118 protein-coding genes and 7 tRNA genes (2 of these 125 cut by a window edge) are annotated in these 113,689 nt (G+C 45.4%); 81 read left to right on the top strand and 44 right to left on the bottom strand.

Features of this window, described 5'->3' with window-relative positions; genetic code table 11:
* Positions 1-394, top strand: partial view of an enoyl-CoA hydratase/isomerase family protein gene (locus tag ICE90_RS07130; RefSeq protein WP_216191710.1) — the final stretch only. It extends 404 nt beyond the left edge of the window; the window shows 394 of its 798 coding nt (coding positions 405-798); its start codon lies beyond the left edge, outside the window; it ends in the stop codon at positions 392-394.
* 13 nt (positions 395-407) lie between these two features.
* Here the strand turns inward: ICE90_RS07130 and hemW are convergent, their stop codons facing one another.
* The 3 genes from hemW to rph are packed head-to-tail and all read right to left on the bottom strand — an operon-like array spanning position 408 to position 2,927.
* Complete coding sequence (gene hemW, locus ICE90_RS07125) at positions 408-1,595, bottom strand: radical SAM family heme chaperone HemW (RefSeq protein WP_216191709.1); 1,188 nt, start codon at positions 1,593-1,595, stop codon at positions 408-410.
* A complete protein-coding gene (gene rdgB / locus ICE90_RS07120) occupies positions 1,588-2,178 on the bottom strand; it encodes an RdgB/HAM1 family non-canonical purine NTP pyrophosphatase (protein WP_216191708.1) in 591 nt (196 codons plus the stop codon). Before rdgB ends, hemW begins: the two co-directional genes overlap by 8 nt.
* A gap of 8 nt (positions 2,179-2,186) precedes the next feature.
* Positions 2,187-2,927, bottom strand: coding sequence for a ribonuclease PH (gene rph, locus ICE90_RS07115; RefSeq protein ID WP_216191705.1), 741 nt, complete (start codon positions 2,925-2,927; stop codon positions 2,187-2,189).
* 67 nt (positions 2,928-2,994) lie between these two features.
* Between rph and ICE90_RS07110 the strand changes: the two genes are divergently transcribed.
* From ICE90_RS07110 to ICE90_RS07095, 4 genes are read left to right on the top strand one after another with little or no spacing between them, the layout of a single operon-like run.
* Complete coding sequence (locus tag ICE90_RS07110; RefSeq protein ID WP_216191704.1) at positions 2,995-3,924, top strand: YicC/YloC family endoribonuclease; 930 nt, start codon at positions 2,995-2,997, stop codon at positions 3,922-3,924.
* 16 nt (positions 3,925-3,940) lie between these two features.
* Positions 3,941-4,579 (top strand): guanylate kinase, encoded by a 639-nt coding sequence (gmk, locus tag ICE90_RS07105; RefSeq protein WP_216191702.1) that lies wholly within the window; start codon positions 3,941-3,943, stop codon positions 4,577-4,579.
* 44 nt (positions 4,580-4,623) lie between these two features.
* On the top strand, positions 4,624-4,827 hold the full coding sequence (rpoZ, locus tag ICE90_RS07100) for a DNA-directed RNA polymerase subunit omega (RefSeq protein ID WP_011902918.1): 204 nt from the start codon (positions 4,624-4,626) through the stop codon (positions 4,825-4,827).
* A gap of 15 nt (positions 4,828-4,842) precedes the next feature.
* Positions 4,843-7,248, top strand: coding sequence for a bifunctional (p)ppGpp synthetase/guanosine-3',5'-bis(diphosphate) 3'-pyrophosphohydrolase (locus tag ICE90_RS07095; RefSeq protein WP_215319913.1), 2,406 nt, complete (start codon positions 4,843-4,845; stop codon positions 7,246-7,248).
* Between the two features lie 3 nt (positions 7,249-7,251).
* On the opposite strand, the gene greB is transcribed toward ICE90_RS07095, so the two are convergent.
* Positions 7,252-7,752, bottom strand: a complete 501-nt coding sequence (gene greB / locus ICE90_RS07090; RefSeq protein WP_216191700.1) for a transcription elongation factor GreB — start codon at positions 7,750-7,752, stop codon at positions 7,252-7,254.
* An 18-nt stretch (positions 7,753-7,770) separates the two neighbouring features.
* On the opposite strand from greB, the gene ICE90_RS07085 reads away from it, so the two are divergent.
* The 8 genes from ICE90_RS07085 to ICE90_RS07050 all read left to right on the top strand — a co-directional run bounded on the left by ICE90_RS07085 (position 7,771) and on the right by ICE90_RS07050 (position 15,721).
* Positions 7,771-7,847, top strand: a tRNA-Arg gene (locus ICE90_RS07085).
* An 89-nt stretch (positions 7,848-7,936) separates the two neighbouring features.
* The gene (locus ICE90_RS07080) at positions 7,937-9,109 is read left to right on the top strand and encodes an ABC transporter permease (RefSeq protein ID WP_215319909.1); all 1,173 of its coding nucleotides are present in this window, start codon (positions 7,937-7,939) and stop codon (positions 9,107-9,109) included.
* Complete coding sequence (locus tag ICE90_RS07075; protein WP_215356938.1) at positions 9,109-9,885, top strand: ABC transporter ATP-binding protein; 777 nt, start codon at positions 9,109-9,111, stop codon at positions 9,883-9,885. The genes ICE90_RS07080 and ICE90_RS07075 overlap by 1 nt, the downstream gene beginning before the upstream one ends.
* A complete protein-coding gene (locus tag ICE90_RS07070) occupies positions 9,882-10,808 on the top strand; it encodes an MlaD family protein (protein ID WP_215319905.1) in 927 nt (308 codons plus the stop codon). Before ICE90_RS07075 ends, ICE90_RS07070 begins: the two co-directional genes overlap by 4 nt.
* Positions 10,805-11,431 (top strand): membrane integrity-associated transporter subunit PqiC, encoded by a 627-nt coding sequence (locus ICE90_RS07065; RefSeq protein ID WP_216191698.1) that lies wholly within the window; start codon positions 10,805-10,807, stop codon positions 11,429-11,431. Before ICE90_RS07070 ends, ICE90_RS07065 begins: the two co-directional genes overlap by 4 nt.
* Positions 11,432-11,456: 25 nt before the next feature.
* Positions 11,457-12,422 carry a tripartite tricarboxylate transporter substrate binding protein BugE gene (locus ICE90_RS07060; protein WP_216863851.1) on the top strand — a complete coding sequence of 322 codons (966 nt, stop codon included), beginning with the start codon at positions 11,457-11,459 and terminating at the stop codon, positions 12,420-12,422.
* Positions 12,423-12,452: 30 nt separating this feature from the next.
* Positions 12,453-13,238 (top strand): SDR family oxidoreductase, encoded by a 786-nt coding sequence (locus ICE90_RS07055; RefSeq protein WP_216191696.1) that lies wholly within the window; start codon positions 12,453-12,455, stop codon positions 13,236-13,238.
* Positions 13,235-15,721: an ABC transporter permease gene (locus ICE90_RS07050; protein ID WP_216191695.1), complete on the top strand. Its 2,487-nt coding sequence runs from the start codon at positions 13,235-13,237 to the stop codon at positions 15,719-15,721. The genes ICE90_RS07055 and ICE90_RS07050 overlap by 4 nt, the downstream gene beginning before the upstream one ends.
* Positions 15,722-15,744: 23 nt before the next feature.
* On the opposite strand, the gene ICE90_RS07045 is transcribed toward ICE90_RS07050, so the two are convergent.
* From ICE90_RS07045 to ICE90_RS07030, 4 genes are read right to left on the bottom strand one after another with little or no spacing between them, the layout of a single operon-like run.
* Complete coding sequence (locus ICE90_RS07045; protein WP_216191694.1) at positions 15,745-16,281, bottom strand: RDD family protein; 537 nt, start codon at positions 16,279-16,281, stop codon at positions 15,745-15,747.
* Between the two features lie 8 nt (positions 16,282-16,289).
* Positions 16,290-16,898, bottom strand: coding sequence for a DUF3106 domain-containing protein (locus ICE90_RS07040; RefSeq protein ID WP_255533324.1), 609 nt, complete (start codon positions 16,896-16,898; stop codon positions 16,290-16,292).
* 20 nt (positions 16,899-16,918) lie between these two features.
* On the bottom strand, positions 16,919-17,377 hold the full coding sequence (locus tag ICE90_RS07035) for a DUF3619 family protein (protein WP_215319894.1): 459 nt from the start codon (positions 17,375-17,377) through the stop codon (positions 16,919-16,921).
* A complete protein-coding gene (locus ICE90_RS07030; RefSeq protein ID WP_215319892.1) occupies positions 17,374-17,943 on the bottom strand; it encodes an RNA polymerase sigma factor in 570 nt (189 codons plus the stop codon). Before ICE90_RS07030 ends, ICE90_RS07035 begins: the two co-directional genes overlap by 4 nt.
* A gap of 193 nt (positions 17,944-18,136) precedes the next feature.
* Between ICE90_RS07030 and ICE90_RS07025 the strand changes: the two genes are divergently transcribed.
* The 6 genes from ICE90_RS07025 to ICE90_RS07000 all read left to right on the top strand — a co-directional run bounded on the left by ICE90_RS07025 (position 18,137) and on the right by ICE90_RS07000 (position 24,854).
* Positions 18,137-19,924 carry an acetolactate synthase 3 catalytic subunit gene (locus tag ICE90_RS07025; RefSeq protein ID WP_216191692.1) on the top strand — a complete coding sequence of 596 codons (1,788 nt, stop codon included), beginning with the start codon at positions 18,137-18,139 and terminating at the stop codon, positions 19,922-19,924.
* Entirely contained in the window at positions 19,924-20,415 is a 492-nt protein-coding gene (gene ilvN, locus ICE90_RS07020) for an acetolactate synthase small subunit (protein WP_011902903.1), read from the top strand. The genes ICE90_RS07025 and ilvN overlap by 1 nt, the downstream gene beginning before the upstream one ends.
* A 51-nt stretch (positions 20,416-20,466) precedes the next feature.
* A complete protein-coding gene (ilvC, locus tag ICE90_RS07015) occupies positions 20,467-21,483 on the top strand; it encodes a ketol-acid reductoisomerase (RefSeq protein WP_046329933.1) in 1,017 nt (338 codons plus the stop codon).
* Between the two features lie 53 nt (positions 21,484-21,536).
* Positions 21,537-22,184, top strand: a complete 648-nt coding sequence (locus tag ICE90_RS07010) for a phosphatidylserine decarboxylase (RefSeq protein ID WP_215319888.1) — start codon at positions 21,537-21,539, stop codon at positions 22,182-22,184.
* A 28-nt stretch (positions 22,185-22,212) separates the two neighbouring features.
* Positions 22,213-23,076 carry a CDP-diacylglycerol--serine O-phosphatidyltransferase gene (gene pssA, locus ICE90_RS07005; protein ID WP_215319886.1) on the top strand — a complete coding sequence of 288 codons (864 nt, stop codon included), beginning with the start codon at positions 22,213-22,215 and terminating at the stop codon, positions 23,074-23,076.
* A 230-nt stretch (positions 23,077-23,306) separates the two neighbouring features.
* Positions 23,307-24,854, top strand: a complete 1,548-nt coding sequence (locus tag ICE90_RS07000; RefSeq protein ID WP_216156037.1) for a 2-isopropylmalate synthase — start codon at positions 23,307-23,309, stop codon at positions 24,852-24,854.
* 24 nt (positions 24,855-24,878) lie between these two features.
* Here ICE90_RS07000 and ICE90_RS06995 read toward each other — a convergent pair whose 3' ends face one another.
* A complete protein-coding gene (locus ICE90_RS06995) occupies positions 24,879-25,475 on the bottom strand; it encodes a YSC84-related protein (protein WP_216191691.1) in 597 nt (198 codons plus the stop codon).
* 217 nt (positions 25,476-25,692) lie between these two features.
* On the opposite strand from ICE90_RS06995, the gene rpsO reads away from it, so the two are divergent.
* From rpsO to ICE90_RS06885, 22 genes are all read left to right on the top strand, one after another.
* A complete protein-coding gene (gene rpsO, locus ICE90_RS06990; protein ID WP_011902897.1) occupies positions 25,693-25,962 on the top strand; it encodes a 30S ribosomal protein S15 in 270 nt (89 codons plus the stop codon).
* Between the two features lie 269 nt (positions 25,963-26,231).
* Positions 26,232-28,391: a polyribonucleotide nucleotidyltransferase gene (gene pnp / locus ICE90_RS06985; protein ID WP_216191682.1), complete on the top strand. Its 2,160-nt coding sequence runs from the start codon at positions 26,232-26,234 to the stop codon at positions 28,389-28,391.
* Positions 28,392-28,413: 22 nt separating this feature from the next.
* A complete protein-coding gene (locus ICE90_RS06980) occupies positions 28,414-29,412 on the top strand; it encodes an NAD(P)H-quinone oxidoreductase (RefSeq protein WP_215319878.1) in 999 nt (332 codons plus the stop codon).
* A 17-nt stretch (positions 29,413-29,429) separates the two neighbouring features.
* Positions 29,430-30,188: a triose-phosphate isomerase gene (gene tpiA, locus ICE90_RS06975; protein WP_216156029.1), complete on the top strand. Its 759-nt coding sequence runs from the start codon at positions 29,430-29,432 to the stop codon at positions 30,186-30,188.
* A gap of 22 nt (positions 30,189-30,210) precedes the next feature.
* Positions 30,211-30,555 carry a preprotein translocase subunit SecG gene (secG, locus tag ICE90_RS06970; protein ID WP_215319874.1) on the top strand — a complete coding sequence of 115 codons (345 nt, stop codon included), beginning with the start codon at positions 30,211-30,213 and terminating at the stop codon, positions 30,553-30,555.
* A gap of 86 nt (positions 30,556-30,641) precedes the next feature.
* Positions 30,642-30,726: transfer RNA gene (locus ICE90_RS06965), tRNA-Leu, on the top strand.
* 109 nt (positions 30,727-30,835) lie between these two features.
* Positions 30,836-31,195, top strand: coding sequence for an NADH-quinone oxidoreductase subunit A (locus ICE90_RS06960; protein ID WP_216191680.1), 360 nt, complete (start codon positions 30,836-30,838; stop codon positions 31,193-31,195).
* A gap of 5 nt (positions 31,196-31,200) precedes the next feature.
* A complete protein-coding gene (locus ICE90_RS06955) occupies positions 31,201-31,683 on the top strand; it encodes an NADH-quinone oxidoreductase subunit B family protein (protein ID WP_011902891.1) in 483 nt (160 codons plus the stop codon).
* Between the two features lie 3 nt (positions 31,684-31,686).
* On the top strand, positions 31,687-32,286 hold the full coding sequence (locus ICE90_RS06950) for an NADH-quinone oxidoreductase subunit C (RefSeq protein WP_215319872.1): 600 nt from the start codon (positions 31,687-31,689) through the stop codon (positions 32,284-32,286).
* Positions 32,287-32,289: 3 nt separating this feature from the next.
* Entirely contained in the window at positions 32,290-33,543 is a 1,254-nt protein-coding gene (locus ICE90_RS06945; RefSeq protein ID WP_215319870.1) for an NADH-quinone oxidoreductase subunit D, read from the top strand.
* A gap of 23 nt (positions 33,544-33,566) precedes the next feature.
* Positions 33,567-34,073 (top strand): NADH-quinone oxidoreductase subunit NuoE, encoded by a 507-nt coding sequence (gene nuoE / locus ICE90_RS06940; protein ID WP_216191678.1) that lies wholly within the window; start codon positions 33,567-33,569, stop codon positions 34,071-34,073.
* On the top strand, positions 34,070-35,368 hold the full coding sequence (gene nuoF, locus ICE90_RS06935) for an NADH-quinone oxidoreductase subunit NuoF (RefSeq protein WP_216191676.1): 1,299 nt from the start codon (positions 34,070-34,072) through the stop codon (positions 35,366-35,368). Before nuoE ends, nuoF begins: the two co-directional genes overlap by 4 nt.
* A 32-nt stretch (positions 35,369-35,400) precedes the next feature.
* Positions 35,401-37,716: an NADH-quinone oxidoreductase subunit NuoG gene (gene nuoG, locus ICE90_RS06930; protein WP_216191748.1), complete on the top strand. Its 2,316-nt coding sequence runs from the start codon at positions 35,401-35,403 to the stop codon at positions 37,714-37,716.
* 8 nt (positions 37,717-37,724) lie between these two features.
* Complete coding sequence (gene nuoH, locus ICE90_RS06925) at positions 37,725-38,798, top strand: NADH-quinone oxidoreductase subunit NuoH (RefSeq protein WP_216191674.1); 1,074 nt, start codon at positions 37,725-37,727, stop codon at positions 38,796-38,798.
* An 11-nt stretch (positions 38,799-38,809) separates the two neighbouring features.
* On the top strand, positions 38,810-39,301 hold the full coding sequence (gene nuoI, locus ICE90_RS06920; protein ID WP_215319862.1) for an NADH-quinone oxidoreductase subunit NuoI: 492 nt from the start codon (positions 38,810-38,812) through the stop codon (positions 39,299-39,301).
* Between the two features lie 20 nt (positions 39,302-39,321).
* Positions 39,322-39,969 (top strand): NADH-quinone oxidoreductase subunit J, encoded by a 648-nt coding sequence (locus tag ICE90_RS06915; RefSeq protein WP_215319860.1) that lies wholly within the window; start codon positions 39,322-39,324, stop codon positions 39,967-39,969.
* Entirely contained in the window at positions 39,966-40,274 is a 309-nt protein-coding gene (gene nuoK / locus ICE90_RS06910; protein ID WP_072582482.1) for an NADH-quinone oxidoreductase subunit NuoK, read from the top strand. The genes ICE90_RS06915 and nuoK overlap by 4 nt, the downstream gene beginning before the upstream one ends.
* A gap of 2 nt (positions 40,275-40,276) precedes the next feature.
* On the top strand, positions 40,277-42,337 hold the full coding sequence (nuoL, locus tag ICE90_RS06905) for an NADH-quinone oxidoreductase subunit L (RefSeq protein WP_216191672.1): 2,061 nt from the start codon (positions 40,277-40,279) through the stop codon (positions 42,335-42,337).
* Between the two features lie 24 nt (positions 42,338-42,361).
* Complete coding sequence (locus ICE90_RS06900; RefSeq protein WP_215319856.1) at positions 42,362-43,828, top strand: NADH-quinone oxidoreductase subunit M; 1,467 nt, start codon at positions 42,362-42,364, stop codon at positions 43,826-43,828.
* Positions 43,829-43,838: 10 nt separating this feature from the next.
* Entirely contained in the window at positions 43,839-45,338 is a 1,500-nt protein-coding gene (gene nuoN / locus ICE90_RS06895; protein ID WP_216191670.1) for an NADH-quinone oxidoreductase subunit NuoN, read from the top strand.
* Between the two features lie 123 nt (positions 45,339-45,461).
* On the top strand, positions 45,462-46,061 hold the full coding sequence (locus ICE90_RS06890; RefSeq protein WP_215319853.1) for an NUDIX domain-containing protein: 600 nt from the start codon (positions 45,462-45,464) through the stop codon (positions 46,059-46,061).
* Positions 46,062-46,125: 64 nt separating this feature from the next.
* Positions 46,126-46,611, top strand: a complete 486-nt coding sequence (locus tag ICE90_RS06885) for a DUF1178 family protein (protein WP_215319851.1) — start codon at positions 46,126-46,128, stop codon at positions 46,609-46,611.
* Between the two features lie 69 nt (positions 46,612-46,680).
* Here ICE90_RS06885 and ICE90_RS06880 read toward each other — a convergent pair whose 3' ends face one another.
* Complete coding sequence (locus ICE90_RS06880; protein ID WP_216191669.1) at positions 46,681-48,201, bottom strand: CoA-acylating methylmalonate-semialdehyde dehydrogenase; 1,521 nt, start codon at positions 48,199-48,201, stop codon at positions 46,681-46,683.
* Between the two features lie 162 nt (positions 48,202-48,363).
* On the opposite strand from ICE90_RS06880, the gene ICE90_RS06875 reads away from it, so the two are divergent.
* Together ICE90_RS06875 and ICE90_RS06870 are read left to right on the top strand one after the other, a co-directional pair.
* A complete protein-coding gene (locus ICE90_RS06875) occupies positions 48,364-49,485 on the top strand; it encodes an NADH:flavin oxidoreductase/NADH oxidase (RefSeq protein WP_216191668.1) in 1,122 nt (373 codons plus the stop codon).
* Positions 49,486-49,659: a hypothetical protein gene (locus ICE90_RS06870; protein ID WP_216191667.1), complete on the top strand. Its 174-nt coding sequence runs from the start codon at positions 49,486-49,488 to the stop codon at positions 49,657-49,659.
* 8 nt (positions 49,660-49,667) lie between these two features.
* Here the strand turns inward: ICE90_RS06870 and ICE90_RS06865 are convergent, their stop codons facing one another.
* A complete protein-coding gene (locus tag ICE90_RS06865; RefSeq protein ID WP_216191666.1) occupies positions 49,668-50,978 on the bottom strand; it encodes an amidase in 1,311 nt (436 codons plus the stop codon).
* Positions 50,979-51,054: 76 nt separating this feature from the next.
* On the opposite strand from ICE90_RS06865, the gene ICE90_RS06860 reads away from it, so the two are divergent.
* Both ICE90_RS06860 and ICE90_RS06855 read left to right on the top strand, forming a co-directional pair.
* A complete protein-coding gene (locus tag ICE90_RS06860; protein WP_216191665.1) occupies positions 51,055-51,717 on the top strand; it encodes a SprT family zinc-dependent metalloprotease in 663 nt (220 codons plus the stop codon).
* A 49-nt stretch (positions 51,718-51,766) separates the two neighbouring features.
* A complete protein-coding gene (locus ICE90_RS06855) occupies positions 51,767-52,858 on the top strand; it encodes a tartrate dehydrogenase (RefSeq protein ID WP_216863850.1) in 1,092 nt (363 codons plus the stop codon).
* A 15-nt stretch (positions 52,859-52,873) separates the two neighbouring features.
* On the opposite strand, the gene dnaQ is transcribed toward ICE90_RS06855, so the two are convergent.
* The 5 genes from dnaQ to ICE90_RS06830 all read right to left on the bottom strand — a co-directional run bounded on the left by dnaQ (position 52,874) and on the right by ICE90_RS06830 (position 59,408).
* Positions 52,874-53,584 (bottom strand): DNA polymerase III subunit epsilon, encoded by a 711-nt coding sequence (gene dnaQ, locus ICE90_RS06850; RefSeq protein WP_216191664.1) that lies wholly within the window; start codon positions 53,582-53,584, stop codon positions 52,874-52,876.
* A complete protein-coding gene (locus ICE90_RS06845; RefSeq protein ID WP_216191663.1) occupies positions 53,584-56,682 on the bottom strand; it encodes an efflux RND transporter permease subunit in 3,099 nt (1,032 codons plus the stop codon). The genes dnaQ and ICE90_RS06845 overlap by 1 nt, the downstream gene beginning before the upstream one ends.
* Complete coding sequence (locus tag ICE90_RS06840) at positions 56,679-58,004, bottom strand: efflux RND transporter periplasmic adaptor subunit (protein WP_216191662.1); 1,326 nt, start codon at positions 58,002-58,004, stop codon at positions 56,679-56,681. Before ICE90_RS06840 ends, ICE90_RS06845 begins: the two co-directional genes overlap by 4 nt.
* Before the next feature lie 111 nt (positions 58,005-58,115).
* Positions 58,116-58,580: a ribonuclease HI gene (gene rnhA / locus ICE90_RS06835; RefSeq protein WP_216191661.1), complete on the bottom strand. Its 465-nt coding sequence runs from the start codon at positions 58,578-58,580 to the stop codon at positions 58,116-58,118.
* 9 nt (positions 58,581-58,589) lie between these two features.
* Positions 58,590-59,408 (bottom strand): class I SAM-dependent methyltransferase, encoded by an 819-nt coding sequence (locus ICE90_RS06830; protein ID WP_215319836.1) that lies wholly within the window; start codon positions 59,406-59,408, stop codon positions 58,590-58,592.
* 6 nt (positions 59,409-59,414) lie between these two features.
* Between ICE90_RS06830 and gloB the strand changes: the two genes are divergently transcribed.
* The 7 genes from gloB (at position 59,415) to ICE90_RS06795 (ending at position 69,273) form a co-directional block, all read left to right on the top strand.
* The gene (gene gloB, locus ICE90_RS06825) at positions 59,415-60,224 is read left to right on the top strand and encodes a hydroxyacylglutathione hydrolase (protein ID WP_215319834.1); all 810 of its coding nucleotides are present in this window, start codon (positions 59,415-59,417) and stop codon (positions 60,222-60,224) included.
* Entirely contained in the window at positions 60,224-61,657 is a 1,434-nt protein-coding gene (locus tag ICE90_RS06820; protein WP_216191659.1) for a transglycosylase SLT domain-containing protein, read from the top strand. Before gloB ends, ICE90_RS06820 begins: the two co-directional genes overlap by 1 nt.
* 32 nt (positions 61,658-61,689) lie before the next feature.
* The gene (locus tag ICE90_RS06815) at positions 61,690-63,573 is read left to right on the top strand and encodes a propionate--CoA ligase (protein WP_216191657.1); all 1,884 of its coding nucleotides are present in this window, start codon (positions 61,690-61,692) and stop codon (positions 63,571-63,573) included.
* Positions 63,574-63,817: 244 nt separating this feature from the next.
* Positions 63,818-65,002 (top strand): glutamine-hydrolyzing carbamoyl-phosphate synthase small subunit, encoded by a 1,185-nt coding sequence (gene carA, locus ICE90_RS06810; RefSeq protein WP_215319828.1) that lies wholly within the window; start codon positions 63,818-63,820, stop codon positions 65,000-65,002.
* Positions 65,002-68,265, top strand: a complete 3,264-nt coding sequence (carB, locus tag ICE90_RS06805; RefSeq protein WP_216191655.1) for a carbamoyl-phosphate synthase large subunit — start codon at positions 65,002-65,004, stop codon at positions 68,263-68,265. The genes carA and carB overlap by 1 nt, the downstream gene beginning before the upstream one ends.
* 58 nt (positions 68,266-68,323) lie before the next feature.
* The gene (greA, locus tag ICE90_RS06800) at positions 68,324-68,800 is read left to right on the top strand and encodes a transcription elongation factor GreA (protein WP_072582463.1); all 477 of its coding nucleotides are present in this window, start codon (positions 68,324-68,326) and stop codon (positions 68,798-68,800) included.
* Positions 68,800-69,273: a DUF4149 domain-containing protein gene (locus tag ICE90_RS06795; RefSeq protein ID WP_216191653.1), complete on the top strand. Its 474-nt coding sequence runs from the start codon at positions 68,800-68,802 to the stop codon at positions 69,271-69,273. The genes greA and ICE90_RS06795 overlap by 1 nt, the downstream gene beginning before the upstream one ends.
* Before the next feature lie 28 nt (positions 69,274-69,301).
* Here ICE90_RS06795 and ICE90_RS06790 read toward each other — a convergent pair whose 3' ends face one another.
* Positions 69,302-69,928, bottom strand: coding sequence for a YhbY family RNA-binding protein (locus ICE90_RS06790; protein WP_215356828.1), 627 nt, complete (start codon positions 69,926-69,928; stop codon positions 69,302-69,304).
* 126 nt (positions 69,929-70,054) lie between these two features.
* Here ICE90_RS06790 and ICE90_RS06785 point away from each other — a divergent pair, with 126 nt between their 5' ends.
* The 7 genes from ICE90_RS06785 to ICE90_RS06755 all read left to right on the top strand — a co-directional run bounded on the left by ICE90_RS06785 (position 70,055) and on the right by ICE90_RS06755 (position 77,026).
* Positions 70,055-70,729: an RlmE family RNA methyltransferase gene (locus ICE90_RS06785; protein WP_216191651.1), complete on the top strand. Its 675-nt coding sequence runs from the start codon at positions 70,055-70,057 to the stop codon at positions 70,727-70,729.
* 146 nt (positions 70,730-70,875) lie between these two features.
* On the top strand, positions 70,876-72,753 hold the full coding sequence (gene ftsH, locus ICE90_RS06780; RefSeq protein ID WP_216191649.1) for an ATP-dependent zinc metalloprotease FtsH: 1,878 nt from the start codon (positions 70,876-70,878) through the stop codon (positions 72,751-72,753).
* 48 nt (positions 72,754-72,801) lie between these two features.
* Positions 72,802-73,641, top strand: coding sequence for a dihydropteroate synthase (folP, locus tag ICE90_RS06775; RefSeq protein ID WP_216191647.1), 840 nt, complete (start codon positions 72,802-72,804; stop codon positions 73,639-73,641).
* Positions 73,642-73,670: 29 nt separating this feature from the next.
* A complete protein-coding gene (gene glmM / locus ICE90_RS06770; protein ID WP_216191646.1) occupies positions 73,671-75,014 on the top strand; it encodes a phosphoglucosamine mutase in 1,344 nt (447 codons plus the stop codon).
* A gap of 100 nt (positions 75,015-75,114) precedes the next feature.
* Complete coding sequence (locus ICE90_RS06765) at positions 75,115-75,942, top strand: hypothetical protein (RefSeq protein ID WP_215319814.1); 828 nt, start codon at positions 75,115-75,117, stop codon at positions 75,940-75,942.
* Positions 75,939-76,505: a chromate transporter gene (locus ICE90_RS06760; protein ID WP_216191645.1), complete on the top strand. Its 567-nt coding sequence runs from the start codon at positions 75,939-75,941 to the stop codon at positions 76,503-76,505. Before ICE90_RS06765 ends, ICE90_RS06760 begins: the two co-directional genes overlap by 4 nt.
* On the top strand, positions 76,502-77,026 hold the full coding sequence (locus ICE90_RS06755; protein WP_216191644.1) for a chromate transporter: 525 nt from the start codon (positions 76,502-76,504) through the stop codon (positions 77,024-77,026). The genes ICE90_RS06760 and ICE90_RS06755 overlap by 4 nt, the downstream gene beginning before the upstream one ends.
* Before the next feature lie 11 nt (positions 77,027-77,037).
* Here ICE90_RS06755 and ICE90_RS06750 read toward each other — a convergent pair whose 3' ends face one another.
* Positions 77,038-79,128 (bottom strand): TonB-dependent receptor, encoded by a 2,091-nt coding sequence (locus ICE90_RS06750; protein ID WP_255533323.1) that lies wholly within the window; start codon positions 79,126-79,128, stop codon positions 77,038-77,040.
* 66 nt (positions 79,129-79,194) lie between these two features.
* Positions 79,195-79,563, bottom strand: coding sequence for a hypothetical protein (locus tag ICE90_RS06745; RefSeq protein ID WP_216191643.1), 369 nt, complete (start codon positions 79,561-79,563; stop codon positions 79,195-79,197).
* Positions 79,564-79,623: 60 nt separating this feature from the next.
* Here ICE90_RS06745 and ICE90_RS06740 point away from each other — a divergent pair.
* From ICE90_RS06740 to ICE90_RS06715, 6 genes are all read left to right on the top strand, one after another.
* Positions 79,624-79,700, top strand: a tRNA-Pro gene (locus ICE90_RS06740).
* 36 nt (positions 79,701-79,736) lie between these two features.
* Positions 79,737-79,813, top strand: a tRNA-Arg gene (locus ICE90_RS06735).
* 82 nt (positions 79,814-79,895) lie between these two features.
* Positions 79,896-80,288, top strand: coding sequence for a hypothetical protein (locus tag ICE90_RS06730; protein WP_216191642.1), 393 nt, complete (start codon positions 79,896-79,898; stop codon positions 80,286-80,288).
* Positions 80,289-80,360: 72 nt separating this feature from the next.
* Complete coding sequence (locus ICE90_RS06725; protein WP_216191641.1) at positions 80,361-81,044, top strand: DUF3313 domain-containing protein; 684 nt, start codon at positions 80,361-80,363, stop codon at positions 81,042-81,044.
* Positions 81,045-81,053: 9 nt separating this feature from the next.
* Positions 81,054-81,317, top strand: coding sequence for an EF-hand domain-containing protein (locus tag ICE90_RS06720; RefSeq protein WP_255533322.1), 264 nt, complete (start codon positions 81,054-81,056; stop codon positions 81,315-81,317).
* 50 nt (positions 81,318-81,367) lie between these two features.
* Positions 81,368-82,261, top strand: a complete 894-nt coding sequence (locus tag ICE90_RS06715) for an alpha/beta fold hydrolase (RefSeq protein ID WP_216191639.1) — start codon at positions 81,368-81,370, stop codon at positions 82,259-82,261.
* Between the two features lie 68 nt (positions 82,262-82,329).
* Here ICE90_RS06715 and ICE90_RS06710 read toward each other — a convergent pair whose 3' ends face one another.
* The 4 genes from ICE90_RS06710 to wrbA all read right to left on the bottom strand — a co-directional run bounded on the left by ICE90_RS06710 (position 82,330) and on the right by wrbA (position 85,033).
* Positions 82,330-82,515: a hypothetical protein gene (locus ICE90_RS06710; protein WP_072582447.1), complete on the bottom strand. Its 186-nt coding sequence runs from the start codon at positions 82,513-82,515 to the stop codon at positions 82,330-82,332.
* Between the two features lie 90 nt (positions 82,516-82,605).
* Positions 82,606-84,021 (bottom strand): FAD-binding oxidoreductase, encoded by a 1,416-nt coding sequence (locus ICE90_RS06705; protein ID WP_216191638.1) that lies wholly within the window; start codon positions 84,019-84,021, stop codon positions 82,606-82,608.
* A 2-nt stretch (positions 84,022-84,023) separates the two neighbouring features.
* Entirely contained in the window at positions 84,024-84,407 is a 384-nt protein-coding gene (locus ICE90_RS06700) for a DUF2069 domain-containing protein (RefSeq protein WP_216191744.1), read from the bottom strand.
* A 17-nt stretch (positions 84,408-84,424) separates the two neighbouring features.
* Complete coding sequence (wrbA, locus tag ICE90_RS06695) at positions 84,425-85,033, bottom strand: NAD(P)H:quinone oxidoreductase (protein ID WP_215322216.1); 609 nt, start codon at positions 85,031-85,033, stop codon at positions 84,425-84,427.
* 22 nt (positions 85,034-85,055) lie between these two features.
* Here wrbA and ICE90_RS06690 point away from each other — a divergent pair, with 22 nt between their 5' ends.
* The 4 genes from ICE90_RS06690 (at position 85,056) to ICE90_RS06675 (ending at position 88,764) form a co-directional block, all read left to right on the top strand.
* Entirely contained in the window at positions 85,056-85,904 is an 849-nt protein-coding gene (locus ICE90_RS06690; protein WP_215322215.1) for a YhjD/YihY/BrkB family envelope integrity protein, read from the top strand.
* A gap of 78 nt (positions 85,905-85,982) precedes the next feature.
* The gene (locus ICE90_RS06685; RefSeq protein ID WP_216191635.1) at positions 85,983-86,438 is read left to right on the top strand and encodes a CBS domain-containing protein; all 456 of its coding nucleotides are present in this window, start codon (positions 85,983-85,985) and stop codon (positions 86,436-86,438) included.
* Positions 86,439-86,481: 43 nt separating this feature from the next.
* On the top strand, positions 86,482-87,594 hold the full coding sequence (gene aroC / locus ICE90_RS06680; RefSeq protein WP_216191633.1) for a chorismate synthase: 1,113 nt from the start codon (positions 86,482-86,484) through the stop codon (positions 87,592-87,594).
* A 12-nt stretch (positions 87,595-87,606) separates the two neighbouring features.
* Positions 87,607-88,764: an MFS transporter gene (locus tag ICE90_RS06675; protein WP_216191631.1), complete on the top strand. Its 1,158-nt coding sequence runs from the start codon at positions 87,607-87,609 to the stop codon at positions 88,762-88,764.
* Between the two features lie 13 nt (positions 88,765-88,777).
* Here ICE90_RS06675 and ICE90_RS06670 read toward each other — a convergent pair whose 3' ends face one another.
* The 5 genes from ICE90_RS06670 to ICE90_RS06650 are packed head-to-tail and all read right to left on the bottom strand — an operon-like array spanning position 88,778 to position 92,389.
* Positions 88,778-89,572: a peptidylprolyl isomerase gene (locus ICE90_RS06670; protein WP_216191629.1), complete on the bottom strand. Its 795-nt coding sequence runs from the start codon at positions 89,570-89,572 to the stop codon at positions 88,778-88,780.
* Between the two features lie 47 nt (positions 89,573-89,619).
* A complete protein-coding gene (locus ICE90_RS06665) occupies positions 89,620-89,904 on the bottom strand; it encodes a BolA family transcriptional regulator (protein ID WP_216191627.1) in 285 nt (94 codons plus the stop codon).
* A complete protein-coding gene (locus ICE90_RS06660; protein WP_216191625.1) occupies positions 89,901-90,449 on the bottom strand; it encodes a septation protein A in 549 nt (182 codons plus the stop codon). Before ICE90_RS06660 ends, ICE90_RS06665 begins: the two co-directional genes overlap by 4 nt.
* 24 nt (positions 90,450-90,473) lie before the next feature.
* A complete protein-coding gene (msrB, locus tag ICE90_RS06655; RefSeq protein ID WP_215322204.1) occupies positions 90,474-90,887 on the bottom strand; it encodes a peptide-methionine (R)-S-oxide reductase MsrB in 414 nt (137 codons plus the stop codon).
* Positions 90,888-90,922: 35 nt separating this feature from the next.
* Positions 90,923-92,389, bottom strand: a complete 1,467-nt coding sequence (locus tag ICE90_RS06650; protein WP_216191623.1) for a YdiU family protein — start codon at positions 92,387-92,389, stop codon at positions 90,923-90,925.
* A 54-nt stretch (positions 92,390-92,443) separates the two neighbouring features.
* Here ICE90_RS06650 and ICE90_RS06645 point away from each other — a divergent pair, with 54 nt between their 5' ends.
* Positions 92,444-92,926, top strand: a complete 483-nt coding sequence (locus ICE90_RS06645; protein WP_215322200.1) for a PaaI family thioesterase — start codon at positions 92,444-92,446, stop codon at positions 92,924-92,926.
* Positions 92,927-92,928: 2 nt separating this feature from the next.
* Here the strand turns inward: ICE90_RS06645 and ICE90_RS06640 are convergent, their stop codons facing one another.
* Together ICE90_RS06640 and ICE90_RS06635 are read right to left on the bottom strand one after the other, a co-directional pair.
* Positions 92,929-93,786 (bottom strand): NRDE family protein, encoded by an 858-nt coding sequence (locus ICE90_RS06640; RefSeq protein WP_216191621.1) that lies wholly within the window; start codon positions 93,784-93,786, stop codon positions 92,929-92,931.
* Between the two features lie 8 nt (positions 93,787-93,794).
* Entirely contained in the window at positions 93,795-94,631 is an 837-nt protein-coding gene (locus ICE90_RS06635) for a folate-binding protein YgfZ (RefSeq protein WP_255533321.1), read from the bottom strand.
* Positions 94,632-94,822: 191 nt separating this feature from the next.
* Here ICE90_RS06635 and mltG point away from each other — a divergent pair, with 191 nt between their 5' ends.
* The 6 genes from mltG to ICE90_RS06605 all read left to right on the top strand — a co-directional run bounded on the left by mltG (position 94,823) and on the right by ICE90_RS06605 (position 99,790).
* The gene (mltG, locus tag ICE90_RS06630) at positions 94,823-95,896 is read left to right on the top strand and encodes an endolytic transglycosylase MltG (RefSeq protein ID WP_216191617.1); all 1,074 of its coding nucleotides are present in this window, start codon (positions 94,823-94,825) and stop codon (positions 95,894-95,896) included.
* 12 nt (positions 95,897-95,908) lie between these two features.
* A complete protein-coding gene (tmk, locus tag ICE90_RS06625) occupies positions 95,909-96,547 on the top strand; it encodes a dTMP kinase (protein WP_216156491.1) in 639 nt (212 codons plus the stop codon).
* A complete protein-coding gene (locus ICE90_RS06620; protein WP_216191615.1) occupies positions 96,548-97,669 on the top strand; it encodes a DNA polymerase III subunit delta' in 1,122 nt (373 codons plus the stop codon). It abuts the gene before it with no gap.
* Positions 97,670-97,700: 31 nt separating this feature from the next.
* The gene (locus ICE90_RS06615) at positions 97,701-98,492 is read left to right on the top strand and encodes a TatD family hydrolase (RefSeq protein ID WP_216191614.1); all 792 of its coding nucleotides are present in this window, start codon (positions 97,701-97,703) and stop codon (positions 98,490-98,492) included.
* Positions 98,489-99,196 (top strand): ankyrin repeat domain-containing protein, encoded by a 708-nt coding sequence (locus ICE90_RS06610; protein WP_216191613.1) that lies wholly within the window; start codon positions 98,489-98,491, stop codon positions 99,194-99,196. Before ICE90_RS06615 ends, ICE90_RS06610 begins: the two co-directional genes overlap by 4 nt.
* A gap of 66 nt (positions 99,197-99,262) precedes the next feature.
* Positions 99,263-99,790, top strand: a complete 528-nt coding sequence (locus ICE90_RS06605; protein ID WP_255533320.1) for an ion channel — start codon at positions 99,263-99,265, stop codon at positions 99,788-99,790.
* A 2-nt stretch (positions 99,791-99,792) separates the two neighbouring features.
* On the opposite strand, the gene ICE90_RS06600 is transcribed toward ICE90_RS06605, so the two are convergent.
* The 5 genes from ICE90_RS06600 to hyi form a co-directional block, all read right to left on the bottom strand.
* The gene (locus ICE90_RS06600) at positions 99,793-100,716 is read right to left on the bottom strand and encodes a DUF3108 domain-containing protein (RefSeq protein WP_255533319.1); all 924 of its coding nucleotides are present in this window, start codon (positions 100,714-100,716) and stop codon (positions 99,793-99,795) included.
* Between the two features lie 71 nt (positions 100,717-100,787).
* Positions 100,788-101,357 carry an HNH endonuclease gene (locus tag ICE90_RS06595; RefSeq protein ID WP_370623828.1) on the bottom strand — a complete coding sequence of 190 codons (570 nt, stop codon included), beginning with the start codon at positions 101,355-101,357 and terminating at the stop codon, positions 100,788-100,790.
* An 80-nt stretch (positions 101,358-101,437) separates the two neighbouring features.
* Positions 101,438-102,025, bottom strand: a complete 588-nt coding sequence (locus ICE90_RS06590; protein ID WP_216191612.1) for a YqiA/YcfP family alpha/beta fold hydrolase — start codon at positions 102,023-102,025, stop codon at positions 101,438-101,440.
* 8 nt (positions 102,026-102,033) lie between these two features.
* Positions 102,034-102,933, bottom strand: a complete 900-nt coding sequence (glxR, locus tag ICE90_RS06585) for a 2-hydroxy-3-oxopropionate reductase (RefSeq protein ID WP_216860943.1) — start codon at positions 102,931-102,933, stop codon at positions 102,034-102,036.
* Positions 102,934-102,948: 15 nt separating this feature from the next.
* Positions 102,949-103,728, bottom strand: a complete 780-nt coding sequence (gene hyi, locus ICE90_RS06580) for a hydroxypyruvate isomerase (RefSeq protein WP_216191605.1) — start codon at positions 103,726-103,728, stop codon at positions 102,949-102,951.
* 163 nt (positions 103,729-103,891) lie between these two features.
* Here hyi and ICE90_RS06575 point away from each other — a divergent pair, with 163 nt between their 5' ends.
* Complete coding sequence (locus tag ICE90_RS06575) at positions 103,892-104,488, top strand: hypothetical protein (protein ID WP_216156479.1); 597 nt, start codon at positions 103,892-103,894, stop codon at positions 104,486-104,488.
* Positions 104,489-104,551: 63 nt separating this feature from the next.
* On the opposite strand, the gene ICE90_RS06570 is transcribed toward ICE90_RS06575, so the two are convergent.
* The gene (locus tag ICE90_RS06570) at positions 104,552-105,022 is read right to left on the bottom strand and encodes a DUF4118 domain-containing protein (protein WP_215322180.1); all 471 of its coding nucleotides are present in this window, start codon (positions 105,020-105,022) and stop codon (positions 104,552-104,554) included.
* A gap of 58 nt (positions 105,023-105,080) precedes the next feature.
* Between ICE90_RS06570 and ICE90_RS06565 the strand changes: the two genes are divergently transcribed.
* Entirely contained in the window at positions 105,081-105,935 is an 855-nt protein-coding gene (locus ICE90_RS06565) for a carboxylesterase (protein ID WP_216191602.1), read from the top strand.
* A 36-nt stretch (positions 105,936-105,971) separates the two neighbouring features.
* Here the strand turns inward: ICE90_RS06565 and ICE90_RS06560 are convergent.
* The 4 genes from ICE90_RS06560 to gltX all read right to left on the bottom strand — a co-directional run bounded on the left by ICE90_RS06560 (position 105,972) and on the right by gltX (position 107,769).
* A tRNA-Asp gene (locus ICE90_RS06560) sits at positions 105,972-106,048 on the bottom strand.
* A 52-nt stretch (positions 106,049-106,100) separates the two neighbouring features.
* Positions 106,101-106,176: transfer RNA gene (locus ICE90_RS06555), tRNA-Glu, on the bottom strand.
* A 32-nt stretch (positions 106,177-106,208) separates the two neighbouring features.
* Positions 106,209-106,284, bottom strand: a tRNA-Ala gene (locus ICE90_RS06550).
* Between the two features lie 78 nt (positions 106,285-106,362).
* Positions 106,363-107,769 carry a glutamate--tRNA ligase gene (gene gltX, locus ICE90_RS06545; RefSeq protein ID WP_216191598.1) on the bottom strand — a complete coding sequence of 469 codons (1,407 nt, stop codon included), beginning with the start codon at positions 107,767-107,769 and terminating at the stop codon, positions 106,363-106,365.
* 56 nt (positions 107,770-107,825) lie between these two features.
* On the opposite strand from gltX, the gene ICE90_RS06540 reads away from it, so the two are divergent.
* Positions 107,826-108,791 carry an Hsp33 family molecular chaperone HslO gene (locus tag ICE90_RS06540; protein ID WP_216191595.1) on the top strand — a complete coding sequence of 322 codons (966 nt, stop codon included), beginning with the start codon at positions 107,826-107,828 and terminating at the stop codon, positions 108,789-108,791.
* 4 nt (positions 108,792-108,795) lie between these two features.
* Here the strand turns inward: ICE90_RS06540 and ftsB are convergent, their stop codons facing one another.
* From ftsB to ICE90_RS06520, 4 genes are read right to left on the bottom strand one after another with little or no spacing between them, the layout of a single operon-like run.
* Entirely contained in the window at positions 108,796-109,101 is a 306-nt protein-coding gene (gene ftsB, locus ICE90_RS06535; RefSeq protein ID WP_215322174.1) for a cell division protein FtsB, read from the bottom strand.
* A 20-nt stretch (positions 109,102-109,121) separates the two neighbouring features.
* Positions 109,122-110,408, bottom strand: coding sequence for a phosphopyruvate hydratase (eno, locus tag ICE90_RS06530; RefSeq protein ID WP_216191593.1), 1,287 nt, complete (start codon positions 110,406-110,408; stop codon positions 109,122-109,124).
* A 41-nt stretch (positions 110,409-110,449) separates the two neighbouring features.
* On the bottom strand, positions 110,450-111,313 hold the full coding sequence (gene kdsA, locus ICE90_RS06525) for a 3-deoxy-8-phosphooctulonate synthase (protein WP_216191591.1): 864 nt from the start codon (positions 111,311-111,313) through the stop codon (positions 110,450-110,452).
* 9 nt (positions 111,314-111,322) lie between these two features.
* A complete protein-coding gene (locus tag ICE90_RS06520; protein ID WP_215322169.1) occupies positions 111,323-112,984 on the bottom strand; it encodes a CTP synthase in 1,662 nt (553 codons plus the stop codon).
* Between the two features lie 111 nt (positions 112,985-113,095).
* Here ICE90_RS06520 and ICE90_RS06515 point away from each other — a divergent pair, with 111 nt between their 5' ends.
* A complete protein-coding gene (locus tag ICE90_RS06515; protein WP_215322167.1) occupies positions 113,096-113,284 on the top strand; it encodes a superinfection immunity protein in 189 nt (62 codons plus the stop codon).
* 176 nt (positions 113,285-113,460) lie between these two features.
* A protein-coding gene (locus ICE90_RS06510) for a bifunctional aconitate hydratase 2/2-methylisocitrate dehydratase (protein WP_216191589.1) crosses the window boundary here: on the top strand, positions 113,461-113,689 show its beginning. The gene runs 2,357 nt beyond the window's last position; only the first 229 of its 2,586 coding nucleotides appear in the window; its start codon is at positions 113,461-113,463; the stop codon falls past the right edge of the window.

Here is a 113,689-nt window from a genome sequence, read left to right as displayed (position 1 = left end):
AGCTAAGTTTGGCGTTCCAATTGCGAAAACGCTTGGCAACTGTTTGTCTGCTGCAAATGTCGCTTGGTTAGTTGCCCACTTGGGAATCAACATTGTTAAACGTATGCTGCTTCTCGCGGAAATGATTTCAGCTCCAGAGTTACTAAAGCAGGGATTTCTATTGGCAACATACGAACAAGATCAGTTAGGGCATGAGGCCGATGTTCTTGCAGAACGATTGAGTAAATTGGCTCCCATCACCCAAAAATCAAGCAAGCTAGTATTAGCAAGATTAATAAAAAATAATCTGCCCGATTGCAATGATCTCATCAGTGAAACCTATGGCAGTCATGATTTCAAAAACGGAGTCGCTGCTTTTTTAAAGGGCGAGCCACCGATTTGGACTGGTAACTAGCACTCAAGGCAAGTCAATCCAAAAACATCTCTTGAAGATTGTTGAGGTAGCGCATTCCTAGTGGAGTGGCTTTCAGCTGACTAGGATTCTCATCTAGCAGCTGCTTATTGCTAGCCTCTGCCAAGGCTTTGCTTATCACGTTTAAGGGTAGCCCAGTTCTCTCGCTGAAAGTATTGGTGGCAACGCCATCGGTCAGCCTTAGAGTATTGAGCATGAATTCGAAAGGCAGATCCTTAGCTTCAAGAACCCTAGATTCAATTAATGCATTGCCTTTAGTTTCCATTGCTTGCATATAACTTTCTGGATGACGCTCCCTTACTTGGCGAGTAATCTTGTCTGGAAAAGAAATCTTTCCATGAGCACCTGCGCCAATGCCAATGTAATCACCAAAGCGCCAGTAGTTCAGATTATGTTTGCACTCTTGGTTTTTCTGAGCATAGGCAGAGACTTCATAACGGTTATAGCCTGCCTTGGTGAGTAAATCTAAATTCTGCTCAAAGATGGCATCCACTTCATCATCGCTAGGTAATTGCGGAGGAAAGTTTGCAAAGTAGGTATTTGGTTCCAGCGTGAGATTGTAAAAAGAGAGATGAGGAGTTTTAAAAGAAAGGGCCATCTCAATATCCGCTTTAGCCAACTCTAAAGTCTGCATTGGGAGTCCGTACATCAAGTCCAGATTCACCGCTTTGAAGTGTTTCAGGGCAATTGCTATTGCACGCTTGGCTTCCTCGCCATTGTGTATACGTCCCAGGGCTTTGAGCTGTTCATCCTGAAAGCTCTGAACTCCGATCGATACTCGATTAATGCCTGCCTTTGCAAATCCTGCAAATTTATCTGCCTCAATGGATCCTGGATTTGCCTCCATCGTAATTTCAGCATCGGGCTCAAGGTTCACTCGAGCGCGAACGGCACAAAGCAGTTGATCCATGCCTTCGGCAGATAGCAGGCTTGGCGTTCCGCCACCAATAAAGATGCTGTGGACTTGACGCCCCCAAATATTAGGAAGTTCGGTTTCTAGGTCAGCAATTAGTGCATTGATATAACGCTGTTCGTCAAACCCAGCCTTACTAATACCCTCTTTAATTTGATGTGAATTGAAATCGCAATAGGGACATTTCTTTTCGCACCAAGGAAAGTGAATATACAAAGCCAAAGGAGGCAATGCAGTCAGCGTTACTTTGGTGGGGCTTGAATTAAGCACGGCTTTTGAGTTGTGCAATCAGTTCACGTAGTGCTTGACCGCGATGACTGATTGAATTCTTTTTTTCTGGCTCTAGCTCAGCAGCAGTACATTGTTGCTCGGGCAAAAAGAAGTGGGGGTCATACCCAAAACCATTGTTACCAGATGCATGATCAATAATTTGCCCATACCAACGTGCTTGAACAATGATGGGTTCAGGATCATTTGCGCTATTTACGAAAACCAATGCGCACACATAATGCGCGCCTCGATCTGCCTGATCTTTTAAATCTTGAATGAGTTTTCGATTGTTCGCAGCATCATCACCTTGCTCACCCGCAAAGCGAGCCGATAAAACGCCAGGCTGGCCATTTAGAGCATGAGCACAAATTCCGGAGTCATCAGCTAATGCCGGTAAGCCTGATGCAGCGCTTGCATGCCTTGCCTTAGCAAGGGCATTTTCAACAAAGGTGAAGTGAGGCTCTTCTGCTGAAGGAATGCCTAAGTCACATTGAGGAATCACTTGAAAGTTCAATGGAGTTAACAGCTCCTGAAACTCTTTTACCTTGCCGGCATTGTTAGATGCGAGAACGAGCTTTTGCATGTTGATCTTTATTTCAATGCATCACTTTGCATTTGGGTGAGTTCTTGAATACCATGCTCGGCCAGATCCAGGAGTGCATTGAGTTCCCCTCTAGAAAAAGCGGCGCCTTCTGCTGTGCCTTGAACTTCAATCATTCCACCTTTGCCAGTCATGACCACATTCATATCGGTATCGCAAGAAGAGTCTTCTGGGTAATCCAAGTCCAGCACAGGAACGCCTTGATAAATACCAACAGAAATTGCAGCAACGCTATCGATTATTGGATCCTTACTCAGGGCGCCACTTTTAAGAAGTTGGTTTACCGCATCTCGAGCTGCAACATAAGCGCCCGTAATTGATGCAGTACGCGTTCCACCATCAGCTTGCAGTACATCGCAGTCAAGATGAATTGTTCTTTCACCTAATATTTTTAAATCAAAGACGCTACGCATGGCGCGACCAATGAGACGTTGGATTTCTTGGGTGCGGCCTGATTGTTTGCCTCGGGCAGCCTCACGATCGCTGCGAGTGTGGGTAGAGCGGGGGAGCATGCCGTATTCAGCAGTAACCCAGCCTTCGCCAGAACCCTTCTTATGCGGTGGCACCTTTTCGAGAATGCTGGCAGTACACAGTACCTTGGTATCCCCAAAGGCGATCAATACTGATCCTTCAGCATGTTTGGTGAAGGCTCTAGAAATGGTAACTGGGCGCAAATCGGTGGGCTTACGGCCGCTAGGGCGGGCATTATTGGCTGGGCTTGTTGTACTCATGGAAATGGGGTCCTGTGGGTTTTAGTCTATTTCGGGTTTAGTTCAATAATGAATCTACAATGTCCATATGATATCGAGCATGACTGGTTATGGCAGCGCTTCTCGCCAAGTCTCCCTAGGAGCTGGTGTAGTTGCTGATCTGCAGGTGGAATGTAGGGCTGTTAACAGCCGCTTTCTGGATCTAGGATTTCGTCTTCCGGACGAGTGTCGTGGGGCAGAGCCTGCCTTGCGAGAACTGGCTACCCAAAGCCTATCGCGCGGAAAAGTCGAATTTAGGGCGGCATGGCGGGTCAATAGCGCAGCAGCAGGTGCCGCCAAAAGCAATCCTCATGCACTTGGGGCCATTAATAAAGACCGCTTAGACGCTTTGTATACCCTGCAAGAAAAAGCCCAAGATGCATTTCCTAAAGCCCAAGAGTTGAGCATTGCTGAAGTGCTGCGCTGGCCAGGCGTTGTCTCTGAGCCGCGGGGCGAGGAAGATAGTTGGATTACTGCTGCAGTCGAGGCTGGACGAGCTGCTCTCGCAGCGCTGATGGAAAGTCGTCACGCGGAAGGTAAGGCCTTGGTTGGTGTACTTATCAATATCACTGGCAAGATGCGTGACATCGTGAAAGTGATTGAACCTAAAGTTCCAGAGTATGTTGCTCAGTACCAAGAAAAACTCACAGAGCGTCTCGCTGAAGCGCTAGCTGCTCAAGAAAAAGCCAAGGCAGGCGCTGAACTGATGGAGCGCATTCGTCAAGAAGTTGTGCTCTATGCAGTGCGCATCGATGTGGCTGAAGAGTTCGCACGCTTAAAGACCCATCTTCAGGCAGTAGATACCGCGCTTGCAGGCAAAGGCCCTGTTGGTAAGCGTTTAGATTTTTTGATGCAAGAGTTAAATCGCGAAGCCAATACCTTAAGCTCAAAGTCTGTATCAGGGGAGTGCACACAAGCAGCCTTAGAACTCAAGCTTATGATTGAGCAAATGCGTGAGCAAGTTCAAAACCTCGAGTAATCCTTACTATTGATTTATGACTAACTCCACTCCGACACCATCCTACCAAGGCAGCATGTTGATGATTGTTGCGCCCTCAGGCGCAGGAAAATCCTCTTTGGTAAATGCCTTGCTTAATGACGAAGCTGGACTGAAGTTATCTTTATCAACCACCACACGCACACCACGACCTGGTGAAGTGGATGGCAAGGATTACCGGTTTCTGGCAAAAGAAGATTTTTTGCAAGAACGTGATCAGGGACATTTTTTAGAGTGGGCAGAAGTCCATGGTCATTTTTATGGCACCTCAAAACCTTGGATTGAATCTCAAATGCAGTCTGGCAGTGATGTCATGCTGGAGATTGATTGGCAGGGTGCCCAACAAATTCGGAAGTTAATACCCTCTGTGCAGTGGATCTTTATCTTCCCGCCATCCATAGAGGCTTTAGAAGAGCGTCTACGTAAGCGTGGTCAGGACGATGAAGCAACGATTCAACGCCGCTTGGCGGCTGCCCATGTAGAGCTTCTGCATGCTCATGAGGCAGATTACATCGTGGTGAACGATTCTTTTGACCAGGCTTTGGTCGATTTAAAGCACATATTAGCTTCCAGCCGGCTGCGCTCTGGCCCCAGTATGGCCAGAAATCCAGCACTTTTGAAGCGTCTCGGGGTCTAATCAGTTATCCTATAGGTATTGAAGCTAAATTAAGTGAGTCCAGCATGGCACGTATTACTGTAGAAGATTGCCTTAAAACTATTCCAAACCGTTTTGAACTGGTTTTAGCTGCGACATATCGTGCTCGCCAATTAGTACAAGGTCACTCCCCACGTGTTGAGTCCAGAGATAAAGCTACCGTAGTTGCATTGCGTGAAGTGGCTGCTGGTGTGACTGACCGTGACATGTTGACCAAAGTACCTCTGTAATTAAGGAGTTCCGGTGTGGAGCTCCCTTTAGGACTAGCCAATACATCGGAAAAAGTAGGAAGCATCTCGTCTAAGGATGCTTCGCTTGACTCTTCACGAGATTCAGCTCAAGCACAGTTGTTGGATACGATTTCCGACACACCAATTCAAAGTGGTAAAAAATCCATCATTGCGAGTTTGTTGGCGCAATCGAGTCGTCATTTGTTCGGTCCGACATCTGCGCCGATACTTCCGCTCAAACACCAAGTAGTTTCTATTGAGGGATTGCTATCTAAGCTTTCCTATTTGAAACCCGAAGAAATTGCACAGGTTAAAAAGGCATTTCAGTTTTCTGATGCTGCTCATCTAGGTCAATACCGTCATAGCGGCGAACCTTATATTACCCATCCAGTTGCTGTAGCCGAACTATGCGCAACGTGGCGCTTGGATGCGCCATCCATCATGGCCGCATTGATGCACGATGTGATTGAAGATACCGGCTGCACTAAAGCAGATTTGGTTGAAAAGTTTGGCAATAAGGTGGCAGAGTTGGTTGAGGGCTTAACTAAACTCGATAAATTAGAATTTCAAAGCCATGCTGAGGCTCAAGCAGAGAGCTTTCGCAAGATGTTCATGGCCATGGCGCGTGATGTGCGTGTCATCTTGGTCAAGCTTGCTGACCGTACCCACAATATGCGCACCCTGGATGCTGTACCCATGGAGAAGCGCCGTCGTGTAGCTGCTGAAACAATCGAAATCTACGCACCAATCGCTCATCGTCTAGGATTGAACATCATTTATCGTGATCTACAAGATCTCAGTTTCCGCTACTCCATGCCCATGCGTTTCCGAGTTATTGAGGGCGCTGTAAAGCGGGCGCGTGGCAACCGTAAGGAAATGGTTGAGAAGATTTTGCAGGCATCACGCATGGCCTTTGCTAAGGCCAATTTAGAGGTTGATCTGCGCGGTCGTGAGAAGACGCTCTTTAGCATCTATACAAAGATGCGCTCAAAGCATTTAAGCTTTTCGCAGGTGTTGGATGTATATGCATTCCGGGTTACCGTACATTCCATTGATGAATGCTATCGCGCACTCGGTATCTTGCATTCTCTATACAAGCCCATGCCAGGGAAGTTTAAGGATTACATTGCCATTCCTAAATTAAATGGCTATCAGTCTTTACATACCACTTTATTGGGACCATCTGGAGTTCCAGTAGAGTTTCAGATTCGCACAACCGAAATGCATGCGGTAGCTGAGGCTGGAGTAGCTGCGCATTGGGCCTATAAAGACGGCTCCCCTGATATGAGCGAGGTGCAAAACAGAGCCCACCAATGGCTGCAATCCTTGATTGATATTCAGGATAGCAGTGGCGACTCTCAAGAATTTTTAGAACACGTCAAAATCGACTTGTTCCCAGATGCAGTTTATGTATTTACGCCAACTGGGCAGATTAGGGCCTTACCTAGGGGTGCAACTGCTCTAGATTTTGCATACTCTATCCATAGTGATCTGGGTAATACCTGCGTAGCCGTCAAAATCAACGGCCTGCAATTACCTTTGCGTAGCGAGCTTAAGAATAGTGACATTGTTGAAGTTATTACTTCAGCAAGCTCACAACCTAATCCTGGTTGGCTTGCGTTTGTGCGCACCGGCAAAGCGCGCGCCTCCATACGGCATTCCCTTAAAACAAAACATTATTCTGAATCACTTCAACTAGGCGAGCGTCTTTTAGCAAATGCTTTACGTCAGCAGGGCGTTGACGCTGCCTTATTAAGCCCAGAAATTTGGGAAAAGCTAACGCATTGGACGGGCGACAAAACCCGCGAAGAAGCGTGCGTCAATATTGCTTTAGGTAGGCGCTCTCCACAAGAGCTGGCAATTCGTCTCAAGATTTTGATTGATGATGAGGGTGGCGCAGAGCAAATGCGCTTGGGTGTTGCTGATTGGGTTGCGCCTAATCAAGAGACAAGTCACCATCATCAACGTCAAGCCATCCTAGTCGATGGGCGTGAGGGTAATTCGATTCATTTCCAAACTTGCTGCCATCCCATTCCAGGCGATAACATCATTGGTTATCTAGGTAAGGGTGAGGGATTACAAGTTCATACCAACGACTGTACAGTGGCATTGCGCATGCTCTCAAAGGATAGTGATAAGTGGGTCGAGGTTGAATGGGGCAAAGATCTGAATCGTGAGTTTGAATTGGACCTAGCAATCGATACGCGCCAAGGTAAGGGTGTTTTGGCTAGGGTGGCGAGCAGTGTTACTTCTGCAGACTCCAACATCATGAATGTATCCATGGAAGATCGCTTCAAAGAAGATTCGGTCACCATCCGCTTTACGATCCAGGTTTATGACCGATTGCATCTTTCTAAGGTGATGCGCAGTTTGCGCGCCAATCCAGATGTCATGCGCGTAACCCGTACTCGCGCTGTTTGAACCCTATAAGTATTGAACGTCTAAGATTTCAATTTCAGCGGGACCGGTGGGTGTTTGTATAAAAACACAGTCTCCGATCCGAGACTTGATTAAGGCCTTTGCTATAGGTGAGACCCAGCTGACATGCCCTTTATCCAGGTCAACCTCATCAACGCCCACAATTGTGATTAAGGTCTTCTTATTGGCGTCAGCTCCCTCCAGGGTTGCGTAGGTCACAGTAGCCCCAAAGAACACCTGCTCAGCGTCATTTTCTCCTGATTTTCGAGCTGAATTATCAACCACCACGGCAAATTCTAGGCGTTTATTCAGGAAGCGGATCCGCCTATCAATCTCCCTAAGACGCTTTTTCCCGTAGATATAGTCCCCATTTTCAGACCGGTCACCGTTGCTCGCGGCCCAGTGCACAACCCTGACAACCTCCGGTCTATCAAGGTTTAAGAGCTGAAGGAGCTCGGTCTTAATGCGTTCGTGACCAGCGGGGGTGATGTAGTTCTTCTCTTCCATGGCATAATTATGGCTGTTGCGGCTGTAGCTCAGCTGGATAGAGTACTTGGCTACGAACCAAGGGGTCGTGGGTTCAATTCCTGCCAGCCGCACCAACCTTTATGAGGGCCTAGTTGAAAGACTGGGCCCTTTCTCTTTTTAGGCTTTTCTCAGATCTTTCACAGAGATACCTTATAGTCTGCTTATGAGCACTTCTGACACCATTTCTGCCGTTTCTGATGCCTCAGTGGCCATTTGGTCTCAGGTGGATGCCAATAACGCCAAAGTGCTAATGAGTGGCAATGTAAACGTCTATTCCTTGGGCGGTGTTTGGACTCAAATCCGCGATTCTCAAGATGTGTGGCTCAAGCAGGGTGATGGCAAAAGCAAGTCCCTAACTTTCGATGCAAGCAAAGTCACTTTTTTAGATGGGGCTGGTATTGCATTTCTGATTGGGATTGAAGAGGCGCAAACAACAGCGGGTGCAAAGTTTAATGTCGTTGGTTTAGATCCTCGCTATGAACCTTTGCTAACTGAATTCAATCCGATCGGCAATTTATTTCCAGTTCCAGTTGTAAAGCCCAAAAGAAGTTTTGTGGTCAGCACTGGAATGGCAACCCAAAATTTAATTGATGATGCTGTTGGATTAATTTCATTTACTGGACATCTTGCGGCTGATTTAGCTTGGTCTATTCGTTACCCCAAGCAAGTGCGCTGGGGTGATTTTGTAAATGCTGCAGTGCAGGCGGGTATTGCAGCATTGCCCATCGTTGGGTTGGTGGCGTTTTTGATTGGCGTCATTCTTTCTTTCCAGGCTGCTATTGGCATGCAGCAGTTTGGCGCAGTATCCTTTGTTGGTCCGCTGGCGGCCTTGGGTATTGTGCGAGAAATGGGCCCATTAATTACCGCCATTTTGTTAGCAGGGCGTTCCTCAGCAGCCTTTGCTGCCGAGATTGGCACGATGACTGTCAATAGCGAGGTAGATGCGCTGGTATCTGGCGGCTTAAGTCCAATTCGTTTTTTAGTTGTGCCACGTGTTCTGGCCGGTATTTTGGTTGCGCCTATTTTGACTTTGTTTGCTGACATCGTCAGTATTTTTTCCTCAATGTTGACGATGTTGATCTATGGGATTCCTTTTATTAACTTCTACAACGGCATGCTATCGGCTGTAGACATTGAAGATATTGGCTCAGGTTTAATTAAAGCGACGCTTTTTGGCGTGGTTGTTTCAGCGGTTGGTTGCCTGCGTGGCATGCAAACGGGAAATGGTGCGGCTGCAGTTGGTATTTCAGCTACTAGAGCAGTCGTCAGTAGTATTGTTTTGATTGTGCTAGTTGATGGTATTTTTGCCTTCATTTCCTATAAGACAGGTTTCTGATGGACACGCCAAATAAATCACAATGCGCAATTGATGTTCAAAACCTCACTGTAGGTTATGGCTCTAACGTCCTGATGCAAAATCTGAATTTCACGGTGAATTATGGAGAAATTTTTGTAATTTTGGGTGGTTCAGGTTGTGGCAAATCCAGTTTGTTAAAAAACTTGTTTGGTCTTTATCAGCCTTTGTCTGGCGATGTTCTGATTGAAGGGCAAAACATTACCACTGCTGCTGGAGCTGAGCGCCAGAAGATCATGACAAGCTTTGGTGTGATGTATCAACAAGGCGCATTGTTTGGTTCCATGAACCTGCTCGATAACGTGACTTTGTTTATGCAGGAATATACCCAGCTAACACAAGCGCAAATGGATTTACTGGCGCGCTGCAAGTTGGATTTAGTCGGTCTGTTGCCTTATGAGTCTTATATGCCCAGTGAAATTAGTGGAGGCATGCAAAAGAGGGCGGCGATCGCTCGCGCCATGGCACTGGACCCCAAAATATTATTCTTAGATGAGCCATCTGCTGGCTTGGATCCTATTACGTCGGCCGATCTCGATAGCACGATCCAGGATTTATCGAAAAACCTAGGCATCACCTTTGTCATCGTATCCCATGAGCTTGCTAGCATCTATGCCATTGCTGACAAAGTAATCATGTTGGATAAAGGTGCTAAGGGAATCATAGCTGAGGGAGATCCAAAAGTATTGCGCGATACCAGTAAAGATCCACGGGTGCATCAATTCTTCAATCGTATTATGAGCAAGGACGCAGCATGAGTAATAACTCAAATCCCAATTATTTTCGCTTAGGCGCCTTTGTGCTCGCCGCAATTGGTGTACTGATTGCTGTGATCCTCATTTTTGGCGGAGGTAAATTCTTCCAAAAATCATTTATGGTCGAAACCTATATCAAGCAGTCTGTAACTGGCTTAGACGCTGGGGCGGCTGTGCGGTTTCGCGGAGTCAAGATTGGTCAGGTCACATCGATCGGCCTATCCGGTGATATCTACGAAAAAGATTTGCCTTTTCATGATCGTCGCCAGTATGTTGTTGTCAGAATGCAAATTTTTGGTGACAAAGTAAATGAAGATCAAATTAGTGAGTTTGTAAAAAATAATCTACGTGCTCGCGTAAAGTCAATGGGTATTACTGGGGTGAACTATATCGAGTTTGATTTTGTCGCAAATGCCTCTCTTACTCCGCCACTTCCTTATTCTTGGAAGCCTGCATACTCAGTTATTCCATCTCTACCGAATCAAGCGGATGAAATTATTTCGGGTATTCAAAGGCTGATTGGCGCTCTCAACGATATGAATATCGATGGCACCCAGAAAAAATTGGATGCCTTGCTAGGCAATCTCAATGTGCTGATGGCAGGCGACGGCAAAGGTAATGAAGGCGTCATTGAGTCTGTTAAGCAGTTGAACGTCATCATGGCTCGCATTAATAAAGCAACCGATAAAGAAGAGATCGGGGTTCTGATGCGTGAGTTGGTGGCGGCTACTACTTCCTTGCGTCAGACTATTACTAGTGTTCAAGGCGATACTGTGTTGACGATAGAAAATATTAAGCAGGCAAGCGAAAACTTAAACGAATTTAGCCGTATTGCAAGCCAATCACCATCAAGCCTCATTTGGAGTGAACCACCAAAGAAAATTACACCTAATAGCAGTGTAGGTCAGTCTGGAGCCCAGAAATGATCAAGCGTGTCTTATTGAGCTTTGCCATCATGGGATTAGTCTCTTGCTCCTTGCCCACTAGACCCCCAGTTGGGCCCACTACCTGGATGGTATCCCCAGATAGAACTGCGGCACCGCGTCAAGCTCGCACAGATGTTTGGTTGAAGATGGGTTCTGTATCAGTTACGCCACCCTATGATGGCAGATCTTTAGTCTACCGTACTGGTGATCAACGTTATGAAAAGGATTTTTATAACGTCTACGCAACCATTCCCGCTGAAATGATTGGGAATGCTGAACGCCAATGGATGAACAAGGCCAATATTTTCTCCTCAACGGTAGGTCAAAGTAACAGCTTCTTTCCTTACTATTATTTACAAGCAACTGTAGAGGAATTCTATGGGGATTATCGTAAGCAGCCAGAGGCGGTAGTGAGTGTTGAGTTTTTCTTGAGCGCTACTAGCGCCGGCAAAGTAAATCCCTTGATTGGTGCAAACCGCTATACCAAGCGCGTAGCCCTCAAAGACAATACCCCTGAAGCACTGGTATTGGGCCTGCAAGAAGCACTGGCTCAGATTTTCCAGGAGTACGAGGCCCAACTTTATAAATACGCCGGCAATTTACCAAAACCTTTAGGTCAGTAACTTTATGAAATCCACTCCAGTAAGTATGATCAAAATCGTTGGCGCAACATTACTGATTGCCGCAAGCGTACTTGCCCCGGCACACGCAGATACTTTCCCCAATAAACCTATTCGCTTAATCGTTCCATTTGCGCCCGGTGGAAGTACAGACATCATTGCGCGAGCTGTTGGGGATGCTTTGGGTCGTCAGCTAGGTCAACCGGTAATTGTCGAAAATAAAGCAGGTGGTGGTGGCTCTATTGGGGCATTGGAAGTCATGCGCTCACCGAAAGATGGTTACACCATTGGTATGGCTACCGTTTCTACCACAGCAGCTAATCCAGCGATTAACCCAAAGATTGGCTACGATCCCATTACGGACTTCACGGCCATCAGCAATATTGCTGCGACACCAAACATCATTGCAGTAAATCCATCATTCCCGGCAAAGGATTTCAAAACCTTTATGCAGGTTTTGAAAGCTAATCCTGGAAAATATTCTTATTCAAGCTCTGGCACTGGTGGCATTGGGCATCTTCAAACCGAACTTTTCAAGAGTTTGACTGGGATATTTATTGTGCACATTCCTTATCGTGGAGCTGGTCCTGCGTTAGCCGACACAGTGGGCGGTCAGGTTTCGATGATCTTTGACAACTTGCCATCGTCCTTGCCATTCATTAAAGACGGTAAGCTAGTGCCGATTGTGGTGGCTGCACCTAAGCGCTTAGCTCAATTGCCGAATGTGCCCACTTTTGCTGAAGTGGGTTTAGCACCAGTTAATCGCATGGCTTATTACGGTCTATTGGGCCCTGCAGGAATGCCAAAAGATATCGTGGACAAATATACCGCTGCTTTACAAAAAGTAGTGACCGATCCTGCGGTTAAGAAGCGTATTGAAGATACCGGCTCAATCATTAATGTGAATGGTTCTGAAGCGTTTGCAAAAGAAATTAAAGCCGAGTACACCGTTTACAAAGAGGTGGTTGCCAAGCAGAAATTGCAGTTAGATTAAAAATATAAAAAATTAGTTTTTGGAGACGAGATGGACTTAGGGTTAAAAGGTAAGGTTGCGTTAGTGATGGCTTCTAGCCGTGGCTTGGGTCAGGCAATGGCAGTGTCATTGGCCAAAGAGGGTGTAAAGGTAGCTGTTACTGGTAGAAATGCTGAGGGCTTGAGTGAGTCCGTCAAATTGATTGAAGCTGTAGGCGGACAGGCTTTGGCACTTAATTGGGATCTATCTGATTCTTCAGTGATTGATAGCTTGGTCTCAAAAGTGGAGAGAGAACTTGGCCCCATCGATATTCTGATTAATAACACTGGTGGACCACCGCCAACACCAGCAGCCGGTCAAGATCCCGCGCTCTGGCAAAAGAGTTTTAACGATATGGTTTTATCGCTCATTGCCATTACGGATCGTGTATTGCCTGGCATGCGCGAGCGTAAGTGGGGTCGTGTTATTACTAGCACCACTTCAGGTGCTATTGCCCCAATTAAAAATTTAGCCATTTCTAATACTCTTCGCGCAGCCTTGCTTGGGTGGTCGAAAACATTGGCTGCAGAAGTGGCTGCCGAAGGTATTACTGTTAATGTCATCATGCCTGGAAGAATTGCAACCGATCGTCTGCGTCAGTTAGATGAAGCGCGTGCAAAGCGGGAAGGCACCAGCTATGAAGATGTTGTTAAAGCTAGCTTAAGACAAATTCCAATGGGTAGATATGGCGATCCCAAGGAGTATGGTGATGCCGCTGCATTTTTAGCTAGCCAAAATGCCTCATTTATTACTGGTACCGTCGTGCGTATTGATGGCGGACAAATACAGGCAATTTGATTAAATCATTTCTTCGTTTCTTGGGTGGTTTGAGATGTGAGTTGCGTTCAAGCGAGTTAGCTTGGCTATTCGTTGCTTTAACTCTTTCGGTAACAGCCCTATCTAGCGTCAGTTTTTTAGCGGATCGAATGCAAAAGGCATTTGCATTCGATGCTCGCCAACTCCTAGCTTCCGACTTGCTGATTGTTTCTGATCAGCCTTTACCTAATCTCTTTTTAGACAAGGCTAAGAATGGAGGTCTACAGCAAGCTCAGACGATTGTGTTTCCGAGTATGGCAACTGTGGGTTCACACAGTAAACTCGCTTCAATTAAGGCGGTAAGCCCTCAATATCCTCTGCGTGGCGCTTTGCGCGTGCAATCCAAGTCCCAAAACAAGATATTGACTGCCGGACCTAAGGTAGGAGCAGTGTGGGTTGACCCCGCCATGTTAGCAAGCCTACATGCAAATGAAGGCGATTCTATTCAGCTTGGTCTAAAAGTCTTTGTGATTGACGGAATTTTAGAGCGTGAACTCGATCGTGGGGCCGGGTTTATGAACTTTGCACCTCGAATCATGATGCCCATGTCTGATCTTGCTGATACAGGACTCATTGGCCTTGGTAGCAGAGTAACCTACAGATTGTTATTGGCTGGTTCTGATGAGCAAATTCATTCTTATGGCGAATGGGCAAGTCAATATATTGAGTCCGAGAGTCTTAAGGGTATTCGCATTGAAACTCTGGAGAATGCGCAACCCCTGATGCGCAAAACACTTGAGCGCGCAGATCATTTTCTTTCCTTGATTGCTTTATTGACTGCGATGGTAGCTGCTGTTGCTATAGCTTTATCGGCTCATCGCTATACACGCAAACAGGCGAATTCCTGCGCTGTTTTGAAATGTCTTGGAGCCAGTTCCACCATGATCCTTAGGCGACAAGGACAGACTCTTCTAGCACTTGGTTTTATCGCTGCAATGATGGGCTCTATTTTGGGTTACCTTGGGCAGCAGGTTTTAACTCTTCTCTTGGGAAATCTAGTATTCACTGAATTACCGCCCGTCTCTTTTGGACCTGTCCTTTGGAGTGTGCTGGTAGCTTGGTTCATATTATTTGGTTTTGCTGGCCCAACAATACTCAGTTTGGTAAAGGTATCCCCAATTAGATTGATTAGAAAAGAGTTTGATGGCATCGGCATTTCCACTATTTGGACTGCTGTATGTGGATTGGCCGCGGCATTGATATTGATTATGCTTGCAGCACGTGATTGGAAGCTTGCCTTATGGACAAGTTTGAGTTTTGGAGTTTCCATCATCCTTTTCGCCTCTGTATCTTGGGGAATCTTAAAGCTGCTTTGCAGGATACGCACCCAAGGTTTTTCTCTGGGATTTGTTACTCTTGCTCAAGGGCGAAGAGCAGGTCTTGCGGTGGTGCAAATTACAGCGCTCGGTATTGCATTGATGGCGCTCTTATTGGTGCTGCTCTTGCGAGCTGATTTCTTAAGCGCTTGGCAAGGCAACATACCGAGTGATGCGCCTAATCGCTTCATGATTAATGTTCAAGATGATCAGAGGCGGGGGCTTACAGAGTCTCTTCAGAATGCAGGCGTTTCAGCTCCGCAGTTTTATCCAATGGTGCGTGGCCGCTTGATTGAGGTGAATGGCAAAGACATCACGCCTAACGACTATGTAGAAGAAAATGCAAAGCGTTTAATTGATCGAGAGTTCAATTTATCCTATACCGACCAGTTGCCATCAGGCAATCAAATCCTAACGGGCAAGTGGATTGTGGGCGATGCGCCGCAGATTTCGATGGAAACCGGCATCGCTAAAACCTTGAAGCTGAATTTGGGCGATCAGTTAACCTTTGAGGTTGCCGGAGAAAAAATTGTTGCCCCAATTACCTCCTTGCGAAAGCTTGACTGGGGTTCCATGCGCGTGAACTTTTTTGTCATCATGCCGCCTGCTCAGTTGCAATCATTGCCGCAATCTTGGATTACCTCTTATTACCAATCGCCCAAACAAGAATCTTTGGATTTCGATCTAAGCCAAGCCTATCCCAATTTAACTATTGTGGATGTCTCAGCCTCGCTGCAACAAATACAGGAGGTATTGAATAAGCTCTCCTCAGTATTGGGTTTGCTATTGGCATTTACGATTGCAGCAGCGTTCTTGGTTTTAATGTCAGCTATCGCAGCCACGCAAGATGAGCGCTATAAAAATGCGGCTCTATTAAAAGCTTTGGGCGCCTCTCGAAATACCTTAGCTAAGATTGCGAATATTGAATTAGTCATGATTGGCTTGATAGCAGGGCTCCTAGCAGGCCTAGCCTCTGGTGCTGCAGCTTGGGCTTTGGGCTATTTTGTGATGGAGATTCCATTTAATGCCTTTGGTGAAGCCATATTAATGGGTGTCGCATTTGGAATTTGCGCTTGCCTTGCATCTGGATATCGCTTTCAGAGAAAAATTCAGAAGGCGACTGCAGTGGAATGTTTACGAGAAGCCTGATTTAGAAAATCAAGATGCAGCTGTTAATTCAAGGTAACGAGGTTTTTTGGTAGCTCAACCAATCGTGTGGCAGCCAAACGGTCTGGAAGGCTTTGTCGATATAGAAAACTCTGACGATCTAAATAAATACTGAGCGGCCAAATTAACAAAGCTACGGTAAATAGCATCTCAATGATTTGCCATTTCTCTAAATGAAATGCCCATTGCAATAGTACGCAAGGAATAAGCCAGAGCGAGCCATAGACATAACGCCAAAAGGCTTGTCGTTTAGTGAGATTGAAACCGCCCCGTCCTACAAGGCGAACCCGCCATGTTTGCATGGCGAGAGTTTGACCAGAGTTAGTCCAGTACCAAGCAAAATAAATCCCCAGCACGGCGTAGAGATATAAAAATGTCAGCCAGCCGGGTAATGAGATACCAAATAGCATCCCTAAGCAAAGATTAGGGACTAGAAAAGTAAATGCAATGACGCCGAGTAATACGAGCTGTTCATAGAGGCAGCAAGACACTCGTCGCCAAAATTGAGGTGAGGGTAAGGCGTCTAATTCAGCAGGTGTCATGCGACCGCTTAATAAGGAGAGCCGGCTTCTGCATTAGATCCAGTACCTTCTGCTGGCGCAGGTGTGCTTGGAGCAATGACGGCGGCGGGGAGGGCAACCTTAGGTGAAATAGGATGCTGCTGAAGTGTCGGGGCATTAGCGGCAGTAGGCTTTTTCTTGAGTTCAGATTCAGCTAACTTCTTCTTTTGCTCATCACTTAATTTTTGGTAGGCATACCATGCTTCTGCTTTTTTCTCGGCAGGGAATTTTAGGCTGGTGAGGTAGTTTTCGCGAGCAATGCGACGATCTTTTTGTGAAAGATTTGACCAACTTGTCATGCGGGATTGTAGGCGCTCTTGATCTTGAGTGCTCATCTTGGGGTAAATGTTGGCAACCTGAATCCATTTTTTGCGACTATCGGGCAACATGTAATCCCAGTCGCTTTCTAGCGGCGCAAGAATTTGCTGTTGCACCGGCTTTAAACCATCCCAAGTGCCATCAGGTTTTTTTTCAGGAATGGCCGTAGCCTTTCCGTGCGGGGCGCTAGGCACTCCTTGTGCTAGTGCTGGGCTCACCTGAGTGGCGCAGAAAAACGCCACTAGGGCTGCGCCACAAACTTGACATGTTCTGGTTCTCATAAACATCAAACAAGTCAAGATTATTTACTGCGTACTAAGTCGGATTGGCTATCAGGTTCGGAGAGAGAGCCGTTTTTGAGGAAGGCCATAAATCCACTGTCTGCATATGCATCAGGAGGCACATCGTCAGACAAAAGAGCAGCATCAACTTCTGCGATGTCATTAATACGAGAATCATCTTGCCACTGGGCAATGCCAATCAGGCCAAATACGAGGACCACCAAAGGAGCAATCCAGCCTACGGTATCCCAGAGAGTATTAGATCCAGAGGTCCAATTACGCGATGAACCAGCTAAAACTTGTTTTTGAATGCGTACTTTCTCTGGTTTTCTAACTGAAAGGGCCTTCATACGTGCTGCATATAGACGATCTTTTAGGTGCTTGGGAATGCTCTGAGTACCTTGACGAAGCAGGGCAGCGCTAGCCTGGCCAAATTGGTCGACTTGAGTCTGGGTAAGTTGGTCATCAAAGTGTTTCACAGCGTAATTCCTTTTAATTTCAATGCTTTAGCTAATGTCTGGGTGGCTCTAGAGCAGTGCGTTTTAACGCTTCCTTCACTGCAACTCATTGCTTTGGCCGTCTCAGTAATGCTTAGCTCATCCCAATAACGCATCAGGAAGGCTTCTCGTTGACGTACAGGCAATTTAGATATTTCTGACTCAAGGGCCTGTAAAAGCTGACTTTTTTCAAGCTTATGCGCCCCATCTTGGTGAATTTCACTGTCATCAGGGGCTGAAAGGGACTCCAAGGGGTCAAAATCATCGCCTTCATCGGTCTTTTTGCCCATATTGGAAAACAAGGTGACCCAGGTATTTCTAACCTTTTGCCTTCTAAACCAATCATGAATCCGGTTTTGCAGAATTCTGGTGAATACTAAGGGAAGCTCTCCTGCTGGTCGATCACCGTATTTTTCGGCTAATTTGATCATGGCGTCTTGCACGATATCCATCGCAGCATCATCGTCACGCACGGCGTAAACAGCCTGCTTAAAAGCGCGCTGCTCAACACTACTGAGAAAGTCGGATAGTTCTTGGGCTGATGCCATGCAATGGATTAGACCTGAATCTGTAAGAATTGAGTCATTTTAGGGGATTGCTATAGAATATAGGGCTTACTACCTAGAATCTCATTCAAGAAGTGGTTTTTTCCGGTAGCAGCGCCGTTCGAACTCAGGCCAAAAGCAAGAGATAGAGCAGACCAAACAATTTTTTGCCGAAAATTGCAAAGGACGAAAGAAAATGAATACAAGCAGCGCCGAATTTTTAGCTACTAAAGCTAACAAAGATACAGCAAACACATATCTCGTAGAGGCGCCTCCAGAAATGATTGGTGCTGAAATGCTCGTGCATGCACTGCACAAGGAGGGTGTTGAATTTGTCTGGGGTTACCCGGGTGGATCCGTTCTCTTTATCTACGATGAAATTTTTAAACAAGATAAGTTCGAACACATTTTGGTTCGCCATGAGCAAGCAGCAGTTCATGCTGCCGATGGTTATGCGCGCGCAACCGGTAAGGTTGGCGTTGCATTAGTTACCTCTGGCCCAGGTGTTACCAATGCGGTGACTGGAATTGCAACCGCCTATACGGATTCGATCCCATTGGTGATTATCAGCGGTAACGTGCCAACATACGCGATTGGTGAAGATGCTTTCCAAGAGGCTGATACCGTTGGTATTACTCGCCCAGTAGTGAAGCACAACTTCCTCGTGAAAGATGTTAAAGATCTTCCGTTGGTTCTGAAGAAGGCATTCCACATTGCGCAGACAGGTCGCCCTGGTCCTGTATTGATTGATATTCCTAAGGACGTATCTGCAGCCAAAGGACCATTTGTTTATCCAGAGACTTTGGAAATGCGCTCTTACAACCCTGTTGTAAAGGGCCATAGCGGTCAAATTCGTAAAGCGGTGGCTTTATTGCAAGAGGCAGAGCGTCCATACATTTATACCGGTGGTGGCGTGATCCTTTCTGATGCTGCTCCAGAGCTCAAAGAGTTTGCTGACTTACTCGGTTATCCAGTAACCAATACCTTGATGGGCTTGGGTGGTTTCCCTGGCACAAGTCCTCAGTTCTTGGGCATGCTCGGCATGCACGGTACTTATGAAGCCAATATGGCGATGCAACACAGTGATGTGTTGATTGCCATTGGCGCACGCTTTGATGATCGTGTGATTGGTAATACACAACACTTTGCAAGTCATCCACGCAAAATTATTCATATTGATATTGATCCTTCCGTTATCTCGAAGCGTGTCAAAGTAGATGTTCCTATTGTTGGTAATCTCAAAGAAGTATTGGTAGAGATGACCGCCCAATTGAAAGCTGCTGGTCCACGCAAGAATGGCGACAAAGTTGCCGCTTGGTGGGATCAGATTAATGAGTGGCGTAAAAAAGATTGCTTGAAGTACGATGAAGCCTCACAAATTGTGAAGCCACAGTATGTGGTTCAAAAGTTGTGGGAGCTCACTGGTGGTGATGCATTTATTACGTCTGACGTAGGTCAGCATCAAATGTGGGCCGCTCAGTTTTATAAGTTTGATCAGCCACGTCGTTGGATCAATTCAGGTGGCCTGGGTACCATGGGCGTAGGTTTGCCTTATGCCATGGGTATCAAAAAAGCATTCCCTGATAAGGATGTATTTGCCATCACAGGCGAAGGCTCTATTCAGATGTGTATTCAGGAGCTCTCTACCTGCAAGCAATACAACACGCCAGTGAAGATCGTGTCCTTGAACAACCGTTACCTAGGCATGGTTCGTCAGTGGCAAGAGCTTACCTATAACAAGCGTTATTCCAGCTCATACATGGATTCTTTGCCTGACTTTGTAAAGTTGGCAGAGGCCTATGGTCACGTTGGTATGCGTATCGAGAAAAAATCTGATGTTGAGGGCGCGCTCAAAGAGGCGATTCGTCTAAAAGATCGTACGGTGTTTATGGATTTCCAGACTGACCCAGAAGAAAACGTTTGGCCTATGGTTCAAGCAGGTAAGGGTATTACTGAAATGCTTTTGGGTAGTGAGGATCTCTAATGCGACATATTATTTCTGTACTCATTGAGAACGAGCCGGGCGCCTTATCGCGTGTAGTAGGTTTATTTTCTGCGCGTGGTTACAACATTGACACTTTGAGCGTTGCGCCTACTGAGGATCCATCCTTATCTCGCATGACTATCGTCACATTTGGCTCTGATGATGTTATTGAGCAAATTACTAAACACTTAAATCGCTTGGTTGAAGTAGTGAAGGTATTTGATTTAAGCGAAGGTCCTCATATCGAGCGTGAGCTTATGATGATTAAGGTGCGTGCGGTAGGTAAAGAGCGTGAAGAGCTCAAACGTACCACTGATATCTTCCGCGGTCGCATCATTGATGTGACTGATAAGAGTTACACCATTGAGTTAACTGGCGATGGTGCCAAGTTGGATGCCTTTATTGATTCGATTGATCGCGCTTCGATTCTCGAAACTGTCCGTTCGGGTGGTTCTGGAATTGGTCGCGGCGAACGCATCCTCAAGGTTTAATTTTTTTAACTGATTACTGCATTAATTACATTTTCAATACAAGGAAAGAGCATGAAAGTTTTTTACGATAAAGACGCTGATTTGTCCCTCATTAAGGGCAAGAAAGTCACCATCATTGGTTATGGTTCACAAGGTCACGCACACGCATTGAATCTAAAAGATTCAGGCTGTAACGTTACTGTTGGTTTGCGTAAAGATGGCGCCTCCTGGAGCAAGGCTGCTAATGCTGGCTTGACAGTAAAAGAAGTTGGCGAAGCGGTTAAAGATGCAGACGTTGTCATGATGCTCTTGCCAGATGAGCAAATTGCTGATGTTTACAGCAAAGAAGTGCATGGCAATATCAAACAAGGTGCTGCTTTGGCGTTTGCCCATGGCTTTAACGTTCACTACGGACAAGTTCAGCCACGTGCTGACTTGGACGTAATCATGATTGCTCCAAAAGCTCCTGGTCATACAGTTCGTGGCACATACGCTCAAGGTGGCGGTGTTCCTCATTTGATCGCTGTTTACCAAGATAAATCTGGCTCCGCTCGTGATGTTGCGTTGTCTTATGCAACTGCAAACGGCGGTGGCCGTGCTGGCATTATCGAAACGAACTTCCGTGAAGAAACTGAAACTGATTTGTTCGGTGAGCAGGCTGTTCTTTGTGGCGGCGCAGTTGAATTGATCAAAGCCGGTTTTGAGACTTTGGTTGAAGCTGGTTACGCTCCTGAAATGGCTTACTTCGAGTGCTTGCATGAGCTCAAGTTGATTGTTGACTTGATCTACGAAGGTGGTATTGCTAATATGAACTATTCCATCTCTAACAACGCTGAGTACGGTGAATACGTTACTGGCCCACGTGTTGTAACTGAAGACACTAAAAATGCAATGCGTCAGTGCTTGAAAGATATTCAGACTGGTGAGTACGCCAAGAGCTTTATCCTGGAAAACAAAGCAGGCGCGCCTACTTTGATTTCACGTCGTCGTTTGAATGCTGAACATGACATCGAAGTAGTTGGTGCTAAGTTGCGCGCCATGATGCCTTGGATTGCTAAGAATAAGTTAGTTGATCAGACTAAGAACTAAGCTACAAGCTAAGCATCTACTAATAGCATTTCAATAAAAGGCTCAGAACAAAGATGATGTATCCGCACCCCATTATTGCGAAAGAAGGTTGGCCGTATTTAGCGTTAGTGGGAGCAGTGACTTTGCTAGTTCACTACTTAGGTGGCATAGCTTGGTCATGGCCTCTTTGGATCATTTTTTTCTTTGTTCTGCAGTTCTTTCGTGACCCACAGCGTATTCCTGCTTTAGGTCGCGATCTTGTTTTATCTCCAGCAGATGGCCGGATTGTTGTCGTTGAAAAAACCAATGATCCGTATGCTGGCCGTGAAGCGCTCAAAATCAGCGTATTCATGAACGTTTTTAATGTGCACTCTAATCGAAGCGCGGTAAATGGCTTGGTGAAAGAGATTCAATACTTCCCTGGTAAATTTGTGAATGCAGATTTGGATAAGGCATCTACAGAGAACGAGCGAAATGCCGTTGTTATCGATGCTAATGGTCAAGTAGTTACTTTAGTCCAGGTTGCTGGTTTAATTGCCCGCCGTATTCTTTGCTACATTCATGTTGGCGATCGCCTCAAAGCAGGTGAGCGCTATGGATTTATTCGTTTTGGTTCGCGAGTAGACATTTATTTGCCGCTCACTGCAGAGCCGCTAGTGAGCGTTGGCGATAAAGTATTTGCAACAAATACAGCCTTGGCTCGTTTGCCTGGTTTGGATTAATTCGAAATATTATTCACTGGGATATTCTTTGACTACATTTCGCCGTCGTGGTCGTATTGACCGTAGCCGCCTCTCTCAGAAACGTCTGACTTCTTCACAAGATCAATGGGCTGAAGACTTAGGTGATGGTATTGATTACGAAGTTGAGGAGTTGCATCCTCAAAAGCCCCGCCTACGCAGCAAGGGCATTTATCTTCTTCCAAACGCTTTTACAACCGCAGCTTTGTTTTGTGGCTTTTATGCCATTGTGAATGCAATGAATCACCAGTTTGAGATTGCGGCAATCGCCATTTTTGCTTCAATGGTATTGGACGGCATGGATGGGCGTGTGGCACGTATGACCAACACTCAAAGCGCTTTCGGTGAGCAGTACGATTCTCTTGCTGATATGGTCTCATTTGGTGTTGCGCCTGCATTGGTCGCTTATGAATGGGCATTAAAAGATTTGGGTAAGTGGGGGTGGTTGGCGGCATTTACATACTGTGCTGGCGCTGCCTTGCGATTGGCGCGCTTTAATGTGAATACCGGTGTAGTGGATAAGAAATTTTTTCAAGGCCTGCCAAGTCCTGCTGCAGGTGCTTTAATGGCTGGTTTTATTTGGTTGGCTGATGACAACAAAATTCCAGTTCGCGATACAGCCATTCCTTGGGTTGCTTTCTTTATCGCTGTCTATGCTGGACTCACTATGGTCTCAAATGCCCGCTTTTATAGCGGCAAGGCCTTGGATGTTCGTTACCGCGTGCCATTTGGCGTAATGGTTTTAATGATCCTGACCTTTGTCTTGATATCCTCAAACCCGCCATTAACGCTGTTTGGTTTATTTGTGATTTATTCCATCTCTGGATATGTAATTTGGGCCTGGGAGCGTCTCAGCGGTAAACGTTTTAGCTAATTCCCTATTTTTGGGGTATATTAATTCCATGTTGATGAATTTCTCGCCTTTAACTGGCCTCCTTCTGCTAGCACTAAGCCTAAGGCTTGGGGCGGGTAAGGCCTGAGTTAATGAGATAAAGTAGAATCATTAACCACCACATACCAGCCCCAGCTAATTGCTGGGGTTTTTGTTTTATGAGTTTGAGTTATCTGAAGAAGTTCAGAATTGTTTAAAACCGGAGAGTAGTGATGAGCGATAAAGTAATCATATTTGATACCACCTTGCGTGATGGTGAGCAATCACCAGGTGCATCTATGACCAAAGACGAAAAAGTACGCATTGCGCGTCAGTTAGAGCGTCTTAAAGTAGATGTGATCGAGGCAGGCTTTGCTGCTAGCTCGGAGGGTGACTTCCAGGCAATATCTGCAGTTGCAGCTGCCGTTAAGGACTCTATTGTTTGTTCATTGGCTAGAGCTAACGACAAGGACATCACACGAGCTGCTGATGCATTGCAAGCAGCAAACGCAAAACGTATCCATGCATTCTTGGCAACAAGTCCATTGCATATGGCCGTGAAATTACGCATGTCTCCAGAAGAGGTTTTAGAGCAGGCTAAGCGTTCCATTCGTTTTGCTCGTAACTTAGCTGAAGATATTGAATTTTCAGCTGAAGACGGTTATCGCTCGGAAATGGATTTCTTATGCAGAGTAGTTGAGGCGGTTATTAACGAGGGCGCATCTACCATCAACATTCCAGATACCGTAGGTTATGCAACTCCCGAGTTATATGGCGAGTTTATTAAGACCTTGCGAACCCGCGTGCCTAACTCTGATAAGGCCGTTTGGTCAGTGCATTGCCATAACGACTTGGGAATGGCTGTTGCCAATTCCTTGGCGGGTGTAAAGATTGGCGGCGCCCGTCAAATTGAGTGCACGATCAATGGCTTGGGCGAGCGTGCAGGTAATACTGCCTTAGAAGAAATTGTGATGGCCTTGCGGACCCGCAAGGACTACTTTGATATGGTCTGCGGTATTGATGCAACGCAGATTGTTCCAGCATCTAAATTGGTATCTCAAATTACTGGCTTCGTAGTTCAGCCTAACAAAGCCGTTGTTGGTGCCAATGCCTTTGCGCATACCTCCGGCATTCATCAAGATGGCATTTTGAAGAATCGCGACACCTACGAAATCATGCGCGCTGAAGATGTGGGTTGGTCAGCTAATAAAATTGTTTTGGGCAAATTATCCGGCCGCAATGCCTTTAAACAGCGCTTGCAAGAATTGGGAATCACCGTTGAAGCTGAGGCTGATTTGAACGAAGCTTTTATCAGATTTAAAACATTGGCTGACCAAAAGTCTGAGATATTTGATGAAGATATTATTGCCATCATGTCTGATTCTGCGGCAGCAGAAGAGGGTGAGCACTATAAATTTATCTCATTGAGTCAGCATTCTGAAACTGGTGAGCGACCTAAATCACGTGTGACATTTCGTATGGGTGATAAAGAGATAAGCTCCGAAGCAGAGGGTAATGGTCCAGTGGATGCCAGCTTGAACGCAATTGAGGAGATTGCTAAGAGTGGGGCTGAGCAGTTGCTCTATTCTGTCAATGCCATTACTTCAGGTACGCAGTCTCAAGGTGAGGTTACTGTGCGCTTGGCAAAAGGCGGTCGTATTGTGAATGGTGTAGGAACTGACCCAGATATCATTGCCGCTTCTGCAAAAGCCTATTTATCAGCTTTGAATAAATTGCATGATCCTACCCAAGCTAAGCTCAATGCACAGATGACCCCTTAATCATTGAGTCATCTGTAAAGAGATTTACTTATTTAAGTCAGTGTTCTTATAGTACTTGGTGCCTTTGCCGGTGATTTCAGCGGCAAGGCCAGAGTCTGTTAGTTGGTACATTAAAACTCCTGGAGCTACTACGGTTGCGTCTTGGTATGCGCCGCCATCTTTTTCGTATTTCGCAGCCGCAGTTACCTGGCCACCGAAAGTCCAACCTGAGTTAATAAAGTCATTCATGGCAGCTTCGGTTTCAAATATAAAAATATTTTGGAACGATTTAATGCCAAGACCCAAGCCAGCCTGTACTTCAGCCATATTCATGTAGACGGGCTTCTTATTTGCTTTGTTGATCACAACGCCGCTACCAGTTCCGCCCCCTGCAATCAGAATTTTCATGCCGAAGTTACTAAAGGTCGCATAGCCAACTGACTTTTCAATAAGCTCCTTTGCTTTTGGCTGCGCCTCATAAAGCTGCTTCAGAATTGCCTGGTTTTTGATCAAAATATCCTGACGTTGCTCGGCAACGGTTTTGTCTTGCCCAAAAAAGGATCCAAATTGGGCATAGGCAGGTTGAAAAAGGCCAAATCCGATGCAGAGAAATGTGACAAGCGGGCGAAATAGTGGGGACATATTTTATAAGTTATTGTTTATTAAAGGAAAAGTGTATTTATTTGGATAAATCTTAGTCTACAGGATAACAAGTTCCATGGGGCAATCCGGTAAATACATGCCGGCTCTGCTACAATTCGATGGCTTTGATTTTTAAAGCTTTTTTTGTTTTATTTTGTTAATCGCACGACACAGATTGGGTGAAAGCTCAAGTGTTCGCAAGTAAGGAGTATTAAAAATGGCAGTTGCTGATATTAAAACGGCGGAAATCGTCAAAGATAACGCGCGCAGCGCAAACGATACGGGTAGCCCTGAAGTTCAAGTTTCATTGCTCACAGCCCGCATTAATGAATTAACCCCCCATTTCAAGGCTAACGCTAAAGATCATCACAGCCGTCGTGGTTTGTTGAAGATGGTTTCACGTCGCCGTCGCCTCTTGGATTACCTCAAAGGCAAAGATTTGGATCGCTATCGCGCATTAATTGAGAAATTAGGTCTCCGTAAGTAATTCTTATCGGTATGCAATGCCATCTATCTTAGGGTTGTTTCTTCGCGGATTCAGTCTTAAGCAGATGGCATGTTTTTTTGGGCGCTTCAAGATTATTTGTGTAGGGGATTGTGTCATTCCAATGAGCTTCTGAAAGTTGATTCAGAGTCTCCCTGGAATGGCATCCCTTGTGATCTTAAATCGCTCCAGTGTTGTCGTGACACTGCTTTATCCCACGACAAGCGCAACTCTCATGTGAGTTTTGTGTGAACAATTTGGAGAAGATCAGAATGACAATGTTTAAAAAAGCAGTAAAAAGTTTTCAATGGGGTAATCATCAGGTAACTATGGAAACGGGCGAGATCGCTCGTCAATCTGGTGGCGCCGTTATTGTTAACGTCGATGACACAGTAGTAATGGGCACAGTAGTGGCCTCTAAGTCTGCAAAGCCAGGCCAGTCTTTTTTCCCGTTGACTGTTGACTACCTAGAAAAAACATACGCAGCAGGTAAGATTCCCGGCGGCTTCTTCCGTCGTGAAGGTCGTCCATCTGAAGGTGAGACGTTGATCTCCCGTTTGATCGATCGTCCATTGCGTCCTTTGTTTCCAGAAGGCTTCTTGAACGAAGTTCAAGTTGTGGTTCATGTGTTGTCTATCAATCCTGATGTTCCTTCTGATATTCCCGCTTTGATCGCGGCTTCTGCAGCTTTGGCTATTTCAGGCATTCCATTTGCTGGCCCAGTTGGCGCAGCACGCGTTGGTTATGCTAATGGCCAATACCTCTTGAACCCAACTCGTACAGAGCAAGCTACTAGCGAACTTGATTTGATCGTTGCTGGTACACAAGCCGCTGTATTGATGGTTGAGTCTGAAGCTAACCAGCTTTCTGAAGAAGTCATGTTAGGTGCAGTTGTATATGGTCACGACCAAATGCAGACTGCGATTAACGCTATCAACGAATTGGTTTCTGAAGCTGGCAAGCCAGAGTGGGATTGGACAGCTGCTCCCAAAGATGAGCCATTTATTGCCAAGGTTACCGCTTTGGCTGAAGCGCCATTGCGCGAGGCTTATCAGATTCGTCAAAAAGGGGCTCGCTCAGACAAGCTCAAAGAAATTACTAAAGAAGTTGTTGCTAAGTTACAAGAAGAGGGTGATGTTGACGCGGTAGCTGTTAACGACATTCTGTTTGAAATCGAGGCGAAGATTGTTCGTAGCCAGATTTTGAACGGCGAGCCACGTATTGATGGTCGTGATACACGTACTGTGCGTCCGATTGAAATTCGCAATGGCGTATTGCCGCGTACACACGGCTCTGCATTGTTTACCCGTGGTGAAACACAGGCACTCGTTGTAGCTACTTTAGGTACTGCACGTGACGAGCAAATCATTGATGCCCTTGAAGGTGAGTACCGTGATCGTTTCATGTTCCACTACAACATGCCTCCATTCGCTACTGGCGAAACTGGCCGTGTAGGTAGCCCAAAGCGTCGTGAAATTGGTCACGGCCGTTTAGCTAAGCGCGCATTGATTCCAGTACTGCCAAGTGCTGAAGATTTTGCATACAGCATTCGTGTGGTTTCAGAGATTACTGAGTCCAATGGTTCATCTTCAATGGCTTCTGTTTGCGGCGGCTGTTTGGCGATGATGGATGCTGGTGTTCCAGTTAAAGCACACGTTGCTGGCGTAGCAATGGGTTTGATTCTTGACGGCAATCGTTTTGCTGTATTGACAGACATCTTGGGTGACGAAGATCACTTGGGCGACATGGATTTTAAAGTAGCGGGTACTGCTAACGGTATTACTGCACTTCAGATGGATATTAAAGTTCAAGGTATTACTAAAGAAATTATGCAAGTGGCTTTGGCACAAGCAAAAGAAGGTCGTTTGCACATCTTGAGCAAAATGCAAGAAGCAATGGGTTCAGTTCGTACAGAATTGTCAGCTCATGCTCCACGTATGGTTTCTTTCAAGATTCATCCAGACAAGATTCGTGAAGTAATCGGTAAAGGTGGCGCAACAATTCAAGCCTTGACTAAAGAAACTGGTTGCAGCATCGACATCAAAGATGACGGTACCGTAACAATTGCCTCTACTTCCGCTGAGGGTATGGCTGAAGCTAAAGCGCGTATCGAAGGTATCACCGCTGAAGCTGAGGTAGGCAAGATCTACGAAGGCCCAGTTGTGAAGTTGCTCGAATTCGGCGCTTTGGTCAATATTCTTCCTGGTAAAGATGGCCTACTGCACATCTCTGAGATTTCAAATGAGCGCGTAAAAGAAGTTAAAGACTATTTGGCAGAAGGCCAAGTGGTTCGCGTGAAATTGCTTGCTGCTGATGAGCGTGGCCGTTTACGTTTGTCATTGAAAGCTGCGATGGCTGATGAAGGCGGCACGATTGCTCCTTTAGCTGGCGTTGCTGTTGAAGCAGCTCCTGCATCTGACGAAACTGCCTAAGCAAGAAGCCTCGGGAGTATCTATGCGCGTAATTGAAATCAAGGAATTTGGCGCCCCAGAAATGCTGGTGCCAACTACTCGCCCTGATCCAGCGGCTCCTGCTGCAGGGACTGGCGAAATTCTGATCAAAGTTCTGGCGGCTGGAATTAATCGACCTGACGTTTTGCAGCGTAAGGGGCATTACCCGGTTCCAGCTGGCGCATCTGATATTCCCGGTCTTGAAGTTGCTGGTGAAATCGTTGGTGGCGATTTGGCTCATGCTGATAATGTTTTTAGCTTAAAGCTGGGTGATAAGGTTTGCGCTCTCGTTCAAGGTGGTGGTTACGCTGATTTGTGTACTGCGCCTGTAGCCCAGTGCTTGCCTTACCCTAACGGGTTTACTGACCAAGAAGCTGCAGCATTGCCTGAAACGTTTTATACCGTATGGAGCAACGTCTTTATGCGGGGTCAATTGGCCGAAGGCGAAACATTATTGGTTCAAGGTGGCTCTAGTGGTATCGGCGTGACTGCAATCCTGATTGCTAAAGCTTTGGGCCATAAAGTATTCGTAACTGCTGGTACGGATGAAAAATGTGCCGCATGCGTAGCATTAGGTGCTGATCTCGCTATCAACTACAAGACGCAAGATTTTGTAGAAGAAGTGAAGAAGGCAACTGACGGTAAGGGTGTCAATGTTATTTTAGATATGGTCACCGGCGCTTACGTGCAAAAAGAAATTGACTGTCTCGCTGATGATGGTCGCATTGTGATTATTGCCATCCAAGGCGGCTCAAAAGCGGAAGTTAGTACCAATCAGATTCTGCGCCGTCGCTTAACGATTACCGGCTCAACATTACGTCCACGCCCAGTTTCATTTAAGAAGCAAATTACCAAGCAGCTTTTTGAGAATGTTTGGCCTTTGCTCAATGCCGGCAAACTGAAGCCAGTCATTTATAAAACGTTTTCGCTAGATCAGGCGGCTGATGCTCATGCATTGATGGAGTCATCCGAGCACGTTGGCAAAATTGTTTTAACAGTTTAGAAATATTCATTATCCCTATGCGACCACTCATCGTTATCGGCAATTGGAAAATGAATGGCAGTCTTGCAAGTAATCAGGACTGGATCAAAACCGTTGCTCGTGGCATGGAGAGTGGCATGCCATCAGGACGTAAATATGCGGTCTGCCCGCCATTTCCGTATTTATCTCAATGCGCACAGTTAATTAAAGAGCATTCTTTGGCTTTTTTGAATCTAGGCGCACAAGACGCATCAGCCCATAGTTCAGGTGCTTATACCGGTGAAGTTGCCGCTTCTATGCTCCAAGAGCTCGGTTGTACTTATGTCATCGTTGGGCACTCTGAGCGCCGTCATATGCATCAGGAGGTCGATGAGGTCGTTGCTGCTAAAGCCCTCGAGGTGTTGGACAGTGGGATGACTCCAGTGATTTGTGTTGGTGAGACTGCTGATGAAAGAAATTCAGGTAGGGCGGAAGAGATTGTTTGTGCTCAGGTTGCAAAGCAGACGGGTGTTTTACAAGACCGGCTTGCTGACTGCTTAATAGCTTATGAGCCAGTATGGGCAATCGGTACAGGCAAAGTTGCCAGCGCCCAAGTTGCACAAGATATGCATCGTGCTATTCGTCTGCAATTGGCTGAATTTAATGAGGATGTTGCATCTCACGTTGGAATTTTGTACGGTGGCAGTGTCAAGCCTGACAATGCTGTTGAATTATTTGCCATGCCAGATATAGATGGTGGATTGGTTGGGGGAGCATCATTGAATCCCCAAGACTTTCTGGCCATTTGTCAGGCATAAATTTTTTATTTGGAGATAAGCTGTGGAATGGTTTAAGACTTTATTGATCGTATTGCAGGTAATTTCAGCTTTGGCTGTCATTCTATTGGTGCTATTACAGCAAGGCAAGGGTGCCGATATGGGTGCAGCCTTCGGCTCGGGCTCTTCTGGTAGCCTCTTTGGCGCTAGCGGATCTGCTAATTTCTTGTCCCATACAACGGCTGTTTTTGCAGCAGTTTTCTTCCTTTGTACTTTAGGAATTACTTGGATTGGCAACAAGAAAGAAGTAAGTCCTGGTGTTCTCTCTGGAACTGTTGCCCCGGCAGCAACGCCTGCCGCTCCAGTAGCCCCAACACAGGACCCAAGTAAACCAGCGGTTCCTAAGTAAAAGAGTAGGCTTTTACAGATTTTCTAGCCCAGAATTTGGGGTAGTGCACTTGTGCAATGCAGTAGAATTGATGAGTTTTGCAAGATGCCGACGTGGTGAAATTGGTAGACACGCTATCTTGAGGGGGTAGTGGCTTAGGCTGTGCGAGTTCGAGTCTCGCCGTCGGCACCAAAAAAGGGTATTGATCAGCGTTTTTTGCTCTAAATCAATGTCTTATGTAGTGGAATAAGTAATAATTTGTTGTTTTTAGGAATTACCAGACAAACGAATCAGGGCTATTTTGAATCTCGCTAATTACTTTCCTGTTCTGCTTTTTATCCTCGTAGGTATTGGGGTGGGATTGGTCCCCATGTTCCTCGGAAAAATCTTGGCTCCTTCGAAGCCTGATGCTGAAAAACTCTCTCCCTATGAGTGCGGTTTTGAGGCTTTCGAAGATGCGCGTATGAAGTTTGACGTGCGTTACTACTTAATCGCCATTCTCTTCATCCTGTTTGACTTAGAAACTGCATTCCTATTTCCATGGGGTGTAGCGCTTCGTGACATTGGATTGCTTGGCTACGCCTCTATGGTGATTTTCCTCTTGGAATTTATCGTGGGATTTGTATATATCTGGAAAAAGGGCGCTCTCGACTGGGAGTGATAGATATGGCATTAGAAGGCGTACTCAAAGAAGGTTTTGTAACCACCACTGCGGACCAGTTAATTAACTGGACGCGTAACGGCTCCTTATGGCCTATGACCTTTGGTCTAGCTTGTTGTGCCGTAGAGATGATGCATGCGGGCGCTTCCCGTTATGACTTGGATCGATTTGGCGTTGTATTCCGCCCATCTCCACGTCAATCCGATTTGATGATTGTTGCAGGTACTTTGTGCAACAAGATGGCCCCTGCATTACGTAAAGTGTATGACCAGATGCCAGAACCGCGCTGGGTTATCTCCATGGGTTCTTGCGCAAATGGTGGCGGCTACTATCACAACTCATATTCAGTTGTCCGTGGTTGCGACCGTATTGTGCCAGTGGATATTTATGTGCCTGGTTGCCCTCCAACAGCGGAAGCTTTGATCTACGGAATTATTCAGTTGCAATCCAAGATCGCTCGTACAAGTACGATTGCGCGGAAGGCTTAAATCATGTCAGATCGTTTAATTCAATTAGCGGCCAACTTAGAAAAAGTTTTAGGTAAGCGAGCTAAATCCATTGAGATTGCATTGGGTGAGGTGACTGTAGTTGTTAATGCGGACACTTATTTTGAATCTGCCATGTTGTTACGTGACGATCCTTCGCTTGCTTTTGAGCAAATGATTGATCTGTGTGGTGTTGACTATCAAGATTTCCGTGATGGAGCGTGGAGTGGTCTGCGCTTTGGTGTTGTAAGTCATCTGCTTTCTTTGCAGCACAACTGGCGTTTACGTGTTCGTGTTTTTGCGCCTGATGATAGCTACCCATTAGTGGCCTCAATTACACCAGTTTGGGCTGCGGCCAATTGGTTTGAGCGTGAGGCATTTGATCTCTACGGCATCCTATTTGACGGTCACGAAGACTTGCGTCGTATTTTGACTGACTACGGCTTCATCGGTCATCCATTTAGAAAAGATTTCCCAATTAGCGGCAATGTGGAAATGCGTTATGACCCAGAGTTAAAACGTGTTGTCTATCAACCGGTCACGATCGAGGCTCGAGAAATTACTCCACGCATTGTTCGTGAAGAGCAGTACGGAGGTTCGGTTTAAGTCATGGCACAAATTAAGAACTACACCCTCAATTTCGGTCCTCAGCATCCTGCAGCGCACGGCGTATTACGCTTAGTGCTTGAGCTCGATGGCGAGGTAATTCAGCGTGCCGATCCGCATATCGGTTTATTGCATCGCGCTACTGAGAAATTGGCTGAAACACGTACTTGGATCCAAAACGTTCCATATATGGATCGTTTAGATTACGTTTCTATGATGTCCAATGAGCATGCTTATGTCATGGCCATTGAAAAATTACTGCAGGTTGATGTTCCATTGCGCGCTCAATACATTCGCGTGATGTATGACGAACTCACTCGTTTGCTCAATCATTTGCTATGGATTGGCTGTCATGGTCTGGACGTTGGTGCGATGGCTGTCTTCTTGTACGCTTTCCGTGATCGCGAAGATATCTTTGATATGTATGAGGCGGTATCTGGTGCACGGATGCATGCTGCTTACTATCGTCCAGGTGGCGTATATCGTGACTTGCCTGATCAAATGGCTCAGTACACCAAGAACAAGATTCGCAGTACATCTGCCATTAAGCGTTTGAATGAAAACCGTAGCGGCACATTATTGGACTTCATTGAGCAATTTACTAATGGCTTTGATGCCAATGTTGACGAGTATTGCAACCTTTTAACCGATAACCGGATATGGAAGCAACGATTGGTGAATATCGGTATCGTGACTCCAGAGCGTGCATTGCAGCTCGGCTTCACTGGTCCGATGCTACGCGGTTCAGGTATCGAGTGGGATTTACGTAAGAAACAACCATACGAAGTCTATGACCGTTTAGATTTTGATATCCCAGTTGGCGTGAATGGCGATTCTTATGATCGTTATTTGGTTCGCATGGAAGAAATGCGTCAATCTAATCGCATCATCAAGCAGTGTGTGGCTTGGCTAAAGGCTAATCCAGGCGCTGTCATGAGCGACAACCATAAGGTTTCCCCACCAAAGCGTGTGGATATGAAAACTAATATGGAGGAGCTCATTCACCATTTCAAATTATTTACTGAAGGCATCCACGTTCCTGATGGCGAGGCTTACTCAGCCGTTGAGCATCCTAAGGGTGAATTTGGCATTTACTTAATTTCTGATGGCGCGAATAAACCCTATCGCATGAAGATTCGTGCCCCAGGATTTGTGCATTTGTCGGCAATGGACGAGATGTCACGTGGCCACATGTTGGCTGATGCAGTAACCATTATTGGTACCCAAGATATTGTGTTCGGGGAGATTGACCGCTAATAAGGCGTGCCAAGGAATATTTAATGACTACGACTCTGCAACTATCCGATAAAACACTGGCTGATATTCATCGCAATATCGCTAAGTATCCTGCTGAGCACAAGCAATCTGCTGTGATGGCTTGTTTGATTGCTGCTCAAACTGAGGTGGGTTGGGTTTCTCCTGAAGTTATTGAAACGGTTGCCCAGATTTTAGAAATGCCAAGTATTGCTGTTGATGAAGTCGCAACTTTTTACAACATGTACAACACCAAGAAAATTGGTAAATACAAATTGGTAATTTGTACTAATTTGCCATGCCAATTAACCCATGGTGAAACTGCAGCAACATACCTTAAAGAGACTTTAGGTATTGGCTACAACGAAACTACCCCATGTGGAACTTTTACCTTGAAAGAGGGTGAGTGCATGGGTGCCTGTGGTGATTCGCCAGTGATGTTGGTGAATGACAAGCGCATGTGCAGTTTTATGAGTAAAGAAAAGATCGATGCTTTATTGAGTGATTTGCGTGCAGAAGGGAAAGTAGCATGACCAGCTTGCACGATCGCCATATCAAGCCTTTAATCCTCGCTGGATTAAATGGAGATAACTGGTGTTTAAAGGATTACGAAAGCCGTGGGGGCTATCAACAATTACGTCGTTTAATTAACGACAAAGTATCTCCTGATGCCATCATTGCCGAATTAAAAGCTTCTTCATTACGTGGTCGCGGAGGCGCAGGCTTCCCAACAGGTTTGAAGTGGAGCTTTATGCCCCGTCAATTCCCGGGACAAAAATATTTAGTTTGCAATAGCGATGAAGGTGAGCCCGGTACTTTTAAAGACCGTGACATCATGCGATATAACCCACACGCTTTGATCGAAGGCATGATCATCGGCGCCTATACAATGGGTATTACGGTTGGTTACAACTACATCCACGGTGAAATCTGGGATGTGTATTCTCGCTTCGAAGAGGCGCTTGAAGAGGCGCGTGCTGCTGGATACCTTGGTGACAAAATACTAGGAAGCGATTTCTCCTTCCAGTTGCATGCATCGCCAGGTTGGGGTGCTTATATTTGCGGTGAAGAGACAGCCTTGCTTGAATCTCTAGAAGGTAAAAAAGGGCAGCCACGCTTTAAGCCACCATTCCCTGCAAGTTTTGGCTTGTATGGCAAACCTACAACCATTAATAACACCGAAACATTTGCCGCTGTGCCATTCATTTTGGCCATCGGCGGTCCGGCCTATTTGGAACTTGGAAAACCCAATAATGGTGGAACCAAAATATTCTCGGTATCGGGTGACGTAGTTCATCCAGGCAACTATGAAATTCCGTTGGGAACCCCATTTGCAGAGCTCTTAAAGCTTGCTGGCGGTATGCGTGATGGCAAAGCTTTGAAGGCTGTAATTCCTGGAGGATCTTCTGCGCCAGTTGTTCCTGGTGTGCAGATGATGGATCTGACTATGGATTACGACAGCATTGCAAAAGCAGGATCTATGTTGGGATCTGGCGCTGTGATTGTGATGAACGAGTCCCGTTGTATGGTCCGCGCCTTAGAGCGTTTGTCCTATTTCTATCACGAAGAATCTTGTGGTCAATGCACCCCATGTCGTGAAGGTACTGGTTGGTTATGGCGCATTGTTCATCGCATTGAACATGGTGAAGGGCGTCCAGAGGACTTGGATTTGCTCAATGACGTAGCTGCCAATATTCAAGGTCGTACGATTTGCGCTTTAGGTGATGCAGCAGCAATGCCGGTACGTGGCATGTTGAAACATTACATGGATGAATTTGCGTATCACGTAGAACATAAGCGCTGCTTAGATTCTGCAAAACCTTTATAAAGATTTAGAGTACGGGATATCTAAAAGTGAGCATGGTAGAAATCGAATTAGATGGTAAGACTGTAGAAGTTCCGCAAGGTTCGATGGTGATGCACGCCGCGAACAAGCTCGGCACCTACGTTCCTCACTTCTGTTATCACAAGAAGTTATCGATTGCCGCTAACTGCCGCATGTGTTTGGTTGAAGTAGAGAAGGCTCCCAAACCTCTACCCGCTTGTGCTACACCAGTAACTCAAGGCATGAAGGTGTTTACGCATTCTGCCAAGGCGGTAGAAGCTCAGCGTTCTGTCATGGAATTCTTGCTCATTAACCATCCATTAGATTGCCCAATTTGCGATCAGGGTGGCGAGTGTCAGTTACAAGACTTAGCAGTTGGTTACGGAAAATCAAACTCACGCTACGATGAAGAGAAGCGAGTAGTCTTCCATAAAAATGTTGGCCCATTGATCTCCATGCAAGAGATGACACGTTGCATCCATTGCACTCGTTGTGTACGCTTCGGACAAGAAGTTGCCGGCGTTATGGAGTTAGGTATGGTTAACCGCGGCGAGCATTCCGAGATCACCACCTTTGTTGGTCAGACGGTAGATTCAGAGTTGTCTGGAAACATGATTGATTTGTGTCCAGTTGGCGCTTTAACCAGCAAGCCATTCCGTTATGCAGCACGTACATGGGAACTCGGACGTAAACGTTCAGTTAGTCCGCACGATAGCTTAGGTGCTAACACTACAGTTCAGACTAAAGCTAATAAAGTCATGCGTGTAGTTGCTCTAGAAAACGAATCCATTAATGAATGCTGGATTAGCGATCGTGATCGCTTCTCTTATGAAGGTTTAAATAGCGCTGATCGTGTAACCACACCTATGGTGAAGCAGGGTGGCCAGTGGTTAGAAACAGATTGGCAGTCAGCTTTAGATTATGTTGCCCATTCTCTGAAAACAATTTCAGCGGAAAGTGGTCCTGAGTTCATTGGGGCTTTAGCTCATCCAATATCTTCCACCGAGGAATTGCACCTCTTGCAAAAGTTGGTGCGTAGCTTGGGTTCCAAACAAATGGAAACTCGATTGCGCCAAACTGATGTAAAAGCTGCAGCAGCAGCGCCATGGTTGGGTATGCCAATCGCCAAGATCAATGAACTGGATCGTGTATTGGTTGTCGGTAGTTTCTTACGTAAAGACCAGCCTGTATTGGCTGCTCGTATTCGTGCTGCCAGCAAACGCGCTTTGCAAGTATTACGTATTGATGCAGGTGGTGATGACTGGTTGATTCCAAGTAGCGGTATTTCAGTAGCTCCAAGCGCATGGTTGAATGCATTGAGTGAAGTTGCACTTGCTGTTGCAAAAGCAAAATCATTAACAGCGCCAGTTGGCACATTTAATCTAACCATTTCTCCTGCGGCGCAGAAGATTGCCGATAGTTTGCTTTCCGGCGAGTCAAAAGCTGTATTGCTTGGTTCTGCTGCTATTGCGCATCACCATGCTTCTGACTTACACGTCATGGCGCAATTTATTGCTGATCAGACTGGTGCTACTTTGGGCTTCTTACCAGTTGGCGGCAATGCCGTTGGCGCATCTTTAGTGAATGCTAACGGCGTGGGTGTTGAGTCAGTCTTATCTGGCGAACGTCGCGCAGTGATCTTGATGAATATCGAGCCAGATTCAGATTTGCCAAACCCAGCAGCCGCTCGTGCAGCTTTGGCAAAGGCTAATACCGTTATTGCTTTGAGCGCCTATAAGAGTGCTGACTTGATGGAGGTAGCTGATGTCATTCTGCCTACTTCAGTGTTCTCAGAGACAGTCTCTACCTTTGTGAATTTAGAAGGTAGAGTTCAAACAGTTCAACCTTCAGTGAAGCCTTTAGGCGATTCGCGTCCAGCATGGAAAGTTTTGCGAGTATTAGGTGGTCTCTTAGGTTTAGACGGTTTCTTGTTTAATGCTCCTGAGGAAGTGCTAGGAGAAGCATTGGATGATGGTTATTGCAATCGCTTAAATAACAAAGCTATGAGCTCATCGATTGCCAATGGAAATCTGGCACCCTTCAATGGTCTCGAGCGTTTGGCTGATGTCAATATTTATGCTGGCGATCAAATTGTGCGTCGTTCTTCTGCTTTGCAGTCAACACGTGATGCTAAGCGTGGCAACCAGATAGGCTTAAATAAAACCACTTTCGCTGAATTGGGTCTCAAAGAGGGTGATGCAGTTCGGGTTACCCAAGATTCTCATTCTGTTGATATGTCGGCAACATTAGAAGTTAATTTAGCGCCTGGTGCTGTCAGAATTTCTGCTGGCACCATGGCTAGTGCCAAATTAGGGTCGATGTTTGGTCCAGTAACCGTTAGTAAGGCATAAGGGACGAGATGGATAATTTCTTGAACCTCATTACCACTCAAGGTGAGGCTATTTTCGGCTCACTGTGGCCCTTAGTTTGGGCATTAGTGCGCATTGTGATCATCGTATTGCCAATGTTTGGTTGTGTAGCTTACTTAACCCTCTGGGAAAGAAAGTTAATTGGCTGGATGCATATTCGACTTGGTCCAAATCGCGTCGGTCCCCTGGGTTTATTGCAGCCAATTGCTGATGCATTGAAGCTCTTGATGAAAGAGATTATTGCTCCTGCTCAAGCAAGCAAGGTTTTGTACTTCATTGCACCAATTATGGTGATCATGCCTGCATTTGCTGCTTGGGCGGTGATTCCATTTCAGGCAAAGATGGTTTTAGCTGATGTAAACGCAGGCTTGCTTTACATCATGGCTATTTCTTCTATTGGTGTTTATGGGGTCATCTTGGCTGGTTGGTCTTCTAACTCTAAATATCCGTTCCTCGGTGCAATGCGCGCATCAGCCCAAATGATCTCCTATGAGATTGCAATGGGATTTGCATTGGTTACCGTCTTGCTTACCTCGGGTTCATTAAATTTAAGTACCATCGTTACTTCACAAGAGCAGGGCTACTTTGCCAGCATGGGCCTTAATTTCCTCTCGTGGAATTGGTTACCTTTATTACCAATGTTCTTGATTTACTTTATCTCTGGCGTGGCTGAAACAAACCGCCACCCATTTGACGTAGTTGAGGGTGAGTCTGAGATCGTAGCTGGACACATGGTTGAGTACTCAGGTATGTCTTTTGCAATGTTCTTCTTGGCAGAGTATGCCAACATGATTTTGATTGCAGCTGTTGCATCTATCATGTTTTTAGGCGGTTGGTTGCCGATTGTTGACTTGCCAATCTTGCGTGATATTCCAGGCTTCTTCTGGTTAATTGGTAAAACATTCTTCCTCTTATCCTGCGTTATCTGGTTACGCGCCACATTACCGCGCTATCGCTATGACCAAATCATGCGCTTGGGTTGGAAAATCTTTATTCCCATCTCAGTTTTCTGGGTGGTTGTTATCGGCGCGTGGGTTGTCTCCCCATGGAATATTTGGAAATAAGTTGATAAATCATGTTTAAGAAAATTTCCCAATTCCTCGATAGCTTGATGCTAAGAGACATCTTGGTCGGTATGTCTATTACGGGCCGCTATCTCTTCAAGCCTAAAATTACTGTTCAATATCCGGAAGAAAAGACGCCTTTATCCAGCCGCTTCCGCGGTTTGCATGCTCTTCGTCGTTATGAAAATGGTGAAGAGCGTTGTATCGGCTGCAAGCTATGTGAAGCAGTTTGTCCAGCTTATGCCATCACTATTGAAACTGCCGAGCGTGATGATGGCACTCGTCGCACCAGTCGTTATGACATCGATCTCACGAAATGTATTTTCTGTGGTTTCTGTGAAGAGGCTTGTCCAGTAGACGCCATCGTTGAAACAAATATTTTTGAGTATTTCGGCGATAAGCGCGGCGACTTGTATTTCACCAAAGATATGCTTTTAGCTGTAGGCGATAAATATGAAAAAGATATCGCCGCTAACCGTGCAGCCGATGCACCTTACCGTTAATCGAATCGAGCTTAACTAATATGACATTCGATCCATCTACTTTATTTGCCATGTTCTTCTATGGTTTTGCAGGCTTATTGGTGATTTCTGCGCTTCGCGTGATCACTGCTCGTAACCCAGTGCATGCAGCGCTATTTTTGGTATTAGCGTTCTTTTGCGCATCAGGCCTTTGGATGTTGCTCAAGGCTGAATTCTTAAGCTTGGCTCTGATACTGGTTTATGTTGGCGCAGTGATGGTCTTATTCCTCTTCGTAGTGATGATGCTGGACTTAGATATTGAACATTTACGTCGCGATTTCAAAAAGTTTCTGCCAGTCGCCTTCTTGATGGGTGCCGTTATTGTTCTAGAATTATCGATTGTGATCATTCGTAGCTTTATTGGAACCAATGTTCCAGTGCAGCCTATGCCTGAAGAAATGATGGCTAACAATACCCAAGCTTTGGGTATGCTGATCTTTGTAGATTATGTATACGCCTTTGAGGTTGCTGGTGTGATCTTGCTGGTGGCGATTATTGCCGCTGTAGCATTGACATTGCGTAATCGCAAAGACTCTAAATCGCAGAATATTCACGAGCAAGTCAATGTCGTTGCGGCAGATCGCATGCGCATTGTGAAAATGGGTTCAGACATGGCTGCAAAGCAAGATACAAGAGGGGAGAAAAAATGAATATCACTCTCGCTCATTATTTAGTGCTGGGTGCAATCTTATTTGCAACTAGCGTTATCGGAATTTTCTTAAACCGCAAGAACGTCATCGTTTTGCTAATGGCAATTGAGCTGATGCTTCTCTCGGTGAACATGAACTTTGTAGCTTTCTCCCATTATTTGGGTGATATGGCTGGTCAAGTATTCGTATTCTTTATTTTGACTGTGGCAGCTGCTGAGGCGGCTATCGGCTTGGCAATTTTGGTTGTGCTCTTCCGTAAGGTTGACACAATTAATGCCGATGATCTTGACCACCTAAAAGGCTAGTCATGCAATTGACCTTAAACATACCTGTACTTTGCGCCATTCCTTTGGCGCCGTTAGTCGGCTCTATCATTGCCGGTTTCTTTGGCACCAAGCTAGGCGGCAATCGCATTGGTCATGGGGCCAGTCAGTTTGTAACTATTTTGGGTGTAACCATTGCATTCGTGCTTTCCTGCAATGTATTAGTTCAAGTGATGGATGGCTTCTATTTCAATGGAACTGTTTACCATTGGATGCAATTAGGCGAACTCAATTTAGATATTGGCTTCCTGATTGACCCATTAACAGCAACTATGATGTGTGTAGTGACCTTTGTGTCATTGATGGTTCACATCTATACCATTGGGTATATGCAAGGCGAAGAAGGTTACAACCGCTTCTTCTCCTATATTTCCTTATTTACCTTTGCAATGTTGATGTTGGTGATGAGTAATAACTTGTTGCAACTCTTCTTTGGCTGGGAAGCTGTGGGTGTCGTTTCTTATCTGTTGATTGGCTTTTACTTTGAACGCCAGTCTGCTGTGTTTGCCAATATGAAGGCTTTCTTAGTTAACCGGGTTGGTGACTTTGGTTTCATCTTGGGTATAGGTATTCTTTTGGCTAGCACTGGCTCGATGCAATATGACGTGATCTTCTCTCAGAACTCTGCTTTAGCGGCCCAGACATTGCCTGGTACTAGCTGGAACTTGATGACGGTTGCTTGCATCTGCTTGTTTATTGGTGCAATGGGTAAGTCAGCCCAATTCCCTTTACACGTTTGGCTACCAGATTCAATGGAAGGCCCAACGCCAATTTCCGCATTGATTCATGCTGCAACCATGGTAACCGCTGGTATTTTCATGGTGTCACGCATGTCACCACTGTTTGAACTTTCAGATGTCGCGCTGAGCTTTATCTTGGTGATTGGCTCGATTACAGCGCTCTTTATGGGCTTCCTCGGTATTGTGCAAAACGATATCAAGCGCGTTGTTGCATATTCAACTTTGTCTCAGCTGGGTTACATGACTGTCGCATTGGGTGTTTCTGCATATCCGGTAGCTATCTTTCATTTGATGACGCATGCTTTCTTTAAAGCATTGTTATTCCTTGCTGCAGGTAGCGTAATTCTTGGTATGCATCATGAGCAAGATATGCGTAAGATGGGCGGCCTGTGGAAATATATGCCAATTACTTGCTTGATGATGTTATTGGGCAATCTGGCACTAGTGGGAACTCCATTCTTCTCAGGCTTCTATTCAAAAGACTCCATTATTGAAGCGGTAGCTGCAAGTCATATCCCCGGTTCAGGCTTTGCTTACTTTGCAGTCATGGCTAGCGTATTCGTAACGGCACTATATTCATTCCGTTTGTATTTCTATGTATTCCACGGCAAAGCACGCTGGGGTCATGAGGATTCACATGCTCACGACCATCATCATGATCATGCGGAGCAGGGTGACGATCATGCGCATCATGGTTTAGCTCCAGGTCAAAAGCCACATGAATCACCATTCGTTGTGACTTTGCCATTGATCCTTTTGGCAATTCCATCCGTGATCATTGGCTTCTACACAATCTCGCCGTTGTTATTCGGGACATACTTTGGCGACTCCATCTTTATTGACTTAGCGCGCCATCCGGTAATGAAAGAATTGGAAGATGAGTTCCATGGTCCAGTTGCTATGGCAATTCATGCATTCACATCCCCCGTCTTGTTGTTGGTAGCGCTTGGCGTGCTAACTGCTGCAATTGGTTATCTTTGGGCTCCTAAGCTACCAGCAAAAGTTGCTGAAACATTTGCGCCAATTAAGAAATTATTTGATAACAAGTATTACCTCGATGAAATCAACCAAGCCGTGTTTGCTAAAGGTCTAATTTGGATCGGCGGCTTCTTATGGCATCGTGGCGATCAAAAGATCATCGATGGTTTCATTGTTAATGGCAGTGCGCATACAGTAGGGCGCTTTGCCGGAGTAATTCGTCATTTGCAATCCGGTTATCTCTACCACTATGCCTTCGCAATGATTGCGGGCCTAGCAGTATTGTTAGCTTGGGTTTTGTATGCTTACCTGCCTTTTGTTCGCTAGGCCTTTGTTACTTAAGTAGCCACTATGATTCTTTCTTACGCCATTTGGACCCCGATTGTCTTTGGACTCATTATTCTGTTTTATGGGTCTGAAAGATCAACTGCCGGAGTGCGCTGGTTGACGCTTATCGGAGCGGTGCTAAGCTTCATTGCAACGCTTCCATTGTTGATTAATTTCGACATCGCTAATTCCGGGATGCAGTTCGTTGAAAAAATCAGCTGGATTCCGCGTTACGACATTAATTACCACCTAGGTATTGATGGTATTTCTGTTTGGTTTATTGTTTTAACTGCGTTCATCAACATCATTGTGGTGATTGCAGCGTGGGAAGTGATCCAGACTAAGGTGTCGCAATACATGGCCTCATTCATGATCCTGTCAGGATTAATGATCGGCGTATTTTGTGCTCTTGACGCTTTGCTTTTCTATGTGTTCTTTGAGGCGACATTAATTCCGATGTACATCATCATTGGTGTATGGGGCGGTCACAACCGTATTTATGCGGCATTTAAGTTTTTCTTGTACACCTTGCTTGGCTCTTTGCTTACCTTGATTGCCATGCTGTATTTGTACAACGTGACTAATACATTCGATATCCTGGCTTGGCAAAATGCCCGACTAGATATTGTTGAGCAGATCCTTTTGTTTGCAGCATTCTTTATGGCGTTTGCTGTTAAGGTTCCAATGTGGCCATTACATACTTGGCTACCAGACGTCCACGTCGAGGCCCCAACAGGTGGCTCAGTAGTCTTGGCTGCAATTATGTTGAAGCTTGGTGCCTATGGATTTCTGAGGTTCTCTTTGCCAATCGCGCCAGATGCAAGCCAGTACTTAGGCCCATTTGTAATCTTCTTATCTTTGGTTGCGGTGATCTATGTGGGTGCAGTTGCTCTTGTTCAAAAAGACATGAAAAAACTGGTTGCCTATTCGTCTGTGGCTCACATGGGCTTTGTTACATTAGGATTCTTCCTCTTTAGTCCGCTGGGTATTGAGGGCGGTATTGTGCAGATGATTTCACATGGCTTTGTTGCCGGTGCGATGTTCTTGTCCATTGGCGTGCTTTATGACCGCATGCATACCCGTCAGATCGCTGATTACGGTGGCGTAGTGCATCGCATGCCTGCATTTACTGCATTTGCCGTATTAATGGCGATGGCCAACTGTGGTTTACCTGCTACCTCTGGGTTTGTTGGTGAGTTCATGGTGATCTTAGCTGCGGTTGATTACGACTTTGTTATCGGCATCCTAGCTGCTACAGCATTAATTTTGGGCGCAGCTTATTCCTTGTGGATGGTGAAGCGCGTATTTTTCGGTACCGTTAACAATTCCCACGTTGAAGCGTTAAAGGATTTGAACGGTCGTGAGTATTTCTTGATGGCAGTTTTATCTATCTGTGTAATTGGTATGGGCGTCTATCCAAAACCATTTACGGACATCATTCATCCAGCTGTAATTAATCTGTTGCAGCATGTTGCTGTCAGCAAACTCTGAGTAAGTACAAATGCAAGCATTCGACCTTTACGCCATCCTGCCGGAACTTGTTTTACTCGTAGCAACCTGTTTGTTATTGGTTGCTAGCGTTTATGTTCGCGAAAGAGTGTCCTCAACCCCTGGTGTTGAGCAAGACATCTTCCATACTCCGCGAGGTGTTGGTTTTGTGTATTTTTTCTCACTCATTTTGTTGGCTTATCTCATTTTTGCTTTTATTGGACGCATGGGCGATCCAGCGCTTGTAGCAATGAATGGACTTTTTCAGTCTGATCCATTTTCTAACTTGCTCAAGGCATGTTCTTGCATCGCTGTTTTGGTGAGCTTGATTTATTCCAAGCAGTATCTGATGGATCGCGCCTTGTTCCGTCCTGACTTCATTGTCTTAGCTCTGCTTGCTTTGCTTGGCCAGTTTGTATTGATCTCCGGTGCAAACCTATTAACTTTATACCTAGGCTTGGAGTTGATGGCTTTGCCTACCTACGCATTGGTTGCAATGCGCCATAGCAACGAAAAGAGTGTGGAAGCTGGTATTAAGTACTTTATCTTGGGAGCATTAGCATCCGGCTTCTTGCTCTATGGCATGTCGATGCTCTACGGCGTCACCGGATCACTTGACCTTATTGAAATCTTTAAAACCGTTGCCGACCCTCGTATAAACCATTTGGTGATGGCTTTTGGTTTGGTATTTATTGTTGCTGGCTTGGCCTTTAAGTTGGGTGTAGTGCCATTTCACATGTGGGTGCCTGACGTCTATCAAGGTGCGCCTACTGCTGTAACTTTAATGATTGCTGCAGCTCCAAAATTAGCTGCATTTGCATTGTTATTCCGCTTGTTGGTAAATACCTTATTACCTCTATTGGGCGATTGGCAGCCAATGCTGGTTTTGCTTGCAGTTCTATCGCTAGTTGTTGGTAACGTGACTGCGATAGCGCAAACTAATATCAAGCGTATGCTAGCTTATTCTGCCATTGCGCAAATGGGTTTTGTGCTCTTGGGTATGCTTTCTGTTTTTGATGATCACGCTTTTAGTGCGGCAATGTTTTATGCCATTACTTATGTGTTGACAACGCTTGGTACCTTCGGCTTGTTGATGGCCTTGTCACGCAAAGGCTATGACTGCGAAACCTTGAATGGCTTAAAAGGCCTCAATAAGAAACATCCGTGGTTTGCTTTTATTGGTCTGGTGATGATGTTCTCCTTGGCTGGTATTCCGCCTACGGTCGGTTTTGCTGCTAAATTAGGTGTTTTGGAAGCCTTGGTGGATGCAGAGCATACATTCTTAGCTGTAATCGCTGTGATCGCCTCTTTGATTGGTGCTTTCTACTATCTTAGAGTGGTTAAGGTCATGTATTTCGATGAGCCTGAGCATGAGATTGCAATTTCTGGTTCTGGCTTTGCCAAAGGGCTCTTGAGTCTCAATAGCATTCTGGTTTTAGTGATCGGTATTGTTCCTGCGGGTTTAATGAGTCTTTGCTTAGATGCAATGCGCCGCACCTTATTGGGATCCTAAAAGGAATCAACATCTATCTAAATGCTCCGTAAGGGGCCTTTATCATTTCAGGTGCCATCAAAATGACATTCAATTTAGTTAAGCTGGTTTAATCAATAACAGACGGAATATGTACTAAGACCCATGACGGAAAAATCATTTGAAGATCTTCCTGCAGGTGATAAACATTTACGTGAAGAGCGTCTATCTGGCGAGGATATTTACGACGGTATCTTCTTAAAGATGAAACAGGACAAAGTCTCATTGCCGGATGGAGAAACAGCAATTCGCGAGTATTTAACTCATCCAGGCGCAGTAGCAATTGTTGCGATCTTAGATGATGGCAGGGTGCTTCTCGAGCGACAGTATCGCTATCCAATTGCAAAAGCCTGCATTGAAATTCCTGCAGGAAAACTAGACTCTAAAGAAGATCATTTGGTATGCGCGCAGCGAGAGCTTAAAGAAGAAACTGGGTATACGGCAAAAAAATGGAGTTTCATTCGTCGCATTCATCCGGTAATTTCTTACTCCACCGAGTTCATTGATATCTACCTAGCTGAAGATCTTGTTCCGGGAAAAAGCCATCTAGATGATGAAGAGTTTTTGGATGTATTTGCTGCTCCATTAGAGCAATTGATATCCTGGGTTGAGGATGGCGAGATTACGGACGTCAAAACCACGATAGCCACCTACTGGCTTGATCGCTTTCGTAGGGGCTTACTAAAACCGCATCCAATCGAATAGGGTGCATTCAAACCCGATTAAAATAGGGTATTGAATTTATCGTTTTTGCCCCTATATACGTTTTATGAAAGTTTATAACTTATCCTGCCCCCTTGACCATCGCTTTGAAGGGTGGTTTGCTTCGGAAGTGGATTGCCTTGCTCAGCAGGACAAGGGGATGCTTGCGTGTCCAGTATGCGACAGCACAGAGATTACTCGCATGCCCTCAGCTCCGCATATTGGTAAATCATCGTCTACCGAGTTAACTGTATCCAAGTCTGAATCTGAAAGTCTTAGTGGGGGCGTTGTTGCTTTGACTGGTAGCGATCATTCTCAACTTGAGGCTCAAGTACAGGCAGCCTTTTTGAAAGGTATGCGTGAGTTAATGGGTCGCTCAGAGGATGTTGGCAATTCTTTTGCCGATGAGGCTAGAAAAATTCACTATAAAGAATCTCCCGAGAGAAGCATTCGGGGTCAAACTACTTTAGATGAGGCTGAGGCTTTAAGAGAAGAGGGTATTGATGTCCTCTCAATGCCAATGATTCCTGCTCTTAAAAATACACTCCAGTAATTTCTAATTTAATCCTGGCAAATAAAAAAGCGATCCGAAGATCGCTTTTTTACCAACTGCTACCTGATATTACTTAGAGGTAGGCATTACAAACTCCGCCCCCTTAGCAATGCTCTCAGGCCAGCGTTGCATTACGCTCTTTTGCTTGGTATAGAAACGTACACCTTCTTTGCCATATGCATGCATATCGCCAAAGATGGATTTTTTCCAGCCGCCGAAGCCGTGCCAGGCCATTGGCACTGGAATAGGTACGTTAATGCCAACCATACCCACTTGTACGCGACGAGCAAATTCACGCGCAATATTGCCATCGCTTGTGAAGCAGGCTACACCATTACCAAATTCGCAAGAGTTCACCAAGTTCAGAGCATCCGTAAAGTTAGCAACACGCAAGCAGGATAGAACTGGTCCGAAGATTTCTTCTAAGTAAATCTTCATGTCTGGGGTGACATTGTCAAAAAGGGTGCCACCAATAAAGAAGCCATCCTCATAGCCGGGAACTTTAAGTCCGCGGCCATCTACGAGGAGTTTTGCACCAGAAGCTACGCCAGCATCAATATAGCCAGTAATGCGCTCAAGAGCTGCTTTAGTAACGATTGGACCCATTTCAGCATCGAGCTCCATGCCGTTTTTAACTTTGAGTGTCTTAGTGCGCTCGATCAGCTTTGGCATGATCTTCTCTGCCACATCACCAACTAATACCGCTACAGAAATCGCCATACAGCGTTCGCCAGCCGAGCCGTAAGCAGCGCCAACTAAGGCATCAATTGCTTTATCAATATCAGCATCAGGCATGATCACCATGTGGTTCTTTGCGCCACCTAAAGCTTGGGAGCGCTTGCCAAAGTGAGCGCAACGCTCATAGATGTAATTGGCAATTGGAGTGGAGCCCACAAAACTCACTGCTTTAACATCTGGATTTTCAAGTAGGGCATCAACCGCTTCTTTGTCGCCCTGAACAACGTTGAATACGCCGTCAGGCAAGCCAGCCTCCTTGAGGAGCTTAGCCATGAACAGTGAAGCAGAAGGATCTGTAGGGCTAGGTTTGAGAATAAAAGTGTTGCCGCAAGCAATCGCAATCGGGAACATCCACATTGGCACCATGACTGGGAAGTTAAATGGCGTGATACCAGCAACTACACCTAAAGGTTGACGCATAACCCAGTTATCGATACCTGTCGATACTTGCTCTGTGTAGTCTCCTTTGAGAAGCTCAGGAATGCCAGTAGCAAATTCCACAATTTCAATACCGCGTGTCACCTCGCCTTGGGCATCAGTAAATACCTTGCCATGTTCGGCTGTAATAATGGCAGCCAATTCATCGCGATGAGCGTTTAGCAATTCAAGATACTTAAACATGATGCGTGCACGGCGCAATGGGGAGGTTTGACTCCATGACACAAAGGCTGTTTGGGCATTGGCTACAACTTCATCAACTTCTTTACGGCTAGCAAGCGCAACACGGCGTGCTACTGTTCCTTTGGTTGGGTTGTAAACATCAGCAAATCGACCGTCTTTAGGGTTAACTACATTGCCGCCAACAAAGTGGCCAATATCTTCTTTTGATTCAAAGGCTTGAGGTGCGTTCATAATCTCTTGTGGTGAATATTTTTCAGGTTTTGGTTAAAAAAGCCGCTTGGCTAAAGAGCCTGCACGACTTCGCTGTCTCGTTTATTCTGCTTTTTGAGTATTCTATCGCTTTACGGTAATTTTCGTATCTTTGACCTATTTTTGGGCTTTTAAAGGCATTCTATGAGTCTTTTATTTTCAAGCTACACCCTCAATTCCCCGCGGGGACCCCTAGAGCTGGCAAATCGTATTGTGGTTGCCCCGATGTGCCAGTATTCGGCCAATAACGGCGAAGCAACTGACTGGCACCTTATGCACTGGGGTAATTTGCTGAATAGTGGCGCAGCACTCTTCATTATTGAAGCTACCGGAGTAAGTCCGGAGGCCCGAATTACGCCAGCATGTTTGGGGCTTTGGGATGATCGCACCGAGTCAGCCCTTAAGGACAAACTGAGTCGTGCGCGTGGTCTGGCTCCTGCTACACCTGTTTTTATTCAGCTAGCCCATGCTGGTCGCAAAGCATCAAGTGCAACCCCCTGGGACGGCGGACAATTGCTCTCAACGAATCAGGGTGGATGGGAAACTCTAGCGCCCTCAGCGATCCCCCAGTTAGATGGAGAGCGTTTACCTCATGAATTGAGTAAGACTGAATTAAAAAAGCTGATTGATGATTTTGTGGCATCAGCAAAACGCGCAGATCGTATCGGAATTGATGGGATTGAACTCCATGGTGCTCATGGATACTTGTTACACCAATTTTTATCTCCTATCGCCAATCAACGCACGGATGAATACGGCGGCTCATTTGAAAACCGCATTCGCTTTCCATTAGAGCTTTTTGCAGCTGTTCGAGCGGCATACCAGGGTGTGCTTGGCATACGCATTTCAGCTAGTGACTGGATAGAGGGTGGTTGGACTCCTGAAGAGACGGCAAACTTTGCCAAGCAACTTAAACCAATGGGCTGTGATTTTGTACACATTTCTTCTGGTGGCATTTCACCAAAACAAAAGATTGCGATTGGACCAAACTACCAAGTTCCTTTTGCAAAGATAGTTAAAGATCAATCTGGTTTGCCAACAATGACTGTTGGACTCATTACCGAGCCACAGCAAGCCGAAGACATTTTGCAAGCGGGTGATGCGGATCTGATTGCTTTGGCAAGAGCATTCCTATACAAGCCGCGTTGGGGTTGGGAGGCTGCAGCAGCTCTGGGCGGCACAGTTACCGCAAATGAGCGTTATTGGCGTTGTTTGCCTAGAGAAGCCCAGGCTGTTTTTGGTGACGTAAAAGTAGGGCAGCGATAAGTGTTCAAACATTCTGTAAAGCAGAACTTGCCATTGCCTGAAATTAAAGAGCGTGCCGATGCCGCTGGTGTTGAGCATCGTTACTTGGGACCAAACCAAACGGATGGGCTAGTTAAGAAAGAGCTTCCTTTCTGGGCAAAAGCAATTAAAGCGGTAAACATTACTCTTGATTAAGAACTTGTCTAAGCTTGCTCTCGTAGGGTGGGATCAGGTAATGCCAATGTAAATGCCCGGGCAGTGCTCAATAAGAAATGATCTTTACCTGGGCCTGCGATGAGCTGGACTCCTACTGGCAATCCATTGGACCCATTACTTACGTTGATATTGATGCAAGGCAAGCCTAGAAGCGTCCAAGCTCTAGAAAAAAGTGGATCTCCTGTGCCATCTTTAATATTAGGTGCTTCTCCATTTGCACTTGGGGCGATCAAGATATCAACTTCATTATTAAATAAGTCTTCCATAGCCGCCCTTGATCTATTGGCAAGGCTCAAATCTTTTGCATATTGCTCATAGCTAATTTCAGCGCCTTCACTGAGTTGCTTCAGAAGTTGTGGGCTAAGTTTTTTTGCATAATGCACGCGTTCAAAAGTAAGGCTGCGTGACATTTCAGAGATCATGATGCGAGTTTGGGCTTGGGTGAGTCCATCACATGTCTTTGGTAACTTCTGATCAATTACGGTTCCTTTAGCAATCTTCTCGGCAGCATGCCGGGCAACAGCAAGCGCTGTAGCAGTTTCTTTTTGTGCAAACGGCCAGCTAGATGTTTTGCAAATGGCGATGCGGGGTTTGTTATGCAAGACTTCAATTTTTGCTAGTCGATGATCGCCACTCATAGCTGCTACACCAAGCCCTACATCTTCTACTGTTCTACCAAAGCAACCCATGGTGTCGAGTGTTACAGAAAGACTTTTAATTCCCGCAATACTGACTTTGCCATGACTGGGTTTAAATCCCACTACACCACAAAAGGACGCAGGGCGAATGATTGAGCCAGCAGTTTGACTACCCGTTGCCAGCGGGACCATAAAATCGGCTACTGCAGCAGCAGAGCCGCTAGAAGAGCCACCGGGAGTGTGCTTTGGGTTATGTGGATTCGTTGTTAATCCACTCTTAAATGTTGCAAACTCTGTTGTGACAGTTTTGCCTAAAATAATGGCACCAGACTGTCGCATCAGGGCAACCGCTACAGCATCAGCGGCTGGATAGTGGTTGGCATAAATGGGTGAACCATAGGAGGTCGGCAAATCATAGGTGTCATAAAGATCTTTAACCCCAATTGGGAGACCATGTAATAGACCCTGAATGGCGCCTTTATCAAGCTGTTTGGCGCGAGATAAGGCGTTTTCCTTACCCAGGCTTGCCCAGGCCTTAACAACGCTCTCTTTTTGGCCTATGCGGTCTAGGCAGGATAGGAGTAAATCAGTGGCTTTAATTTCCCTCTTAGAGAGGGCTTTGATGGCTTGGGTAGCACTGAGGCTTTCGAGATCTTTCATAGACTCATTCTACTTATGGTGGCGTATGATCGCAATTGATAGTCTTTGTCCCAGATTTAGATAGAAGAGAAGTTAAATGAAGCAACATACAGTCCGTGAGGCTTGGCTAGAAGACGCAGTAAGGCATCTTGAGCCGGTCTTTTCAAAAGCAGGTTATGCAATCCCGCCCGTGAGGGTCTCATGCGGCTTTCCGGCCTCTAGTAGTCCTAGAACGACACTAGGGCAATGTTGGCCGCGTGAGCGCTCAGGCGGTGGCGTAAATGAGATATTCATATCCCCTAAGTTAGAAGAACCCGTACAGCTTTTAGATACCTTGGTTCATGAGCTCTGCCATGCGGTGGATGACTGCTTTAGCGGCCATGGCGAAGATTTCAAGGGAATCGCTCAAACGGTCGGTCTGGAAGGCCCCGCAAGAATGGCTCATGCCACTGAGGAGCTCACTGTAAGACTGATGATGATTAGTCAGGAGCTTGGCCCATATCCCCATCAAGCGATTGTTTTCCCGCCCCCAAGACCTAGCAATGCCAGTCGAAGTAAGGCTAAGTGCGGTCAATGTGGCTTCGAGGTAACTTTACTCAAGAAGTGGGCTAGTTATGGCGCACCCATCTGCCCCAAGGACAATATCCGGATGCTAGAAGCTGTTCCAGAGACAATCGAAAATACCGCTGATTACGATAGTGAATCGGTTGAAAAGGGTAGCAAGAAGGCGCCGGATGAAATTCGTCGCGCTATTAGCTAGTTATTTGTAAAATTCATCATCAACAATAATAAAACGAGACACATTATTTATGAACGCAAAGAAAATATTTAAGAATCCCAAGATTGCTGTTATTCCTGGAGATGGTATTGGTAAAGAAGTGATGCCAGAGGGCGTGCGTGCGCTAGAGGCAGCTAATCGTAAATTTAATCTCGGTATGCAATTTGATCATTTCGATTTTGCAAGTTGTGATTATTATCTCAAGCATGGCAAGATGATGCCGGATGATTGGTTTGATACTCTCATGAAGTACGACGCGATCTTCTTCGGCGCAGTCGGTATGCCTGACATCCTTCCTGACCACGTTTCATTGTGGGGAAGCTTAATTCAATTCCGCCGTGGCTTTGATCAGTATGTCAATTTGCGTCCAGTACGTTTATTGCCAGGAGTGCCATGCCCGCTAGCCAATCGTAAGCCTGGTGATATTGATTTTTTTGTAGTGCGCGAGAACACTGAGGGGGAATACTCCAGCGTTGGCGGAAAGATGTTCCCGGATACCGATCGCGAGATTGTGATTCAAGAATCAGTTTTCACAAGACAGGGCGTTGACCGAATTTTGCAATATGCATTCGACTTGGCGCAAAGTCGTCCTAAAAAACACTTAACCTCAGCCACTAAATCTAACGGTATTGCCATAACAATGCCTTATTGGGATGAGCGTGTAGAGGCGATGTCTAAGAAATTTACTGACGTTAGGACCGACAAATACCACATCGATATTTTGGCTGCTCACTTCGTTATGAATCCAGATCGCTTTGACGTTGTCGTTGCAAGTAATTTATTTGGCGACATTCTCTCGGATTTGGGTCCTGCATGTACCGGCACCATTGCAGTAGCGCCATCCGGCAGCATCAATCCTGAAGGTAAATTCCCGTCCTTGTTTGAGCCGGTACACGGATCGGCACCAGATATCTTTGGAAAAATGATCGCCAACCCGATTGGTCAGATATGGAGCGGGGCGATGATGTTAGATCACCTTGGTTATCCAGAGGCTGGTAAGGCAATATTTAGTGCGATTGAAAAGGTATTGGCATCTGGTCCAGGACATGCGCCCTTGACCCCAGATCTTGGTGGCACTGCTAAGACAGATGATTTGGGTAAGGCGATTGCCGCAGCAATCTAACTAGTAACCCACTAATTAGGCGGCAGCATTTAAAGGACTCCAAACGGGGTCCTTTTTACTTGCCTTAGCAATTTCTGCCAAGATTTTCTCGTGACTTTGGAGCTCATCATCCGATGCGGCCAGCACCATAAGATTGGTTGGTAAAGCTTTGGTATGACCGGTAGAGTCAACGCCTACTGTGTAGTCAATCAAATCAATCGAGAGGTCTTCCTGACCTCTAGTCATTGCTACGTAAACTTCAGCTAGTAACTGGGCATCTAATAACGCGCCGTGCAAAGTACGGTGTTTGTTGCTAATAGAGAAGCGATCGCAGAGAGCATCCAAAGAGTTTCTTTTGCCTGGAAACATTTGGCGCGCATCTAGTAATGTGTCTGTAATCTTGGATGCTAGATTACGAAATGGGGGGCGCTTAAGTAAAGCAAACTCATTATCTAAGAAGCCTAGGTCGAAAGCTGCGTTATGTATCACAATTTCAGCGCCATCAACAAACTCAATTAACTGCTCAACGATGTTTGCAAAAATCGGTTTATCAGATAAAAACTCTCTAGAAAGTCCGTGGACTGCAAAGGCACCAGCATCAATATCGCGTTCAGGATTAATGTAGTAATGGAAAGTTCTATCGGTAAGACGACGACCAACCATCTCCACGCAACCAATTTCAATAATGCGGTCGCCGGTGGCTGGATTAAGGCCAGTAGTTTCAGTATCGAGAATAACTTGACGCATTAGGTGCCCTCTAGAACAGCAGGTGGAATATCCAACGGACCGTTTCCAGCATATTTATCCAGATAGAGATAAATCACCGGTGTAATGATCAACGTTACGAACTGAGAAAAAATCAGGCCACCAGCAACACTAATGCCTAAGGGTTGACGTAACTCTGCACCGGCACCCAAACCTAAAGCAATAGGAATAGCGCCCATCAGCGCTGCAAACGTAGTCATCATGATGGGTCGGAATCGCAAGATGCAAGCTTCACGAATGGCCTTCTCGGGAGACATGCCTTGATTACGTTGAGCATCCAGGGCAAAGTCGATCATCAGAATTGCATTCTTTTTAACAATACCAATCAAAAGCAAAATACCAATAGAGGCAACTATGGTCAGCTCAAAACCAAATAAGCGTAATGTCAAGATTGCACCTATCGCTGCCGATGGTAAGCCAGCCAAAATGGTGAGAGGGTGAATGTAGCTCTCATAAAGAACACCAAGCAAAATATAAATTACACCTAATGCCGAGAGAATCAGTATCAGCTGACCAGATTGATTGCTTTTAAATACTGCAGCATCACCGCCGTAGCTTGTAATGATAGAAGACGGTAAATCAATCGCTTTGGTAAAGGACTCAATTTGTTTGGTTGCATCACCAAGGAAAACATCTGGAGCTAAGTTAAACGAAAGTGTCACTGCCGGAATTTGGCCTTGATGGTTTACGGCTGTTGGTCCAACGGTGCGGGTAAAACTAGCCAGGCTTGATAACGGAATAAGTTTGTCAGTCGCACGACCGCGCAAGAAGATTTTGTTCAGATCAGACTCATATTGACGATCTTCAACAGCGCCCTCAAGGATGACGTAATAGGTGTTTACTGGGGTGTAAATGGTAGATACCTGCTTTTCTCCATAAGTGGAGTAGAGGGCTGATCGGATATCTGCAACACTAACGCCAGCGCTTGCAGCCTTTTCACGATCGATATCGATTTTGACGTTCAAGCCTTTCATTTGAGAGTCGCTGGTTACGTCCCTGAACATCGGATCTGCACGCATTTTTTGCATTAATTTATCGGCCCATTCATTTACACCTTCAAAGCCTACGCTTTGCAGTGTGAATTGATAGCGGCTCTTACTGCTCTTTCCGCCAAGTTGTAAATTCTGTACTGGGCGCATATAGACTTGAAGGCCTGGTATTTCTTTGAACTTATTCCGTAAGCCCTCCATAATCTTCGCCATTTTGGCTCGATCACTTTTGGGTTTGAGAATAATAAATATCCTGCCGGTGTTGTAACCAGAGCTAGCGCCGCCGCCAATGACAGAAATAGAGCTAGCCACATTGGGATCAGTGTTTACCAATTCAGCAGCTTGATCTTGCAGGGCAAGCATGGCTCTAAAGGAGATATCTTCAGAGGCTTCTGTAGTGGCTAATATTTGTCCGATATCTTCCTCTGGGAAGAAACCTTTTGGGCTGCTGATGAAGAGTGCAATCGTAATGACAAACGTGGAAAGTGCTCCCCATAGAACTACCTTACGATTTTTCAGAGCTAGATCTAGGTAGTGAATATAGGTTTTGAGCATCCAATCAAACAGACGATCAAACTTTTTATTGATTGCAAACTCTTTGGCATGCTGCCCTGGTTTTGGTAGAAAGCGACTACAGAGCATTGGGACCACAGTCAGCGATACAACTGCAGAGACCAAAATAGATAGAGAAACTACTACAGCAAATTCTCTAAAGAGGAGGCCAATCGGACCGGCCATAAAGAAGAGTGGAATAAATACAGCTACCAAGGAGATGGAAATAGAGATGATGGTGAAGCCAACTTCTTTACTTCCTTTGAGTGAGGCCTTCAGTGGATCCATGCCTTGCTCAACATAGCGCATGATATTTTCAAGCACCACAATAGCATCGTCCACCACCAGACCAACGGCTAGAGTGATACCAAGGAGTGAAATATTGTCTAGGCTATAGCCCATGAAATACAACAGGAAAAATGCACCAATCAGTGAGATTGGAAGGCTGATAGATGGGATTACAGTGGCTGATATATGTTTTAGGAACAGAAAGATCACCAGAATCACCAGCAAGACTGTCAGTGCTAGTGTGAAATTAACATCATGAATCGCTTCAATAATAGAAAGGGAGCGATCATTTAATAGTTGCAGCTTGATTGACTCAGGCATTTGCTTTTGCAGCTGAGGCAATAAGTCTTTAACTGACTTCACTACTTCAACAGTATTGGCACTTGGTTGCCTTAGAACAGCAACTGCTATGGAGCGTTCGCCATTTGAGCTGGCAAGTGTTTTGACATCCTCATAACTTTCAACAACATCAGCTACATCTTTTAAATAAATTGGTAAGCCATTCTTTTGGCTCACAATTAAATTAGCATATTCTTCTGGTCTGACTAGCTGAGGATTGGCATAGATGGTGATCGCTTGACGTGGCCCATCCAATACTCCCACTGGGCTATTAGAGTTTGCTTTATTTATGGCTAAGGCAATGTCGTCGACAGTCAGGTTTCGATTGGCTAGTGCATCAGGATGAACGCGGACGCGAACTGCATAACGTTTGGCGCCGTAAACCAATACCTGTGCAACACCACTAATTGTGGATAAATTTGGTGAAACGAGATTTTCTGCGTATTGATTGATATCAGAAAGGCTGATTGACGGTGAGCTCATGCGCACAACCAATACAGGTGTATCTGCCGGATTAATTTTGCGATAGGAGGGCGGTACCGTCATCTCTATCGGAAGACGCTTTTGGGCTCGCAGCAACGCAGCTTGCACATCGACAGCGGCCTTATCAATATCTCTGTCATTATTAAATTCGAGAGTAATACTGGTGCTACCGAGAGAGTTGGTAGAGCTAATGACGTTAATTCCGTCAATTGTCGAGAACTCTTTTTCAAGAGGAAGTGCAACTGCAGATGCCATGTTTTCTGGAGAGGCGCCGGGTAAGGAGGCGCTGACAGAAATAACAGGAGTATTAAAACTTGGTAATGCCGCTACCGGAATCTTGACGTAAGCTACTGCGCCAGCTATGACGGTAGCTACAGAGAGCAATACCGTCATTACCGGACGCCGAATACATAATTCGGAAAGTGTCATTTCTTATCTTGGGCTGAAGGAGTTGCAGGGGCGGTCGCACCGGCATTGGCTGGGGCTGCTGGCGATGGATTCTTGGCTTCACGGACTTTGCCACCAGGACGCAAGTTTTGCTTACCTTCTACTACCACTCTATCACCAGCCTCTATACCGGTTACCACAGTTGAGCCTAAATATTCGTAAACCACTTTAATTGGTTTAGCAACAGCTTTGCCATCCTTATCTACAACATAAACCATTTTTCCACGGGCATTAATAATCACCGCTTGAGATGGAATTGCCAAAGCATCCTTCAAGGTATTTGCTACTAAGGATACGCGGGCAAACTGGCCAGGCAGCAAGGTCTTGTCATCATTGGGGATCTGTGCTTTAACGCGGACTGCTGCGATCGATGGATCCACTTGGTTATCAATCACCAAGACTTTTCCTTCATATGTTTTTTTGCCGCTATCACCAACCACTACTTTGACGGTCATGGCTTCTCCATCAAGCTGATTCTCTAGCATGACGGGAATGTCTTTTTCAGGGATAACAAATTGAACATTAATAGGGTTCAATTGGGTAATGGTGACCATAGAGCCTACGCTTGAGGTGGCCGTAGAGCTGGTTGCAGTTGAAACGATGTTGCTGGCTTGAACTAGTGAACCTGGAAACACATTCACGATTCCGGCGCGACCATCAATCGGTGACTTAATGTAATCAAAGGACAGTTGCACTTCTGCGGAACGAGCTGCCGCTTGCGCTGACTTAGCATTGGCTAAGGTGGTCTCTAAGGCTGCTTTAGAGATAAAGTTCTTCGCAACGAGCTCTTTGGCTCTGAGGTATTGCTTTTGGGCATCATCGGCAAGGGCTTTTAGCTTTTCAAAGTTAGCCTTGTCGTTGCGGTCATCCAATGTAAACAGCAAATCGCCGGCTTTAACTTCTTGACCATCTTTAACTTCAATCTTAGCTACGGTATTGGTAACCATTGGTCGGATATCAACAATACTGTTGGAGACGATCGTGCCAGTGGCCTCGATGATGAGGGGAACATCTTTCTTCTCGACTACTACTGAAGTAATCGTTACAGGACCGCCCGATTTTTCAGAAGCGGGGAAGAAATAATCGTAAGCCTTAGAACCCGCGTAAAGAACAATCAGCACCAATAAGATGCGCCACTTAAATTTCACTACAAATGATTTAACGGTTGGATAGTCCAGCTGCTTGATTTGATTTAATCGAGGAGAGTGTTGTTGCCAAAGCGCACATAAGCGAGCTTTGCCGCTGTTTTTAAATTGAATGAGTTTGGCAAATGCCTTATCGAGTGAAGATTCTATTTTTGACACAGTCTCATTTTTCTTGGTTTTTTGTGGGTTTTATGCTGTTTCTAAGCCATTTAGAGCAGGATCATTCTCTCATAAGATGGCTAAAAAGGAGGGTGTAGACGTGCATTCGCCCTAGGGCAAAAACTCCTCAACACCCTTATTGGCTAACTGGTCGGCCAACTCATTTTCAGGGTGTCCGTTATGCCCTCTAACCCAGTGCCAGGAGATCTCATGCCCTGGGAGCAGGGAGTCCAGTTCCTGCCAGAGATCTGCGTTTTTGACTGGATCCTTGCTGGCGGTCTTCCACCCCCTTTTTTTCCAGCCCTCTAGCCATTCCGTTACCCCTTTTTGGACATATTGGGAGTCAGTCCACAACTCAACGGTGCTGCGTTGTTTGAGGGCTTTTAGGGCGAAAATGACTGCAGAAATCTCCATGCGGTTGTTGGTGGTGAGCTTTTCGCCCCCGTGAATATGCTTTTCGTGCCCACCAGATCGCAATACAGCCCCCCAGCCTCCAGGGCCGGGATTCCCTTTACAGGCACCATCGGTATAAATCACGATATGAGGGGGGTGGGGGTGTGATTTGGTATGCGGCATGGCGATAATTTACTTGGTATTGCCTCTTTTGAAGCGTTTTTGGATATTGCTGCGCTCGGCGGCGGGAGTTAGTTGTTGCATGGCCGGTATACGGACAAGTGATGCTGGGCCAATGAGGCGCATTCCTTGTTGGCGCTTAATGGCTGAAACTAAAAAAACAGCCCCAAATATAGGCCACCAACGATTCCCCATTTTTTCAAGAAAATTCATCTTGCCCATCGCAGATTCACCCTGCAGGGGAAATTTATAGCAACCAAAGTGACCTCGGTCCAAAGAGAAGTTAAGTAACTCCAGCCAATCTTTTATGCGGATGAGACTAATAAATTGCCCATCTCTAGGAAGGTAAGGGGTTCCAACCAATCTGCTGAGGTATTGTCTGGCGCCCCATAGGCTTGCGGGGTTAAAGCCGGAAATAATTAAACGACCTTCGGGTCGAAGTACTCGATCGACTTCGCGCAATATTTGATGGGGATCAGTGGCAAATTCCAAAACATGGGGCAGAACAATTAAATCTATACTTTCGCTGGCAAAGGGGAGGTCTGTCGAGTCACCTTCAATTAAATGCCAGTTGTAATTAGTTGTATGAGAGCGACTATCGTTAGAGTGAATCAGGATGGCATGCAAAGGCATGCGATTTTCACTAAGCGTATTTATCTGAGGTAGGCCTATTTGCACTGCATGAAAGCCAAAGACATCGGCAACAATTTGGTCAAAACACCGTTGCTCCCACGCTAGCACGTAGCGTCCAGGAGGAGATTGGAGCCATTTTTCCCATGAGCTCCAGGGAGGTGCAGGTGTCTGAGAGGGTATGGGTGGGGTTGGTATCATGGGTCTATGGATAAGAATACTTTATTGCAGGTTTGGCCCATTCCGGCTTTTGATGATAACTATATCTGGTGTATTCACGATGGCAGCTCTGCTTTAGTGGTGGATCCAGGTGATTCAGCACCAGTTTTGGAGTACCTGAGCACAAATCATTTGACCCTTAAAGGCATTCTTATTACCCACCACCATGCGGACCATACGGGTGGCATTCTCAACTTATTGGAAAGTTTGGGTGCGGATCTGCCTGTTTATGGCCCAGTTGGTGGCAATATTCCAGGTCGCACTAATGTCGTAATGCAAGACGATAAATTTGAAATTGCTTCCCCGCGCATTAGCTTGAAGGTTCTCGAAGTTCCTGGGCATACCTTAAGTCACATCGCTTATTTTGCAAACATGCAGGCAAATGTTGTTGAGCCAATGCTTTTTTGTGGTGACACGTTATTTGCCTCTGGCTGTGGAAGATTGTTCGAGGGGACACCAACCCAAATGACGGAGTCGCTTGGTAAGTTTGCCGCGCTGCCAAAAAATACTTTGGTTTATTGCACCCATGAGTACACCTTATCGAATATTCGTTTTGCTTTAGCAGTAGAGCCCAACAACCTTAATCTACTCTCATGGGCAGAGCAGGCTAAATCTCTGCGAGAGCAGGGTTTGCCCACTCTTCCAACCACTATTGGACAAGAGCTGCAAGTTAATCCATTCATGCGTTGTGATCAAGCCGAAGTCATTGCAATGGCTAAAGAGGTTTCAGGTCAGACATCATTGCCAACGCCTGCACATGTATTGGCAGTCATTCGTGGCTGGAAAGATCGCTTCTAATGCGGGTGATGTATGCAGTATTAGTAATTACTGCTTTGCTGAGTGGTTGCGCAAGTACTGATTGGTCTTCTGACGCACCAACAAAGGCAAATCCAAAAACATCTAAGGCTGCCCGAGTAAATCTCAAAAATCAATCTGTTAGCAAGGTTTATGCACCTTCTGACAATCTGTGGATACGTATCCGTGATGGCTTCGAGATGGAGCCAATGAATAGTCCTTTAGAGATCGAACAGGTTCGCTGGTTAGCTGCAAGGCCGGACTATGTGAATCGCTCGATGACGCGTTCTTCACGTTATTTGTTTTACATCGTTCAAGAGGTAAATGCGCGCAATATGCCTACCGAGATTGCATTACTACCATTTGTTGAAAGTGCGTTTGTAACCAATGCAAAGTCAAATGCAAAGGCAGTGGGTCTATGGCAATTTATGCCTGCCACGGGCAAAGACTTTCGTCTCACACAAAACGTATTTAGAGATGAGCGACGCGATGTTGTGCAGTCAACGGATGCGGCCTTGGATTACCTACAACGTTTGAATAATCAATTCGGTAGCTGGGAACTAGCCTTAGCAGCCTACAACTGGGGTGCTGGCAATATTACAAAAGCACAAAAGCGTAATGCCGCCGCAGGATTGCCTATAGATTATGAGAGTTTGACCTTACCGCGTGAAACTCGAAATTACGTTCCTAAATTGATGGCATATCGACAAATTGTCCTGGATCCACAGGCATATGGAATTGTGCTGCCTGATTTAGAAAATCACCCATACTTTGTCGCGGTTGATGTTGGAAACGATATTGATGTTGCTCTTGTAATTAAGTTGGCCGAGATACCTGCAGATGAATTTCAAATTCTGAATCCATCATTTAATAAGCCGGTAATTTTAAGCAATGCTAACCAGCAAATTCTTTTGCCGTTTGCGCATGCTGAGATCTTTCAAGATAACCTCAAGCAATACCCTAAACCTCTTTCGTCGTGGACTGCTGTTCAAGTTTCCAAAACAGAAAGTGTTGATCAGGCAGCTAAAACTTTGGGGGTGGATGTAGATACCCTGCGCGAGGTCAACGGCATTCCAAGGGGAATGCGTATACGAGCAGGCTCTACCGTGCTAATTCCCAAAACCAGTCGCCGTCCGGGTGATGTTTCAACTGCTATGGCAGAAAATGCCAGTCTCAACCTAGAAAAGCCAGCTCCGCCTGCTCCTAAGTGCCCCAAACCAGCAAAGGGTACAAAAGGGGCTAAATCAAGTAAATGTGCTGCACCCAGCAACCCCAAAAAAGGAGATAAGGGCGCCTCTAAGGGTAATTCTTCTGCAAAAAATGCTGCATCTCAGCATAAATCCGAATCGACAGGGCTTGCAAAATCTGCGAAAAATGGTAGTTCCCCTGCCTCAGCTAGCAGCAAGGCTAGTAAAGGGGTGAGCAAAAGCCAGTAATTTGAGTAACTTTTTAAGAGATCAGGTTGACCATGTCCTACAAAGCACACCACGAACGCTCAATTAAAGACCCGGATGGATTTTGGGGTGAGCAAGCGCAGTTAATACATTGGGAAAAACCTTTTAACAAAGTTCTTAATTACGACAACCCACCATTTGCTAAATGGTTTGAGGGTGGCTTAACCAATCTTTGCTACAACTCAGTAGATCGCCACTTAAAAGATCGTCCAGATCAAATTGCCTTAGTTGCAGTTTCTACAGAAACCAATCAAGAGAAGGCATATACCTTTAAAGAGTTATACGAAGAAGTGAATCGTATGGCAGCAATTTACAAGGCAGCGGGCGTTAAAAAGGGTGATCGCGTACTTATTTATATGCCGATGATCGCCGAAGCTTGTTTTGCTATGTTGGCGTGCGCCCGTATTGGTGCTATTCACTCCGTTGTGTTTGGTGGCTTTGCATCCCACAGCTTGGCATCTCGTATTGATGATGCAAAACCAAAACTGATTGTTACTGCAGAAGCAGGTGCACGTGGCGGCAAAGCAGTTCCTTACAAGCCATTGCTAGATGAAGCAATTACTCTGGCTGAATACAAGCCTGAGAAGGTTTTGATGGTGAATCGCGGCTTAACTGAATTCACCACCGTCGCTGGACGTGATTTAGATTACGCAAGCGAACGCCAAAAACATTTAAATGATGTAGTGCCTGTTGAATGGGTTGATGCAACACATCCTTCTTATATTTTGTATACCTCCGGTACAACTGGAAAGCCTAAAGGTGTTCAGCGTGATACAGGCGGCTATGCAGTAGCTCTCGCCGCCTCAATGAAACATATCTTTACCGGTAATGCTGGTGAGACCATGTTCTGTACGTCCGATATTGGTTGGGTTGTTGGCCACAGCTATATTATTTATGCGCCATTGCTATCTGGCATGGCTACGATCATGTACGAGGGCACCCCATTGCGCCCTGATGCAGGCATTTGGTGGGAGCTGGTAGATAAGTACAAAGTGTCAGTCATGTTCTCTGCACCAACAGCGGTTCGCGTTCTGAAGAAACAAGATCCCGCTTTCTTAACCAAGTATGACCTTTCTAAATTGCGCGCTCTTTTTTTGGCAGGTGAGCCCTTGGATGAACCGACTGCTAGTTGGATTCATGGTGCAATTAATAAGCCTATTGTTGATAACTACTGGCAGACAGAAACGGGTTGGCCAATGCTGGCAATTCAGCGTGGGGTTGAAGTCATGCCACATAAATTTGGCTCACCAGGTGTGCCATCGTTTGGTTACAACATGAAGTTACTCGATGATGCTACTTCCGAAGAGCTGGGCCCAGATCAGAAGGGCGTCATTGCTATTGAAGGTCCATTACCTCCAGGTTGCATGCAAACTGTTTGGGGCGATGACAAGCGCTTTGTCAGCACCTACTGGGAAACAATTCCGGGCAAATTAGTCTACTCCACCTTTGACTGGGGCATTAAAGATAAAGATGGCTATTTCTTCATCTTGGGCCGAACAGATGACGTGATCAACGTAGCTGGACATCGCCTTGGTACTCGCGAAATCGAGGAAAGTATTTCCAGTCATCCGAATGTTTCAGAAGTTGCCGTGGTTGGCATTGAAGATAAATTAAAGGGGCAAGCCGCGATTGCCTTTGTGATTCCTAAAGATGCATCCAATACTGCTACTTTGGAAGCTGAGTGCATGAAGACTGTCGATACCACCTTAGGGGCGATTGCACGACCTGGCCGGGTTTATATAGTTACTGCGTTGCCAAAGACACGTTCAGGCAAGATTGTTCGTCGTGCACTTCAGGCCGTAGCCGAAGGTCGTGATCCTGGTGATATCAGCACGATGGATGACCAGTCTGTACTAGCTCAAATTAAGACCATTATTGAGCAGAGCGCCAAGGCTTAAAACGCCCAACTTTGAACAAATTGCTCCTCCAGCCATTAGGCCGGGGGAGCTTTTTACCTTCCAACCCCCATTTGACTTGATATCCAAGGGTTTACGAGCAAAAATGTTATGATTACAGGGTTCGAAACTTAATATATACCCTAGCGCTTAAAGACACTCACCACCCGCAAAAATATCCCCGGGCTAGTCTTTTTTGGGGTTTTGAGCGTCGGATGGAGCAGGGACTGGAGATGGTTTGTCACCCTTGCTTCCTTCTTTTCCCCCAGCCGTGTTGGCCTTAGCCGACGGCACATTATTTCCCGGTTTTAGCATTGGCGCCTCTGGCGAAACTACTGGCGAAGTCGTATTCAACACTGCATTGACTGGGTATCAAGAGATCATTACTGATCCCAGCTACTCACGCCAAATTGTTACCTTAACCTACCCACATATCGGTAATGTCGGTGTCAATGCCCAAGATGCGGAATCAGATCAGATTCATGCAGCAGGCTTAGTAGTGAAGGATCTTCCAAAACGCGTATCCAATTTCCGTTCGGAAGGTTCTTTAGATGACTACCTTACCAAAGCAGATGTTTTAGGGATTGCTGGCATCGATACACGCAAGCTCACCAGAATTCTGCGTGATAAGGGTGCACAATCCGGCGCTATTGTTGCTGGTAAATTAGGTGATAACTATGAATCCTTAGGGGCGAAGGCTCTTGAGCTTGCTAAAGCTTTCCCTGGCATGTCAGGCCTAGATCTTGCAAAGGTAGTGACTACCAAGAAAGCCTATCAGTGGCGCGAGGCAGAATGGGATCTTCATGGGCCAAATGGCAAGCCTGCTTACAGAACATTAGATACTAGCAAGCCAATTAAAAAGGTAGTTGCTTATGACTTTGGTGTGAAACGCAATATCTTGCGCATGCTGACTGAGCGAGGCTGCGAATTAACAGTTGTGCCTGCGCAAACTAGCGCAGCAGAAGTGCTAGCCATGAATCCGGATGGCGTGTTCTTCTCAAATGGCCCTGGCGATCCTGGTCCATGCGATTACGCTATTGCTGCCGCAAAAGAAATTATTGAAAAAGGTGTGCCAACCTTTGGCATCTGTTTAGGCCATCAAATCATGGGTCTTGCAGCAGGCGCAAAAACACTAAAGATGAAATTTGGCCACCATGGCGCTAATCATCCTGTGAAAGATTTAGATACAGGACGTGTTGCCATCACCTCACAGAATCATGGTTTTGCCGTTGATGCTAATACCTTGCCAAGCAATATTCGCGTAACACATGTTTCTTTATTTGATGGATCCTTGCAAGGTTTGGCGTGGAATGACAAGCCAGCGCTGTGTTTCCAAGGGCATCCTGAGGCCTCACCAGGTCCTCATGACATTGCCTATTTATTTGATCGTTTTATGGAGCTAATGAATGCTACCAAGAAGGAGGGCAAATAATGCCTAAGCGTAGCGACATTAAGAGCATCCTGATTATTGGTGCTGGTCCGATTGTGATTGGACAGGCCTGTGAGTTTGACTACTCTGGAGCGCAAGCTTGTAAGGCATTGCGTGATGAGGGTTATAAAGTTATTTTGGTCAACAGTAATCCTGCAACCATCATGACTGACCCAGAGATGGCTGATGTAACGTACATCGAGCCGATTACTTGGGAAGTAGTTGAGCGCATTATTGCTACCGAAAAGCCTGATGCCATTTTGCCAACCATGGGTGGCCAGACTGCACTGAACTGCGCTTTAGATCTACACCGTCATGGCGTTTTAGAGAAATACGGTTGCGAATTGATTGGCGCTTCACCAGAAGCCATTGATAAAGCAGAAGATCGTCAAAAGTTTAAAGAAGCCATGACCAAAATTGGCCTAGGCTCTGCAAAGTCCGGCATTGCGCACTCAATGGATGAGGCTCATGAGGTTCAGCAGCAAATTCAGAAGCAAACTGGCAGCTCAGGTTTCCCAGTGGTTATTCGTCCATCATTCACCATGGGTGGTTCGGGAGGTGGTATTGCTTATAACCGTGAAGAATTTGAAGAAATTTGTAAACGTGGTCTCGATTTATCGCCAACACGCGAACTCTTAATTGAAGAGTCTCTTTTGGGCTGGAAAGAATTCGAGATGGAAGTCGTGCGCGATCGCAATGACAACTGCATCATCGTTTGTTCAATTGAAAACTTAGACCCAATGGGCGTACATACCGGTGACTCAATTACCGTGGCGCCTGCGCAAACGTTGACGGATAAAGAATATCAAATCATGCGTAATGCATCGATTGCTGTTCTGAGAGAAATTGGTGTTGATACCGGTGGGTCTAACGTTCAGTTCTCGATTAATCCAGTAGATGGTCGCATGATCGTCATTGAGATGAATCCAAGGGTATCCCGTTCATCGGCTTTAGCATCAAAGGCTACAGGTTTCCCAATTGCAAAGATTGCGGCTAAATTGGCCGTAGGTTATACACTTGATGAACTCAAGAATGACATTACCGGCGGCGCAACACCGGCATCATTTGAGCCTTCAATCGATTACGTTGTTACCAAGATTCCACGTTTTGCATTTGAAAAGTTCCCGCAGGCTGATTCCCGCCTAACAACGCAGATGAAGTCAGTTGGCGAAGTCATGGCCATTGGCCGGACTTTCCAGGAGTCTTTCCAGAAAGCGCTGCGTGGTCTTGAGGTTGGTGTTGACGGCTTGGATGAAGTATCCACAGACCTTGATGACATCATTAATGAAATCAATGAGCCTGGTCCGGATCGCATTTGGTATTTGGCAGACGCATTCCGCATGGGTATGGGTCTTGATGAGATCTATAGTGAAACGAAAGTTGATCCTTGGTTCCTGGAGCAAATTGAAGAACTGATCACCATTGAGACTGAGCTTAAGCAGCGCAAGATCGATAGCCTAACAGCCCCAGAGTTACGCTTTGTAAAGCAAAAAGGTTTCTCCGATCGCCGTTTAGCAAAGTTACTCAATGTTGATGCTGCATCCGTTCGTGCTGCGCGCCATCGATTGAAAGTTGTTCCAGTCTATAAGCGTGTAGATACTTGTGCGGCTGAATTCTCTACCAACACTGCTTATTTGTATTCAACCTATGAAGCAGAGCATGGCGAGTGCGAATCACACCCAACCAATAAAGAAAAGATTATGGTTTTGGGCGGGGGGCCTAACCGAATTGGTCAAGGTATTGAATTTGACTATTGCTGCGTGCATGCTGCTTTAGCAATGCGCGATGATGGTTACGAAACTATCATGGTTAACTGCAACCCTGAAACCGTATCGACTGACTACGACACATCAGATCGCTTGTACTTTGAGCCGCTGACTCTTGAGGATGTATTGGAGATTGTTGCTAAAGAAAAACCAAAGGGCGTTATCGTTCAATACGGCGGTCAAACTCCTTTGAAATTGGCTTTAGATCTTGAACGCAATGGTGTGCCAATTATCGGCACTTCACCAGACATGATTGATGCAGCAGAAGATCGTGAACGCTTCCAGAAGCTACTACAGGATCTCGGATTGCGTCAGCCACCTAACCGTACAGCGCGTACTGAAGAAGAGGCTCTCAAGCTTGCTGAGGAAATTGGCTACCCATTAGTAGTCCGACCTTCGTATGTCTTAGGTGGTCGTGCAATGGAAATCGTTCATGATGGTCGCGACCTTGAGCGTTACATGCGTGAAGCCGTTAAGGTATCCCATGACTCTCCCGTGCTTCTAGATCGCTTCTTGAATGATGCTATCGAATGTGACGTCGATTGCATCAGCGATGGTACAGCCGTATTTATTGGTGGCGTCATGGAGCATATCGAGCAAGCCGGTGTTCACTCTGGCGATTCAGCCTGCTCATTGCCTCCATATTCTTTATCCGATGCAACGGTGGAAGAGATTAAACGCCAAACTGCAGCGATGGCAAAAGGACTGAATGTTGTTGGCCTGATGAACGTCCAATTTGCGATTCAAAATGTAGATGGCAAAGATGTCATCTATGTCTTGGAAGTAAATCCACGCGCTTCACGCACCGTACCGTTTGTGTCAAAAGCCACTGGTTTGCAGTTGGCGAAGATTGCTGCACGTTGCATGGTTGGTCAGACTTTAGATCAGCAGGGTATTAAGACTGAAATTAAGCCACCATACTTCTCAGTCAAGGAAGCTGTATTTCCATTTAATAAATTTCCAGGTATAGATCCAATTCTCGGTCCAGAAATGCGTTCAACTGGCGAAGTGATGGGTGTTGGCAAGACCTTTGGCGAGGCTTTATTTAAGTCACAGTTGGGTGCCGGCATCAAATTGCCAAAGAGCGGAACAGTTCTTTTGACCGTCAAAGATAGTGACAAGCCAAAAGCAATTGAAGTTGCTAAGTTGTTGCATCAACTGGGCTTCCCGATGGTTGCGACAAAGGGTACAGCAGCAGCAATTGAAGCGGCTGGTTTGCCGGTAAAAGTAGTTAATAAAGTAAAGGATGGGCGCCCCCATATCGTGGATTTCATCAAGAATGGTGAGATTTCACTTGTCTTTACTACTGTGGATGAGACCCGGACAGCGATTGCTGACTCTAGATCAATTCGAACCAGCGCTCAGGCTAATGGTGTTACTTATTACACGACCATTAGTGCCGCACGAGCAGTGATGGATGGTTTGTTAGCCTCAGAAAATGGCCGACTCGACTCCCTCGAGGTTTATTCCTTGCAAAACTTACATCGGGAGCTCATTTAATCTAAAATTGACTTTTATACGCGCTATTTTGCGCAAGAATTTAAGTTAGGTTAGTTTCATGAGCACAATTCCGATCACCAAGCGCGGTGCAGAACTTCTCAAAGAGGAGCTGCACCGTCTTAAACACGTTGAACGTCCTTCCGTTATCAATGCGATCTCTGAGGCACGCGCTCAAGGCGACCTTTCTGAGAATGCTGAATACGATGCTGCCAAAGAAAAGCAAGGCTTTATTGAAGGCCGCATTCAAGAGTTAGAAGGCAAGTTATCGGCAGCTCAAATTATTGACCCCGCTACTTTAGATGTTGCTGGACGCATAGTCTTTGGTGCTACCGTCGATCTTGAGGACTTAGAAGATGGCACTAAGCTCACCTATCAAATCGTTGGGGATGATGAGGCGGATATCGCCGTTAAGAAAATCTCCATCAGCTCACCAATTGCCCGTGCATTAATTGGCAAAGAGGAGGGTGACGTTGTTGCCGTGCAAGCCCCAGGCGGCAATCGCGAAGTTGAAATCTTGGCCGTCCGATACGTTTAATGCACCATATCCGCACCCAGAGAATATTCAGCCTAATTTCAGGTCTTTGGGTAGGTAGTTTTATTACCATTGGATTTTTAGTTGTGCCTATCTTATTCTCTAGTTTGGGAGATAGACAGGTTGCCGGCATGGTTGCAGCAAATCTCTTTAAAACCACGGCGTATATCGGTGTCGCCTTAAACGTATTTCTAATGGTGATGGCAAATCACCTAGTAAGACATGGTTACGAATATTACCGTATCACCCGCTGGATCCTATTGGGAATATTCTCATGCACTGTTGGGGCTGCATTCATTTTCATTCCTTGGATGGATTCATTACGAGATCAAGCGCTCTATTTAGGCCTGTCAGTTCGCGAGTCTACAAATGCAGCATTATTTGCTCGCCTGCATGGAGTTTCTAGTGCAATCTTTATGATTCAATCGGTACTCGGCCTAGCCTTAGTTTGGCGGTCAACAAAAAACGCCGACTAGCGGCGTTTTTTTATTTCACTTGCCAGAATTAAGAGCCAAGTGACTTTTTCTTAGTGCTGCTCATTCTGACTTTACGCTTCTTAATCGGAGCTGGTGCAGCAACTGCTTTTCTATAGCCGGGAGAAGACCAGCCAATTTTTGATTCCGCCGCTTCAGAGCGCAAAACCCGCTTCTTAGGTGTTGCTGATTTCACTGCCGCAGCACGTGCAAATGGCGCTGCATTTGAAGCGGAGCGACGATCCGATCTTTCGGAAGTGCTAGTACGCACGCCAGCTTTTGCTGGGGCACGATTTGGCTGGCGTTTCGTGCGAGGAGCCTGCAAAGATTTCTTGGTTTGCTTGCTTGATCTACCAAGATTGCTAAAAGCTTCATCCACCATATCTTTTGGTTTCCATAACACGAGTAACTTGCCGATATGTTGAACTGGAGCAGCATTAAGTTTGTCGCAAAGTTCTTCATACATAGCAATGCGTGCTTCGCGCTCATCACCAAAAACACGAATCTTAATTAATCCGTGGTGATTAATGGCCAATTTAGCTTCTTTGATGACAGCAGGTGTTAAGCCATCGCCACCAATCATGACAACAGGACTTAGATCGTGAGCGTCAGCTTTGAGGGATTTACGTTGTGCAGGGGTAATAGTGAGTGCAGTCATGGGGTTGATGATAGAGCATTGAGGGTCTAAATTGCCCTTTTAGCTTGAATTTGCCTGTATTTTGATCGATTCCTTTTGCTTTAGAGCTCAGAAACTAGGAAAATGGAGGGCGAAAGTGGGTAAGTTGTGGCAAAGAATAAATTTAATAAAAGTTGGTTACAGGATCATCTATCCGATCCCTATGTGAAGATGGCTCAAAAAGAGGGCTATCGCGCTAGAGCGGTTTATAAGCTCAGTGAAATTGACGAGCAAGATCATCTTATCAAGGCAGGCATGACTATCGTGGACTTAGGGAGCGCTCCCGGGAGTTGGTGTCAGTACGTCCGCAATCGCCTCACTGAATTTGGTAAAAGCAATCCCAAAATTGAGTCCGGCAAACCGGATGGTCAGATTATTGCCATCGATATTTTGCCAATGGAAGATATAGCAGATGTGAGCTTTATTCAGGGTGATTTTAGGGAAGAAGAGGGGCTTGCTGCTTTAGAGGCGCTTTTACCGATGAGTGCTGAAGGCAAAGTCGATTTGGTTTTATCAGACATGGCGCCAAACCTTTCTGGGGTTGGTGTTGCTGATGCTGCCAGAATGGCTTTTTTAGCAGAGATAGCCCTAGACTTCGCTACTGCTCATCTGAAACCTGAGGGTGCGCTTTTAATCAAATGTTTTAACGGTAGTGGCTATAGCCAGATAGTGGAATCCTTTAAAAAGATCTTTAAAACCGTTGCCTCCCGTAAACCTAAAGCATCTAGAGCAAAGTCTTCTGAGATATTCCTTTTGGGTAGAAACCTAAAACCTCCGAAATAGGCTCTCAATACTGGTTAATACCCCTGTTTTTATAGGGTTTTATCAAATATATACGCCTTTAGCCCTTGAAAAAGGGTGGTAGTAGAATCAAATACTTAGGAAGCAAATCGCTTTAACTCCTGGTTCAATCCAGAAAAGGACTCATTTTGAACAGCAATATGTTCCAAAAAATCGGTGTGTGGCTCATTGTGGGCTTGGTGCTTTTCACTGTTTTTAAACAGTTTGATAAGCCTAAGGACCAAACTCAGGTGACGTATTCCCAATTCATGGATGACGCTAAAGCCGGCAAAGTAAAGCGCGTAGATGTACAAGGTCGTACATTGCAAGTAACGCCTGCTGACGGCGCTAAATACTCCATCATCTCTCCAGGTGATATCTGGATGGTTGGTGATCTCATGAAATATGGAGTTCAAGTTACCGGCAAAGCTGATGACGAACCGAATATGTTGGTTTCTGCTTTGTACTATCTTGGCCCTACCTTATTAATTATTGGCTTTTGGTTTTTCATGATGCGCCAAATGCAAGGTGGCGGTAAGGGCGGTGCATTCTCCTTTGGTAAATCTAAAGCGCGCTTGATTGACGAGAACAGCAATACGGTTACCTTTGCCGATGTTGCAGGTTGCGATGAAGCCAAAGAGGAAGTCTTTGAGATTGTTGATTTCTTAAAGGACCCACAAAAGTTTCAAAAGCTTGGTGGCCGCATTCCGCATGGTGTATTGCTCGTAGGCCCTCCGGGTACTGGTAAGACCCTTTTAGCTCGCGCCATCGCGGGTGAAGCTAAGGTGCCATTCTTCTCGATCTCCGGCTCTGACTTCGTGGAGATGTTTGTTGGTGTTGGTGCATCACGTGTTCGTGACATGTTTGAAAACGCCAAGAAAAATTCTCCTTGCATCATCTTTATTGATGAGATTGATGCTGTTGGTCGTCATCGCGGTGCCGGCATGGGCGGCGGCAATGATGAACGCGAACAAACGCTAAACCAAATGCTGGTTGAGATGGATGGTTTTGAAAGTAATAGTGGCGTGATCGTAGTAGCCGCTACTAACCGCTCTGATGTGCTTGATAAAGCTTTATTGCGTCCAGGACGTTTCGATCGACAAGTGCACGTAGGTTTGCCAGATATTCGCGGTCGTGAACAAATTTTGCAAGTGCATATGCGCAAAGTACCGATTGATCCTGATGTCAACGCCGCCGTTTTGGCAAGGGGCACTCCAGGCTTCTCAGGCGCAGATTTAGCGAACCTGGTGAATGAATCTGCATTGTTTGCAGCACGTCGTAATAAGCGTGCAGTAGATATGAAGGACTTTGAAGACGCTAAAGACAAGATTTATATGGGTCCTGAGCGTAAGTCTGCTGTTATGCGCGAGGAAGAGCGTCGCAACACCGCATATCACGAGTCTGGCCATGCTGTTGTAGCTAAGGTTTTGCCTAAAGCTGACCCTGTTCATAAAGTTACCATCATGCCGCGAGGCATGGCTTTGGGTGTGACTTGGCAGTTACCAGAGTTTGATCGCGTGAACTTGTATAAAGATCGCATGATGGAAGAGTTGGCCATATTGTTTGGTGGTCGTGCTGCTGAAGAGGTGTTCTTGCATTCTTCAAGTACTGGCGCTTCCAATGATTTTGAGCGCGCCACGAAAATGGCTCGTGATATGGTGACTCGTTATGGCATGAGTGATAGCTTGGGTACCATGGTCTATGTTGATACCGAATCAGAAAGTATTTTTGGTCGCAACAGCACCAAAACAGTTTCTGAACTAACCCAACAAAAGGTAGACGCTGAAATACGTACGTTGATTGATAGCCAATATGCCTTAGCTAGATCGATCTTGGAACAAAACCGAGATAAGGTTGAGGCGATGGTTGCAGCTTTACTGGAATGGGAAACCATTGATGCAGAGCAAATCAACGACATCATGGAGGGTCGCCCGCCGCGTGCACCTAAGCCCCCACCCGCAACTCAGTTTGGTAATTCCGCTGGTACCCCTGGCCCTGCTGCTGGCAGCGCTCCAGCCACCGCTTAATTACCCTGTTTAGCTGTGTCTTTGATGCACAATCAAAGCCTTCAAGAGATGCCCACAACTTGGCGTTGTGGGCGTTTTCTTTTTGACTGCTCCAAACGCAAGCGCCCGATTGTGATGGGCATTCTGAATGCAACTCCGGATTCATTTTCTGATGGCGGTAAATTCAGAAATGCTGATGATGCTATTGCACAAGCGGAGTTAATGATCGAAAACGGGGTTGATCTCATTGATATTGGCGGGGAATCAACTCGTCCTGGTGCTGAACCAGTAGCGCTGCAAGAAGAGTTGGATAGAGTGCTTCCGGTCATTGAGGCATTAAAGGATTGCGGTGTCCCTCTATCAATAGATACTTATAAAGCAGAAACAATGCGCCAAGCTTTGCTTGCTGGCGTTGATTGTGTTAATGATATTTGGGCCCTCAGGCAAGCAGGGGCTTTAGAGGTCGTGTTGGAAAGTAGCGACTGCGGGATTGTATTAATGCACATGCAACGCGACCCCTTAACAATGCAATTTAACCCTGAATATCAGGACATCATTGCAGAGGTAAGACAGTTTCTAAATGATAGAGCGAAGCTTTTAATCTCCAAAGGCATTGGTGGTAACCGCATTGCTATTGATCCAGGATTTGGCTTCGGTAAGAGCTTGGAACATAACCTCAATATGCTGGCAAACTTTGCCGACTTCTCCGCTTTAGGCCTGCCCGTATTAGCGGGAATTTCACGTAAATCGATGATTGGCAAAATCACTGGTAAGGATGCTAATGACCGTGTAGCCCCAAGTATTGCGGCGGCAATCATGGCCGCAGATCGTGGCGCTCAAATTATCCGGGTCCATGATGTACCCGAGACTGTTGATGCTCTAAAGCTTTGGGAGGCTATAAACACTTAGTGACGCATCTAAGTTTTATAATGAAATTCATGAAAAAACAATACTTTGGTACTGATGGCATTCGAGGAGAAGTAGGGCTATTTCCAATCGTTCCAGAATTTATGACTCGCTTAGGCTACGCTGCTGGCAAAGTGTTAACAAGTGATGCCAAACCGGGTGAACGGTGCAAAATTCTCATCGGTAAAGATACGCGCGTTTCGGGATACTTATTAGAGGCAGCATTGGAGGCTGGTTTCGCTGCTGCAGGTGTAGATGTGATGCTCTGCGGTCCTATTCCAACCCCTGGCGTTGCATATCTCACTAAGGCATTGCGTTTGTCTGCTGGCTTAGTGATTTCAGCTTCTCATAACCCCTATCAAGATAATGGCATCAAGTTTTTCTCTGCAAAAGGCGATAAGTTGTCTGATGAGTTTGAGCTTGCCATTGAAGCTGAATTAGAAAAACCTATGGGTTGTGTAAATTCAAAAGAACTTGGTAAAGCCTTTCGCTTAGATGATGCTGCAGGACGCTACATTGAGTTTTGTAAATCAACATTTCCAGGTGAGTTAAATCTCAAGGGATTGAAACTTGTAGTGGATTGCGCTAATGGAGCCGCATATCACACAGCTCCCCATGTTTTTCATGAGCTAGGTGCTGAAGTGATCCCAATTGGCGTTAGCCCTGATGGTCGCAATATCAATGATGGTTGCGGAGCAACGGCACCGGCAGCTTTAATTGCTAAAGTTAAGGAAGTGAATGCAGATCTCGGTATTGCTCTAGATGGTGATGCTGATCGCCTGCAAATGGTTGATGCTTCTGGTCGTTTATTTAATGGTGATGAGCTTTTGTATGTACTTGCAAAAGATCGCTTGGATCGTGGACAGCAGATTGGTGGTGCTGTAGGCACTTTAATGACTAATCTTGCAGTTGAAAACGCTATTAAAGATCTAGGCATCGGTTTTGAGCGCGCCAATGTAGGTGATCGCTATGTTTTGGAATTACTCAAACAAAATGGTTGGATCATTGGTGGCGAAGGGTCAGGTCATCTGCTTTGCTTAGACCAGCACTCCACAGGTGACGGCACAATTGCGGCACTTCAAGTGTTAGCGGCAATGAGTCAAAACAAAAAGAGCCTTGCGCAATTATTGGATGCTGTCAAAATATTCCCGCAGATACTTTTGAATGTGAAGTTTAAACCCGGTTACGACTGGAAGAGCGACGAAAGACTAAAAAACCAAATCACCAAGGTTGAGACTGATCTCCAAAACATTGGTAGGGTTCTGATTCGTGCATCCGGTACGGAGCCTTTATTGCGCGTTATGGTGGAGACAAAAGATGCTGATATCGCAATGAGTGCAGCCAAAAGTATTGCTGATTTGGTTCGCACTGCCTAACCCACTCAATTCGCTAAGAGCTTGGTTTACCCACTTACAACCTCATGAACTGATTTAATTTCACGAGTTGGTGATAAGCTCAAGAAAAAAGGATTATTTTATGAAGCTGCATCCATCCATTACCAATAGAGAATTTAAATTACTCATCAAGCCAAAGGGTCTTGATCGTCACGGCAGAATTTTGCTTCTTAGCGAACAAATTGTGAAGTTTTGCAAGAAAAGTAAGGTGGATTTTTTTCACCTTGATAATGCAAATACCGGGCTACGAAATATTTATTTTTACGATACTCCCGGTGAAGATTTCCGTTTAAATAATATTATTTTGCGAGTTCGAGAGTCACGACAAAACGTGTGGGTTGATGACTATGCAGAAGTCACCCTCAAGTGTCGAACCCATGACATGGAGCATGCGTCCAAATTTAATCCAGCCCCACAAAAGAAAATAAAATCCAGGGCTCGCTTTAAAGAGGAAATCTTACGTGGCGATGCCTTGGGTTCTAAACGTCAAATCTTCTCAAACAATGCAATTTTGGATGCCGTTCCAATTGATAGTTTATTTGACAGATCAATTAGTGCGATTTGTGAGTATTTTCCAGGCATGGCAAATCTTTCGATAGATAAAAAAACTCCCGTACATATTGTTGGCGGTCCTACCAATAAGATTCTTGAAGCCTGCTTGCCATTAGGAAACCTGGTTTTTGGAGATGGTGTGCAAGCGCATTGTGAAATTGCCATTTGGATGAGGACTGCTGGCGACCCTATTGTAGGCGAGCTTGCCTTTTCATATCGCGTAAACGATGAAAATCGCTCACAAGCCAAGGCTCATAAGAGGGCGGATAAGTTTTTTAAAAAGCTTCAAACTGAATTGGCTGATTGGTTAGAAATTGGTAGTACAAAAACGGCATTAATCTATGGAAAGCCTGAATGAGCTCCGCAAACTTAACTGATGAAGATTTGTCAGTAAGTTTACATGACCTCTTTTTCCAGTTTTTACTCATCGGCGCAGTAAGTTTTGGTGGAGGAATCATTGCTTATGAACGCATTCTTTTAATTGAAAAAAGACGCTGGCTTACTGCCGATGAATTCATGGGCTATCTTGCAATTAGCCAAACTATGCCAGGCTTAAATTCAGTGAACTTAGCGGTGTTAGCCGGAGATCATTTGCGCGGCATGTTAGGCGCTTTCGTGTCAACCATCGGCCTAATACTTCCTGGATCTCTATTTGTACTAATTATTGGTGTTGCATACACCACGAATACAGATCACCCACTAGCAAATATCATTTTGTCTGGAGTTGCAGCAGCTGCATGTGGTTTACTGGCGGCAATTACTTATCGGATCGGTGACGAGCACTGGAAGCGTCTCAAGTCACTTCTCATTATTGTGCCAACCTTTATTTTGATGAGTCTGGTAAAGCTAAGTCTACCCATCGTCCTATTAATAATGGCTCCGATAGCAATTTATATTTATCGCCCAAGAGTTAGCTCATGAACCATTTAGTTTCATTAGCACTCAGCTTTGGCTTACTGTCACTCCTGGCGGTAGGTGGCGGGACCGCTGTATTACCGGAGATGCAATCCTTACTAGCTCATCAATTTGGCATTGATCACCTGCGTTTTGTACATATTTATAGTATCGGACAAATTGCACCAGGCCCTAATATGTTGATGGTCTTGGTGATCGGATTTCAGGTTGCTGGCCTAGTAGGAGCGGTAGTTGTTCTGCTCTCATTTTTCTTGCCATCGAGTATTTTGTGCTTTTATGCTGGTCGTATTTGGAATCGCTTTGGTGAAAGCCCTTGGCGCAGAACCATTCAAAATGCTTTGGAGCCCATTTCGATTGGACTAATGATATCCGGCGTCTATGCTGTTGCCAAATCTTCTATCGTTAGTCCTATTACTTTGGGATTGGCTTTAATTTCCCTGTATTTCATTTTGAGAACAAAAATCAATCCTGTATTTGTAATTCTGGGTTCAGGGCTGCTTGGTTTTTTTCTACACAGATATCTTTAGTGCAGCCTTTATTAAAAAGCAGCCCTAACGCCAGCCATCAAACTTCTTCCAGGTTGCGGAGCATATAGTCTCACCGACATCGGTGTGGTTGCATATCGAATCTCTTCATTCAAAATATTTTTCAACATCAGATAACCAGTCCAATTTACCTTTCCAATGCGCTCAGTGTAGGAGAGGTTGGCATTTACTAAGTTGTAACTCGGCGTAGGACCAATTTCCCAACTAGCTAATTTATTTTGTTGATAACTATAAATATAGGTAGCACTTGTTAGCCAGCCGTTACGTTGGTAAGCCAATTCAGTGCCTAGTCGAGGAGCTGGCTGTAATGGAAGATTGCCCCCAGAGGTAAATGTTCCTTGCGAAACATCCCCAAATAATCTACCCCCAACACCAGTTTCATTCCAGTTATAGCTAAGCTCAGCTTCTGCGCCCTGAATAGAGGCATTCGCTTGAGAGGCCTGAACCACGGAAAAGTTTGCATTGGCTTGACTGTAGGCCCCCGTGTAATAGCCATAAATATAGTTACTAAATTGGTTCCTATAGATGCTAGCTTTGCTACGGATTATGCCCAAGCTTTTCTGAAAGCTTAGCTCTAGATTGTGTGATGTTTCAGTGCTTAAATTTGCATTTCCGATATCAAATGTTGCCGTTGAATCATGTGGACCATAGGAGTAAAGCTCTTGTGCAGAAGGCGCTCTTTGAGAAACCGTATAAGCAAGGCCTATGCCATAACCTTTGGCAATATCCAACATTCCTCCAGCAGAATAGGACATTAAATTAAATTGCCGACTTTGAAGTGATGGGGGCCCATAGGAGGTGGGCACAAATGCTTGACTGCTTGTGCTTGGAAACTGCGTTCCTGAATTGGGGTTTTGAGTGGCATAGTTATAACGCGCCCCCAGATTTGTTTTTATAGGGCCATATCTACCTTCCTCCACCAAGAAAAGTGCAGTTGAATTTGATTTTGTCTGTGGAACAATGGCGTAATTATTCGTAGATAAATCAGTTGCATTTAGATTGGAGCCAATTAACTGCACCCCCAGAATGCCCTTAGATCCCAATAGCTCTTTATGAGCCATCTCTAATCTCGCCTCAGTGGCGGTGTTGTTCCATTGTGTGGAGGCTACCCCATTATTGGTAAATTCAGTATGTTGGTAATTGGTATTGGCAGCACTAATTTTGACTGAGCTAAAGCCATCAAACGGATCATTAGTTTGGTGAGCAAAATCGTAACGATTCTGAGACTGCTGAATAAAGCCACCTTCAGCAGTAGGAATTCCGTAGTTATGATTCATGCGCTCTAAGGAGACGCCGGTATATCCATCGGAGCGAACATAACTTGCGCCTAGCCCCATGCTATTTTCATTGCTGAAAGAGAATGGAAGCTTGCCGCTATAAGGAATATTCACGGGCTGACCAGGGTTGATAGACCAATTGGCATTTGGTCCGCCTTGTTCTGCAAATCCTGGGATGCGATAGTTATTAGAATTACTAATCGCCGAATCAAAATGAAGCGCTAAAGGTCCAGCAGGCGCATCTAATTCAATATTGGCAGTCTTGCCTTGATTCACTGTCTCATAGCTTGTATTAAGAGCGCCTGAGACCATATCGGGCATCGTAGTAACAATGCGGTCATTCACAACGTTTACCAAGCCACCGCTTGAGCCGGATCCATAAAGCAGGGCAGAGGCACCGCGCAAGATTTCGATCTGATGCGTATTTTGCATAGGACTTGCCACTGCATGATCCGCGGAAATACTAGATACATCCCCGGCAGATAAGCCATTTTGAAGAATCTGAACACGGGAACCATCTAACCCTCGAATAACCGGTCTTGATGATCCCGCACCATAACCCGTCGCAGATATTCCCAGCTCATTGGCAAGTGTTGCTCCTAGTGTTCCGGAAAGCTTATTTTGAAGTTCATCCCCAGCTAATACTTTATTCGGCGAGAGGAATCCTTGACCGCCATCTCGCACACCCGTGACATCTAGTTGAGGCAAAGCCTCTGCCTGGTTTTGAGACCAAGCAGGATTCATTAGCAAGATACAGGCCAGCGCTATTAGGTGGGTAAAACTAAATTGTTTAAAACGATAATTCATATTCATCCAGATTCACCAATACATGGTGAGCATTTAAAACGGAGGTGCGCAATAGAGCGCTTTGTTTTAAAGGATGAAAGTAGGGGGAGCGCGTGAGTGGTAAGAGTTACCAGTCAAACTTCGTAACGAAGGATTGCTTGAATTTTGTTGATCTGAGGCGCTGATCAAAATGACTTCAGCATCAGTGTGACTGCTCGGTACAAATCCTGCAAGTGAAAGTGCATCAAACAAATGACATGTATCAGAGCTGTGATTGAAGCTCTTATCAATATTGTTCGATGCGTTAGCTTCTATAGATTGCTTTTGGAAGCCTGCATGAGAAATACCGTGTGAGAGGCCTACCCAGTGGGTGCCTAGCAAGCAAAATACTAGCAATGCCGCTGTAAGCGCGGCATGAATTTGCTTTGTAAATTTGCTTGAAAAATAGGCAATCATGGGACGAATCTTACAGGATTTGCCTCGAATGGCTCTCTCGGTGTAGAATATCGGTTCCGTCGGAGTGTAGCGCAGCCTGGTAGCGCACCTGCTTTGGGAGCAGGGGGTCCAAGGTTCGAATCCTTGTACTCCGACCACTTTCCCTTATTGTTCTAAATATACCCAGCATATAACTGCCCATAGCTCAGCTGGATAGAGCAACGCCCTTCTAAGGCGTAGGTCGCACGTTCGAATCGTGCTGGGCAGGCCAGATATCCACCGTTCGCACCATAGCTTTCAAAGCTCCAATCATTTATGGTCACCTTTAGGCTGCATTGTCATAGAATGCTTCGATGAATATTCATTTGATCAAGATTAGTACATGTCTAATTGGCTCGGTCTTAATTCTTTGTTCGTGCTCTACCGCTAAGTTAGAGGCACGCCTTGAGGCCAATCCTCAATGTAAAGAAGTTGTTAACTCTAAAACAGGTGCTTTAATGCCTTGCCCTGGCTCGGATAAGTCTTTTTATAGAGAGGTTGGTTTAGCGCCAGCAAAGTCGGCTCCGGTAGTAAGTGCTCCAATCACTTCATCTCCAACGGCAGCAACTTCAATGCAGGCACCATTAAATAATATTTCAACATCTGTGCCAGTAGGGTCAACCCAGACGACTCGATCTCAAGTTGAATGTAAGCCCCAGATTCATAAAAAGACGGGCGGAACCATGCCCTGTCCAGCCCCGGACTAAATTGATAAAGGTATGATCATCTTTATTAATAGAAGTCTTACAAGGTAACTTAACCCATCACTCGGAATCGCCATGAATAAAATGAAAGTGCTGTTAGCAACATTTGCTACGGCAATGACTTTGGCTGCATGTAGCAATGCACCTAAATTAGCAACAGAATCCATGCCTAGATCGGGCTTCTTGCCTGATTACAATCTTTTAGTTCCAATGGCTAGCAGCGATAAAGATACTCGTATTTGGAGATACCGTATTTCAGGTGTGAACCCTGGTTCATACACCGCAGTAATCTTGGACCCGATTTACCTGAATCAAAATGCCACCAAGTCAGTCAGCATGGATGATATTAATAAGGCAAAAGCCGCGCTACAGGTCTCTATGGTTGAGGCTGTTAATTCTCGCGGCACCATCAAGATAGTTAATAAACCAGGACCTGGTGTTGCGCGCATCTCTGTTGGCATCACTGGCGCGGAAAGTTCAGCCGATAGTTTGCAACCCTGGAATTTCACCCCAATTGGTTTGGCAATGAATGCAGCTGCTTATGCTGGTGGCGTAAATTCCAAAACACCAGCGCTGTTGGTTGAGAGCAAAATAACTGATAGTCAATCAAAACAATTATTAGGAGAAGGCTTGATTACCATTCAAGGGGAATCCTTTAGGACTAACGCCGGATCTGCAGATTCATTTGTTGCAATGGCGAAGAAAGTGGTCCGCTCAGCAATGGAAACATCCGCCAACCCAGTGCCAACTGGTCAATAAGTCTTCATCATGAAATCACTCATTCAAAAAATAGTCGCCATTGCCTTGGCATCCTTTATTGGAATTCCATTGTTGGCTATAGCTGATGATGCATCTCGCGATAAAGAAATTGCTGAGCGATTTGCTAAATGCGATGTCAATCATGATGGCAAGTTAACTAGAGAAGAAGCTAATGGTTGCATGCCTCGTATCTATGACCACTTTAGTTACATCGACTCAAGCAACAGAGGTTATGTAACTGTGGCTGAAATTCAGGCTATGGCTAATCGTTGATATTTAAAATATAAGAGCCTCCTGTGAGGCTCTTTTTTATTGGGTTAATGATGTCTGTATCTTTTCCAGGTTTTGAAGCTAAAACATTTTCCACTGACTCTGAAGATGGTTCAATTGATATCTCATATCTCATTGGTGGTAACGGTCCTCCATTGTTGCTACTCCATGGGTTTCCCCAAACGAAGGCCATCTGGAGCCAAGTAGCTCCTGAGTTAACCAGAAACTTTACGGTAGTTGCTGCTGACTTGAGGGGATATGGTGCGTCATCAAAGCCCCACGGCAAAATTGATCACTCAACATATTCAAAAAGATCAATGGCCGCAGATCAACATGCATTGATGAAAAGTTTAGGTTTTAATCAATTCTTCTTGCTTGGACATGACAGAGGTGGAAGGGTTTCTCATCGCCTGGCAATGGATTTTCCTGAGAGTGTTTTGCGCTTAATGGTCCTAGACGTATCTCCAACATTAACCATGTATGAGAACACCACCATGCAGTTTGCTAAGGGCTATTGGCATTGGTTCTTTCTCATTCAACCGGAGCCAGTTCCAGAAACCTTAATCGGTGCTAATCCTGAGTTTTGGTTAAAAAACCATATGGGTCGCCATGCGGGCACAGGGATATTTTCCCCAGATCGATGGTCGGAATATTTGGCTGGGGCCAGCAATCCAGAAGGCATGCATGCTATGTGTGAAGATTACCGAGCCGCTGCTACGACTGACCTCATCCACGATCGCTCCGATCGTGCTGCAGGCAAGATGTTGAAGATGCCACTGAAGGTGTTGTGGGGTGAACATGGCTTAGTAAACCAGTGCTTTAAACCCTTAGAGGACTGGGGGGCTGTGGCAAGGGATGTTTCTGGAAAAGCTGTTCCCAGCGGTCACTACATACCAGAAGAGATTCCTGACGTATTGCTGGCGGAGGTCAGGAACTTTTTTGGCTAAAAACTCAACAAGTCAGCTTTAAAACAAAAAAACCCTAAATAAATCAAATATTTAGGGTTTTTTAACAATCACTCAGGGTGAAAGTTATTGCTTGCCATGAAGCTAATAGTACGTTCGAAGCCAAGGATCCGGATATAACGCCAAGCAATATCTCGGTATTTACTGTCCAGGTAGCCAATAGCTACTTCAGGCGTCCTTGTGGACAAGTCGATCTCTTGAATTGCGCGGGCCCAACGTTTGAGTCTTGTTGACATATTTGTCACCTCCATGCCTATACAACGCATGAAAAAGCGGTTGAGATGACACGAATTACAAAATATTTATCAAAAAAACAGCTGTTTTTCTTAAATGGAGACAACTTTATGGGGATTAAGGATATTTTGGGGGTCTAAAGCTCTTTTGAGGGTCTTCATGAGCTCGTGGGCAACTTCACCCTTATGAGCCCTTAAGCCCTCCAATTTGAGCTGTCCTACCCCGTGTTCTGCAGAAATGGAGCCATTACAGCGCTCGACCTGGGCATATACGAGCTCATGAATGGGCTTTTCATTGATTTCATTGAAGGTCTTGGGGTCTGTGCCCAAGGGTGGGGCAATGTTGTAGTGCAGGTTTCCATCCCCTAAATGGCCAAAATTGATGATTCTGACACCCGGAAACTTTGTCCTCATCAAGGCATCGGTTTCTTTGATAAAGCGATCAAGCGATGAGAGGGGGATGGTGATGTCATGTTTGAGGTTTGCGCCTTCTTCGGCTTGCGCTAGCGTAATGTGTTCCCGCATATGCCAAAAAGCATTGGCTTGACTTAAGTTGCTGGCAACAACGGCGTCGCTGATGAGTCCTGATTCAAATGCTTCCTCCAAAATGGTTTCCAGAAGTTGCCTGACATGATCCTCGCTCTCATGATCTGACAATTCAATCAGTACGGTAAATGGCGGCTTACCTTGCAGTGGATTTACCATCTGTGGAAAGTGTTTCTCATTTAACTCCAAAGATTCCTGGGTCATCATTTCAAATCCGGTCAGAAGTGAAGTTGCCCGTTTCTGAAAGAGATTTAAAAGTGCAATTGAAGAGGCGATGGTTTCACATGCGACAAGGGTGGTCCATTGAGAGATCGGTAGTGGGTATAGCTTCATGACTGCAGCAGTAATGATTCCCAAAGTACCTTCAGATCCAATAAACAAGTCACGCAAATCGTAACCCGTATTGTCCTTGCGCAAACCTTTAACGCCATTCCAAATCTCACCTTTAGCAGTAACAACTTCAAGACCTAGACATAAATCACGTGCATTACCGTAGCGCAACACATTAGTTCCACCGGCATTGGTTGCTAAGTTACCGCCGATCATGCAACTACCCTCAGCACCCAGACTTAAGGGAAATAAAAATCCCTGCTCAGCAGCTTTTTCTTGCACGGCTTGCAAAATACATCCCGCCTCGAGTGTGATCGTTTGATTTGCAATATCGATTTCACGAATCTGATTCATGCGCTTGAGATTGAGGATGACTTGCTTACCGCTGTTATCGGGTGTAGCGCCGCCACAAAAGCCGGTATGTCCTCCTTGAGGGACTATAGCAACCTGGCTTGCGGCGCAGAGCTTGACGATATTTGCTACTTCAGTAGCATTACCAGGTAAAAGAACTGCAAGCGCTTTTCCCGTAAAGCGTTTACGCCAATCAGTTAAGTAGAGCGCTTTATCCCCATCTTGAGTCAGAATATATTTTGTCTCAAGGACTGTGGATAACTGATTGATGAAGTTTTGCATTTTTACTCCGCAGCCGCCTTTTTTAGAGCCTTAGCTTCTTTTTTGATGGGCTTTAGATACATGAGTAAACAGACAAAGCCAATGGTCGACAAAATAGTTTCGAGGAGCGCAAGCCAAAAGTTAGCACCTGTTTCGAGAATGCGAACTAAGCCTTCGGTTGTATATAGCAATATCAACATTGAGGCCCACTGCATTGTGTAAACCCTTCCTTTCCATATCCCAGGAATAGCGAATAGCAAAGGGATGCCTTTCAGGATTAACCAGGATCCACCAGGTCGGAGAGGGGAGACGAACCACTCCCAACAGACACACAAGATAAATAAATCAATAAAAGCAGCTGTTGCTATAAGTTGGTATGGATTTTTGTCGAGACTCTTTTTTATCATGATGACTGCTGAATGCATTACCTTTTGTTTTGAAAAAGCATTAAGGCAGCTTCAGCTAAACGCTTACCCTGTGCCTTTGCTAGGCGCTGCTCTTCAGGGCTGATAGGCGCACGTCCATCGGCATGGGCGAGATGAGTTACTCCATAGGGACTGCCGCCTGTATTTGAAGACATGAGGTCAGGCTCGCTGTAAGGAATGCCCATCAGCATCATGCCGTGATGCAACAGTGGAATCATCATTGTTAAGAGGGTGCTTTCTTGACCGCCATGCATGCTGCCGGTACTCGTAAAGACGCAGGCCGGCTTACCAATTAAGGCGCCATTCAACCACTCTGAAGAACTACCGTCCCAAAAGTATTTCATCGGCGCTGCCATATTGCCAAAACGAGTCGGAGACCCTAAAGCAAGACCAATGCACTCCTTTAGGTCTGAATATTCAGCGTAAGGCGCTCCATCCTGGGGAACGGCTGCCTCAGTAGCTTCACAAACCGCAGAAATGGGGGGCACGGTTCTCAAGCGGGCATTTGCCCCTGGTACGCTCTCGATACCCTCGGCAATCAGGCGCGCCAGATCCTTGGTTGCACCATAACGGGAGTAGTACAAAACTAAAATATCGTGTTGGCTCATATTGATCTCTTATGATACGGCGATGCGCCTTATTCGTAACCCCCAATTATGGCTCTCTCTGGCTAAAGAGATCTGGGAGCGTAATCGCGGTCAAAATTTGAAGCAAATTGCAGCCAGCCTAGCATTTACAACAACTTTATCCATGGTGCCGATGGTCACGATCGCCACCATACTGATCGGCCACCTCCCACGCGTAATTCAAGTAAAAAATACCTTTAGATCCTGGCTTTTGGATACCTATATGCCAGGCGGCATTAATCAGCAGGCATTTATTTATTTAGAGCAATTCTCATCCCAAGCGAAAGGCTTAACCTATGTGGGCTTGGCCGGACTGATCATCACGACAATCATGACTTTAGCGGTGATTGAGGGTGCCTTTAACCAAATATTCAAGGTCACTGCAAGACGCCCTTTGTATAAAAAAATTGTGATCTATAGTGCGGCAACTATCCTAGGTCCAATCATGCTTGGCGTTGGTATTTACTTGAGTGGCGTTTTATTTAGTGCTTCAGAAGGCTGGATCAGCGCGGTATCTTTTGGCTTTCAACTGGTGGCCGCGATTGCCCCAATCTTTTTGGCCATTCTGGTCTATGCAGTGGTCTACAAAATTCTTCCTTACGCCAAGATTTTGTGGCAAGACGCCTTTACGGGAGCTTTTGTTGCAGCGCTTGCCTTTGAGCTAATGAAGTTTGGATTTGCCATTTTCTTGGGCAATACAGCCTTCTATAAAACGGTATATGGCGCTTTTGCGATCTTGCCTCTCGGTTTAACGTGGATCTATATGACCTGGTGGATTACCTTAACTGGCGCGGTATTGGTGGCTAATTTGCCGGATATTCGAAGCGGTGTCATTAGGGTTATTCGTTACTAAAAGTTGCGTCTAAGCTCTTGATTAGCGGAGTTCTTGAGTCTATATTGGATCTATAAATACATTGTTTTCGGAGACCAAATGAAAGTTCGTGACATATTACGCGTCAAGGGAAGCACCCTTTTTACAGTAGCCCCTGATACGGCGCTGCAAACTGCAGTGCTAGTAATGAGTGAGCACGACATTGGTTCATTGGTGGTCATGGAGTATGACAAACTGGTTGGCATTCTGACCTTCCGTGAAGTTATTGCCGCTTTAGCTAAACATCAAGGCAAGCTTGAAGGTCTTCAAGTAAATACTGTGATGAATCAAACACCTTTGACCTGCAATATGGAAACCGAGATTGATGAGGTTCGGCGCATGATGCTGGTAGACCATGCGCGCTATTTGCCAGTAGTCGATCAAAAGATGTTGATGGGCGTTATTTCTTTCTACGACGTAGCAAAATCGGTGGTGGAAGCCCAGGACTTCGAAAATACGATGCTCAAGGCCTATATTCGTGATTGGCCGGAAGATACTGAAAAAGCAGCTTCCTAAGTCGTTCTAGCCATCATTTTCCGACAAATGACATAATGTCGATATGTCAGGAAATACTTTAGGCCTACTTTTTACTGTTACCACTTTTGGTGAATCCCACGGTCCCGCAATCGGGGCGGTGGTTGATGGTTGCCCGCCAGGTATGAATCTTTCAGAAGCTGACATTCAGTTGGACTTAGATCGTCGCAAACCAGGTACATCTCGTCACGTTACGCAGCGCAAAGAAGAGGACAAAGTTGAGATCCTTTCCGGTGTGTTTGAGGGCAAAACAACAGGCACCCCTATTGCGCTATTAATCCGTAATACAGACCAACGCAGCCAGGATTATGGTGATATCTTGCAGACCTTTAGACCTGGTCATGCTGATTATGCGTATCAAAATAAATATGGCATTCGTGACCCCCGTGGTGGCGGTCGCTCATCCGCTCGCTTAACGGCGCCAGTTGTTGCTGCCGCTGCGATCGCCAAAAAATGGCTTCATGAGAAATATGGCACTGAGTTTTATGGCTATATGAGTCAATTGGGCGAACTTGAAATTCCATTTAAAGATGCCGCTCAGATTGACCGGAATCCATTCTTTGCCGCTAATTCTGAAATCATCCCTCAGCTTGAAGGCTATATGGATGAGTTACGTAAAGCAGGGGATTCTTGTGGGGCACGTATCGAGGTAAGGGCTCGTAATGTTCCTGTTGGCTTGGGTGAGCCTTTATTCGATAAGTTGGATGCAGATATTGCGCATGCCATGATGGGTATCAACGCCGTTAAAGGTGTTGAGATTGGCGCTGGCTTTAAGTCGGTAGTTCAGCGCGGTAGCGAGCATGGAGATGAGCTTCATCCCGATGGCTTTGCAAGCAATAACTCTGGCGGTACTTTGGGCGGCATTAGTAGCGGTCAAGATCTGCGTGTTTCTATCGCAATCAAACCAACTTCGAGCATCATGAGCCCGAAGCAGTCTGTCGATTTAGATGGAAAGCCGATTACAGTTCAAACCAAAGGCAGGCATGACCCTTGCGTTGGTATTCGTGCAACACCGATTGCTGAAGCAATGTTAGCGCTAGTATTAATGGATCATGCTCTACGCCATCGCGCTCAATGCGCTGATGTACCAGATGCTGCGTCTATTCCAGCCTCTCAACCAGGCTCATTTCGCAATTAATTGGCTTAATCGATGACGCCTTCGCTACGCTGGGCCTTCGGGTCCTTTTTCTTTTTATATTTCGCTTATGTTGGGTTAGTTTCTCCATACGCTAGCCTGTTCTTTTTAGAACGGGGCTTTAGTGTTATAGAGATTGCTGCATTGATGTCTATGTTGCAGATCACCCGCATTGTTGGCCCTTTTTCTTGGGGTTGGTTATCGGACTACCTTTCTAATCGGATTAGCATTATTCGATTCTGTGCATGTCTTGCAGCGGTAGTTTTCTTATGCATTTATTTCTTGCATAGCTACATCGGATTTTTTATTTGGATGTTTGTGTTGCACACCATTTTGAGTAGTTTGATGCCGCTTGGTGAGTCAGCCACTATTCATGCCTTATACAAAGATAATTCCTTTGATAAGCGTTACGGACGCTTGCGTCTCTGGGGGTCTATCGGCTTTATTGCCATGGTTCTTGCTGCAGGAGAGCTATTCCAGCGCAAAAGCATTGGGCTTTATCCCATTGTGGGCACCGTTGTTTTAATTGCCCTAGCTCTTATTACTTTTTGTCTACACGAGCCCAAGATGGAGCGTCGCAAAATGGTGAAAGGGGAGTTATTGGTTGTGCTTTTTAATCCAGATGTTCGGTGGTTTCTAGTGTCTGGATTTTTTATGATCTTTGCCCACGCTGCTTTATATGTTTTTTACTCTCTTTATCTCTCAAACCTTGGGTACAACAAATTTCAGATTGGCCTGTTTTGGGCTCTAGGAGTTTTCGCTGAAGTCATTTTCTTTTACTTTCAAAGCAAGGTATTGAGTCGGTTAGATGCCGAGGTGATATTGCAGGCCGCCTTTGGAATTGGAGTAGTCAGATTTGCTTTAATAGCCTTCCTGCCAATCACTTCCGTTTTGATATTGGCGCAATTAATGCATGCTGGCACTTTTGCTGCGCACCATAGTGCCGCTACAAAACTTTTGCAACGTTGGTTCACGGGCCCGGTACAGGCTAGAGGTCAAGCTTTGATGGCTACCATCTCATACGGTCTTGGCGGAACGCTCGGGGGGTTATGTGCTGGTTGGATATGGGAGACATCTCAACCTAGAGATGTATTTGTAATGTCCGCATTTGCTTGCGGACTGGCGGGTATGGCGATCCAAAAACTCAGACCGCGACATTACCCCGCTAGATAGAGCTACCAGCTTTTTATTGAATCTTTGCCTTAGCGCGTAGTTTTTGCATCATTTCTGAGAACTTCGCCTTTTGCCAATTCTTATCAGAGATGATCATCTGCTTCAATTGAGCCTTCATTTCTTCAAAGCTTGGGGCTTGAATATCACGAGAGTCCATCACCTTAATGATGTGCCAACCAAACTGTGATTTCACAGGCTTATCAGTGATTTGCCCATTTTTGAGCTGCACCATTGCTTTAGAAAACTCTGGTACTAATGCTTTATCGCTAACCCAGCCAAGATCGCCGCCATTTTTAGCGGAGCCCGGGTCCAGTGACTTTGCTTTAGCGATATCTTCGAAATTAGCGCCCGCCTTAAGCTGTGCAGTAATTGCCTTGGCATCGGCTTCTTTTTCTACCAAGATATGTTCTACCTGATATTCCTTGCCACTGTATTGCGCCTTTGCAGATTCATAAGCGGCTTTCAGATCGGCTTCTGCAACACCTTCTTTTTCAACATAATCCTCAAATACGGCAGCTACTAAAACCCCTATACGCGCTTGCTCTAATTGCTCACGTACCATTTCATTCTGAATGACCCCGCGCTTGTCAGCTTCTTGCAGTACCAATTCACGGGTGACCAACATCTCACGAGCTTGATCGCGTACCTGAGGATTATCGGGCTGTCCTGAACGTTGAACTAGCTTATCTAATTGCACTTTAGGAATTGCCTTGCCATTCACGATGACGGCATTCTGTGCGATAGCATTTGCAGATAAAAGAGTGGCTCCAAGAAGGCCGATTGAGAGTATTTGACGTTTATTGATCATGGTTTTAATAATTAATTAAAAGGGAATAGAGCCATTCTAAAGTAGCCCTAGACAGCAACTTCGTCTGGGGCTAGGGCGGTAATGGTTAGGGCATGAATTTCCTTGGGAATATGGCGATTCAAGGCAGCATAAACAGCTCTATGACGAGCCACTAGGTTCAAACCTTTAAACTCTGAGGCGATGATTTCAAGTCGAAAGTGACCGCCGCCACTAGCTGCGCCTGCATGGCCAGCATGAAGATGACTTTCATCTTCAATCTTTAAGGCTTGAACCTGAAAACCTTTCCGTAGATCTTCATCGAAAGCGGCAATCCGTTGTTGATTGATGCTCATTCGCTTGGGTGCTCCATGTGCTTGGAGAGCCAAACTCCTTGAAGAATGACAAAAATTAATAAGAGGCCAGTACTGCCGAATAATTTAAAGTTAACCCAAGTTTCTTCTGAGTACTCAAAAGCAACATACAGATTGAGTGCGCCCATGAAGAAAAAGAATATAGCCCAAGCCACATTGAGGCTACGCCAAACTGAATGCGCTGATGCTGCTTTGAGCGTTACCTGCTTTCCCATTAATACTTGTATCCAATTCTTTTGAAAAAACTGAGTACTGATAAATAGGGCGCCTGAAAAGAGCCAGTAAAGCGCTGTCGGCTTTAATTGAATAAATGTTTTGTCATGCAAGAAGATTGTGAGGCTGCCAAACACAACAATCATGACAAGACTTATCCATTGCATGGCATCGATCTTGCGATGGCGGTAATAGACCCAAAGAATCTGTCCGATAGTGGCAACCATAGCTACGATAGTCGCTGTGTATATATCACCCAGCTTAAATGCGACAAAGAAGAGAATGATAGGGAATAGGTCGAATAAAAATTTCATAAAGTGATTATCCAGCTATTTAATTTATTCATCTGTTTTTGCAGGTATAGCGTTAGTGCCTGGCTCAAAACTCAAGGATGCAGAGTTAATACAGTAGCGCAAACCGGTTGGCATAGGGCCATCCTCAAATACATGGCCTAAATGCGCATCGCAATTTGCGCAACGGACTTCGGTACGAATCATGCCATGAGTAGTATCTCGAATTTCCTTAATAGAGGATGCAACTTCTGGTGCGTTATAGCTTGGCCAACCACAACCAGCGTCGAACTTGGTCTCTGATAAAAAGAGTGGCGTACCGCAGCAAACGCACTGATAGCGACCTTTGTCCCAGTGATCCCAGTATTTGCCAGTAAAAGGCCGCTCGGTTGCCGCTTCTCGAGTGACGCGGTACTCTATATCACTTAATGATTGCTTATATTCTTTATCTGTTTTTGTCATTTTGACTCCAATAATATGATTTTCTTATTAAACACCTATGAGGAGCAGCTTACTTCGACCATATCCATATCTGGTGGCGGAGCTAGCGAGTAAGAAGCAAATTCTGGCTGATCATCAAACGGGTTGCTTAAAATCTTAAGAAGCTTTGATACCTCAGAAAAGTCTTTTTTCTGCGCCTGTTCAATGGCGAACTGGGCAAGATGATTTCGCAGGATGTATTTTGGGTTTACTCGATTCATTGCTAGGTGTCGCTCTGAATCATTGCTGGATTCACTCTGTAAGCGAGCTAAATAATCAACGAACCAAAGATCAATTGCATCACGGTCAATAAAATCATCTCTTAAGGAAATCTGCGAAATAGGCAGTTTTGACTTGAGCTTTCCAAGGTTGCGAAAGAAGTTCGTGAAATCCACCTTCGAATCATGCATTGCCTGCAATAACCGTTCAATCAGGGCGACGTCCCCATCTTGCTCCGTACTAAATCCCAATTTATTACGAAACAACGATTGCCAAGCTCTCGCATAAGTATTTGGGAACTCTTCAAGGGCTGAACGCAGTAGATCTTGGGCTTCTTTTTCACCGTGGCGGAGCTCAAGTAGTGGAATCATGGCGCTGGCCAAGCATGCCATATTCCAATGCATGATTTGTGGTTGACGATGGTAGGCATAACGACCACCTTGATCGCTATGGTTGCAAATATGGTCGATCTGAAACTGGTCTAAAAATCCAAAAGGGCCATAGTCAATAGTCAATCCAAGCACGCTAATATTGTCACTATTGAGAACCCCATGACAAAAGCCCACAGCCTGCCATTGAGCGACTAAATTAGCGTTGCGTGCGCAAATTCTTTTAAATAATTCCAAGTAAGGCTCATCAGTCTGTAGGGATTCTGGGTAATGTATTTCTATGAGGTAATCTGCGAGCTCTTTTAACCTTGCATGGTTTTGCAGTGAAGCGTAATGCTCAAAGTGGCCAACCCGAATAAAGCTTGGTGCTAAGCGAGCACAAACCGCTGCAGTCTCTAAAGTTTCTCTTCTGACGGGCATATCTGAGCCAACAATTGAAAGCGCTCTCGTAGTTGGAATGCCCAGAGCATGCATTGACTCGCTGCATAAGAATTCCCTTATAGACGAGCGCAGTACAGCACGACCATCACCCATGCGGGAGAATCGCGTTATCCCAGCCCCTTTAAGCTGTAATTCTTGGCTAGCAATATCGCCTAACAATATTGCGCGTCCATCACCCAGTTGACCAGCCCATACCCCAAATTGATGTCCGCTATAGGCTGTTGCCATAGGATTTGGAAATTGATGGTTGGCTGTATTTAAACCGTTACCAGACAATACCTCTAGCCATGTTTTATCTACGGGCAGATGATTTTCGTCCAGGTCGATACCCACCAATTTGGCGGAAGAGGGTGAAAATGCGACCCAGTAGGGATTGGGTATCGGGGTGGGGAGGGTTGCTTGGCAGGCATCATTGCCGCTTAAAGTAAAGGCCATGGAGGTATTCTAGGTGGATTTACTAAATCACGTGCATGGCTCTAAAATTAATCTATGAATAAACAAGTCCAAATGAATCCACAAGCACAATTAGCTAATTTAGGCGAAGAGTTGAATGTGCCCTTTTTAAAGCTTTTGGGTGTTCGTTGCTTAAGCGCTGAAATGGGCAAAGGGGAGATTTTGCTAGCCCTCAAACCCGAGCACAACAACACCTGGGAAGTAGCACATGGAGGCGTTTTGTTAACGCTAATGGATGTAGCTATGGCTGTTGCTGCACGTTCTGGAGATCCTGGTGATCGTAGTGTGGTAACCATTGAGATGAAGAATAATTTCATGCAAGCCGCTACTGGTGTATTAAGAGTTAAGGCTGATACCGTTCGCAGAACTGCAACGATGGCTTTTTGCGAAGCCAAGCTTTATAACGATCAAGGTGAAATTTGCTGCATGTCTACCGGTACTTTCAAGTACCTGAAGCGCTTAGTAGCTCGTAATGCAGATGGCGATCGAGTTATAAACGATGATGGTCGCTTTGAGTAATGCTAAACAGATAAATTTGAATCTGATGCAGAGCTAAGGACGCCCGTAACAACGTCATGACCTACAGTTCCTGAAGCGTCAAAGCGACGCTCCACCATCTCAAACTGACCGTCTTTCCGTACCCTCAAAACTGTACTTGAACGCGTTCCATAGGTGGGGGTTTTAATAAACGCGGGAGATAGTGCCTTCTCCCATTCACGACTAACCCCCGTGTTAGGAAGTTCGTTATCACTAGCGTGGTGCGTGTCTGCTAATAGCTTTAAATACGGATCTGCATTTTTAAGTTGCCCTTGATCCATAGCCAATGCCTGAGCAAATGCAGCTACACGGTGATTTACTTTTGGCCACGGAGTATCAAGCATGGCATTAGACAAACCATAAACTCCTGGCTCTAACGTTTGTTGTGGAAAAACTTTCCGCGGACGAATACTTTGCCCAATCATCATACGATTGCTGACCCAATGCATTTCGGCATTGGCTGGATCACTTAAATCCGCCATCAAAAGATTAAAGCCGTTGTATTGCTGAAAACGCTTTGCATTTCCTTGGATAAATTCCGAGGGGCGCTCATTACCGGTGAGGTACATCAAAGACAGTTCACCACGCGTTCTAGAATCAGGATTTTTTTCGCTAGGCGCTCGAACATTTGTTAAGGCTGCAAATTTTCCGGTTTTGGTAAATCCAAGCCAGGTGCCGGGATTACCCAATACATCAGCCCGATCTCTGCCTGCCAAAACATGAGGATGTTCAGACCACCAAGAAACACCATCGGTATTGCGTTCGTAAAACTCATCACGGTTCGCCGCTACCACCAGTGAATATTCTGGGTGAGAATTCCAAGCGAAGAGAATAAGGCACATAAGGGGTATTAAATTTCGAGCAAAGGGTAGGGCAATAAATCTATTTTTAACACAGGTCCCTCAGGGCCACCAAGATGAATTTCCCCATTTTCAAGCGCCTCTAACTTGCACTCGACCTGAAGGTCAATGCGGTCACCATACCCTGGGGAATGTGCAGATAAAACTACCATTCCTGCTGGCTGGGAGGGGTCATTGGAGTGGAAAAGTTCAACGCCCGGCATGGGTAGGTTTTCATCTGAGCTACTGATATCTATACGGGCAATTTGTAGTCGACGCTTGATGGCGCCGCGATATTGACTGCGAGCAACGATTTCTTGGCCTGGATAACACCCTTTTTTAAAATCAACGCCGGCAACAGATTCAAAATTAATCATTTGGGGTACAAATTGCTCCTGAGTTGCTTGAACAATTCTAGGAATGGCACTTAAGACCTCAAGCTCATTCCATGTTTGAAGCATTTCATTAGAGTCGCGTGCACTTGATTGCTTATCAACGGGCATTGCAAATAAAAGACGGGCAACCGATTGATTATTTGCCAAAACATCGGGCATACGTAAAGCTATAGCGCTAGGATCAAGCCTAAACTCGACAATCTGTTCCTCAGAACAATGCAGTCCAGAAATAATCCAATCCTCAGATACATCGGTAACTTTGACCTTTGAGCGCAGTACAAACATGGATAAACGTTTTGCTGTACTTGCAGCAATATCCTTCGAAATAAATAAAGCAAAGCGATCTTCGGCATTCTCACCAGATGGAAACAATCCAAGCCATGCGCTTGCAAGCAACCTCCCTTTAGGGCTGCAATAACCTACTAGGCGGACACCTGAAAAATTTTGGGCCATTTGTCCGGGAAGGGTGCGGTTTAGTCCCAATACTGAATTTGTTAATTGATTTTGTAAAAAACTTGCAGCATCTGAGCCCTCAACCAGGATTAACCCCCACTGCGGCAAATTGCAGGGCAGGGAAGTAGGGTTATTTAGCCAGTTTTGCTCAATTTTGGGGGTATTTATCATGACCCTTTTATCATAGCCTGATGAGCAGAAAAATTCAGAGCAGATCTCTATTTATTAAGAAAAAGTCAAAAGATCGAGGTCTAAAGTATTGGTTGACCATTTTGTCAATCTTGCTAGGTCTAATTTATGGCGGTATTTTTTTACTGCCAGTGGTGCCCAACACTCCCAATGTTGATAGCGCGCCTGTTTATAAAGTGAAGATTAATCCGAATTCGAGCCTTTCTAGCATTGCCGATCAGTTGGGTGAACAAGGCTTATCGATCAATAAATTCACTATCCAGGTAGGAGCTAGAAGTCTTTTCGTAGGATCAAAACTAAAGCCAGGCACTTATATGCTCCCAGTGGGAGGAAGTCTCGGTAAAGTGTTGCTGCAAATTGCACGCGGCGATCGAGTGAGGGAAAGTATTGCGATTATTCCGGGCATGACTATTTGGCAACTGCGGGGCATCATCGATATGCACCCGGCTCTTATCCACCAAACCAAGGGAATGAGCAACAAGGACTTGTTGCAATCCCTCAATCTTAGCTATCCCAGCGACGAAGGACTATTTCTTCCTGATACCTATATATTTGACCCAGATGAACCGGATTTAAATATATATCGTAGAGCCGCACAAGCCATGCAAAAGCAACTAAACCAAGCTTGGGAGCAAAAAGAGCTTGGGCTTCCCTTAAAAACACCCTATGAACTCTTAATCCTGTCTTCTATCATCGAAAAAGAAACTGGCCGCGCAAGAGATCGGGATATGATTTCCGCTGTATTTATAAATCGTCTCAAAATAGGAATGCCTCTCCAAACGGACCCCACGGTTATCTACGGAATAGGCACTAAATTTGATGGAAATTTGCGGAAAGCGGATTTACGCAAAGACACTGCCTACAATACCTATATGCATAAAGGTTTACCTCCTAGCCCCATCGCAATGCCCAGCAAAGAGTCTATTTTGGCTTCTGCGCATCCTGCTAAAAGTGAGGCCTTATTTTTCGTGGCAAAGGGCGATGGTAGCAGTCACTTTTCTCAAAGCTTAAAAGAGCATGAGTCAACAGTAGACCAGTATCAACGCAAAATTCCGCCTGGAAAGGGCGCCAACTAAATTCATTTAACTATGACATCAGCACAAAACGGATATTTCATTAGTTTCGAAGGCATCGATGGCGCAGGAAAGAGTACACACGTCGACGCCTTTAGAAATTTGATGCAAGAGCGCTACCCAAACAAAGAGGTGGTGATGACACGTGAACCTGGTGGTACTGGTTTGGGCGAGCAATTACGCAACCTACTTTTAGATGCCCCCATGAATTTGGAGACTGAGGCCTTATTAATGTTTGCTGCACGTCGTGAACATATTGCACAGGTTATTGAGCCGGCGCTGTCGGCAGGAAAGATTGTAATTTCAGATCGCTTTACAGATGCTAGCTTCGCCTACCAAGGTGGTGGTCGCGGCTTGAGCTTGGTAAAGTTAAATGAATTAGAACGCTGGGTTCAGGGTCGCCCCGATGGTTCACTTTTGCAACCCAACTTAACAATTCTTTTTGACTTACCTGGTGAGATTGCGGAGGCTCGTCGCTCCAAGGTTCGAGCCCCAGATAAATTTGAAAAAATGGATCTAGATTTTTTCGAAAGAGTTCGTCAGGAATACTTGAGAAGAGCCAATGATGATTCATCACGCTTTCATCTAGTCGATGCAACAAAAACCCCTGAAGCTATTTGGGACGGTCTGAAACTTATTCAGATTGCGATTTAAGTGAAGCAAGATAATCTGATGGCGCCTTGGCTTAAACCATTATGGGAAAGTTTGGATTTTGCCAACTTCCCCAATGCGATTTTGTTGCACGGCCAGTCCGGTATCGGTAAGTTTGCGTTCTCTGTTGAACTTGCTAAGGCACTTCTTTGCGAGAATTCAAATGCAGCTATAAAGCCCTGCAATCAATGCGAGGCCTGCCACTGGTTTGATACGGGCAACCATCCGGACTTTATAGCTTTAGTTCCTGAAACACATCGAAAGCTCCTACCTCACGCTGATTATGAGAGTGACGAAACACCCAAAAGAGGTAAAGCGGCACGCGATGATGACGGCGATTCAAGCGAAAAAAAGGAGAAGAAAAATATCTCCATTGAAGAAACCCGTCATGCCATAGAAAATCTTTCAATTGGCTCACATCGTGGTGGCAATCGAGTGATATTGATTTATCCGTTAGAAATGTTGCGCACAGACTCCGCTAACACTTTATTAAAGTCTCTAGAAGAGCCTCCAGCAAACACCATTTTTATATTGTTGGCCGATCGTGTTGATCGCGTCTTACCTACGATTAGATCGCGCTGCCGACTTCTGACTGCACCACGCCCTGATCGCGAGCAGGGATTAGCTTGGCTAAAAACCCAGCTGAATAATATTGACGGCCTAAAAGTGAACGATGGGGATGTCGAAACCATTTACGATGAGCAGGGCGGAGCGCCATTCTCAGTGTTGAGCTCTTTGATCGCAAGACACAATAAAGATGAGAAGGATGAGCTCACGATATCAATTCAGGCGTCACGCTACCTATTGCAATCGATGGCTCAAGGCGTGGGAATTAATTGGCTAGATACAGCCGAGAAGACACACAAGGCTCAATATGGCTTTCTTTTGGCAAGCATGCAACGATGGATCTCAGATTTGCAGTCGGTTGCCCAGGGTGGTGCGCCACGGTATTACCCAAAGCACATATCTACACTTCAGAGTCTTTCAGAAGCAGTGAACGTTCAAAGAATGCTCCAGCTATGGAAGTCTCTACTACAGGCTCGTCGCCATGAAAATCACCCTCTAGCCAACCGCATCCAGTTAGAAGCTTTGCTTTCCCAATACCAACAGATTTTTGGCCCATAGAATCAACCCAAGCAGTCTAAAATAACGAGTCATGTTCATAGACTCCCATTGCCACCTCGATTTCCTGGAATTTCAATCCCGTTTGCCGGAAGTATTGAGCAATATGCAGTTGGCCAAAGTGAGTCACGCTTTGTGTGTATCGGTTGATTTGCCGGACTTTCCTAACGTACTCAAATTGGCGCAAGATCATCCCAACCTCTTCGCGTCTGTTGGCGTTCATCCTGATTACGAAGACACCCCTGAACCTACCTTTGATTTTCTGGTTGAGATGGCTTTAAAGCACCCGAAAATCGTGGCAATTGGCGAAACAGGACTTGATTACTACCGCATGGGAGATCGTAGCTATGAGTCCATGGAATGGCAACGAGCGCGGTTTAGAACCCATATCAGAGCTTCCATCGCATCTAAGAAGCCTCTCATCATCCATACAAGGGCCGCCTCTGAGGACACCATCAAAATCCTCAAAGAGGAGGGCGCTCAACAAATTGGCGGGGTGATGCATTGCTTTACTGAATCCTACGATGTTGCAAAGGCGGCCATGGATATGGGGTTTTTTATCTCTTTTTCGGGTATTGTGACCTTCAAAAGCGCTAAAGAACTCCAAGAAACCTGTAAAAAGGTGCCCCTGGATAGAATGCTCATTGAGACAGATTCACCTTATTTGGCACCCATCCCATATCGCGGCAAGACAAATGAGCCTGCATGGGTATCTAAAGTCGGTGAATATATTGCCAATCTCAAAGGTGTATCCATTGAAGACCTGGCTAATCAAACTTCAAGTAATTTTTATGAATGTTTTCATATAGATAGGAAATTTTCATGAGAAATAAGATTAAGATAATTATCTGCATGCTTGGTGTTTTATTTAGCCTAAACAACTTCGCTTTAGCCCAATCAGATGCTGATATTGCTGATTTCGCTAAAGCAGCTAAATTTAACGATGTTTCTACCGTTAGATCTCTGGTTTCTAAAGGTGTTAGCCCGAATTCAATCGATGCCAAAGGTGAATTAATGCTGAATCTAGCAATTAAGGACAAGTCTGTGGATGTCATCACGTTTCTAGTGACTAATAAGGCTACTGATGTGGATATTTCCAATAAATTCGGCGAAACACCACTCATGATTGCATCTATTGAGGGCAATTTAGTCCTTGTAAAGAGCCTCATACAGGTACAAAACGCTCAAATTAATCACATAGGGTGGACTCCATTGCATTATGCATGTTCAAGGGGTCACCTTGACGTTGCCCAGTATTTGCTCGCCAACGGAGCTATTGTTGATGCTCCTAGTCCTGGCAATACAACGCCTCTAATGATGGCGGTTCAGTCTGGAAATGAAGCATTGGTTAAGTTATTGCTAGATAAAGGGGCCGATCTGCAGGTACGTAACTCACAAGGATTTACAGCAATTGATATTGCACTCATTTACGAGAAGCCATGGATTGCAGAAGGCTTAAGTTCACGCTGGCAGAAGCTTTATAAGCAGCCTTATGTGGCGCCTAAGGTTCTTGGTCAGCCTAAATCCTGATATGCCTATCTGCGTATAATCATTATTATGTCAAATAAGATATATCTGTAATCCAACCTACTCAATATGACCATGCTTAGCCTTTTTCAAAACACTGATCTTCCTAGCTTTACAACCCTATTCAACGAGATCAATACAGATATGGGCAATAGTCAGATCTGGGTTATTGTCGTAAGCGCATGCCTGATGCTGGCTGTTCATGCAGTTGCCGTTCTGGGTATTGCCGGCGCATTTCATGCTATCGATCAAGTCATGACTAGACGGCGCATTGTTGGAGCAAGCTTTCTGTCGTATTTTGTAGCCATACTCTTAGTTATTGCTATTCATTTAGCTGAAATCGTAGTCTGGGCCTACATTTGCGTAGCCCTAAAGGTATTCCCAACTAACCCACAAACCTTTTACTTTGCCGGTGAAATGTACACCACTGTAGGATATGGTGATTACAAATTATCAGAGCAGTGGCGCATTCTGCCCATCATCATCTCTTTTTCTGGGATTTTTGCAGTATCAATGTCAGGCGCTGCCTTGTACACAATGATGGGTGCGCTACTAGGTCACAATAATCAAAACCCGAGATCTGGATCTGGTTTCTAGAATTAAGGCGTATTTACAGTTGCAATAGGGTTCTTTTGCTTGAAAACCAGCTCAAGCACCCTTCCACTTGACTCTTGAGAGCGAATGCGCCCTGGTAGCCACTCAAGGTCTTTTGCAAGCCAGATGTCTACCTGGCGCTTATAAGGGTCATTTTCTCGTTGCATTAAGGCGTAATGACGATTTATGGACTTGCCAAGACTGGGTATATCTTCTGATGTCGTCTCGCCATAACTTTTAAAGCTCCACATTTCTAGAGTGTTGTAGTCAACCACCGGTATTTGTCGAATAGACCCCGCCTCATCCAATTTGCCATCTCCATTTAATAATGAGGCGAGCTGGAACATTAAACTGAAGCGATCTTGGGTTCCGGGCAATATTTCCGGGGTGAACTCGGGTTTCTCAGAGAAGAACATCTGCCCTCGCCCACTGTCATTTCGATCAAAGCGCGAATAACGTGGGGGTTTTGTACCCCGTTGTGACCAATAGAGAATCGGGGCTATTCCATAGGAATCAACTGAGCCACGAGATTCAAATACAAACGGGCCAACAAATGCATATGGGATGTTGATATAGAGGCGATAGTTATTACCATCAACTATCCAATCGATCTCGCCGGTTTGATACTTTTGACCATCCACATAAGAGTCGTAATAAATGATGCCTGACTCGGGTAATTTAAAAGCTACGCCTGCTTGATTGGAATCCCCACCCTGCTGAGTGGTTGAACTTAGTCCTTCAATCGTATTAGTTGCAGTACTTGCCTTTGAGGTTTTCTTTACCGCTTTTGTAATATAGATTTTCTTGGGAGGTTCTACTTTTAGTTCGGTCCTAATGATTAAGTCATCTGCGATTGGTGCGGGTTCAGAAAAAGAGATGAAAGGTAGCCCAAAAAAAAGAATGAGATGTCCTAATACAGATAGCAGCAAAGCTGCAAGAATGATTCTGAAGGAATATATCTTGGGTGGATGAAAAAAATTACACCGCCCTATTCTTGGGCTCAGATTAGACCTTCTAGAAGGCGGCTATTTTTAGGCAGATTGGCTGCAAGGAAGTCCATTTGATCTGCCAATATATTACGGCCTTTCAGGATCATATCTTCATAAAGACTGGGTAAGTACGGGGTATACAACAAGGACATGCCCGCCTGATCTGGAGTGCGATTACCTTTACGTTGATTACAAGGTCTGCACGAGATGACTAAGTTCATCCAGCTATATTTACCACCACGACTATTGGGTATGATGTGCTCGGCTTCAGCTTGATTTTCGTGTATGGGGTCACCACAATAAGCACATAGTCCGCGATCACGCTTGAACAGCTTATGTTTCGTAATTACAGGAACCACATCAAAGAGGTTGATCTTGGCACTGCCCTTTACCGCAATGATGGAGTGCAATTCGATAATGGACTGCTTGCCAGTAGATCTTGAAATACCGCCACGCATTTGGAAAATGGGGTCACCTAAAGTCCACAAAACGCTACTATCCGCATATTGCTTGGTGGCTTCTTCTGTATTAACCCAGCCCTGAGGAATTCCACCTGCGTCTAATTTCAAGATGCTCAGCACAAACTCTCCTTTCTAGACAGCGCAAATGAGCAGCAGCTGTTTAGATCATCTTACAGAAGAAGCGAGCAGCAATCAATCCATCATGAAGCAATGAAATTTAAGACTTTGAGCAAGTGGTCGGGATAATCTGAAATGCCATGGTCACCCCCATCAAGCACCAGCTGCTCTGAACCCCTGTAGAAATCAACCATTTCCTGCCAATCCAGGAGCTCGTCACCTTTTGCGGCGATCAGAAAGTAACGCGACGGGTTGCTAATAGATTCAACCTGTAGCGCCTTTAGTTCATCAATGTATTCTGGACGAAAATCGTAGGGCTCATTGGTGTCGTATGAGGTCAGCATTCCAACATGCGGCGCCAACTCTTTCGGTGCTCTAACTGCTGGGTTAAGAGCTACGGCTTTGCAGCCAAACTTTTCGGCCAAGTAGTTGGTGTAGTAGCCACCCAAAGAAGAGCCGATAACTACTAAGCGATCATGTGCTGATGCTTCAATATGCCGTATCACCATATCCATGCTGTCCTTTGGTGAAGCTAACAATTGAGGGCAATACCACTCCATTGGATTATTCGCAGTGGATAAGGCTTTTATTGCATCCCCCGTCAAGACCGCTTTACTCGATCTTGGGGAGGAGCGAAAACCATGTAAATAGACTACTAAAGTTGAAGGCATGTGGGTGCTTATGCCTTTTGCCCAATTTCAAAGTTTGCAAGCTTCTCTAGAGCGCGCACCATTGCTGAGTGATCCCAGGCTTTACCACCATGAGCTGCGCATGAATTAAATAATTCCTGTGCTGTGGCTGTATTTGGCAATGAAACACCCAAAGCTCTAGCGCTATTGAGGGCAAGGTTTAAATCTTTTTGATGTAATTCAATTCTGAAACCGGGATCAAAGGTGCGCTTGACCATTCTTTCGCCGTGCACCTCTAATATCTTGGAGCTTGCAAAACCGCCCATTAAAGCCTGACGTACCTTTGCAGGATCTGCACCAGCTTTTGAAGCGAACAATAGTGCTTCTGCTACGGCCTCAATATTCAGGGCAACAATAATTTGATTGGCAACCTTAGCAGTTTGACCATCTCCATTTCCGCCAACAAGATTAATATTTTTGCCCATCAACTCAAATACTGGCTTCACCTTATCAAAGACAGCCTCATCTCCGCCAACCATGATTGAAAGGGTCGCATTTTTTGCACCAAGCTCACCGCCAGAAACTGGAGCATCTAAGTAATCGCAGCCCAATGCATTTATTTTCTTAGCAAACTCTTTGGTAGAAATTGGGGATATGGAACTCATATCAACAACAATTTTTCCCTTGGAGAGGCCTGATGCTATTCCGTTATCACCAAATAGCACCTTCTCAACATCAGGAGTATCTGGGACCATCATAAAAATAATGTCGGCTTTGCTCGCAACTTCTTGAGGTGAAGTACATTGCACTGCTGATGAACATGCCAGCCCTTCTGGTACCTTGCTACGAGTATTAATAAACACCTCGTGGCCTGCATTGATTAAATGGCTCGCCATGGGTGCGCCCATTATTCCCAAACCAACAAATCCTAGCTTTAATTGCTTACTCATAATGTCTCCGTATCGTTATTGATTTAAATTTTTAATCCAGCCCAATCCTGCTTCAGTATTGGATGATGGTTTATATTCGCAGCCAATCCAACCTTGATAGCCAATGCTATCGATGAACTGAAATAGATGCGGGTAATTAATTTCTCCAGTGCCTGGCTCATTTCTGCCAGGATTATCCGCCAATTGAATATGGGCAATTTTAGAAAGATTGGCTTCTATAGTTTTGCAGAGCTCACCTTCCATACGCTGGGCATGGTAGATGTCATACTGAATAAATAAATTATCTGAACCTACCTCATTCAGAATATCTAGGGCTTGCTGCGTTCTGGATAAATAGAAGCCAGGAATATCGAAAGTATTTATTGGCTCTATTAGAAGTTTGATATTGGCATTTTTTAGTTCAGTTGCCGCATAACGTAAGTTTGAAATAAATGTTTTATGCAATAACTCTGTATCAGCACCGGCAGGAATTTTTCCAGCCAAACAATTTAACTGCTTAACATCAAGCGCCTTTGCATAATTAATAGCCTTAGCAACGCCCTCCTGAAATTCTGCAACACGATCTGGCAAACAGGCAATGCCACGCTCTCCAGCTTCCCAATCACCTGCAGGTAAATTATGGAGAACTAATTTGAGTTTATTTTGCTCCAGATTTTGCTTGATATCTTCAGCAGAGAAAGAATAAGGAAAGAGAAATTCAACAGCCTGAAATCCAGACTTCGCCGCTTTTTCAAAACGCTCCATAAATGGCACTTCATTAAAAAGCATGGTGAGATTCGCGGCAAACTGTGGCATTTATATTCCTTGTTTAAAAAATCAGGCAAAACAATGTGATGGGAGATATTAACAAAAGATGACTATTTAAGCCTTGTCAACGAATATCTAACTTTATGGGCCGATATAGCTCTAAAAATAGGCTAAGATTGAATTTAGTACCTTTTATAAATGAGGAAAAATAATGAATATTAAATATGCTCCGATTGCTTTGGTTATTGCAACCCTTTTTGTTGGAACTTCCACAGCTTTTGCTCAATCTGCCCCTGCAGCCAAACCAACAGTGATCGATGCTGCCGTCACAGAAAATCGTTATCAGCTATTTGAAGGTGAAGTGGTCAAAATTGACAAGAAGACTCGCACTATTACCTTTAAAAACAAAGATGGTGAATCTAAGTTTGTCGCTGGTCCTGACATCACTAACTTTGCTCAGATTAAAAAAGGTGATCGAGTTAATGTAAATTACGAGCTCGCCGTGGCTATTGAGTTGATGAAGACTAAAAGTGATGGCGTTCGCTCAAAAGTTGAAACCAACACGGCAACCAAATCTAAGACCAATGAAAAACCATCCGAGACGATTACCAATAAAACAACCATCATCGCTGATATTGTGGAAGTAAATCGCGAGAAAAAACTGGTTTCCGTTAAGGGCCCAAGCGGCAAGATCACAACCGTTACCGTCAAGAACCCTGCTCTGTTGGCGGATGTTAACGTGGGTGAGCAAGTTAAAGTGATTTACTTTGATGCAATGGCTGCATCAATTAGCGCGCCCAAGAAGTAACCCACTAAACCTGGCCTTTGCAGAGTCAAAGGTCAGGCCAATCCTTCCGTATCGGGACGTTTTTTACTCGCCAGAATCTTTAGTAAGTGATCTTCTCATCACGCTACGCATTTTTTGATCACCCTCAACCATGAGCTTTAATCTGGTTTCGCTAACTAGCACAGCCATTTTTGCGTTGTACTGCTCACGGCGAAGAAGCTCTACTAAGACACCTGTTAGAAGGGTGTAAGAGAGATAAACAGACAAGGTAGTTACATCTCTTTGATCAACTACCGAAAGAGCGCCAAAAGGCTCCATAAAGTAAAAGATCAACAATGGGGCGCTGAGCACAAGCGTAAGGAACGCCGGGAAGATGCCGAAAAAAAACGCAATCAAAATGGTATTCACTTGAAAGAAAAATAGAGGTAAAGATCCGCCTAGAAAGGGGTGAAGGACATAGCGGAGGGAAAAGGCGATCAGAACCCCAAATACTGCTACCAAATAACCATAGCTCTTATTTGGGCACCAGCGTTTTGCGTTTAAGTTATGTCTCATCTTTTTTTACCTATTTCGGTGTATCCTAACCCATCTCTTTGAATAAGCCCATATTTCGATGTTAGAGCCAGTTATCTCTCACGCAAAGCAGGATCTCACCATTCTTATTCCTGGCCTTAATGGCAGCGGCTTAGAACTTGGACAACTACCCCGCTTTCTTGAGGCTGCGGGTCATGACGTCTTAATTCCAGAAATTCCAGGCTTTTTGTTTGGAAGCCCCGCAAGCAAATTTGGTGGCTGGGTTCAGGAACTACATCAAATTATTGACGCGCAAAAGGAAATCTACGCGACAGTCAATCTAGCAGGAATTAGCATGGGCGCTACATTGGCAACGCTAGTGGCCACACAAAGAACAGATATTTCTTCCCTGGTGCTAATGTCGCCCGTCCTCAGATATGACGGCTGGTCCATACCGTTTTATAGGCCTATTTTAGATTTACTCTGTTTTTTGGGCTTTCTAAATTGGGAATACTCTGAGCGTGAGCCTTTTGGCGTCAAGAATATTGACTTACGTCGTCGCATCAGTGAGAAATTTAAAACCTCTAAGGTGTCTGAGGTGGGCGCTGCATCTATGTCGGCGAGACACGTTTATGAGGCCAAGAAACTCATGGCTAGCACCAAAAATAGCCTGCAAGATCTTAAATGTAGATTACTCATAATACAGTCCGTAGAGGACGATACATGCTCTGTATGGTCGGCAGAAGAAATCCTTGAGCACTGTAAGTCAGAGGTACGTAGAGTTATATGGCTGGGAAATAGTTACCATATTGTCACAATCGATAATGAGCGCGAAATTGTTCTGAACGAAGTGTTGAACTTTGTAGCCCAGACTAGCGCCGTCGAGCGACATCACTTCGATCCAGCAACCAGTGAAAATCGCAAAGTTCTTAAATTAAGAGCTGGCTACGAATAGAAAAAGCCCCCGATTAAGGGGGCTTTTAATTTGTCTTGGCGGAACGGACGGGACTCGAACCCGCGACCCTCGGCGTGACAGGCCGATATTCTAACCAACTGAACTACCGCTCCAAATACATCGCGTAACACAACATCATACAACTTTACTTCTACCAGAAGAATCTGGCGTCCCCAGGGGGATTCGAACCCCCGTACTCACCGTGAAAGGGTGATGTCCTAGGCCTCTAGACGATGGGGACCTGGACTACTACATAAAACTATTTTAAATGCTTGGTGGAGATAAGCGGGATCGAACCGCTGACCTCTTGCATGCCATGCAAGCGCTCTCCCAGCTGAGCTATACCCCCGAAATCCCGCGATAAAACTACAAGACACTCAAAACAATCCAAGATTTTATCCTATTTTTGTGCAGGTGCGCAAATTCTCTATTGGACAACCTTAGAAAGCCTTTTGACAGCCTCCTCCTTGCCCAACACAACCAGTACAGAATCAATCGCTGGGGTCTGTGTGGTGGCAAATAATGCGTATCTAACGGGCATTGCTAGTGCCGGCATTTTGATTTGGTACTTTGCCAATATTTGCTTAAAAACAGCTGCATAAGCTTCTTTAGTCGGTTCAGCGGTTGAAATAGCTTCAACCAAATCTTTTAAGGCAGGCATAACGGCTTCGGCAATATTTTCCTTAATTTGATCAGCAGTTAAATTGGGTGCCGGCAAATAAAAAAGCTTTGCACCCTCGGCAATCTCAATCAGGGTATTGGCTCGATCTTTTAATAGGCTAACCACCTGAACAAAGTCTGGGCCAGCTTCGGTATCCATACCCATCTCATGTGCAATTGGCTTAGTAGCAGCTGCTAGTTTTACTGGATCGGAATTCTGAATATATTGATGATTTAGCCAAAGTAATTTTTCTGGATTATGTTGCGCTGGTGAGCGCCCTAGACTTTCTAAATCAAACCAATTTACAAACTGTTCCTTTGTAAATACCTCGGCATCCCCATGAGACCAGCCAAGTCTTGCAAGGTAATTCAGGATTGCATCAGGAAGGTAACCTGCTCTTTGATAATCTCTCACACTCATTGCGCCATTACGCTTACTCATTTTTTCACCGGCGTCATTAAGCACGGTTGGCAGATGGGCATAAACAGGCGGGGATCCGCCAAGGGCCTTCATGATGTTAATTTGTCTTGGGGTGTTATTGACGTGGTCATCACCTCTAATGACGTGGGTGATGTTCATATCCATGTCATCAATCACCACGCAAAAGTTGTAGGTAGGTGTTCCGTCTGGCCTAGCAATAACCAAATCATCCAACTCATCATTGCTAATTTCTATTTGACCTTTGACAGCGTCATTCCAAATGACTGACCCGCCAATTGGATTCTTAAAGCGGATTACTGGGCTTACACCTTCGGGAACGGGCGGCAATGTTTTGCCAGGCTCAGGTCTCCAAAGTCCGTTATAGCGAGGCTTTTCTTTACTTGCCATTTGCTGATCACGGAGTTTATTGAGCTCTTCTTCGCTCATGTAGCAGGGATAGGCCAATCCAGAATCCAACATTTGTTTTACTACTTCACGGTATCGATCAATACGCTGCATCTGATAGATCGGACCTTCATCCAAATCGAGGCCAAGCCACGCCATTCCTTCGATAATGACGTCAACTGCTTCCTGTGATGAGCGCTCAAGGTCAGTATCTTCAATACGAAGAATGAAGTCACCCTTATTGTGGCGCGCAAAAGCCCACGGATAAAGAGCGCTGCGAAGATTTCCCAGATGAATAAAGCCCGTGGGACTTGGGGCGAAACGTGTACGGATATGCATAAACCGCATTATCTCAGGTCGCGCTTACTGAGACTAAAACCGAAAAAAAGTGGATACTTTGCTCTATGAATGAATTACTAGTCTTTATGTGTGATGGCGCCCCAGTTCGCGGGGAAATAGTCTCGATTGGAAGCGCCTGGCAGGCCGTGCTAGAGCGTCGTAATGACCCCCCTGCCGTCCGTCGGATTCTGGGTGACTTTGTTGGTGCAGCCACCCTTCTAAGTGCTAGCCTTAAATTTGATGGGACCCTCATAATTCAAGCGCAAAGCAATGGCCCTATTCAGCTTCTGGTTGTGGAATGTAAGTCTGATTTATCCATGAGGGCTACAGTAAAGCTCTCAGTTGACCCCTCTGAAATAATGCCCGACGCAACATTAGCCGATCTACTGGATGTGAGTGGGAGCGGAAGACTAGTAATCACCCTGGATCCAGCAGACCGCGTACCAGGACAGGCGCCCTATCAAGGCATCGTAGCGCTTCAAGATCATCAAGGCGCAGTCATTAAGCCGGTCACCAGCGCTGCAGAGGCTATAGCCCTGTATATGCAAAACTCCGAACAATTGGACACGCGCATTTGGCTTGCTTCCAGCGATACCCATGTCGGCGGTTTATTGCTACAGCGCCTACCAAATTCAGGAGGTCATGCCCATTTGCATCCACAGGTTGCTGCTGAAGGCTGGTCACGCATTCAAACGCTTGGGGAAACAATCACTAATGAAGAATTATTAACGCTTCCACCAGAGACTATTTTGAGGCGTTTATTTTTGGAAGAGTCCGCCGAGAATGGAGTTCGCAGCTTCCCTGCTCGCCCCATTCGTTTTGCCTGTAGATGCTCTCGCGCTAAGGTTGCGGATATTTTGAGAATGCTTGGTGAAGAAGAGGTTCAAAGCATTCTTGCGGAGCAGGGAGCCGTGGAGACCATCTGTGATTTCTGTGCAAAACCATACCGCTTTGATGCGGTTGATTGCCTGCAGGTATTTAAAACAGATTTATTGAGTGATGCCACAAGACCCCCATCCAGCGGTCATTAAAAAGTTACTGTTTTGTGGCTTGGGAAGTTGATGTCTTATCCGCCGGCAAGATTTGCACAAAAAACTCACCCTCTTTAATTAAGCCATGCTCAACGCGGGCACGCTCTTCAATTGCTCGAGTACCATCTTTTAAATCTTTAACATCGCCGGATAGCTTTGTATTACGAAGAGCCAAGAGACTATTTTTAGCGTCTTGAAGCTCTACCTGTCGCTCCATCTCGTAAACCTTTAGCCATCCACCCTTACCCAGCCAAAGTGGGTACTGGATTGCTATCAGCAATACCAGCATAGAGTAGATGACGATCCGCATAAGCTATTAAGTACTCTGAATTAGCGTTTGAGGTTATAGAAAACAGATTTACCTGGGTAAGTTGCCACATCGCCCAGATCTTCTTCAATACGCAATAACTGATTGTATTTAGCAATCCGATCAGAGCGAGATAAAGAACCAGTTTTAATTTGACCTGCGTTGGTACCAACAGCAATATCTGCAATGGTGCTGTCTTCAGTCTCGCCAGAGCGATGGGAAATCACTGCAGTGTAGTTTGCGCGCTTAGCCATTTCAATAGCAGCAAACGTTTCTGTCAATGTGCCAATTTGATTAATCTTAATCAGAATAGAGTTGGCAATGCCTTTGTCTATTCCTTCTTGGAGGATGCGGGTGTTAGTAACAAACAAATCATCGCCAACCAATTGAATTTTCTTACCAAGCTTTTTGGTGATGTCAGCCCAGCCATCCCAGTCACCTTCATGCATGCCATCTTCAATCGATACGATTGGGAACTGGTCTGTCAAGTTACCAAGGTAATCAGAGAACTCGCTTGAGCTTAATTGGTGACCTTCGCCTGACAAGTGATATTTGCCATCTTTGTAGAACTCACTAGCTGCGCAATCTAGGGCCAATAGAACATCTTCGCCTGCCGTATAGCCTGCACCCTCAATTGCTTTCATGATGGTCTGCAAGCATTCGTGATTACTCTTGAAGTTTGGTGCAAAACCACCCTCATCACCAACAGTAGTCGGCATACCTTGAGCGCCCAAGATCTTTTTTAGCTCATGGAAGATCTCTGCACCACAACGAAGTGCGTCACGGAAGTTTTCTGCACCAACTGGCATCACCATGAATTCTTGAATATCTAAACTGTTATTGGCATGTGCACCACCATTAACGATATTCATCATAGGGACTGGTAACTGCATACCGCCAGAGCCGCCAAAATAGCGATATAAAGGTAGACCCGCTTCTTCAGCTGCTGCTCTGGCTACGGCCATAGAAACCGCAAGCGTTGCATTTGCACCTAAGCGTGCTTTGTTATGAGTGCCATCCAATTCAATCAGGGTACGATCAAGAAAGGCTTGCTCACTAGCATCAAGCCCAAGGATGGATTCCGCAATCTCAATATTGATGTTTTGAACAGCCTTGAGGACGCCCTTACCCAAGTAACGCGTCTTGTCTCCATCGCGCAACTCAATTGCCTCACGCGACCCTGTGGACGCTCCAGAAGGTACGGCCGCACGACCCATAACACCTGACTCAAGCAACACATCGCATTCAACCGTTGGGTTACCGCGTGAATCCAGAACTTCTCTACCGATGATGTCAACAATGGCGCTCATGCACCTTCTCCTTAAAACAATATGAAATGGGTTTTAATAACTTATTTAAAGCTGTCTTCTAAAAAACTTCCCGATGATTTAACAGCGCTGTCGATAGCCACCAAAGACTCAAGCAACTCTTTCATGCGATCTAATGGAACAGCATTCGGTCCATCGGATAGCGCTTTTGCTGGATCAGGATGGGTTTCCATAAATAGGCCGCTAATGCCGACTGCTACAGCAGCACGCGCCAAAACGGGTACGAATTCACGTTGACCGCCGCTAGAGTTGCCTTGACCTCCAGGCAATTGAACTGAATGAGTAGCATCAAATACTACTGGCGCGTTAGATTCCCGCAGAATTGCCAAGCTACGCATATCTGAAACCAGGTTGTTGTAGCCAAAGGAGGCGCCACGTTCGCAAACCATAAATTGATCTGGAAGATTTTTTTCAGCGGAAGCTACTCGAGCCTTCTCAATAACATTCAGCATCTCGTGCGGCGAAAGAAACTGACCCTTTTTAAAATTCACGGGCTTGCCACTTTGAGCACAGGCACGAATGAAGTCAGTTTGTCTGCATAAAAATGCAGGGGTCTGCAATACATCTACAGCGCTAGCTACGGCAGCAATTTCACTGATGTCATGAACATCTGTAAGTACAGAAACATCAACTTGTTTTTTAACCTTAGCCAAAATCTCTAAGCCCTTTTCCATGCCTAAACCTCGAAAAGACGTTCCTGATGAACGATTGGCTTTATCAAACGATGACTTGTAAATAAACGGGATATTTAGAGCAGAAGTAATTTCCTTCAATTGACCCGCAATATCAATAGCTGATTGCTCTGACTCAATGACACATGGGCCAGCAATTAAAAAGAAACGTTGATTTAGACCGACGTCAAAGCCACATAGCTTAAATGCTCTCATATTCTTCCTTTATGCAGCTTGCTTTTCAGCGGCTGTTTGGTGCTCAAGTGCAGCGCTAATAAAGGCTGAGAACAAAGGGTGCCCATCCCGTGGTGTTGAAGTAAATTCAGGGTGAAACTGCACACCGAAGAACCAAGGATGCATAGATGTTGGTAATTCCATCATCTCTGGCAACTCTTCATTGGGGGTTCTAGCTGAAATAATCAAACCAGATTTCTCTAGCTGAGGCACATAGGTGTTGTTTACCTCATAACGATGACGATGGCGCTCATTTACTTCGGAACCATAAATCCGATGGGCTAAGGTTCCAGCCTTAACCGGACAGCGTTGAGACCCAAGACGCATAGTGCCGCCCAAATCAGAGTCGTTAGTGCGTTTCTCTACTCGCCCTTCTCTGTCCAACCATTCGGTTATCAGGGCAACAACAGGCTGTTCTGACTGAGGATCAAATTCAGTACTATTCGCCTTAGTAAGATTCGCTACATGTCGTGCAAATTCAATTACGGCCAATTGCATACCCAAGCAAATACCTAAATAAGGAACATTGTTTTCGCGTGCATAACGAATGGCAGCAATTTTGCCTTCGGTGCCACGTTTACCAAAGCCACCTGGAACTAAAATCGCATCCAAGTTTTGCAAACAATCAATTCCATCTTTTTCAATGACTTCGGAATCGATGTAATTAATATTGACACGGGTATGCGTATGTATGCCTGCATGACGCAATGCTTCAATCAGTGATTTATATGACTCCGTTAGCTCCACATACTTGCCAACCATACCAATGGTGACCTCATGTTGTGGATTGGCCATTTCATAAACTAGATTGGCCCATACAGAAAGATCTGCTGGCTTGGCTTTGAGGTCTAGTTGGCGGCAAATTAAATCATCCATGCCTTGGGCTTGGAGCATCTCAGGAATCTTATAAATCGTATCTACATCCCAAACTGAAATCACTGCCTCTTCACGTACGTTTGAAAATAAAGAAATCTTTGCGCGCTCATCTTCCGGAATTGGGCGATCAGCACGGCAGAGCAATACTGTTGGCATGATGCCGATCTCACGAAGCTTCTGAACAGAGTGTTGCGTTGGTTTAGTTTTTAACTCGCCAGCACTATGGATATATGGCACAAGAGTCAAATGAACAAAAGCGCAATCATGCAAAGGTAGACGCAAGCTCATCTGTCTTGCAGCCTCTAAGAACGGTAGTGATTCAATATCGCCAACAGTGCCGCCTATTTCGCAAATAGCAACATCTGCTTTGCCATCATGACTAGCTTTAGCGCCGCGCTCTACAAAAGCTTGGATTTCATTTGTAATGTGCGGAATCACTTGGACTGTTTTTCCAAGATATTCGCCGCGACGTTCTTTGCTGATGACTGACTCATAAATCTGGCCAGTGGTGAAGTTATTGCTTTTGCGCATCTTTGCAGAAACAAAGCGCTCATAGTGACCCAAGTCTAAGTCAGTTTCAGCACCATCTTCGGTTACAAAAACCTCTCCGTGCTGCAGTGGACTCATGGTCCCCGGGTCAACGTTAATATAGGGATCTAATTTTAGGAGGGTGACTTTCAGGCCGCGGGATTCAAGAATCGCGGCAAGCGAGGCAGCTGCGATTCCTTTCCCTAAAGAAGAAACCACACCACCAGTGACAAAAACGTATTTGGTCATCGCTTAAGCTCTGTTGGAAAAAGTAATTATAACGATAGCCATCAGGGGTAGGGAAATTTCAAAATCGTTAATATAGGATCTCGTCTACCCAAATCTAATGATTTAATACCTATGCGCCTTTTATTTGCGATATTAATCAGCATTCTCTCCCTCTTTTATTTCCTCCCTTTTGCTATTGCATTTCACAAAAAAAGGGCAAATACAGGAGCTATTTTTGCCTTAAACCTGTTTTTAGGGTGGTCCCTGATTGGCTGGGTAGTTGCACTGGTTTGGGCCCTCAAAGAAGAGCAAGTTGTGTAATTGACCCATATTTTTAAGCCATAGGTCCAAATAAAACCTTTATTTTGAAAAAATTGCTCCTTTTTTAGGGTTTAAACTCTTATATAAGACTTGATTTAGCAACTATAATTTGGCAAAACGGGAGAAAATACCCTTTTGGCCTTTCTATTGATCACCTTTACCTCATAGGAAACATAATGTTAGAAGCCTATAACGCCCTCGTCGCTGAACGCGCAACTCTCGGTATTCCAGCCCTGCCCTTAACCAAGGATCAAACCTCTGAACTGGTGAAATTGCTAAAAAACCCACCTGCCGGGAAAGAAGCTGAGCTAGTTGAATTAATCACTAACCGTGTTCCTGCTGGTGTAGACGATGCAGCCAAAGTAAAGGCTGAGTTCTTAGACGCTGTTGCCAAAGGTACAGAAA

Source organism: Polynucleobacter sp. AP-RePozz3-80-G7, from assembly GCF_018882145.1.
In the GTDB taxonomy this organism is placed as follows: Bacteria; Pseudomonadota; Gammaproteobacteria; order Burkholderiales; family Burkholderiaceae; genus Polynucleobacter.
The sequence above is the reverse complement of the archived record's forward strand: the minus strand, read 5'-3'. Positions and strand labels throughout refer to the sequence as shown.

Excerpts from the sequence above, each read along its gene's own strand:
- nuoF (WP_216191676.1), top strand. The coding sequence starts at position 34,070 with ATGACCAGCTTGCACGATCGCCATATCAAGCCTTTAATCCTCGCTGGA.
- ICE90_RS06710 (WP_072582447.1), bottom strand. The coding sequence starts at position 82,515 with ATGTCAACAAGACTCAAACGTTGGGCCCGCGCAATTCAAGAGATCGAC.
- ICE90_RS06945 (WP_215319870.1), top strand. The coding sequence starts at position 32,290 with ATGGCACAAATTAAGAACTACACCCTCAATTTCGGTCCTCAGCATCCT.
- rpoZ (WP_011902918.1), top strand. The coding sequence starts at position 4,624 with ATGGCACGTATTACTGTAGAAGATTGCCTTAAAACTATTCCAAACCGT.
- ICE90_RS06865 (WP_216191666.1), bottom strand. The coding sequence starts at position 50,978 with ATGAAAGATCTCGAAAGCCTCAGTGCTACCCAAGCCATCAAAGCCCTC.
- ICE90_RS06880 (WP_216191669.1), bottom strand. The coding sequence starts at position 48,201 with ATGAACGCACCTCAAGCCTTTGAATCAAAAGAAGATATTGGCCACTTT.
- rnhA (WP_216191661.1), bottom strand. The coding sequence starts at position 58,580 with ATGCCGCATACCAAATCACACCCCCACCCCCCTCATATCGTGATTTAT.
- ICE90_RS07025 (WP_216191692.1), top strand. The coding sequence starts at position 18,137 with ATGAATACAAGCAGCGCCGAATTTTTAGCTACTAAAGCTAACAAAGAT.
- glxR (WP_216860943.1), bottom strand. The coding sequence starts at position 102,933 with ATGAGTAAGCAATTAAAGCTAGGATTTGTTGGTTTGGGAATAATGGGC.
- kdsA (WP_216191591.1), bottom strand. The coding sequence starts at position 111,313 with ATGAGAGCATTTAAGCTATGTGGCTTTGACGTCGGTCTAAATCAACGT.
- ICE90_RS06605 (WP_255533320.1), top strand. The coding sequence starts at position 99,263 with ATGACCATGCTTAGCCTTTTTCAAAACACTGATCTTCCTAGCTTTACA.
- pnp (WP_216191682.1), top strand. The coding sequence starts at position 26,232 with ATGACAATGTTTAAAAAAGCAGTAAAAAGTTTTCAATGGGGTAATCAT.
- eno (WP_216191593.1), bottom strand. The coding sequence starts at position 110,408 with ATGAGCGCCATTGTTGACATCATCGGTAGAGAAGTTCTGGATTCACGC.
- ICE90_RS06980 (WP_215319878.1), top strand. The coding sequence starts at position 28,414 with ATGCGCGTAATTGAAATCAAGGAATTTGGCGCCCCAGAAATGCTGGTG.
- ICE90_RS06575 (WP_216156479.1), top strand. The coding sequence starts at position 103,892 with ATGAATATTAAATATGCTCCGATTGCTTTGGTTATTGCAACCCTTTTT.
- greA (WP_072582463.1), top strand. The coding sequence starts at position 68,324 with ATGAGCACAATTCCGATCACCAAGCGCGGTGCAGAACTTCTCAAAGAG.
- ICE90_RS06855 (WP_216863850.1), top strand. The coding sequence starts at position 51,767 with ATGAACGCAAAGAAAATATTTAAGAATCCCAAGATTGCTGTTATTCCT.
- ICE90_RS07110 (WP_216191704.1), top strand. The coding sequence starts at position 2,995 with ATGATATCGAGCATGACTGGTTATGGCAGCGCTTCTCGCCAAGTCTCC.
- nuoG (WP_216191748.1), top strand. The coding sequence starts at position 35,401 with ATGGTAGAAATCGAATTAGATGGTAAGACTGTAGAAGTTCCGCAAGGT.
- ICE90_RS06615 (WP_216191614.1), top strand. The coding sequence starts at position 97,701 with ATGTTCATAGACTCCCATTGCCACCTCGATTTCCTGGAATTTCAATCC.
- ICE90_RS06885 (WP_215319851.1), top strand. The coding sequence starts at position 46,126 with ATGAAAGTTTATAACTTATCCTGCCCCCTTGACCATCGCTTTGAAGGG.
- ICE90_RS06815 (WP_216191657.1), top strand. The coding sequence starts at position 61,690 with ATGTCCTACAAAGCACACCACGAACGCTCAATTAAAGACCCGGATGGA.
- rdgB (WP_216191708.1), bottom strand. The coding sequence starts at position 2,178 with ATGCAAAAGCTCGTTCTCGCATCTAACAATGCCGGCAAGGTAAAAGAG.
- ICE90_RS06750 (WP_255533323.1), bottom strand. The coding sequence starts at position 79,128 with ATGAATTATCGTTTTAAACAATTTAGTTTTACCCACCTAATAGCGCTG.
- nuoH (WP_216191674.1), top strand. The coding sequence starts at position 37,725 with ATGGATAATTTCTTGAACCTCATTACCACTCAAGGTGAGGCTATTTTC.
- ICE90_RS06570 (WP_215322180.1), bottom strand. The coding sequence starts at position 105,022 with ATGAGACATAACTTAAACGCAAAACGCTGGTGCCCAAATAAGAGCTAT.
- carB (WP_216191655.1), top strand. The coding sequence starts at position 65,002 with ATGCCTAAGCGTAGCGACATTAAGAGCATCCTGATTATTGGTGCTGGT.
- ICE90_RS06670 (WP_216191629.1), bottom strand. The coding sequence starts at position 89,572 with ATGATCAATAAACGTCAAATACTCTCAATCGGCCTTCTTGGAGCCACT.
- ICE90_RS07070 (WP_215319905.1), top strand. The coding sequence starts at position 9,882 with ATGAGTAATAACTCAAATCCCAATTATTTTCGCTTAGGCGCCTTTGTG.
- ICE90_RS07010 (WP_215319888.1), top strand. The coding sequence starts at position 21,537 with ATGATGTATCCGCACCCCATTATTGCGAAAGAAGGTTGGCCGTATTTA.
- folP (WP_216191647.1), top strand. The coding sequence starts at position 72,802 with ATGCCCACAACTTGGCGTTGTGGGCGTTTTCTTTTTGACTGCTCCAAA.
- tmk (WP_216156491.1), top strand. The coding sequence starts at position 95,909 with ATGACATCAGCACAAAACGGATATTTCATTAGTTTCGAAGGCATCGAT.
- ICE90_RS07040 (WP_255533324.1), bottom strand. The coding sequence starts at position 16,898 with ATGAGAACCAGAACATGTCAAGTTTGTGGCGCAGCCCTAGTGGCGTTT.
- ICE90_RS06745 (WP_216191643.1), bottom strand. The coding sequence starts at position 79,563 with ATGATTGCCTATTTTTCAAGCAAATTTACAAAGCAAATTCATGCCGCG.
- wrbA (WP_215322216.1), bottom strand. The coding sequence starts at position 85,033 with ATGAGCCAACACGATATTTTAGTTTTGTACTACTCCCGTTATGGTGCA.
- ICE90_RS06610 (WP_216191613.1), top strand. The coding sequence starts at position 98,489 with ATGAGAAATAAGATTAAGATAATTATCTGCATGCTTGGTGTTTTATTT.
- rpsO (WP_011902897.1), top strand. The coding sequence starts at position 25,693 with ATGGCAGTTGCTGATATTAAAACGGCGGAAATCGTCAAAGATAACGCG.
- ICE90_RS06890 (WP_215319853.1), top strand. The coding sequence starts at position 45,462 with ATGACGGAAAAATCATTTGAAGATCTTCCTGCAGGTGATAAACATTTA.
- ICE90_RS06995 (WP_216191691.1), bottom strand. The coding sequence starts at position 25,475 with ATGTCCCCACTATTTCGCCCGCTTGTCACATTTCTCTGCATCGGATTT.
- glmM (WP_216191646.1), top strand. The coding sequence starts at position 73,671 with ATGAAAAAACAATACTTTGGTACTGATGGCATTCGAGGAGAAGTAGGG.
- ICE90_RS06900 (WP_215319856.1), top strand. The coding sequence starts at position 42,362 with ATGATTCTTTCTTACGCCATTTGGACCCCGATTGTCTTTGGACTCATT.
- nuoN (WP_216191670.1), top strand. The coding sequence starts at position 43,839 with ATGCAAGCATTCGACCTTTACGCCATCCTGCCGGAACTTGTTTTACTC.
- ICE90_RS06520 (WP_215322169.1), bottom strand. The coding sequence starts at position 112,984 with ATGACCAAATACGTTTTTGTCACTGGTGGTGTGGTTTCTTCTTTAGGG.
- ICE90_RS06565 (WP_216191602.1), top strand. The coding sequence starts at position 105,081 with ATGTTAGAGCCAGTTATCTCTCACGCAAAGCAGGATCTCACCATTCTT.
- ICE90_RS07065 (WP_216191698.1), top strand. The coding sequence starts at position 10,805 with ATGATCAAGCGTGTCTTATTGAGCTTTGCCATCATGGGATTAGTCTCT.
- ICE90_RS06660 (WP_216191625.1), bottom strand. The coding sequence starts at position 90,449 with ATGAAATTTTTATTCGACCTATTCCCTATCATTCTCTTCTTTGTCGCA.
- ICE90_RS07075 (WP_215356938.1), top strand. The coding sequence starts at position 9,109 with ATGGACACGCCAAATAAATCACAATGCGCAATTGATGTTCAAAACCTC.
- ICE90_RS06705 (WP_216191638.1), bottom strand. The coding sequence starts at position 84,021 with ATGCAAAACTTCATCAATCAGTTATCCACAGTCCTTGAGACAAAATAT.
- nuoL (WP_216191672.1), top strand. The coding sequence starts at position 40,277 with ATGCAATTGACCTTAAACATACCTGTACTTTGCGCCATTCCTTTGGCG.
- gmk (WP_216191702.1), top strand. The coding sequence starts at position 3,941 with ATGACTAACTCCACTCCGACACCATCCTACCAAGGCAGCATGTTGATG.
- ICE90_RS06715 (WP_216191639.1), top strand. The coding sequence starts at position 81,368 with ATGTCTGTATCTTTTCCAGGTTTTGAAGCTAAAACATTTTCCACTGAC.
- ICE90_RS06645 (WP_215322200.1), top strand. The coding sequence starts at position 92,444 with ATGAATAAACAAGTCCAAATGAATCCACAAGCACAATTAGCTAATTTA.
- hyi (WP_216191605.1), bottom strand. The coding sequence starts at position 103,728 with ATGCCACAGTTTGCCGCGAATCTCACCATGCTTTTTAATGAAGTGCCA.
- ICE90_RS06795 (WP_216191653.1), top strand. The coding sequence starts at position 68,800 with ATGCACCATATCCGCACCCAGAGAATATTCAGCCTAATTTCAGGTCTT.
- ICE90_RS06650 (WP_216191623.1), bottom strand. The coding sequence starts at position 92,389 with ATGGCCTTTACTTTAAGCGGCAATGATGCCTGCCAAGCAACCCTCCCC.
- ICE90_RS06915 (WP_215319860.1), top strand. The coding sequence starts at position 39,322 with ATGACATTCGATCCATCTACTTTATTTGCCATGTTCTTCTATGGTTTT.
- mltG (WP_216191617.1), top strand. The coding sequence starts at position 94,823 with ATGAGCAGAAAAATTCAGAGCAGATCTCTATTTATTAAGAAAAAGTCA.
- ICE90_RS07045 (WP_216191694.1), bottom strand. The coding sequence starts at position 16,281 with ATGACACCTGCTGAATTAGACGCCTTACCCTCACCTCAATTTTGGCGA.
- ICE90_RS06725 (WP_216191641.1), top strand. The coding sequence starts at position 80,361 with ATGAATAAAATGAAAGTGCTGTTAGCAACATTTGCTACGGCAATGACT.
- nuoE (WP_216191678.1), top strand. The coding sequence starts at position 33,567 with ATGACTACGACTCTGCAACTATCCGATAAAACACTGGCTGATATTCAT.
- ICE90_RS06860 (WP_216191665.1), top strand. The coding sequence starts at position 51,055 with ATGAAGCAACATACAGTCCGTGAGGCTTGGCTAGAAGACGCAGTAAGG.
- ICE90_RS07000 (WP_216156037.1), top strand. The coding sequence starts at position 23,307 with ATGAGCGATAAAGTAATCATATTTGATACCACCTTGCGTGATGGTGAG.
- ICE90_RS06675 (WP_216191631.1), top strand. The coding sequence starts at position 87,607 with ATGACGCCTTCGCTACGCTGGGCCTTCGGGTCCTTTTTCTTTTTATAT.
- ICE90_RS06845 (WP_216191663.1), bottom strand. The coding sequence starts at position 56,682 with ATGACACTTTCCGAATTATGTATTCGGCGTCCGGTAATGACGGTATTG.
- ICE90_RS06700 (WP_216191744.1), bottom strand. The coding sequence starts at position 84,407 with ATGATAAAAAAGAGTCTCGACAAAAATCCATACCAACTTATAGCAACA.
- greB (WP_216191700.1), bottom strand. The coding sequence starts at position 7,752 with ATGGAAGAGAAGAACTACATCACCCCCGCTGGTCACGAACGCATTAAG.
- ICE90_RS06635 (WP_255533321.1), bottom strand. The coding sequence starts at position 94,631 with ATGGCCCAAAATTTTTCAGGTGTCCGCCTAGTAGGTTATTGCAGCCCT.
- ICE90_RS06665 (WP_216191627.1), bottom strand. The coding sequence starts at position 89,904 with ATGAGCATCAATCAACAACGGATTGCCGCTTTCGATGAAGATCTACGG.
- nuoK (WP_072582482.1), top strand. The coding sequence starts at position 39,966 with ATGAATATCACTCTCGCTCATTATTTAGTGCTGGGTGCAATCTTATTT.
- ICE90_RS06540 (WP_216191595.1), top strand. The coding sequence starts at position 107,826 with ATGAATGAATTACTAGTCTTTATGTGTGATGGCGCCCCAGTTCGCGGG.
- ICE90_RS06765 (WP_215319814.1), top strand. The coding sequence starts at position 75,115 with ATGAAGCTGCATCCATCCATTACCAATAGAGAATTTAAATTACTCATC.
- ICE90_RS06590 (WP_216191612.1), bottom strand. The coding sequence starts at position 102,025 with ATGCCTTCAACTTTAGTAGTCTATTTACATGGTTTTCGCTCCTCCCCA.
- ICE90_RS06955 (WP_011902891.1), top strand. The coding sequence starts at position 31,201 with ATGGCATTAGAAGGCGTACTCAAAGAAGGTTTTGTAACCACCACTGCG.
- nuoI (WP_215319862.1), top strand. The coding sequence starts at position 38,810 with ATGTTTAAGAAAATTTCCCAATTCCTCGATAGCTTGATGCTAAGAGAC.
- ICE90_RS06755 (WP_216191644.1), top strand. The coding sequence starts at position 76,502 with ATGAACCATTTAGTTTCATTAGCACTCAGCTTTGGCTTACTGTCACTC.
- ICE90_RS06830 (WP_215319836.1), bottom strand. The coding sequence starts at position 59,408 with ATGATACCAACCCCACCCATACCCTCTCAGACACCTGCACCTCCCTGG.
- msrB (WP_215322204.1), bottom strand. The coding sequence starts at position 90,887 with ATGACAAAAACAGATAAAGAATATAAGCAATCATTAAGTGATATAGAG.
- ICE90_RS07080 (WP_215319909.1), top strand. The coding sequence starts at position 7,937 with ATGAGCACTTCTGACACCATTTCTGCCGTTTCTGATGCCTCAGTGGCC.
- aroC (WP_216191633.1), top strand. The coding sequence starts at position 86,482 with ATGTCAGGAAATACTTTAGGCCTACTTTTTACTGTTACCACTTTTGGT.
- ICE90_RS06720 (WP_255533322.1), top strand. The coding sequence starts at position 81,054 with ATGAAATCACTCATTCAAAAAATAGTCGCCATTGCCTTGGCATCCTTT.
- ICE90_RS06730 (WP_216191642.1), top strand. The coding sequence starts at position 79,896 with ATGAATATTCATTTGATCAAGATTAGTACATGTCTAATTGGCTCGGTC.
- dnaQ (WP_216191664.1), bottom strand. The coding sequence starts at position 53,584 with ATGCGTCAAGTTATTCTCGATACTGAAACTACTGGCCTTAATCCAGCC.
- ICE90_RS06760 (WP_216191645.1), top strand. The coding sequence starts at position 75,939 with ATGAGCTCCGCAAACTTAACTGATGAAGATTTGTCAGTAAGTTTACAT.
- ICE90_RS06950 (WP_215319872.1), top strand. The coding sequence starts at position 31,687 with ATGTCAGATCGTTTAATTCAATTAGCGGCCAACTTAGAAAAAGTTTTA.
- ICE90_RS06515 (WP_215322167.1), top strand. The coding sequence starts at position 113,096 with ATGCGCCTTTTATTTGCGATATTAATCAGCATTCTCTCCCTCTTTTAT.
- ICE90_RS07055 (WP_216191696.1), top strand. The coding sequence starts at position 12,453 with ATGGACTTAGGGTTAAAAGGTAAGGTTGCGTTAGTGATGGCTTCTAGC.
- tpiA (WP_216156029.1), top strand. The coding sequence starts at position 29,430 with ATGCGACCACTCATCGTTATCGGCAATTGGAAAATGAATGGCAGTCTT.
- ICE90_RS06640 (WP_216191621.1), bottom strand. The coding sequence starts at position 93,786 with ATGTGCCTTATTCTCTTCGCTTGGAATTCTCACCCAGAATATTCACTG.
- rph (WP_216191705.1), bottom strand. The coding sequence starts at position 2,927 with ATGAGTACAACAAGCCCAGCCAATAATGCCCGCCCTAGCGGCCGTAAG.
- ICE90_RS06875 (WP_216191668.1), top strand. The coding sequence starts at position 48,364 with ATGAGTCTTTTATTTTCAAGCTACACCCTCAATTCCCCGCGGGGACCC.
- ICE90_RS06790 (WP_215356828.1), bottom strand. The coding sequence starts at position 69,928 with ATGACTGCACTCACTATTACCCCTGCACAACGTAAATCCCTCAAAGCT.
- ICE90_RS06820 (WP_216191659.1), top strand. The coding sequence starts at position 60,224 with ATGCGGGTGATGTATGCAGTATTAGTAATTACTGCTTTGCTGAGTGGT.
- ICE90_RS06685 (WP_216191635.1), top strand. The coding sequence starts at position 85,983 with ATGAAAGTTCGTGACATATTACGCGTCAAGGGAAGCACCCTTTTTACA.
- ftsB (WP_215322174.1), bottom strand. The coding sequence starts at position 109,101 with ATGCGGATCGTCATCTACTCTATGCTGGTATTGCTGATAGCAATCCAG.
- ICE90_RS07060 (WP_216863851.1), top strand. The coding sequence starts at position 11,457 with ATGATCAAAATCGTTGGCGCAACATTACTGATTGCCGCAAGCGTACTT.
- ilvN (WP_011902903.1), top strand. The coding sequence starts at position 19,924 with ATGCGACATATTATTTCTGTACTCATTGAGAACGAGCCGGGCGCCTTA.
- ICE90_RS06690 (WP_215322215.1), top strand. The coding sequence starts at position 85,056 with ATGCGCCTTATTCGTAACCCCCAATTATGGCTCTCTCTGGCTAAAGAG.
- ICE90_RS07030 (WP_215319892.1), bottom strand. The coding sequence starts at position 17,943 with ATGGCATCAGCCCAAGAACTATCCGACTTTCTCAGTAGTGTTGAGCAG.
- gltX (WP_216191598.1), bottom strand. The coding sequence starts at position 107,769 with ATGCGGTTTATGCATATCCGTACACGTTTCGCCCCAAGTCCCACGGGC.
- gloB (WP_215319834.1), top strand. The coding sequence starts at position 59,415 with ATGGATAAGAATACTTTATTGCAGGTTTGGCCCATTCCGGCTTTTGAT.
- ilvC (WP_046329933.1), top strand. The coding sequence starts at position 20,467 with ATGAAAGTTTTTTACGATAAAGACGCTGATTTGTCCCTCATTAAGGGC.